We start from the raw sequence: 115,343 nt of genomic DNA on the forward strand, positions 1-115,343 counted from the left end.
ACAGGCCACAAAGCCAGTCATCATTAATAAGCCCGCAAGGATCAGTGTTTTGTTCTTCAATCGCTTCATCTCTTTCTGATTTTATACAATATACGCATTATCGAGTGCTATAGTTTAATCAGCAGGTAATCTTAATGTCATTCATGGAGCTTGTTTAGTTTTCTCGAAAGCATCATATTTCAGTTTTAGGGAGGCCCAAAAAGCTTTGTGTTGTGGGAATTTCAACAGCTGCGTCCTCATATTTTCAGCATTCATCTTGAAGGGGAAAATCTGTACTGGGATTTCTGCCTGGCCATGTTCCCGTGCTTCTACTGCCAATACATACAACTCCCTGATTTTATCATCTGTGATCGGAATGCAGCCTACTGTTACACAGTCACCGTGGATGTAGATCTCACTACCAGGTTTTTCCTTGCCACTACGGAGCAGGTCTTCCGCATTTGGGTAGTTGATCCCGAGTGAGAGCTGAAACTTGCTTTCCGGATTGAAAGCTACAATGTGATAAGTGCCTTCCGGTGTCTGCAAATCGCCTTCTTTAACTTTAGGTCCCAGTATCCCGGAATGCCGGCAAAAAGTGTATATCTTGAAAAGGTTGTAATTTTTTTGCTGCTGTCCTTTTGTCCATACTTCCAGCCTTCCTTCCTGTTTATAGGCTGCCAGATAGAGTTGGAAATCACTGCCTGTACCTTCGGTCTTCAACTCGTTCTTCAAGTCTGCCCACTTTTCTTTATAAGCTAGTTTTACACGCTCAAATGTAAGTTGCTTGGCTTTAAAGCCGATTTGCGCGCTACCAGGTAACGCTATTGAAAGTAATGCCATACCTAAAAATAAGCCCTTCATATCCGGCGTCAATTTGTTAAACAAACTTAAGGAAAATGCCTAGCAATTATTTTAAAATTTAGCATCTTTACCCAAATGCGTATGAGCGACTCCTTCAATTTGTTTACCCTGATTGTTTTACTTGGCTGCCTGCTTTTAGGAGTGGGCTTGGCTTGGTTGCTTTATCAAAGGGGGCAGCACCTCGAACCACGTCTCCGCTATGGTCTCGCCATCGTCAGGGCAACCGTGATCAGCCTCATGGCAATGTTGTTGTTCTTCCCCCTGGTTCGGAATGTCTCTTATAACCTGGAAAAGCCGATCATAGTCATTGGACAGGATAACTCTCTTTCTGTGGGCAACATCATGCCGGAAGGTTTCAATCCGAAGCAATATGAAAAAGACCTGAAGCAACTGGCTGAACGCCTGTCTGCTAAATATGAGGTGAAGACCTATCACTTCAGCGATAGCGTAGGAACAGGGTTCGATTTCAATAACCAGGGTAAGCTAAGTAATGGTGTCCGGTTCATCAATCAGCTCAATGATGAGATGCTCAACCGAAATGTAGGTGCCGTAATCTTGGCTTCTGATGGTATTTTCAACCGTGGAGGAAGTCCCGTTTACGAACTGAACAAGTTGAAAGCACCGGTTTATACCATTGCACTTGGCGATACACTGCCAAAGAAAGACCTCATGATTGCTAACATAAACCATAACAGCCTGGTTTATCTGGACAATGACTTTACCATCGAAGTACAGCTTCAGGCCTTTGAAGCAAAAGGGACTGAAAGTACCTTGTCGGTAATCCAGGATGGAAAAATCCTGCACTCAGAGAAGGTTAGCCTGGTTTCGGATGCCTTTGCAAAAAGTTTTCCTATAAAATTGAAAGCCAATAAATTGGGTTTGCAGAAATACACCGTGCAGTTGAGCACGATTCCCAATGAAATTTCAGAAAAGAATAACGTACAGCAGCTTTTTATTGATGTAATTGACGCGAGGCAGAAGGTATTGATTGCCGCTGCCGGACCACACCCCGATATTACCGCATTGAGGCAGGCACTGCAACTGAACCCCCACTATGATGCTAAAGTCCTTTTGGGAGATGAACTCAATGTTGTTAATCCCAATGACTATGGCCTCGTGGTCCTCTATCAATTGCCCGCGGCACAAAATGATGCCCAGGTCTTTTTGAATAAGCTCAAGCAGTCCATCGTACCCGTATGGTATATTCTCGGCGCGCAGAGCAGCCTAAGCAGCTTTAACCAACAACAGAATGAAGTAAACTATTCCGGTGGTAGTCAAACCTTGCAGGAGGCCTTCGCAGAGGTCGATCCCAACTTTACAGCTTTTCATCTGGATCCCGGTGCGGCAAACGTGATGAGTAGTTTCGATCCCTTGGAATCTCCTTTCGGACGCATCGAAGTACGAGCTGATGCCATGGTGGTGCTTCGCCAGCGCATTGGAAAGCTGAAGACCAATTCGCCCCAGCTATTTTTCCTGAATAGCAACGGAAGAAAGAGCGGCTACCTGATCGGAGAAGGGATATGGCGCTGGAAACTTTCGGAAGCCCAGTCTGAACAAAATACGGAGGTCTTCAATACACTGGTTACAAGTAGCGTGCAATACCTCTCAGTAAAGGACGATAAGCGCAAGTTTAAAGTGTATACTGCAAAGACCACTTTTGATGAAAATGAGAATGTAATGATCAATGCAATCCTGTATAATGATAGCTATGTTGCAGTCAATACTGCAGATGTGAGCCTGCAGATCAGGAATGCCGCAGGTAAAAGTTACAATTACCTATTTTCGAAAACAGATTCAGGTTATCAATTAGACGCCGGGGCTTTGCCTGCAGGGCAATACCGTTATATCGCCAACACAACATTGGGTAGTAAAAAATATACTGCCCAAGGTATATTTTATGTGAATGCACTCATTGCAGAGTACCAGCAGACCACTGCGAATCACCAGCTGCTTCATCAGCTTTCTGTCAGCACCAACGGAAAGTCCTATCTGCCCGCGTCACTATTGAAGATCGCTGCTGATATCGAAAATAGTGAGGAAATCAAAACCTTGAGTTATGAAGACCGTAAATATGAAGAGCTGATCAACTTCAAGTGGTTGTTTGCTTTGTTTATGGCTTTGCTGAGCGTAGAATGGTTTCTTAGAAAAAGAAACGGCGAAATCTAGGTACTATGCAGATCAGCACATTAGAAGCCATCGAGGTATTGGGAACCATCGCTTTTGCGATATCAGGTTCTTTTGCCGCTATGCAAAAGCGTCTGGATCCTTTCGGTGTGCTCATCATTGCATTTGTAACCTCCATCGGTGGAGGTACTGTGCGCGACCTTTTATTGGGGGATACACCCGTTTCCTGGATGCGAGATGTGAATTATTGCCTGCTGATCCTGCTCACTTCTGTTGCCACCATTTTTTTTAAGACCTATATCAAGAGGTTCAAGGTTACACTGTTCCTGTTTGACTCGCTCGGTCTGGGTTTATTTACCATGCTAGGTATTCAAAAAGGTATTCTTTTTGGTCTGAGTCCAGGTATCTGCGTAGCGCTGGGTACCATTACCGGCTGTTTTGGAGGCATAATCCGTGATACACTGCTCAATACCATTCCTCTGATCTTTAAAAGGGAGATCTACGCTACTGCCTGTATCATGGGTGGAATCCTGTATTATGCACTGTTGTTTTTCAACCTGAAAGATGATTTGGCACAGGTACTGGTGATGGCTTTTATCTTTGTGCTTAGGATTGTGGTAGTGAGGTATAAACTCACATTGCCCCGTTTTGGATTCTAATCCTTTGGTGTCTCTTCGATGATCACGAAAACATCTTCGTTATCTTTTTTCATGAAGTATTTTTCACGTGCAAATTTTTCTGCAGTGCGCAGATCGGTATTTAGCTCATTCAGATCTTTTTTTACATTGGCAATTTCCCGGGTGTAAAAGTCTTTCTCTTCCTGCAGTTTATTCACTTCTGAGCGATATTCGTATTGTGCGATCACGTCATTCTTATCAAAGAACAGCATCCATACCACAAAAGCGGCAACGCAGAGAAAGTATTTATTCCGGACAAGTTCTAGTAAACGGTTCATATCGTTATGATCTATCATTGAAGCAATCTTGAATCAGATTAATTTCAACGCTGGTAAATGTAAAAAAAACATCCGAAGATCTTAAATCTCCGGATGTTTTAAAAATAAGATTTTCAACTTATCAACATCCCGAACTTGCTTTACCGCATAGCTTTTCGCTACACTCCAGATCGGTGTTTAATAAGTATAAATTATTTTTTTATTGCGTATTTGAAATCTTTACCGATAAAGCGTGCGGCTTCACCTAACTCTTCCTCAATACGTAACAATTGGTTGTATTTTGCAATCCTGTCAGAACGTGAAGCAGAACCAGTCTTGATCTGTCCACAGTTCAGAGCTACAGCAAGATCAGCAATGGTTACATCTTCAGTTTCACCTGAGCGGTGAGACATCACTGATGTATATCCATTGGTTTGTGCCAGAGTAACCGCATTGATGGTTTCAGTTAATGAACCGATCTGGTTTACTTTTACCAGGATAGAGTTTGCAGTATTGGTATCGATACCAGTTTGAAGCCTTTTAACATTGGTAACGAACAAATCGTCACCTACCAACTGAACTTTATCACCTACACGGTCAGTTAGAATTTTCCAGCCTTCCCAGTCATCTTCACCCATACCATCCTCAATAGAAATAATCGGATATTTCTCAGTTAATGAAGCCAGGTATTCAGCTTGTTCCGCACTTGTACGAATCGCACCTTTTTCACCTTCAAATTTAGTATAGTCGTATTTTCCATCTTTATAGAACTCAGAAGCAGCACAATCGAAAGCCAGGCAGATTTGCTCTCCAGGAGTATAACCCGCTTTTTCGATTGCTTTCAGGATGGTTTCCACAGCATCTTCAGTGCCCTCAAAAGTCGGTGCAAAACCACCTTCATCTCCTACTGCAGTAGATAGACCCCTGTCGTGCAGGATCGCTTTCAGGTTGTGGAATACTTCAGTACCCCAGCGTAAAGCTTCGGAGAATGAAGATGCACCTACTGGCATGATCATGAATTCCTGGAATGCGATAGGAGCATCGGAGTGAGAACCACCGTTGACGATGTTCATCATTGGGATAGGCAAAGTGTTGGCATTCACACCACCGATATAGCGGTACAAAGGCTGACGGCTTTCCTGTGCAGCAGCTTTAGCCACGGCCAGGGAAACACCTAGGATCGCATTTGCGCCCAGTTTACCTTTATTTTCTGTTCCGTCCAATTTAATCATCAGGCTGTCGATTGCATTTTGTTCAAATACATCAATACCTTTTAATTCATCAGCGATTTTCTCATTTACATTGGCTACAGCTTTCAATACGCCTTTACCCAGGTAAACTTTTTTATCACCATCTCTTAACTCCACAGCCTCGTGCACACCAGTAGAAGCACCTGAAGGTACAGCAGCACGACCAAGAATTCCATTTTCTGTAATTACATCTACTTCGATAGTAGGGTTGCCGCGGGAGTCAAGGATCTGCCTTGCACGAACATCAATTATTAAACTCATTTTTGTTGGTTTTTATTAGTAAATCAGCCTTAGTGTATAAATTACAATTACTAAGGCAATATCCAAAGTTATAATAAATTTTAAACAACCAACTATTCCCATTTAAAAACTTTAACAGCAACAGCATAGACACCGATTCCCCAGATCACGATGATCAGGATTTGTTGTTTTACATCCCATAAACCTGCACCTTCAAAAGCCACTTTTCTCATGGCATCGTTCAGGTAGGTGAGTGGCAATGCGCGGCTGATTGGTTGCAACCATGTTGGGAAGGCATTGATGGAAAAGAAGGTACCCGAAAGCAAAAACTGTGGCAGGGTGATGATATTTGAAATAGGAGGTATAGTGCTTTCGCTTTTAGCTATCCCCGAAACAATGAAGCCAAAGCCCATGAAGACAATTAGGCCCAGAATTGACAGTAAAAGCATGTTCAGTACCGTAATTGCACCATGTATAAGTGTGAAATGAAAGAAAAAGTGACCTACAAGTATGATAAAGAGTGCACCTAGCAGGGCAAACCCTATCCGGGCAATGCCCTCTCCGAATACAATGCTCGAGCGACGCACGGGAGTAGCAAAAAAACGTTTGATCACCAGGTTCTGACGCAGGCTGAAAAATACAAAAGCTGTTCCAAATACCCCTGTACTCAGGAGTGAGAAGCCCAGCTGACCAGGCAGGATAAAATCAATAGTACGGTATTCTCTTCCTTTAATGGTGCTTTCCTGTAAACGGGCAATCGCGGGAGCAGCATCTGCGCTGTTCAATTGATAGAGCAGGTTGTTCAATACCGATTTGAAGATATTGCCTTTATCCATAGAAGCTGAAGTGTATTGCACATTGGCCAGATAAGCTGGCCTGCCGCTTTCGTTGCGCTGCACGTCGATCATTGCATCTATATTGCCCTTTTCCAATTCTTTTTTTAGTTCTTCTGCCTCTTTGTTCATCAATAAATGAACCACGGAATTTTTCTGAAGTGCCTGGATTATCGGGTTTTGCAGGTCAGATCCTGGAGATACTGCGACTTCCACTTTTACGCCCCCGCCGCCCAGAAAGCCAAAGACCAAAATAAATATCAGTGGAAAGGCCAGGGTAAAGACAACCGCTGAAGGGCTGCGCATGATAGACCGGAAGCTAGCTTTGGCCAGGGCCAGCGTTGCTTTGGTATGACTATATGATGTATTGTTCATGATCCTAATTTATTTATCCTTCACGCCATTCTTTGCCAGTCAGGTTGATGAAGACATCTTCCAGGTTAGCTTTCTTCACTTCTTTCTTCCTTTCAAACCCGCTGCTGACCAACTGATCGATCAGGTTGTCTGGGCTGTCGAGGGCAATGATCTGTCCACGTTCTACAAAAGCCACTCGGTCACAGAGCTGTTCCGCCTCGTCCATATAGTGCGTGGTGATGACTACTGTCGTCCCGTTGTTGCGGATATCGATGATCAGGTCCCAGAGGTTACGCCGGGCCTGGGGATCCAGGCCTGTGGTCGGTTCATCCAGAAAAATGATCTTTGGTGAATTGATGAGTGTCGTTGCAATGGAGAAACGCTGTTTTTGTCCACCGGAAAGTGCCTTATATTTCGCCTTTGCTTTGTCTTGAAGATTCACTTTTTCCAGCATCTCCATGGGCTTGATGTCTACACCATAAAGACCGGAGAACAGTTCCATAAGTTCTACTAGGTTAAGATTAGGATAGTAGCCCGCTGCCTGCAGCTGAACGCCGATGATCCTTTTGATCTTACTGGCTTCAGTATCCACAGAGAAGCCATCTACAAAAATATCACCGGAAGTCTTTTCCCGAAGCGTTTCAATGATTTCAAGTGTAGTGGTCTTTCCCGCCCCGTTGGGACCCAGTAAACCGAAGATTTCATTTTCATAAACTTCAAAACTGATGCCTTGAACGGCTTTAAAGTCTTCGTAATTTTTGACCAGATTTTTTACGCTGATGATAGCGTTAGTTTTATCCATACTGTAAATGTAAGAAGGTTTAGCCGAACAGAAAATGCTACAGGGCTAAACCTTCTAAAATGTCGGTAATATGATAGTAATGAGCTGTTAACCGGTTTACCAGGCTAGCTCGCCTTTGATCATGGTGATGAAATCATCAAACAGGTAACGTGAATCATGAGGACCAGGAGAAGATTCCGGGTGGTATTGTACCGAAAATGCCTTCTTGCCTTTCACACGGATACCCTCGATCGACTGGTCGTTCAGGTTGATGTGTGTGATTTCTACTTTATCAGAATTCCTAACTTCGTCAGGAATTACGCCAAAACCGTGGTTTTGAGATGTTACCTCACAGTGATTTTTGATGATGTTTTTTACCGGGTGATTCAAACCCCTGTGACCGTTGAACATCTTCATTGTGCCGATGCCATTGGCTTCAGCCAGCAATTGATGTCCCAAACAGATACCGAACAGTGGTTTATCAGCGGCCAATACCTCTTTAACTGTCTCGATGGCATAAGGCATAGCAGAAGGATCGCCAGGGCCGTTGGAGATGAAATATCCGTCAGCGCCCCATTTGTCCATTTCTTCGAAAGTAGTTTTGGCCGGAAACACCTGCACATAGATATCCCTGTCATCAAAGTTGCGCAGGATATTTTTCTTGATACCCAGATCAAGGGCAGCAATTTTATAAGTAGCATCCGGAGAGCCATAGAAATAAGGTTCTTTGGTAGATACCTGTGAAGAAAGTTCCAGTCCGTCCATAGAAGGAACTTCGGCCAGTTTCTTTTTTAGTTCTTCCAAGTCGGTGATTTCCGAAGAAATGATGGCATTCATTGCACCTTTATGCCTGATGTGACGTACCAGGGCACGGGTATCAATGTCCGAAATCCCTACAATATTTTCATTCTGGAAATAATCCTGAATAGATTCAGAAGCCTCTTTACGGCTAAAGCCAATGTTGTAGTTTTTACAAACCAGTCCAGCAATCTTAATGCTGCCCGATTCTATTTCTTCCTTGTGGATGCCATAATTTCCAATATGGGCATTGGTAGTTACCATGATCTGTCCGAAATAAGAAGGATCAGTAAAGATCTCCTGATAACCCGTCATACCTGTATTGAAGCAGATCTCTCCGGTTGTAGTACCTATTTTTCCGGCTGCTTTACCATAATATACGGTGCCATCAGCCAGTAACAAGATTGCAGGTAACTTGATGTAATTAGTCATGTAAGTGAATATGAGAAATTATTGTTGTGAAAAACGGAAAAAATGAGGCTTTAGATACAGCTGTGATGCTGTTTTCGCAATTAACAAATGTGCTGTTAAGTAACTCCTTCATTTCGGAGTACAAAGGTACGTCTTTGCAGCTTTGCTATCAAGAGATTTTTTGAAATAAGCTGTAATGTCACAAAAACAATTAAACTCGCTTTATTTCGATTGTAAAAACTAATTTTGCCTCAACAAAACGATAATAACCATGTCTGTAAATAAAGAAGTTAAACGCATCACTACACATATACTTCAGGAAATGAAGCACCGCGGGGAAAAGATCGCGATGCTTACTGCTTATGATTATTCCATGGCAACGATTCTTGATGATGCAGGTCTGGACGTTTTACTGGTGGGCGATTCGGCTTCTAATGTCATGGCCGGACACGAAACTACTTTACCAATTACACTGGACCAAATGATCTACCATGCGCAAAGTGTGGTTCGTGGTGCCAAGCGTGCTTTTGTGGTTGTCGACCTTCCTTTTGGCAGTTACCAGGGCAATTCTAAGGAAGCCCTCAACTCCGCCATTCGCATTATGAAAGAATCAGGAGCGCATGGGGTGAAACTGGAAGGAGGAACCGAGATTGCAGAATCGGTATCGCGTATCATTACTGCAGGGATTCCTGTGATGGGACATCTGGGACTTACCCCACAATCCATCTATAAGTTCGGGACTTATACAGTGAGGGCCAAAGATGAAGCGGAAGCTGATAAATTAAAAACTGATGCCCGGGCTTTACAGGAAGCCGGTTGCTTTGGTGTAGTACTGGAAAAAATCCCGGCAAAACTGGCAAAAGAAGTATCAGAGAGCCTGCACATCCCTACCATCGGTATCGGTGCTGGTCCAGACTGCGACGGACAGGTATTGGTTGTAAATGATATGATCGGACTGACCAAAGGTTTCAAACCGCGCTTCTTACGTCAGTACTTAGATTTATATGAAGGTATCCTGGGTGCTGCTCAGTCTTATATTAAAGACGTTAAATCAAAAGATTTCCCTAACGAAAAGGAGCAGTACTAAATGCCGGTAACAGATAAGGACATTCTCTATGAAGACAACCACCTGATCGCGGTGAAAAAACGCGCGGGTGATATCGTGCAGATCGATGAGACAGGAGATGAACCCCTGGACGAACAAGTCAAGAAGTACCTTGCAGCCAAATACAATAAACCGAACAGTGCCTTTCTAGGCGTGGTTCACCGGCTCGACAGGCCTGTCAGTGGCGTAATCCTCTTCGCTAAAACGAGTAAAGCCTTAGAAAGGATGAATGCCGTGTTCAAGAATCGGGAAGTTAAGAAAACATACTGGGCAGTTGTGCGCAAAAAGCCAGCTAAGGCAGCTGGAACACTCATCCACTGGCTCATCAAAAATCCCCAGAAAAATGTAGTGACACCGTACAATACGGAGGTTCCGGGCAGTCAGCGTTGTGAACTCAGCTACAGGCTGATCGGTGAGTTGAATGGCTATTATCTGATCGAGGTAGATCCCCTAACCGGGCGCTCCCACCAGATCAGGGTACAACTTTCTACTATGGGCTGTCCCATTGTGGGCGACAATAAATATGGTTATCCGCGGGGAAGCCGTAAGGGCAGCATTTGCCTACATGCCCGTCGTTTGCAATTTATTCATCCCGTAAAGAAAGAACCAGTGAATATCTTTGCCAAATTACCGGTAGACGGCTTTTGGGAGAACTTCGAAAACTTCTAGTTACAAGGCACTTTGGAAAGCACGATGGCATCGAACTTGAGTTTCGACCTGTCTTCGAAAGTCATTTTTCCACCTTTTTCTGTGGACTTACCATAGCCTTCATAAAGTTGACCGCCCTTTTTAAGAAATACCACATCTCTTACTGAACGTGTACCTTCCGAATCGAAAAGATATTCTGCAATCAATGTATCGCCCTTCATTTCACCCGCAAGTGTACCTTTATTTTTATCCTTTTCAAACCAGTTGTAATTCAGGTCGCCAGTCACCTCTTCTCCTGCGACTTTTAATTTTAAGACTACGCTGTCCTTGTTATTGACGTATTGATAACAGTCAGTGCTGTTTGCAGCAGGAGGGTTAGTCGCCGTAAATGTGGTGTCTTCTGCAATCAGTTCAGTACTGTCACCTTTGTTGCTATCGGTGTTTTCACTGCTGCAGGCAGTTAATCCAGCAGCCATGGCAAATAATAAAAAGACTCTTTTCATAATGTATTTATATTAGTTGATCATTGCTTCACTGCAATAGTCCTGCCAAATGCCAATAAGTTTTCATCCTGTTTTTTGGAATCTTCGATAATGGCATTACATTTGTACTGTAACAATTAAAATTACAGAATGAACAATTCCAGGTTTGCCATATCCTTACACATTCTTGTTTTGCTGGAAAAGGCAAATGAAGAGTTGATTTCCTCGGATTACCTGGCTGGAAGTATCAATATTAATCCAGTGTTAGTGAGAAAAGAGCTAATCAATTTGAGAAAACATGGCTTCGTAGGTACGAAAGAGGGCAAGAACGGAGGCAGTTACCTGGCAAAACCTGCGGACAGGATTAGCCTGGCTGATGTTTATCTCGCAGTTAGACAGGAGACGCTCCTTGGGATCGCAAAAAATACACCCAATCCAAATTGCCCGGTCGGTAGGGAGATCAACACCCATTTAAACGAACTGTATGAAAGTACAGAACAAGTACTGGTCAGGAGCCTATCGGGCAAGAGCCTGGCCACATTCAGCAGAGAATTCGACTGAATTTTTTTAAATTAAACTGTAACAAATTAAATTACAATATAAAAGTAAGAACATATGAAAACTACATTAATCGGAGCAAGCGGATTTGTAGGAACCGCTATTTTAAATGAATTACTGAGTCGGGGACATGAGGTGACTGCAATTGTGCGTGACGCCAGTAAAATCAGCGTAGAAAGTAAATTGTTAACTGTGAAAGCTGTTGATGTACTGAATACCGTAGCCCTGGCCTCGGCAATAAGTGGAACAGATGCAGTGATCAGCGCTTACAATGCCGGATGGACAAACCCAAATCTGTATGATGATTTTCTGGCAGGGTCGGAGGCAATTCAAAAAGCAGTAAAGGAATCTGGAGTTGCCCGGCTGATCGTGATCGGTGGTGCAGGAAGTTTATACATCAATGGTCAGCAATTGGTAGACGGACCTGAATTCCCTGCGGATTACAAGGCCGGCGCTACTGCAGCGAGAGATTATCTGAATCTTTTGAAAGAAGAGCAAGACCTCAACTGGACTTTCTTTAGTCCGGCGATCGAAATGCATCCCGGGATTACTGCCGGACGTACTGGTCAGTATCGCTTGGGTACGGAAAGCCCGGTATTTAATGAAGAGGGCAGGAGCATACTTTCTGTAGAAGATCTGGCAATGGTGATTGCTGATGAGGTGGAAAGCAATAAGCACCCTAAACAAAGATTCACTGCGGCCTACTAGTAGTTGATATATTTAATGCGAAAGCGGCCAGTTGATTAACCGGCCGCTCTGCATAGAAAAGAATAAAGAATAAAAGCTTACTTGAATCTGTAAGTCAGAGACAATCTAGCGTTTCTAGGCACTTCGTAGATGTATGTGTAGTAAGAAGTATTTGTGTCGGTAGCAGCCGCACCTAAATTAGTAAAGGACCCTTGAGTAAGTAATCTACGGTCAAGTAAGTTGTTTACAAGTAGGGATAGTGAGATTTTTCCTTTTTCATAAGACGCTCCTGCATCAAAGCGATAATAAGCTGGTAATTTCAAAGGTACAGCGATTGAACCTGAATTTCTGCCAATCTGAACCTGATATCCTCCGCTCAGACCAAAGCCGTTAAATATAGAGCCTGGTCTCTTATGGCGATAAGATAACCAGCCATTGGTGATGTGTTTAACAGAACCTGCAACGGATCTTCCAATTAATACTGGATTTGTATCCTCTGTTACTTTAGTGTCGGTAAATGCGTAGTTTAAATTGGCATTTAACCCACTTAAGATTTCTCCAGTAACATCTATTTCAACGCCTTGGAACTGTTGCTCACCTGTCTGAATACGAATATTCGCTGGGTAAAGGGTTCCCACTGGCTGGTCTGGAATCTGCGTACCTGCACGTGGATCTCCACTCAAAACATTGGTCTTAGTGATTTTGTAAACAGCTGCCGTTGTGTTCCATTTGCCATCAAACCATTCTTTCTTCAGACCTAGTTCGATGTTGTTTCCTCTTACAGGTTTGAAAGCGTTGCCTTCGTAATCCTGTCCGCTTTGAGGAAGAAAACTTTGATCATACAACGAGTAAGCCGAGAAGTTACTTGTAATGGAATAACTTAAACCTACCCTTGGACTTAAGGCATTATCAGATACCTGGAATGCTTTTGACCTACCTACTGTTACTGCGTGTGTGTAACGTCCAGCAAGTGTCAAACGTAGTTTTTCTTCCAGCATTCTGATCTCATCCTGAACATACACACCAGTGTAAGTAAGGTTTGTAAGGTATGTGATATTTGCAGGAATTGCTGACCGAATCTGGATGCTTTTAGAACGATCGAAAACAGGAATATTTGCTAAAGCACCGTATGTTGGGTTGTAAATGTTAAAAGCAGCGTTACCTATAAGTTGAAGATCGGGGACTTGCACACTCGCAAAATCACCCCATGTTTTTAGATTCCCAAAATCAATTCCTGTCATTAATCGGTGTGTCACAGCTCCCGTGTGTACATCACCCATAATGCTCAATTGGGCATTTTTATTAATTGCCAACTCTTCACTGATGTTCAGTGCACGTCTCATGTCGCCATTTTTCGCTATTTGAGAAGGCCAGGGTGTACCACCTTCCAAGCCGTATTTTACATAAGCAACCTGACCGTTAATTTTCCAGTTGTTATCCAATCTGTGGTTGAAATATAGGGTCGCGTTATGATCATACATTTTTGCGGGATCAAGGGTTGGATCACCTATAAACAAACTAGGATGAGTGTCCCCTAATCCTTTTGGAGAAAAACCATAGGTACCTAACGCCTGTGCTTCTACGTGCTGAGTAGTATATTCAGCAGTAATTAAGGTATTAGAATCAATTTGGTAGCTGATTACTGGTGCAACAATGTATTTGTCGGTATAATTGTATTTGTTGTAGCTTCCTTTGGTTTGGGCAGCTACATTCAAGCGGAACAACAAGCGTCCGTCCTGAGATAACTTGCCATCCAAATCAACAGCTGCCCGAGCTAGTCCAAAACCACCACCACTTAATGTAGCAGAGCTTTTATTTTCACCCGTAGGTTTTTTAGTCACGATGTTATAGATCCCACCTGGTTCACCGTTGGCCATCATAAAGCCAGAAGGGCCTTTGATAAATTCAACGCGGTCAATTGTCGCAGCATCTTCAGTAAGTGGTCCCCATGGCATTTTCATATTCATTCCATTACGAAACGCAGGAATTGTAGTTCCACGGGTAGAGATGTTCGCATATTGAGCATCCCAGTGACCTGTACGTGTAGTTCCTGATACGTTACGCGTTATACCGTCTACTATATCGAATACTTGTTGGTCTGCCATTAATGCACTACTTACCACACGGATATTCTGTGGGACTTCGATCAGTGGCGACTGCAGGCGTAGGGAAGGGGATACCTTATCTACTTTGTATTTTTTCTTGTTTGCAGAGATGAGTACGTTATCTAGCTGCGACAGATTCTCATTCAATGAGAAATCAGCAACCACAATACCTTTGCCATTAGTGGTGATTTGTTTTTCTTTTGGATAAAGTCCTACTGCCGATACTACGATAGTATAATTGCCGGCAGGAACTTTACGAATTTGGTACTCACCTTCTTCGTCAGATACTGCCTCTAAACTAGTGCCCTTCAACTGAACTGAGACGAAACTAGCTACGCTGCCATCAGAGGTTGTGATCCTACCTCTCACATTCCCAGTTTGTTGGGCATAGAGATTGGTGGTCAAGAAGAGCGCAAATAAAATGTAGAGTATTCGTTTTTGCATATGCTTATTAAGATTTGATTAAAATAACGGCGCAAAATAAAGGAATAACTCTCAATAATCCTAGGTTATTTATAATTGATTTAAATAAAATACAGTTTTTCGACTGAACAGGTGTTCGGCTGAATAAGGGCAAAAAAGGACCTGCGACGCATCTGCTTCGGGTTTTGGTACCTTTTACCCGAAGCAGACCCAGCGCATACCCGAAGCTGGCCCAAAGCTGTCCACTCTATCTTACCTCGCAAATTTTAAAATAGTATAAGAATATGCCGGGAATTCATAAACCGGATTTGTAACTGGTAAATGGATCGTCGTATTTTGTGTTTTGCATTTTTCGGGCTTGTCCGGGCTATTCCTATCATTCAGTTCTCCTGAAAGACTTGCAACTTCAACCAGATCTTTCCTATTTTCAAATTCCTCGAATTGCAGCTTCGTCGGATACGAAATACTAGCTGTATTCACGACATGTAAAATTAGTGTTTTCCCGTCTTCACTGCGACTGGCAGTCACATCCAATCCTCCTGTAATGCTGGTTTTTACCCGTAGAGGCTGGTGTTGTACAGCCTGCATTTGTTGTGCATAGAATGGAGGCATGCCCCAAACCTGATCAGGACTAAAAAAGATTTGGCCCTGGTCCCAATCATTGTCGTTCTGTAAATAAGGCTGTAGCGCATTAGCCGGACTAGAGGTCAGTACAGATTCGTTATGTCTCCTGATCGCATTGAGGTTTGTTGCATGCCCTAGGGCCCGCTGCATGCCATGCTTACTCCCGTTTTCTTCAAATACCGCGACTTTCATCGCACTGGCCGGATCCCATTGTTTAAACCTTTTGAGCATTCCCAGTAATTGTTTCTCTGTTTCTGTTCCCGCACTAGGATCATCTCCGCCAACATGGAGGTCCCAGTAATCGGCTTTTCCATTTAGTTCCCTGAATACGTATTCCATATTCGGCGACTCTGGTCGCCACCATGCAGCATGGATGAATTTAAGATTACTGTCTTTGGCTTTCATTGCCTGTTGAAGGAGTTTAAAGCGCGCTACATATTCTTCATATGCTTTTTTGCTGTCACCATTGAAAATCACTTCTTCATTGCCGATCTCGATATAGCGGACGCCATAAGGTTTAGGGTGACCATTGCTGGCCCGTTTGGCACCCCAAGTGGTATTTACATCGCCATTGAGGTACTCCACCATATCAGCCATATCTTCTGGCGTCTCGTAAATGTTCACTGCGAACGAAGGTGTGATGCCTGTTGCTTCACAGAATTGAAGAAACTCTTCAATGCCAAAACCGTTGGTGGTATAATGGTTCCAGTGGCCACGGTAAGGTGGTCGACGGTCCGGGTCGCCGATCATATTTTTGAATTTGTATTCGGGGGAATTGACCATGGTGCCCGCATAACGCAGAAAAGTGAGTCCTTGTGCTACTAGCATTTTTCCAATATCTGCGCGGATGGGCAGACCTTTAAATTGGTCATCACCACTGCCCATGAGCACCACCTGATCTACCCAAAGTTTGCCTTTTGAAGAGAGGTAAATCGCCAGCTTCGCGTTTTTGTCGGCCTGACTTGCTTTCAGGCTAAAAGGAAATTTTTTCCATGACATGCCGATACCTTTTATTTGTTGTACTGCATAAGTTTTGCTACCGTCTGCACTTTCCAGCGCAATGCTTACAGGACCGGAGAGCTGATGCCCTTTGAGATAAAACCTCCCTTGAAAAACTTGTCCTTTCCTTAGGGCAATGCCCCAACGGTTAAGCCCTCTGTTGGCAATCCCTACACGTCCATTACCACCCTTAAAGCAGATCAGTTGTGTGTTTTTGCCGTTGTAGGCATTTGCGCTATCCAAACGGAAGTCCGCTGTGGCTTTTGCTGAACGGATGATGTCCCAGTTGTAGCTGATTTCTTCTGTATCAGAATTGCTCAGCTTCAGGCTTTCTGTACCGCCATTTCGACTGATGCTCAACTTTCTGAATTCAAGGTCGGAACGCCAGGTTCGCAAGCCGATTTTTCCTTTGAGTAGTGGGTTGCGTTCATCCTTATAGGAAAGGATCGGTTTCCCATTTAGTGAAACCATGATTTCAGTTCCTTTTAGCTCAACTTTTAACCTGTTCCAGGATGTGGCATCTACATTTATCGCTGCTTCTTTGAGGAGTTCGAAATTTTGGAAGTGTTTCCCCATGATCAGCCGACGGCCATTACGGCTCAGGCCAACTTCGTAGGCGTCAAACACATCATTGCCTACACCGGCATTATCCACCCGGAGAAGGATAGCACCACTTTCCCCCTTGCCGGTAAAACGGATGTCGGCCTCTACAATCCCATCAGTAAGCTCTGTGCCTTCATAAATGAGCTTTGCACTTTGATCTGGCTCTACACCGATCTGGTGAATGCCGTTCATGCGTACGGCACTGTGGGTATTTCTGCCTGGAATGATAGAAACTACATCGTTATTGGCCGTCCAGTATCCTGAATATCTGCGCCATTGCTGGAAGTTTACACCAGTGGCGGGTTCTTCAAAGCTTTCTCCGAAGATGCGCTGGTCATAAAAACCGCCATATATCTCATGGTTTACGTCTTCAATATTGCTGCCGTAGAGCAGAGCGCTGAGCCGATTCTCGACCTGGCCTACATTTATGTTAATTACTGAAGGCTGTGCAACGTCTGTCCAGACCTGGTAGCCTTTTCCTTCTCTATTTCCTACGGCATAGTAAGGTATAGCAGTGAAAGACTTGCCACTGCCGGTTTTGCCCTGGATCACATTCACTCCGTTTAGCAGGTCAGGCCGGTAGCTCAACGTCATTGCAGCAGTGGTGTCGATATTCAGTTGAGCTACATTTCCATTGTCGGCGGCTTCAAGACTGTAAATAACAGGTCCGGAGGCAATGGCCACTTTTCCTTTTAAGTCCTTCACTTCTGCATTTGCACTGACGAAACGTGGTTGCATCGGCAATTGGAGCTCCACTTTGTCACCTTTGTTCCATTTCCTGCTGAGCATGGCATAGCCATTTCTCAAAACGAGTTTTTCCGGTTGTCCGTTTACGGTCAGGCTGATGGCCGGATTCAGGTTGGAACGGTAGAGTTCGTAGGGGTTTTCTTTCGCTAATGCCCAGCCCGGAATTCGCAAATTGAGTGTAAAGGCATTGCTGTTTTCCGGTTCCAGCTGCAGGGTCACCCTGCCTTCCCAGGGATAATTTGTTTCCTGTGAGATTCTCAGTTTTTGTTTTCCATTCAGCAGGATTTCTGCCTTGCTGCCAATGAATAAATTTAGGTATACCTGATCTTTCGCTGCTGCAAAAATATAATCGGGCATGGCAGAAACCATTTTCAGGAACATCGGGGGGCAGCAAGGGCAGGAATGCCATTCCCAGCGTGCATGGTCATGCGCGTTCAAGGGATTCTGATAGGTGTATTGCTTGCCGGATAGGGAAACACCAGTCAATATATTATTGTACAGTACCCGTTCAAATTCATCCATATACTTACCTTCGGCAGTCAGTTCATTCATCCGTTGACTGAAAAACCCTGCACCCACAGCGGCACAGGTTTCCAGATAAGCATCAGTAGGCAGGAAATAATCCGGGCCAAACTTTTCATCATTGTGGATGGCACCTACACCTCCCGTGACAAACATACGGCGTCCTGCCATGTTGTCCCAGAGCCGCGTAGCTGTTTGTATGTATTGAGGATCGTGGTTATCCAGTGCTACGGCCACCATACCCGTAGCCAGTAAGGTGGCTCTTACTGCGTGGCCTTCAATGGTCTTCTGCTGAAATACCGAAATGGAATCTTGTGCATAGTCGCCCCAGCTTGGCCGGATGTCAGGGCCATTTCCGCTTTCCCTGAATTTTTGTGCTTTGATCCACTTTTCCGATTTGTCATTGCCCCAGGTCTGCCAGAGCGGGAGGCCTGTATGCCTGCCTCGGTTTTCGATCCAGAATTTTGTCAGGGCGTAATAATCCTGTTCATGAACAGGTACAGCTATTTTCTTTTTCAAATCCGGTTGTTCTCTGTATAGCTGGTAGAGCTTCATCATGGCTTCCTCCGGGCCAGCATGTGCGGGTACGATATTGCGTTTGGGCGCGGGTCCCATTAGTTCCGACATATAATTGGCATACCGTGTCGCAACCTCCAGCAATTTCGTTTTAGCAGTGGCCCGGTAATAATGTACACCCGCTTCGATCAGCATTCCTGCGTTGTAAACGTCATGCTGATAGCGAAGGAAACCTCCATTATCTCCCCAGCGGTGTGCAGGTTCCACCAGGTAAGTATAGGTATTCAGGTAGCCGGAAGGATCTGCTGCCTGGGCTGCTGCAATGCGATCAATATAAGCATCTAAACGAGCCTGCAGGGCGGGATCCGGATATTGTCCGATCAAGTCACCTATGCCTCTGATGCTTTCATAAACCAGGCCGTCGAACCAGGGAAAGCCTGCGTGACGGCCTGTACCTTTTTGTCCAGACGCTACGTCATCAAAATTTGCAAAGGCATTGCTCTCCTCTCTTTCCTTGTCGGAAGCCAGGTGCTTTCCTTCAAACTTGTCCAGCACATCATTGGAAGTAGTCGTACGCCAAAGTTCAAATCTGGGGCTCCAGAATCTATCGCTGATCCTGGTATGTGCGATTGGAGCGAGTTGCCACTGCTCTTTGGTTTCGGTTTTTTTGACTGCGCAGGCCGCAAGAAGGGAAGTGAAGCCGAGTAGTAAGAAAAAATCAGAAGGTTTCATCATCATGTAGTTCATTGATTGTGCAGTCAAATATATAAAAATATCCAACTGGTACGAACTGGTACGATATTTTTATTTTCTAGTGCTAAAAGCGGAAAAAAATTACTTTTGTAACCATTGAAAGCGGTGAAAGAAAACAAATCCAAATATCAGTTAGTAGTGAACCATGTCGTCGACCGGATTCGTTCGGAGGAATACCGCAATGGCGACCGGATTCCGTCCATCAATGATTTCAGGCAACAATACCAGCTCTCGCGTGATACGGTATTTGCCGGTCTGCGTGAATTGATGTCGAAAGGCATCATCAGCGCCAGTCAGGGTGTAGGTTATTTTGTGAACAGCACCGAGATCGGCTCCCGGCGCCACATCTTTCTGCTTTTTAATGAACTGAATGAATTTAAGGAAGACCTATACAACTCCTTTATGGAAGCGGCGGGCAGTTCCGTGAGTGTAGAACTCTATTTTCATAACTACAACCGTAAAGTATTTGAAACCCTTGTCCGGGATGCCAACCATAAATATACCGATTATATCATCATGTCGGGAAAATTTGAAGGCGTTGGGCCTTTGCTGGGAAGTCTTTCCGGCAATGTATACCTGCTGGATCATTTTCATCCGGAACTGATCGGGAAATATTCTGGCGTGTTTCAGAATTTCGAGAAAGACACCTATGAGGCTTTGCGTTCCGGTTTGGAGTTGATCCGTAAGTACCAGCGTATTTTTATGGTACAACGAGAAGAAAAAGAACCTTTGGAACGTTACGATGGATTGCGGCGATTTTGTGAAGAAAATGGATTTTCCCACAACTACATTTCAGGGACCAAAGAACGGCCTATTGATCAGGGTGATGTTTACATAGTGGTGAAGGACCAGGATCTGGTAGCGCTTCTGAAGCAGGCTGCAGTACAGGAGCTGATACCCGGGCTGGACTTCGGGATCATTTCTTACAATGATACTCCTTTAAAAGAGCTGCTGTCAGGAGGGATTACCACCCTGTCTACTGATTTTAAGCTAATGGGAAGAACGATGGCTGGTTTTCTGAGTAGTAAGGAAATCCATACTGTAGAGAATCCCTGGATGCTGAACGTCAGAAAGTCGCTCTAACTTTAAATATTTTTACTATTTTAAAGCTGCAGACTGATTTTTTTTTAAATTTGTTGCAGAAAGAAGTGGTTTCAACATCTCTTTTGCCTGATCAGGCATTGGATTCCAGAAGAAGCCTGAGTTAATATGCTGTACAGTTTCTGCTGTGCTGCACTCAGGCAGCGGTTTCCATAAATCATTGTAAAGATTTAAAAAACAGTTATTTTAAATGAATTTTAGAAGGAGGGTCAGCTATGGCGACCTATAAAGATGGAATTAACGGCCCAATAAAAGGCAAAATAGGAAGCGTCATTGCTTCCTGCTGGAGAGGGATATATTACCTCAAAAGTGTCGCTGAGAAAAGTAGTAAACCCGCTTCTCCTGCGCAGTTGCGGCAACGCGAAGCATTCTCCATGGTGAGTACTTGGCTAAAGCCTTTAAAAACTTTGATTTGGACTGGATTTCAGGCCTTCAACGCAGGAAAAACACCTATGAATGAAGCGATATCATTTGTCATGAAAGCTGCAGTGAGTGTGGAAGCTGAAGAGGTTCGGATCAACTATTCGAGTGTTGTTTTTAGCAGGGGAAATTTATTGCCCTCTACGGTGCAAGAAATATTGGATTTGGGAAATGACGTACTTCGCATCAAATGGGATAACTTTCGGAATTCTACTTTTTGCAAGGCTGATGACAAGGCTACATTTGTGTTTTATAACCCCGCGAAGGGAGAGTTTGCTACTTTTGAACACATCGCTGACCGTGGCGACAAGATGGTTGATCTTCAATTTCCAGTAAATTACACCGGTGATGTGTTGCACGCGTATATGTATTTTGTGAATGCATCCGGAAATTTGGTAAGTACAACTGTCTATCTGGGAGAATATAAAATTAATTGCTAATAATTTTAGTTTTTTGTTTGGATGTGATCTGAAATTTAGCCAAATTTGTGAGCCAAAGAATTTTGGTTATTCAACAGGAGGATAGATTGTTATGATTGAACTTGTTTATTTTTCAGAAGAAAGCGAAGGAACACCAGCTTACCAGATCATCCAGTTCAACCCTGGTGAGCCCTGGAGTATTGTAGATGGCGATGAGCTGATCGGCTGCATGAAGAAATCTAAGGGCTTCTGGAACCTGTATGCAGTAGCTGCAGTACCGGATGGTCTGGCTACGGGGATCGCAAAGCTGATTGAAACCCAACACTGTTATCAACTTCCGGAAGAAATGAAGATGCGTTGGCCGGATCAGGTTCAGGAGGTGATTGTACAGTCTGATGATCGTTATCTGGTGGTTTGTAAGTCTGATGTCGATTTTAAAAGATTTGAAAAAGTATTCAGGAATTTTATCTGTGAACTGCTGAAGGATGAATGGCCGATCCGGTTCATGGTCTACAATGCTGATATGACCGCGGATTTTGAAGTTTTGCTTAATTGATTAACTTACCCGCATGAACATAAAATCAGGCCACAATCGCAGGCTTCCTGCACATGATGAAAAGCAGATAGAGGAGTTGCTCATTGGGGAGTATCGGGGAGCAAAGATCGAGGAAATGGAATACAGTTATCCAATCAATGATGCACAATTGATGATTGAGTATACGATCAGGCTTTTCGATCATGGCGATCAGACCCGTTTCTTCAGAAAGGTATTTAAGAAAGGCGGTAAGTGGGTTTTGAGTGCTGACTTCAGGACGATGAAGGCGGAGGGTAGCGCAGTTGCGGAGATTGAAGCGATGATAAAAAACTATATGGAGTCCTGAAATTCAAATTGCGCTCTGCTTTTAGACAGAGCGCAATTTGAATTATTTTAGTTTCTTCTCCATTTTCTTAACACCCATGGCATACTGAATGCCACCAAGAATGTGTTTCAGGAACAATGGATCGGTATAAGATTCTTCTACATGGCCCAATCCGGTATAAAATGACCGGCCCCCTTCAAAATCGCGGTACCAGGCTATAGGGTGAGTAGATCCATTAATACCTCCCTTATAACTTTTTTCGTCAAGGTTGATCAATACCCTGATCCCGTTCTGAATGTCTTTATAATTGTACCACTCATCTTTTCTTTTCCAAATTTCGGGCAAATGGGAGGTAGCAATTGTTCTGTTGTTGAGCACGCGGAGTTCCGCTACCTGCTGCGCAGGATGGCTTACGAAATAGGCGCCTGTAAGTTTGCCGTACCAGGGCCAGTCATACTCGGTATCACTTGCTGCATGGATACCGGCATAGCCTCCACCCGCATGAATGTAGTCTTCAAAAGCTTTTTGCTGAGCGTCGTTAAAGATATCTCCAGTGGTGTTCAGAAATACCACAGCTGCGTATTTTTTTAGGTTGGCAGGAGTGATGAGTTCTGAGTTCTTTGTGGTATCCACATCAAAATTGTTTTCCAGACCAAGTTTCTGGATGGCGGCAATGCCTTCATCAATAGATGAGTGGTGGAAGCCCGCTGTTTTGGAAAAAACCAGGATACGCTTCTTTTTTGCAGAAACTGAGCTGCTGAAGCTAAATACCAGCGCAAAGGCCAGGATAAATAGTTTAAAGGATTTAGACATTTTGTGTTATTTTATAGAGCAAGTTAGCAAAAAAAGCGGATTGCTTACAGCCTGATAATTTGTAATATTGTCGTATGAGTTTATCAGAAGAATTGATCATCAGGCAGGCGCGCCAGGATTCGAATACCTGTATTGCAAATCGTGATGTTGCAGGCGTGTCTAAATATTGGTTGCCGGATTTCATCCAGGTGGCTGGTGATGGGAGCCATACCGTAGGTAAGAAGCAGATTATTGCCGACTGGAAGTTTATGTTTTCTCAGAGCAGCCCGGCTTTTGAGCGTTTGCCAGATTTGATCAAGGTCAGTCAAAGTGGTGATTTGGCTTGGGAAACGGGAACCTGGAATTATAAGACGGCCCCTTTCTATGGTAACTATTCCGCCATGTGGCGCAAAGTGAAAGGAAGCTGGTTGACACAATGTGAACTGTATGTATCTCTAAATCCATAGCTCATGGAACAGAAGAAAAAAATAGTTACTTTTTCCAATTTGAGTACGTTGGTGCTGGTCTTGTTTACATTATCTGTGCTCTTTATACCAGAGGTAAAGGGTTGGATGATCGGTAGCCTGATGAAGATTGGATTATTTAAGGCAAATGTTCCGAATGCGGGCAAAGCTGAGGGGAAAGTGCTCAAAATATTGGCTCCTGCCCAGGAAGCGATTTTTGAAGATGGTGCCGGGAAGAGACTGAGTCTGTCGGGCCAGAGAGGCAAAGTGATATTTATCAATTTCTGGGCAACCTGGTGCCCGCCCTGTATTGCTGAGCTACCCTCTGTGGATGCGCTGCGGAAGAAATTGAAGGATAGCAATGTGGTGTTTTTGATGGTAGATGTGGACGGAAAATATGCGGAATCCAATGCTTTTATGAGCGGAAAAGGATTTGAGCTGCCGGTATATGTACCTGCTGGCAATATCCCCAGGGATTATTTTGGAGGTTCAATGCCAACTACTGTTATTCTCGACCGCTCGGGCAATATGGTGTTTCAGCATGTGGGTGCAGCGGATTATAATGATCCACAGGTACTTGAATTTATAAATAAATTGTAGCGGGCTGATTTAATATGGCTATCTTAGTGGCTTAGGACGAGGTATTTAATATTTAGGAATTAACGTAATGGTAAAAATTTTTGTGGGTGGCCTGCCTCCTGATGTATCGGAGATAGACGTCGTGATACAAGTGAGCATATACGGGCAGGTGATCACCATCAAAATTGTAAGGGATAAAGTTACCCGTAAATCTAAAGGTTATGCCTTTTTGGAGATGGCTAATCAGGATGGTGCAGAAAAAGCAGTGGAAGCACTCAACGGCACAAGGTTCAAAGGTAATGTGTTGACAGTAAGGATTGCCGACGAGGCGCCGGCCAAACCAAAGGTGTACCGCAAGGTAGGCCCCGGGACTGCAGTTCCACCCCGGAGGCCAAGAAAGTTTTAAAACTTCAACTCCAGCCCGGCGTAAAAGTTGCGGCTGGCGGCTGCATTGAAATACCTCCCGCCAAAGGCATTGAGGTCATTGCCAAGACTGTATTTTTCATTGAGCAGGTTGTCTGCACCGGCGAAAAAGCCAAGTGTGGCTTTGGTGAGTCTTAGCCCTTTGATACCGGCCTTTGCCTGTAATAGGTGGTAGTCGTTTGCATAGATGCTGTTTGCGTCGTTTAATGGAATACGGTCAGTATAGCTATGTTGTCCGAAAAGATAGAAGCCCTTGGGCAGGCGAAGTTCGGCATTGCTGACGATACCGTTTTCCGGCACTCCTGTGAGTGCATTTCCTGAAAAATCTCCCGCATCATTTACATAGTTCTCGAAACGGAACCGGCTTAGCGTATATGCGGCACTAAGTTGTAGGCCCCTGATTATTCCATTAGTCTTGGGTTTAAAGAGCCAGAAGGACGCGGAACTCTCCAGCCCCCACTGTCGCGTTCCACCGGCATTGATAAAATACTCTGTGTTATTTTCATTCAGACGGCGGACGATCGCACTTTTTAAATGGAAATAGAAGACTGTAAGGTCAATGGCCAATCTATTGTCCATGCCCTGATACCTGATGCCAGTTTCATAGTTCCATCCGTATTCAGGCTGCAGGTCAATATTGATCTGATTATCTGACGCCCTTACCTCGCTGGAGGTGGGGGGCGAATATCCTTTGCTGACAGAAGCCCTTAAGGAAAACTGCTTGCTGAACAGATAAGAAATTGCGGCACGCGGCAGGAATTGCAGGTCAAACCGGTTGGTTTTTTCTGGAATCCTGATGGGTTCGATGCTGCGGTAGCGGTACTGGTAACTGTTTGTGCTGGCAGAGAGTTCAATAAGCAGTTTCTCGAAGAAGTCTGCACTGAATTGCAAAAACGCAAAGTTGGAAATGGCTTTGAGGTCGTCTGATGCCTGCACTGCTGTATATCTACCTGCGTTGTTGTCATAGTTGTCGAAATTGGTGCCGGTCTGCATGCTTTCCATTCCCAGGTTGAACTTCCAGTTGAGATCTTGCTGCGCCTTGGCATATTCCAGATAGGTCCTGATACCCAAAGTAAATTCGTCGCGTTTTTCGTAATTGCTGATGAAAGGGTTTTTAAAATTAGTATAGCTGGTAAAAGCACTTAGGACATGCCTGAAGCCTTTACCAAAGTTCCAGTCATGGGAAAGCCCTGTATAGATGGTTTTACTATAGATACCAGCCTGTTGTTCAATGGCACTTTTTGAGGGGCCTGCGGCGGGTCTGGATGCTTTGGGATTGACCTCATATTGGGCGGCAGTAAGTCCTCCAGGGGTATTGTAATGCAAGTCTGAATAGAGAATGAGCGATTTTAAACTTGCATTTTGTGCATAGCTAAACTGTTGAAAAATTTGAAAGTACTTACGTTCCATGGCGCTGTGGTCGCGATAGCCGTCACTTTGCTGGTAGGCCTGGCTGATGTTAAGCCCATAATTGTCCGAATGATGTTGTAAATGTATGTCTTCACGGAAAGTGCCAAATGTGCCTGCCTGACTCTTTACACTTAGATGAGTACTGTCGTTCTGGAAGGACTGTGGTTGAATGAGAATCACTCCGCCTGAATTGGCACCGAAGATACTGCCCTGAGGACCTTTTAATACCTGGATTTGTGAAATGCCAGATACATCTAATGCATTAAGATAGGTATTTCCACCAGCGTCTGTTAAAGGGAAATCATCGAGATAGATTTTAACATTTCTGACACCAAAAGGTGAGCGGAGTAAACTGCCACGGATGGAGAGGCGGTAACTGCCCGGTGAACGTTCTTCCATGCGTATTCCGGGAATTACATTCATGCTGCCCAATAACGAGGTTGCTGGTTGTTTGTCGAGTTGTTCCTGATCGGCGAGCCCAACGGAGCCAGTGCTGCGCAGGAGCGGCTGACTGGAAAAATAGGGGCGGATGATGACTTCTTGTAATTTTCGGGTGCTGTCTGGCTTGATTTGAGACAAAGCCGAGAGCGCGGTAAACGATAGACAGATACTGAGGAATGTTTTCATTATCAGCAAATCTATCACTTACCGCGTAATATCAAAGTTATTTGGCTTTGTAAATGTTGATCTTATATTGGTAGGTGAGCAGAAAATACCTTTTCAGAATCTGGTCATCACTGGTGCTCACAGAGTTTTCCTGTGCATAGCGATATACCGATATGTTTTGATCAAGCAGGTCGTAGACGGAAATCTTCAACTGTCCACGGTCTTTCTTTAGCATCTGCAGTGTAAGGGCGAGGTTGACAATGTGTGAACTCCTGGGGAAACCTTGCGCAACCTGTGGATTGTAATTGAAGTTGTACTTTGCATCGAGGATTATTTTTTTTGGCCAACGCAAACTGAAATCTGTGCCCAGCGTATGGGTATAGGTACTTATTGCACGAAACTTTACTTTCTTATATTCTGTCAGGGAATTGCTAAAACGGTAGTTGGTATTGATGCTGAGGAGTTCGTTGTAATTGAAATTGATCGACTGACCTACTCCATAATTGTAATTGTACTGATCTCCGCCGTCGGCATTGAGGAAGAACTCACTCCTGCGGGCACTGACATTGAAACTGGTATTCAGTCCTACCTGCCAGTTTTGCGATTTTTTGAATTGTTTCCCTATGCTGCCACTCATGTAGCCGCGAAGCGCATTTTTACTGTTGATGTAGGTATTGGTAGAAGCGCCATTTCCCTCAATCAGGTTGCGCTGGATTACATTGTTCTCCGTTAGGTTGACTGAAGCGTAGGCATTCATGTTGAGCTGTTTGGTATGGATGTATTTATAAAGATTGCCTGAAAACTGATAGTCGCGGCCGGCTTTGAGGTTAGGATTTCCAACGGACTTATATAGCGGGCTATAAACCCTTTCTATCGGCTGCATCTGATAGATCTGCGGCTGTTCCAACCGCTCACTGAAGTTGATGCTGAAACCTGGACCACTAAACTGCAGGGCAGGAAAGAAATTGTAGTGCTGACGTCGGATATCTTTTACCGTACTGTTAAAATGATTGGTTACATCCTGAAACTCCATGCTAAGACCCATACGCACACTATATCGCTTGCCGATCTGATAATTTAGTTGTGGTTTGATGCTCTGGAACATGGTCCTTCTGTTCAGCGCACTACTCTGATCGGGCAGGAACAGGTCGTAGCTATTTGCAGGGATGTTTTTGTCGTAGGTTAGAAGGTCCTCCCTGCTGGTAGAATAGCGGGTGTCGGAACTGAGTTCAGCGCTTAGCTTTTTGCTGATCGGCTGGTTATAGTTTAGGGATATATTGCCTGAGTTGTTGATGGTCTGCTGATCTGCCAGCCGATCTTGTATCGTTGAGGGAAAGCTGCTGTCGTAGGAAGTGATGGCGTTGTAGGAGTAACCAGTTGTTTTGTTTTCATTGAGGTTTAGGGAGTGTTGGACGTTCAATGATTTACCTTTCTTATTCAAGCGGCGATAATAGCTCAAGTTGTGAGAAAAATTGGTGCCATTGGATTGATTCCGGTCGTCGCCGATATTGTCATTTAACCTTGGCACAAAATTGTTCCTGCTGTTGCTGTTGGAATTGCTACTGGAATTGTTGCGTTCAAAATTGATAGAAGGTTCGTAGCGGACCTTGTTGAGGCTATCCGGGTTCCATTCTATGAGTCCACCGATGGCATGTTTGTTTTCCCTGCTTTTCGAGTTGTAGCTTGAATTGGAGCTGAGGATGGTATCGCCCAGCGTTTGCTCATTGATCCCATTGCTGCTATTGATTCTTCCGGTATTGGTATAGAAATAAGTAAGGTTCATCTTCAGCTTGGTACCATAGTCATTATTTAGGTTGAAGCCCCCGGAGGTCACATTCTCCAGTCCGCCCCAACCGCGTCCGCCAAAGGTGCCATCCCATATTTGTGAACCTTCGGAGCGATTGAAGCCGCCCATGGAGTAGAGGTCATCCTGGGAAAAACCGGTTTTACTGAGGTTATTGGTGAGTCCGATCAAACTGATCTGAAGGGTATCTCTGAAACTGCTGAGGATACCTGCTGCTTCATACCGGTCGCGGCTTCCGCCTCCTGCATAGAATTTACCCAAAGTGCTTTTCTTGATTTTGCTTTTGAGTTTGAGGTTGATGATCTTTCCCACTTCGCTTTCCGTCAGTTTGTGGTCCGGATCGTTTTCACGGTCATCGTATACCTGAATTTTGTCGATCATATCGGCATCCAGGTTTCGGGTCGCTACTTTAGGATCTTTACCAAAGAACTGCTTTCCGTCGATGAGGAGCTTGTTGATGGATTTGCCGTTGACCAGGATAGACCCGTCATTATTCACCTGTACACCGGGCAATTTGCGGAGCAGTTCCTCGACAACAGCATTGGGTCTGGTTTTAAAAGCTTCAATGTTGAATTCAACAGTGTCTTTTTTAGTGACAATAGGTGAACGTTCCCCTTTGATGATAACCTCATGTAGGTTGTTGCCACTGAAAAACAATGTCCCCAGGTCTTTGGTTTCTCCTTTATTCAGTTCTAGAATTTTCCGGTAGGTCTGGTAGCCAATATAGGAGATGATCAATTTGGTGGTTCTGTCGGTAGGAATACCGGAAATGTGGAAGCCCCCGTTTTTGTCGCTGAGCGTGTAAGAAACAAGAGAGGTGTCTTTGGCATTAACTACCGCAATGGTGGCATGTTCCAATGGTGCTTTTGTTGCAGAATCTGCCAATAAACCTTTAATAGAAGCTTTGTTTTGTGCTATAGTGCCTGTAGCCAGAAATAGCAATAACAGAGAGGCGATAATTTTCATTTATGTGTGTTTGGTTTTAAATTTGGAAAGCACTGTGTTAAGGTGATTCGTTATTCAATATTAGGTGTTTTTCAGGTAGTTTATTGTTAAATAGTGTTAAACGTTTTGTTGGCTATTTGATGGGAATAGGAGGAGGATGTTACAAATAAACACTGCTAATTTCATCTGTTTATTATATCTTTAGACGATTTTAACTGAGAGGATGTTGATCATCAATATCTGCTTTTATTTCTCATTCATATAACCATATTTATAACAATATGTCACACACATCAAAAATTATCTATACCAAAACAGATGAAGCGCCAATGCTGGCAACTTATTCATTATTGCCAATTGTGCAGGCTTTTACAGCCTCAGCAGGCATTAATGTAGAGACGAGGGATATTTCTTTAGCGGGCAGGATCCTTGCTAATTTCCCGGAGTTTTTAAAAGAAGAGCAAAAGATTGGAGATGCGTTGACAGAATTGGGCCAACTGGCAACTACGCCAGAAGCCAACATTATTAAATTACCTAATATATCTGCATCTATTCCTCAATTGGTAGGTGCAATTACGGAATTACAGGCTCAGGGATATGCTTTGCCTAATTATCCGGATAATGCACAAACAGCTGAGGAAAAAGCCATCAAAGCAAAATATGCTAAAGTCCTCGGTTCAGCAGTGAACCCAGTACTGCGTGAAGGTAATTCTGACCGCAGGGCTCCTAAGGCAGTCAAGAACTACGCTAAAGCCAATCCACATTCGATGGGCAAATGGTCTGCTGATTCTAAAACGAGGGTAGCGAGCATGTCTGAAGGGGATTTCTACGGTTCAGAGAAATCTGTAACTGTCGATGAGGCTACCCAGTTTAAGATAGAGTTTGTAGCTAACGATGGAACTGTGACAGAACTGAAAGGTCTTGCCCCACTGAAAGCAGGTGAAGTAATCGACAGTTCTGCACTGAGTTTGTCAGCCCTGAAAGCTTTTGTTGCCAAAGAAGTTGAAGAGGCTAAAGCAGCTGGCGTATTATTGTCTGCTCATTTGAAAGCAACAATGATGAAAGTGTCTGATCCGATTATTTTCGGTGCAATTGTAGAAGTTTACTTTTCTGATGTATTCACCAAATATGCGGAGCTGTTCGCGTCTTTAAATGTCGATACGAGAAATGGTCTGGGGGATGTGTTTGCTAAAATAGCAGGAACAGCTCAACAGGCAGAAGTGGAAGCAGCTATCGCTGCGGCTATAGAAAATGGTCCGGCTTTGGCGATGGTAAATTCTGATAAAGGAATCACCAATTTGCATGTGCCTTCTGATGTAATCGTAGATGCTTCTATGCCGGCAATGATCCGTACTTCTGGTCAGATGTGGAATAAAGAAGGTAAATCTCAGGATACCATAGCGCTCATCCCAGATCGTTGCTATGCTGGAGTATATACTGCAACAATCGAAGATTGTAAGGAAAATGGAGCTTTCGACGTAACCACAATGGGTTCTGTGCCTAACGTAGGTCTGATGGCACAAAAGGCTGAAGAGTATGGTTCTCATGATAAAACATTCCAGGCCACTGCTAGCGGAACCATCCGCGTGACTGATGCTGAAGGAAAAGTATTTTTTGATCAAAAAGTGGAAACAGGTGATATTTTCCGCATGTGCCAGACTAAGGATGCTCCGATTCAGGACTGGGTGAAACTAGCTGTGAACAGGGCCCGTTTATCAGCTACTCCGGCAGTTTTTTGGCTGGATGAGCAACGTGCGCATGATAGAGAAATCATTGCTAAAGTGAATAAATACCTTGCTGATCATGATACTGCCGGTTTGGATATCCGTATCCTGGCACCAGTAGAAGCGACTAAATTTACCTTGGAAAGAATCCGTAAAGGGGAGGATACGATTTCTGTGACTGGCAACGTATTGCGTGACTACCTGACGGATTTGTTCCCGATTCTGGAATTAGGAACTTCTGCAAAGATGCTTTCTATAGTTCCCCTAATGAACGGTGGTGGTTTATTTGAAACCGGAGCTGGTGGATCAGCGCCTAAGCACATTGAGCAATTCATAGAAGAAGGTTACCTGCGTTGGGATTCACTGGGCGAATTTCTGGCCCTTGCTGTTTCCTTAGAGCATTTGGGACAAACTCAAGACAATGCGAAGGCATTGGTGCTTGCCGAAACTTTAGATGCTGCAACTGAGAAATTTTTGGCAAACGACAAGTCACCTGCACGTAAGGTTGGTCAAATAGACAATAGGGGCTCGCATTTTTATCTGGCACTATATTGGGCACAGAACCTGGCAGCTCAAACTAAGGATGCTGAATTGCAGTCGAGGTTTGCGCCTTTAGCTAAAGTGTTGACCGATAATGAAGAGAAAATCTCTGCTGAACTGATAGGTGCACAAGGCAAACCACAAAATATAGGTGGCTATTATCATCCTAATGATGACCTGGCATTTGCTGCCATGCGCCCAAGTGAGACATTGAATACTGCTTTGGCAGGACTATAAAAAGCCGGCCTTTGAATTTAGCCCATTTGCTAAGCAAATGGGCTTTTTTATTTTTTAAACTCAGGTATTGAATTCTTTGTCAAACAAAACAAATCGCCACTAAGCTAGGTTATACTCCTATAAATTTTACCATCATGACAGCAGACCAAAATCAAAACGGCGAAAAAAGAGCAAACGATAAATTACATCCTACGGATCTTGGGGAGACCAGGGACTTTGACAATTTATCTTATGATAAAGACAAAAATAGCTTCGAATTCGATGTAAAAGGAGAAGAAAAGGATTATGATCATCCGCTTCCATACGATACATCAGCGCCTAACGGAGAAGATAGTATTTCTACTTATGATGAAGCAAATCCCTATGTAGGATCAGAATATGATGATGAAGAACAAGTAGGTGAAAATATGGAAAGCGCAGCAATGCGTATTGAGGATGAGGAAAACCTGGAGCTTGATCCTGAAGATGAGTTGCTGGCCCGTACGCCTGAAGATGACAGGGACGACCTGGATGAAGAAGGCTATCCGCTGAATGACCGTCTGCCTAAATAACTAAGAGTTCACATCGAGGTTGAAGCGCCGGCGCATTTCTTCCAACTTAGGGTTTTTTTCTATCAGGTACTGATATTTCTCAGTATTGGTGTATAACCTGTTGACCACAGTTCGGGCCACCTGTTTTGATTTGATATTGAGTTGAAAGTTCTTCAATCGGGGACGCAGGAAGTTCAGGAAATCGATCAGTTCTTCTTGCAGCTGGATTTCCTGGATTTTATGTTCTACGTGAACGATTATCTCTTCCGGGCTTTCCATTACAGGGTCCGCTCCGGTCAGGAGTGTATATATATTGATTTTATTATCTTCTTTTGCTTTGTTGGCATACTGGTTCCAGTATAGCATCAGCTGCTCATAGGTAAACTGCTCTCTTCCATCGCCGGTAATGTATTTCGGTCCATCATTTTCTTCTTCTTCCTGTCGGCGTTCCAAATCCGTAAGGGAGGGGATTAGAGAAGCTACTTTTGTGGTGGTATTTCCTTTTAAAGCGATCTTACCTGTTGGGGGTGGTGTGGTTAAGGGAATAGGGGCAACAGGGGGAGCTTGTGTGGTAGTTGATTCTACTAATTTTGTTTCTGCTATTGCCGCCGGAATTCCTGAAGATGCAATGGCGGAGGGAGTCACTGGAGGTCCTGCTGAAGGCATAGCGATGCGCTCAACAGAAACGGGATTTGCTGCGGAAACAGAACTTACATTAGTTTTTTTTTTAATCTGATCTTCGTCAGTTACAGAATTTGGATTGGGCTGTGCGAGTTGCAGTACCGATGGGATGTGGCACATTTTGATCAGCGATAGTTCCACCTGAAGGCGTTGGTTTTTGCTGTTTTTATAATTCAGATCGCACTGATTGGCCAGGTTTAAGGCAGTTAAGATAAACGAAACGGGTGTTTGCTGACTCTGAGAAATGTATTTCTGTTTTATATTTTCACTGACTTCCAATAATTTGGTTGTCTGTGGATCCTTAGCTACCAATAGGTTTCTCAAATGGCCTGCTAAACCATTAATGAAGTTATTTCCATCAAATCCATTGTTTAGAATTTCATCAAACAAGATCAACGCATTGCTCACATCAGAGGAAGTGAGGTGCTGCGTAAGTTTGAAATAATAATCGTAGTCAAGGATATTGAGGTTGTCTATGACAGATTTGTAGGTCAGGTTCTTATTTGTGTAGCTAACGATCTGATCAAACATGGACAAGGCATCCCTTAATCCTCCATCGGCCTTTTGGGCGATGATATGAAGTCCATCAGCCTCAACACTAATGTTTTCACGTATTGCAATCTTATTGAGATGTCCGGATATGTCATCCACCTGAATTCTATTGAAATCAAAGATCTGACAGCGGGAAAGTATAGTCGGAAGGATTTTGTGCTTCTCTGTGGTCGCCAATATAAAAATAGCATAAGAAGGGGGCTCTTCCAGTGTTTTCAGAAATGCGTTAAAGGCATTTGCGGAAAGCATGTGCACCTCATCTATAATATAGATTTTATACTTGCCGGCCTGTGGCGGAATGCGTACCTGATCAATAAGACTGCGTATATCGTCAACAGAGTTATTGGAAGCTGCATCCAGTTCATGGAAATTAAACGAATGACCTGTCTGGAACGATATGCAGGACTCGCAGGTCCCGCAGGCTTCCTGTTCAGGCGTGAGGTTCGTACAGTTAATGGTTTTTGCGAGAATCCTTGCGCAAGTGGTTTTTCCTACGCCACGCGGTCCGCAGAAAAGGAAGGCCTGGGCCAGTTGGTTATTCTTGATGGCATTCTTTAGTGTGCCTGTAATGTGGTGCTGACCTACAACCGTTTCAAAGGTGGCAGGACGGTACTTACGGGCTGAAACTATAAAATTTTCCATTCGCCAACGAAAATAGGAATTTTTGTTGAGCTTGAAGTTCAGAACCTTGGAATGTTGAAAATTTAGCCTTAAAATTTGAAATGAATTGGATTTATTTAAAAACGGAGGTCAGTTCTTTTCTGTATTGCGAGGCATTTTTACCTGTGAATTCTTTGAACAATTTGTGGAAGTGACTGAAGTTGTTAAAGCCGCTTTCATAGCTGATGTTTGCAATGCTCGTTTGTTTTTCTGCCAGTAATTTTGATGCATGGACGATCCGGTATTCATTGACGAAGTGAGTAAATGTTTTCTTGGTGATTTTTTTAAAATACCGGCAAAAGGAGGGGGTCGTCATGTTCACCATATCAGCTATTGAGGATAAATTGATCTCTTCCTGGAAATGGTCTTTAACATAGTTGAAGACCATATTGATCCTATCATTGTCCTGAACCTGCATCTCCATAGAAAAGCCTGCTGCGTTCAATATCTTGTAGTCAGTAGCTTTTTCCAGTTCTTTGAGCACACTTAATAGGGTCAGCAGCCGATCAAATGGCAATTGTTCATCCATAAGTTCTATGCGATCCCCCACGGCTGAAATAGTATCCCTATCAAATGCAATTCCGCCCTTTGCCTTATTGAACAAAGAGGAAATAAACCGTGTCTCTTGCAGATCCAGGAATTCATTTCCGAGAAAATCAGGTTTCATTTGGATCACAGTTTCGTTTTTGTTTCCCGTATTGGTATCGGTAAACCCACAGTGTGGAAGGTTACTTCCAATGAGAATGAGGTCGCCATTCGTATAGTAGGATAAATGACTGCCGATCTGTCTTTTTCCCGAGCCACCATTTACAAAAACCATTTCTATTTCCGGATGATAATGCCATAGGTGAGCTTTATTGTTGAGGTTTTCCTGATACTTTGAGTAGTAAAATGAACTACCGAAAGAGGGTTCAATGACTTCAAAACTTGGCTTGGCGTGTTTCATCTTAACCTTAACTTAATTTGGTGAAAATCAATTCTAATATGCTGCATTTTATTGAAAATGACAACTTGAGGGTAATATAGCATATAAATCTGAAAACCGACTAGGAAATTCGCGATAGATCCTGCTGTATTTTTGCTATTGTTAATTAGTCACACACAAATTAAATAATTATAAGATGAAAAGAATATTAAAAATCAGCTTGATCGCAGCGGCGCTGTTCTTGAGTACTGGAGTATATGCAAATGATGGTGATTTTTCATTTACTGTAAAACCATTAACGGAAAAAAAGATTGCATTTTTTAGCGATAAAGCACAAGTGATGGAGCTTTCTATTTCTACAGCAGATCAGGAAGTTCTGTATCAGGAAGAAATCAAAACCAAAAGTGGTGCGACAACTGTATATGATCTGAGTTCACTTCTTGACGGAACTTATACTTTTAAGTTCCAGAGTTCATCTAAATCTATCGAATATCAGGTAGTAATCACCAAAGGTGAAACTGAAGTATCCAGTCCTAAGATTATTGAAAAGTTGCAGCCTGTTTTTACCCGTGATAATAAAATCATTACACTGAACCTCGACAACACACCTACAGGTCCTATCGAAGTGCAGGTATTGGATGAAGAAAATGAAGTGTTGTACACTTATTCTTTCGAAGGCGGAGCAAAATTTGTTAAGAAATTCAATATATCAGAGGTAGAGATTGATTCGCTTACTTTTGTGCTGAAAGCAAAAGATCAGGAATTGAAAGAAGTTGTGCAGGTCAACTAAGAAAATACAAACGTTTAAAAAAAAGACTGTCTAAATGGGCGGTCTTTTTTGTTTGGATGCATTTCCGGTATGGTCGGAATTATATTTTAGGTTGGTAAAATGAATAATCTAAGCATTATTAGTGATTATCTGTTTGATTAATAGAAATTTATTTCTATTTTTGCAACCCGCAATTGTAGCGGATTAATTATAAAATAAATAATAACAATGAATCAGTACGAAACTGTTATCGTTCTAACCCCGTTGTTATCAGAAGAGGTTGCTAAAGAAGCATTAGCTAAATTCAGCAAGATCATCACTGATAGCGGAGCCGAAATTGTTCAAGAGGACAATTGGGGTTTGAGAAAATTAGCGTATCCGATTGAGAAAAAAGCAAGCGGATTCTTTCACCTTACAGAGTACAAATCTTCAGGTGAATTGATTAGTAAATTAGAGTTGGAGCTTAAGCGTGATGAGCGCGTTCTGCGTTTCCTTACTGTAAGATTAGACCGTCACGCGGTTGCTTACAATGAGAAAAAACGTAGTGGTGCTTTCAACAAAAAACCAAAAACGGAGGTTGCAGGATAATGGCTAAAGATCAGATACAATATGTTACCGCTCCAAAAGTGGACGATAACAGAAAGAAATATTGCCGTTTCAAAAAGAACGGAATTAAATATATCGATTACAAAGACGCAAACTTCCTGTTGAAATTTATCAATGATCAAGGTAAATTATTACCTCGCCGTTTAACCGGTACTTCATTGAAATTCCAACGTAAAGTTGCTCAGGCGGTGAAACGTGCACGTCACATCGGTTTGTTACCTTTTGTTGCTGACCAATTAAAATAGGAGCTGAGAGATGGAAATTATTTTAAAACAAGATATCAAATCCCTAGGGGAAAAAGATGATATCGTTTCTGTAAAGCCTGGATACGGCCGTAACTACCTGATCCCACAAGGATTTGCTCAGTTGGCTACTCCTTCAGCTAAAAAAGTATTAGCAGAAAACTTAAAGCAAGCTGCTTTTAAACAAGATAAAATTAAGAAAGATGCTGAAGGTATTGCTGAGCGTTTAACTGAAGTTAAATTATCAATCGGTGCTAAAGCTGGTGAAACAGGTAAAATCTTTGGTGCAGTAAACACCATTATGATTGCTGATGCCTTGAAACAACAAGGTTTCGATGTTGACCGTCGCCGCATCACTTTCGAAACTGAACCTAAGTTTGTTGGCGAATATGTTGCCAACTTAAACTTGCACAAAGAAGTGAAAGTTAAAGTTTCTTTCGAAGTTGTAGCTGAATAAGCTCAATTAGATCATACAGGAAAGCGCCCCATTTGGGGCGCTTTTTTTATTTAAAATTATCCTGATAAGACTTACCTTTGGTCGATGGCAAGACAAAAGAAAACAATACGCTCCGGCTCAAGACCAACTTTGCTTAGAAGGTTAACAGAAATCGCAACAAAAATTTTTATTTGGTTTTTGTTGGTATCTGTTCTGTGGGTCTTGGTTTATCGTTTTGTCAATCCGCCTATTACCTTGCTAATGATCCAACGAAATATGGAGCGCAACTCAGAAGGTAAGAAATCAAGAATGGATAAGAAATGGGTAGATTTCGAGGATATCTCCGATAATATGAAAAGGGCAGCAGTTTCTGCTGAAGATCAATTGTTTTTGAAGCATCTTGGCTTCGATCTTAAAGCAATAGAAAAAGCTTTTGCTGAAAATAAGAATAGTAAAAAAGTAAAGGGCGGAAGTACGATATCTCAACAGACCGCAAAAAATGTATTTCTATGGCCCGGCCGTTCATGGCTGAGAAAAGGATTTGAGGCTTATTTTACGCTGTTGATAGAGTTGTTGTGGAGTAAAGAAAGAATTCTGGAAGTATACCTGAATGTAATTGAAATGGGTGATGGCATTTACGGGGCAGAAGCAGCGGCTCAAAGTTATTTTGGTAAATCCTGTACCAAACTTAGCCGTTCACAGGCAGCGCTCATTGCAGCTTGTTTCCCAAATCCAAGAAGGTGGACACCCAGGAGGCCAACACAGTATATCAAACATAGACAATACTTAATTATGCGAAATATGCGCAGGTTAGGACCGTTGGATTTTTAAAAAGAAGCGCTATAGCAGGTGTGCAAATACTTTTCCGTGCCAGCTATGTTCGAATGGAACTTCCCATTTATCCTCAAATTCTGCTAAAGTTTGCACCATATTATTGAAGACAATAGTTTGTGGGCCTACTGCTTTGATGTTAATGAGAGTTTCAAAATCTTCTTTATTGGTGACAACAATCTTGTCGTCTACTCTGTAAGCCATGTTGAACCTGTTAAAAAGATCAACACCATATTCTTGCTCAATTTCTTTAACGATACGTACAGATGCATCAATAGAACAGCCGGTTACACCCGCCGAAGCCTCATCAACAACAAAGATAATGAAATAGTTGTAGCGTACATCCGCCTTGGCATTCAACTGATGTCCATGGGCTTTCCACTGCAAGGCAAAGTCATTTAGCTTTTTTTGCAGGGACTGTACCTCTTCATTGGAGAAGGCCCGGTCACTTTGATAGACCCAAACTCTGGATTGTGGAGAAAAACTCATAATCAAAAATACAAAATTATTTAACTTAACATCGCTAATTAGTTAACGTGATGAAGAAGTTTACATTGTCCTTAATAATCTTCCTCTGCCTGCCTTTATACTTGTTTTTTACGGCATTCATCTATGTGAATTCTTTAGAAGAGGATGCAGCATATGTACATAAGTTGCTTAATGACCATTATGATGCTGAGCAGGGAGGGATAGCTGTAAAACGTTATGAACTGTCGATTAACAGCACTGGATTTTGCAGATACAAGCGTTATTTTACCAGCGGTAAAGTCGAATACTTTTCCTTTAACCTGCAGAAATTTAAAGATTTAGACTATTTAGGTAACAATAGGAGGGGACTGTTGTTGCTCAATACAAAAGGTGAGGATGTAATTGTGCAAACTTATAAGGATCGAAAAAACGGAGATGTTGATAGCATGTCGACTTTTTTAACTATCCCCCTTAAAGAAGTAGAGCCTGAGGATCTGATTGAGTTAATGAATCGACTGACTAGAATGAATGCGCTTTTATCGACTCAGAAATAGCGTATACGGGAGTCTCCTCGTATCTGGACGCGATGATGATCTCTACATCACCAGCATGTTGTTTAAAGAGGTTTTGGGCAAGCTCAGGGCAATTGTTGTCTTTAGATAGATGTGAAAGCAACAAATGTGTCATGAAAGCTGGTTTGTGCGTATTAAATAAATCCAGTGCCTGTTTGTTGGAGAGATGTCCTTTGCCACCACTGATCCTTCTCTTAAGGAAATATGGATAGGCGCTGCGGGCCAATAACTCATCATCATAATTGGCTTCCAGAAATGCCGCATGGCATTGTTTAAAGTGATGGATCAGTTGATCACATACTATTCCAATATCTGTAAACACACCTACCTGCGTCCCATTATAGCTAATCAAAAAACTATAAGGATCTGATGCATCATGATACTTGGAAAAAGCAGTGATGCTAAGGCTTCCAATTTGCATTGGGAAATCAGAGTTAAGGAACTTAACGAGATCTCTGCGGAGCAGAAAACGGCAGCCTGCTAGAGTTCCCTCCGATATGTAAACGGGTAAATTATATTTTGCGGCTAAATTACAGAGTCCCTTGATGTGATCTGTGTGTTCGTGAGAGATAAATATGGCCTTTACCTTTTGTATCGATAAGCCCAGTCGCAGCATTCTTTTTTCCGTTTCTTTGCATGAAATTCCTGCATCTACAAGTATAGCGTCAGTTTCATTACCTATGTAATAGCAATTTCCATTACTGCCGGAATTTAGAGATGCGATATGGAGCACATTACAAGCCATTCGCCCTTACTGTAATTTCAGCAATGTCTAAAACCTGGACGTTTTGGTCCTGATCTTTTAGTTTGACGCCATCACGCAACATCGTCATGCAAAAAGGACAACCTGCTGCGATAACATGCGGTTGGGTTTCCAATGCTTCCTCTATGCGTTCTATATTGATGTCTTTTAAGCCTTTCTCGGGCTCTTTAAACATCTGGGCTCCACCTGCGCCACAACATAGTCCGTTTGACTTGCATCGCTTCATTTCGACGAGCTGTGCGTCTAATATTTCGAGGGCTTTTCTTGGCGCTTCATATATGCCATTTCCTCGGCCAAGGTAGCAGGGGTCGTGATAGGTGATTTTTTTGCCTTTAAAACTTTCCCCTCCTTCAGCTTTTAATTTGCCGTCGTTGATAAGGCCCTGAATGAGTTGTGTGTGGTGTATTACTTCGTAAGTGCCCCCGAGTCCTGGATACTCATTTTTGATCGTGTTAAAGCAGTGTGGACAGCCTGTCACTATTTTTTTAACATTATAAGCATTCAGTACCTCAATATTGGTCATTGCCTGCATCTGGAAAAGGAATTCATTCCCAGCTCGTTTAGCGGGATCTCCGGTACAGCTCTCTTCTGTACCCAGAACGGCATATTTAATGCCAACATGATGGAGGATTTTGCAGATATCACGTGTAGTTTTTTGTGCCCTTTCATCATAACTTCCTGCACATCCTACCCAGAATAAAATTTCCGGTTCCTCGCCTTTAGCGATTAGCTCCGCCATGGTTGGCACTTCAAAATTCAATTGCTCGCTCATTTTCCGTGTTTCGTTAATTTTCTTTTGCCCAGTTTAAACGGTCGGCTGGTGAATACTTCCAGGGAGCTCCGTTGTTTTCAATATTGCCTAACATGGCACTAATACTGGATGGAGACTGGGATTCTTCCATTACGGCGTACCTTCTCAGTTCCGTAATGATGGCCAGCGGATCAATATTGATCGGGCAGGCTTGTGTACAAGCATTACAACTTGTACAAGCCCATATCTCTTCCCTGCTGATATAAGAGTCAATCAGGGATTTTCCATCGTCAAATCCTTGGCCGGTCTTGTCAATATTCTTTCCTACCTCTTCAAGTCGGTCCCTGGTATCCATCATGATCTTTCTGGGCGAAAGTAGTTTTCCTGTAATGTTTGCAGGACATACCGAGGTACATCTGCCGCATTCTGTGCAGGTATATGCATTCATGAGGTTCACCCAGCTCAAATCATTTACGTCCTTTGCTCCAAATCTTCCAGCCTCTGCTTCTTCAGGTGTAAACGAGGGATCCAACATTGCTTTAACCTCATTGGTTACACTTTTCATATTGCTGAATTCCCCCTTTGGTTCCAGATTGGAAAAATAAGTGTTCGGAAAGGCAAATAGGATGTGAAAGTGCTTTGAGTAAGGTAAATAATTTAGGAAAGCAAAGATACCGATGATGTGGAACCACCAACAGCCACGTTCTATAGCAATCAGACTATTTATATTATCTGGTAATAGATTTTGTAAATACTGGCTAACCGGAAATGCGCCTGCGTTTATGTAATGACCTGCTCCCAATAACTGCAATTTGGCATCTGCCGCATTCATAGTTAGGAATGCCGACATTAAAAGGATCTCGGTGATCAGGATGTAATTGGCATCAGACTTAGGCCATTTGGCCATCTCTACACCGCTAAATCTCTTTAATTTTAGCAGATTTCTTCTGATCAGGAAAATGGCGCAAGCCAACCAGACGCCTAAGGCAAGAAATTCAAAAGAGCCAATCAGGATATCATATAGTAGCCCTAGACCTCCAAATACGCGGTGTGTGCCAAATATTCCGTCGATCATAATCTCCAGGACTTCGAGATTAATGATGACAAAACCGGCATATACAACAAAATGCAGCGCTGCAGGTATTGGGCGGAAAAACATTTTGGTTTGCCCAAATGCTACTTTAAGCATGGTCATCCACCTTTTCCCCGGCTGATCGAACCGGTCAGCAGCTTTTCCCAATTTGATGTTGCGAATAACTTTCTTGAGGTTATAGCCAAACAAGGCGATTGCCGCCGCTGTAACTGCTATAAATAGAATTTGTGACACCATGTTTGAAAATATCGTTTAATCGTAACGCTAAGTTAAAATAAATACATAAAACAAATTACTATGCATGCATAAAAACGGAAAATTTAGATGCTTTTTAAATAAAAATGACTTATTTGAATTTTTTTTCAAAAAAGATTTTGTCTTTCAAAAAAAGAAACTACATTTGCACTCCCAACCGAGGGGAACATGATCAAAACATGTTAAATATAAGATGGTACGGTAGCTCAGTCGGTAGAGCAATGGACTGAAAATCCATGTGTCGCCGGTTCGATCCCGGCCCATACCACTGCAAAAAGCTCCAGATTTATCTGGAGCTTTTTTGTTATCACACCTCCCCAGCATTATCTGATCCCGCTCATTTTATTTAGTGACCTTAGTCACCTTTTGTTTTTCATCCAATTTCCATATTTGCTTGGCATAATCGTTTCATTTATTAGTAGATTGCCCATATGAAAACCATCCTCATTATCGAAGACAATGCTGATATCCGCGAAAGCACGGCGGAAATTCTTGAACTCGCAGGATATGATGTGCTGCAGGCCGATAACGGGAAAGCCGGAGTAGAATTCGCAGTTCGGCAAAAGGCTGACCTTATCTTATGTGACATTATGATGCCCGAACTCGACGGCTACGGTGTGTTGCACATGCTGAGCAAAAACGAAAAGACTGCAGACATTCCATTTATTTTCCTTACAGCTAAAGCCGAACGCATTGATTTTAGAAAAGGTATGGAAATGGGAGCGGACGATTATCTTACCAAACCATTCGATGATATAGAGTTGCTAGCCGCAATAGAAAGCCGACTAGCAAAAAAAGAAAGACTTGAGGCTTATTTTAGCAAAGCTTTAAATAATCTGGAGCATCTTGCTGCTACTGGCAATAATAATGGTGCTAATGAGCTAAAAACACTAATAGCGGCAAGAAAGATCCGGCACATCAAAAAGAAGCAAGTGCTCTATTACGATGGAGATGAACCGATGGGACTTTACTTATTGCTCAGTGGTACCGTAAAGACATTAAAACTAACAGAAGATGGAAGGCAGCTGATGACCGGACTTTATAAACCCGAAGATTATATTGGAATGAATGCAGTCTTATTGGAAGAACCTTTTGCGGAAACAGCAGAAGCTGTAGAAGATTCATCACTCTGTCTTTTACCAAAAGAAGCCATTCTGAGCCTAATCAATAAGTATCCGGAGATCAGTAGGGAATTTATCAGGATTCTTTCCAACGACGTGCGTGAAAAAGAAGAACAATTGATCGAGCTCGCTTATCATTCCGTTAGAAAAAGGCTGGCACAGGTGCTGTTACGCTTACAGCAAAAGGATACAACTGCCCCTCAGTTTAAAATTTCGAGAGACGAACTTGCTGCTATGGCAGGAATGGCAACTGAAACCGTAAGTCGCACGCTCAGTGATTTTAAAGAAGAAGGTCTCATCGAAAAGAAAGGTAGTTACATTGAAATTAAAGACACACACCGCCTTGCAAGAATGAAAAATTAACACTTCGCAAATAAAAATTAAAAAAATAGCCTCAGCGATTTGGAATAAATCTAAATAATCATAACCTTTGCTTTCGATAAGTTTAAAAGGCGACATGCAAACAACCGCGATACCTACAAGCATTCATTTCGAAGAAGTATTTAGCACCATCAACGGAGCCATTTATCAATCCGATAGTGAGAATTGCTGGTATGTAGATTTTGCAGGTAAACTCGCCCGTTTTGACTACCGCAATCTCCTTAAGCTCAAAAAAGCAGTTTATAAGATTGATATTGAGGTGTTGTTGCTGGACAGTACCAAGACGCCTGACCTCGAGATTTTGTTCATTTGTGCATGTGATCATTGCTACGTACTGTCTCTTATACAGATCATTGCATTGAAGGAATTATTGCAGGGAACATTCGTCATGCTGGAACTCAATCACATTATTTACGATAGGCTGAAACGTATAGTGGCCTGATTTGCTTAGAATTAGAATCTTTCCATATTGCTTTTAAATGAAGCAAATGATTTTTATTGCCCTATTTTTGTAAGAGCAAATAGGAATAAAATAATAAGACTATGAAAGATATCATGCGTGCTAAGTGTTTAATCTCATCGGAAATTGAGACACTTATCAATCAACAAATAAAAAAAGAAGCCCATTCATCAGCAATTTACCTGTCAATGGCCTCATGGTGCAACCAACATGGTTACGATTTTTCTTCTGATTATTTCTTTAAGCAGGCAGAAGAGGAGCGTGAACACCAACTGAAATTCTTTAAATATGTACTTGATATGGGTGGAAATGCCATCTCTCCTGAAATCAGTGACATTAAAGCAGAGTACAACTCTTTCCGCGAAGTGTTTGAAGAGGCCCTGGATCAGGAAATTGCTGTTACTCAGTCTATCAAGAACATCGCAGCAAGATGCCACAAAGAGCAAGATTATGTGACCCTTGAATTTTTAAACTGGTTCTTTAGAGAGCAAAGGGAAGAAGAATACAAAGCCCGTCGTGCCCTCGAATTGTTCGACGTGATTGGAGAAGAAGGAACTGGCAGATGGCAGATCGACAAACACGTTGGTGGAATCAGCTATACTGAAGGATAAAATCAAATTTAAGCTTGTCCTCTAAGGACAGGACATTTTTAAAGGTATATATTGCTGCAAATGCAGACCATATATACCTTTTTTCGTATATTGATGTACACGAAGGACATGTCAAAGAAGAAAGATAAGAAGCTCTCTAAGCAGGATAAAAAAGATAAGAAGAAAAAGGACTGTTGTGAGAAGTACCTTAGGGGGAAGCGATGTAAAAACTGTCCGTTGGGATAAGGAATTTAGCCCAGGTGGAAACAGCGTCGGCAACGGGGTTCGTAGCTGTCTTTTTCTCCCAATAACACCTTGGCTTCGCTTGCTGCGGTCCGAAAGGAATACATAGCGGGACTTCCACATCTTACGCAAACAGCATTCACCTTGGTCACGAGTTCAGCAATGGCCATTAAAGCGGGGATTGGGCCAAATGGCTTTCCCTGAAAATCCATATCCAGTCCCGCAACAATCACCCTAATTCCTTTTTCCGCCAGTTTGTTGCAAACTTCTGGAAGGCCGTCGTCAAAGAATTGAGCTTCGTCAATGCCTACAACCTGCGTATCCGCATTCAATAATAAAATTGCCGAAGAAGTTTCAACAGGTGTAGAATGTACCGAATTAAGGTCATGGGATACCACCGCATGTTCATCGTACCTGGTATCTGTCTTTGGTTTGAAGATTTCCACCTTCAGCTTGGCGATCTCAGCCCGTTTCAATCTCCGCAATAATTCCTCTGTTTTACCTGAAAACATTGAGCCGCAAATTACTTCTATGCTGCCGCAAAACTCTCCTCTTCTGTAATTTTGTTCGCTGAATAACATCTGTTCGGGGATACTTAGAGGCAGCTAATATCAGAATTTTGTAGTATTTTTGAATGTTAAGTTACCAACAAAAACTCAGTTTCCGCGTTATAGAACTATGATGAACCAAGAAGATATTTTTAAAAAGATAGGGCAGATTTTAAATGAACTGCAGGACCAGTACGATTTTCTAGCACAAAATCCTCAGCAATTGAATGAATTAGAGCTTGAACTATTCCTTGCAAATGCCAACTTCTTGTCTGACCACGTACAAATCGTCAGAAAAATAAATAGTGCCAGAGCAGTCAAAGAACTGTCCGACTCTACGCAAAGCTTACAGCCACAAGTTAACGCTCCGGTAGATATTGCTTTGCCGGAGGTAAGTAGCAGCACTGAACCTGTTATTCATATTGCTCCGGTTCCGGAACCTAAAGTTGAGGAAGTACAGATGGAACAAATCGAACTGGAAGAGCTGCAGCAGGAAGATGTGCTGGAACACGAACGGGCAAGTTTCGAGTTCATCCTGAAAGAAGAACCACTTTCAGATAGATTTGAATTTGAAGAAAAATCAGTAAATGAAATCTTCGACCGACCTTTGAGTGAAGAAGAACAACGAATTATCGCCGCCAAACAGAGACAGAATGAAGTTGTGCCAGAGCCACCTTCACCTGAGGTTGATCCTGTGTTGCCCATCCAGGCTGAAGCATCCTTCGTTGTAGACAAGCCGGAGGAAAAAGAAGTATCGCTTAAACCGACAGCGCAGCCGATACTGGATAATGTTGAACAGAAGATTGTTCAACCTCCTGTAGCTGCAAATGTAGCTAAACCTACACTAAATGATCTCCTGGCTGCCCGTAATAGTGGCCATGCTACCTTCAACGAAGGAAATAATAAACCTGCCATTACCGATCTTAAGGGAGGCATCAGCCTCAATGAAAAGCTGCTATATATTAAAGACCTTTTCAATGGTTATAACCTTGCCTATTCTGAAGCCATAGATCTGATCAACAAAATGCCTGATTTGAAGACTGCTGATGTGTTTCTGCAAAAGAACTATGCAGAAAAAAACAACTGGGCAACTAAACAACATACGGTAGATAAATTTTATGCTTTATTGGCTCAGCGCTTTCCCGAAGGTTAGATAAAGCCCATCCGGTTTGAATCCAGTTTCAAAAAGATGAATAACAGGATGGTGAAACTCCATAGTGAGGAACCTCCGTAACTAATGAACGGTAAGGGAATGCCAATCACCGGTACTATGCCGATCGCCATTCCGATATTAATGAATACGTGGAAAAACAAGATGCAAGCTACGCAATAGCCATACACCCTGGAGAAGGTTGAGCGTTGGCGTTCAGCAAGATTGATCAGTCGGAGTAATAAGAATACAAATAATCCGATGACTACGAAGGCCCCGGCAAATCCCCATTCTTCTCCTATAGTTGAAAAGATAAAATCTGTACTTTGCGCTGGTACATAACCATATTTGGTCTGAGTACCTTGTAAGAAGCCACGACCAGTCAACTGGCCTGAACCTATTGCAATTTTAGATTGAATCACATTGTAGCCCACTCCCTTTGGATCCATTTTCAATCCGAGGATCAGTTCAATACGGGTACGCTGATGCGGTTTTAAAACCTTCTCATACGCTAACTTCACTACAAATAAATAAGCTATGGCTACTACAGTAACTGCTATTGCCGAGAACATGATCTTTTGCTTACGTCTGTTCTGATAAATAAACATTCCGCCAATGGCAAGAATGACGGGAATCAGGATATACATGGGGACGAGAAAATCGGCAACAAACAATACGATCATGCCTAAAAAGATCAGGAGAAAATAGCCCGAAAGCCCTTCACGGTACATCGGGAACATAAAAGCCAAAAAGACCAATGCCGATCCAGTGTCTGGCTGCATCATGATTAAGAAAAGTGGAATCCCCACAATAAGTGCTGCAAAAGCAATCGAGCGGAAGTCCCGGAATTTCGGACTAAAGCTGCTGATGTAACGCGAAAGGAGTAAGGCAGTCCCAAACTTGGCAAATTCGGAGGGCTGCAATCTGAATCCTCCCGGTAAAGAGATCCAGGCCTGGTTTCCTCCTACATTTCTTCCTACCACTAGTACTGCCAATAGCAGGAATATGGTCACTCCGTATACGATAGGGGAAAATACACTGAAGAATTTGGCATCCAGTAACAGGATAGAAAAGCCCAGTACCATGCCTGCAATAATATATATCAGTTGTTTGCCATAGTTGCTTGCGAAGTTGAATGCAGAACTATCCGCAGAACTGGGTACTGAGGCATAGATGTTCACATAACCAATGGTACAAAGCGCCATGTAGATCAGGATAGTGATCCAGTCTACGTTGAAAAAGAACCTGTTGCTTTGCTGATTGTTCATTATTTCGTAGAAGTGGGCTGTTTATTTAAATTGATCGGTTTTAGGTCGGGATTGACCAAAGCTTCAGGCTTCAAATTGATCGTATCTGGTAATTTTACCGGTTTTGGCTTTGGCTTTCGTGGTTCAGGTAGGACGATTTGTTTCTTCATCCATTCCACTTCTGCCCTTCTACCTCCTGAAACACTATCTTTCAGGTATTTCTCGGTGATATAACTGGCTATAGGCGCTGCGTAAGCGCTACCAAAACCGGCGTTCTCTACGATTACCGCTATGGCAATCTTAGGATTCTCTCTTGGTGCAAAGCCGATGAAAACCGAATGGTTTTTTCCACGTGGGTTTTGTACTGTACCAGTCTTTCCACACATCACTACATCGCTGATTCTGGAAGCGATTGCCGTGCCCCATGGAGCATTTACAGCATCTTGCATTCCATCTATGACGGGTTCAAAATGTCTTGCATCAATGTCTACATAGTTCTTCTTCACATATTCCTTCTTGATGATGTGATTTTTTCCTATCGACTTAACCAGATGCGGTTTGATGTAATAGCCCCTGTTGGCAATTACGGCCATTATATTCGCCATCTGTAAAGGTGTCGCATCCATTTCTCCCTGCCCGATGGCTAGCGAAATGACGTTAGTAAAGCCCCAATATTTATTATGTTTTTCAGAATAATAAGCTGCATCATAAAAGTGTCCGGGCCGTTCAGAAGGCAAATCAATCCCCAATTTCTCTCCCAGTCCCCATTTTTTTACTTTATTGTACCAGTCCTCATACGCAAGCCGCTGATTTTTATATTTACGCTGTGTGATGAGCTTTTGAAAAACGTAACAGGCATAGGTATTGCAAGATCGGGCCAGACCTCGTCTCAGTGCAATGTTGAAATCCTGGTGTTCACACCTGATCTTCTGTCTTCCTGCCATAAAATATCCCGGACAGTAGAAGGTGGTATTCGGGTCGATGACCCCATCCTGAAGCCCAATAAGTGCATCCAAAGGTTTGAATGCGGAACCCGGCGAATAATAGCCCTGTATCGGACGAATGGTCATTGGCCGGTTTGGATTATCATTCAGGTTAATGAGCTTCATGTAGTTATTGCCTTGATTCCTGCCTACCATCAGGTTCGGATCATAGCCCGGACTGCTTACAAAAGCAAGTACTTCTCCTGTAGCAGGCTCTATGGCCACAATACTACCTACTTTGTTGCGCAGAAGTTCTTCACCCAGTTTTTGTAGCCTGGAGTCTAATGAAGAGATTAATTGCTCACCAGATACAGCCGGAGTATCAAATTTACCCTCACTATAACTGCCTTTCGGCACATTGTGTACGTCGTAGAGCATATTTACTACGCCTCGTTCACCCCTTAGGTTTTTCTCGTAAGATTTCTCTATTCCAGACTTTCCGATATAATCTCCTGAACGGTAATAGCCCTCTGACTGTTCAATTTCCTTAGGCGTCACCTCTTTGATATAGCCTACAAAATGACTTGCGATGCTATCTGGATATTGCCTGATGGTTCTGCTCTGCACAAAGAACCCCGGGAATCTGGATAACTGCTCAGATAAAGATTGATAGATTTCAACAGAAAGTTGTTTTTCGATGATGCTTGGCTGGAACCTGGACAAGCGACGTGCTTTTCTAAAGTTTTTATTGAATTTGACTGTATCCACACCAATGATTTTGCACAAAGAAACCGTATCAAATTCTTTTACATCATTTGGGATGGCCATAAGGTCATAAACAGGTTCATTCTGTACCAGGATTTTTTGATTTCTATCGAGAATTACCCCCCTCGCAGGGAAAGTATATATTTTTCGCAATACATTGCTTTCTGCAGAAAGAAAGTACTTATCGCTTGCTACCTGTATATAGAAGAGAGTCCCCAATAAGATTAGGGCCACCACGATGAATAAGCCTTGTATGATGTATTTTCGGTTAAACAGATTGTCCATTAGCGTGCCCTTCTGTTATAAAAGATAAACTCAATCAGCAGGATCACAAATAGCGTAAATACACTGCTTGCCAGGCAGCGCAGAAGGGTGTATACAAACTCCGTAAGCCGGAAAGTTTCCAAAAAAAAGAGTACAAGGTGGTGGGAGAACGTACAAAGTACAGCGTAAAAGAAGAACCATTTAAAGCCCATATTACCCAATGTAGGTTCTGGTTCATCAAAATTGTCCCTGCTCACCGTTACAGCAATAAATGAGATCCTGACGAAAGTCAGCATCACACAGGCGGCAGTATGTACACCCAATGTATCGTAAAATGCATCTAGTGTGAGTCCTGTGATGAAGGCAATCAGGTATAATAATAAATTTGGCGTACTGAAGGGGAGGAGCAACAGAAAGAGAATATATACAAATGGCGTAGCCATATTGTAAAAGCTCATGTTTCTCAGGATCAGGATCTGAAACAAAAGTAGTATAAACCACCGGATTATATTTACGACTACTAATCTACTGTTCATTCGGCAATTTAGCTTCTAATTCTTCTTGTTCCTTTGCAAATTTATTTTTGATCACATACACATATTGTAGTGAACTGAAGTCATTGAATAATTTGACTTCTATGGTTTTGAAATTTTCCCCTTTAGACATGCCCGTATTACTCACTGTACCTACCGGGGTAGCTGCAGGGAAGGTAGAGTAGATAGAAGTCACCACCGTATCGTTTAGGTTCAGTTTAAAATGATTGGGAATTTCCGTGATTTGGGCTATCCTGTAATCAGAATTGCCATCGCCCCATTCCAATGAGCCAATGGCATTGTTCTTTTTAACGCTGACGCTAATTTTTGTTTTCTTGTGTAGCAGCGACATGATGGTAGCCAGATGATCTGAAACATCATGGATATAACCAACCACTCCACGGTTGGGAGATATGACCGGCATACCAGCTTTTAAGCCGTCAAGGCTACCTTTATTGATGGTAATGAAATTATTCCGGTTGGTAATGGAGTTTTTGATCACCCTTGCTGGTAGGTAGGTGTACTGAGGCATACCTGCAGTATCTTTTACCAAGGTTTCTTTAGTTGTGTCTACCAGTTTTAAGTTAAGGATTTCTGTCTTCAATCTGGCGTTTTCTATGGCCAAACTGTCATTTACAGCCCCAAGGTTCATGTATTTCTTCAGTACATTCAGATTATTGTATACATCACCGACTACCTGATTCGTCGAATTGATGGTTACACTGCGCTGATAAGCATTGTTTTTAATGGTTAGGAAAATCCCTATAGAAAAGAAAATAATGAAAAAGAAGAATGCGTTATATCTGTTTATGAAGATCCAAAGGTTACGCATATCTGTTAGTCTTAAGTGGTCAGTTTTAAGTATTAAGTTTTCTAAGAGTCCTTAAAAAGCGGAGCCTTGTGAAAACTTAATACTTTAAAACATAAAACTCTTTTATTGCATTAAAAATTTAAAACCACCTATATTTTTCAGGGCGATACCAGTACCACGTACTACAGCACGGAGCGGATCTTCTGCAACATGGACCGGTAGTTTCGTTTTTGCAGCCACACGCTTATCGAGTCCGCGAAGCAAAGCCCCCCCGCCAGTTAAGTAAATACCAGTCTGGTAGATGTCTGCAGAAAGCTCAGGAGGAGTAATCTCCAAAGCCTTTAAGATCGCCTCTTCAATTTTAGAAATCGATTTATCCAGACAGTGCGCAATTTCAGTATAAGAAACTGTGATCTGTTTCGGTACCCCAGTCATCAAGTCCCTTCCCTGTACTGCAAAATCTGCAGGTGGGTCTGTCAGCTCGGGCAATGCCGCACCTACTTCTATTTTGATCTTCTCCGCAGTACGATCACCGATCATGATGTTGTGCTGGCGGCGGATATAATTTACAATATCAGAATCAAAGTTGTCGCCCGCAACACGGATACTTTGGTCGCATACGATACCGGAAAGGGCGATTACCGCAATTTCTGTAGTACCACCACCGATATCGATGATCATGTTACCCATTGGTTCTTCCACATCAATCCCGATACCCACAGCAGCAGCCATAGGCTCATGGATCAGATAAACTTCTTTTGCACCGGCAATTTCTGCAGAATCCCTCACTGCACGTTTTTCTACCTCAGTAATGCCGGAAGGGATACAGATGACCATCCTTAGTGAAGGGAACATCCAGCCCTTACCGCCGTTCAGCATGCGAATCATTCCTTTGATCATTGCTTCCGCCGCATTGAAGTCTGCAATTACCCCATCTTTCAAAGGACGTACTGTACGGATGTTATCGTGGGTTTTACCCTCCATCTGCATGGCTTGCCTGCCTATCGCTATAATTTTGTTTGTTTGTCTGTCAAAGGCAACAATCGATGGTTCATCAACTACTACTTTATCGTTATGTATGATCAAGGTGTTTGCTGTACCTAAGTCGATAGCAACCTCTTGTGTAAACCAATTAAATAAACCCATTTATAGGTGATAATTTATGATTAAAAATTCTATGTACTATACTAATGTAAAACTACATCTTTTTATTGTATTCAGTGACAAATAAATTAGTGTTTAAAATGTCTGACACCGGTAGTGACCATAGCAATTCCTTTTTCATTTGCCTTATTGATAGAATCTGCATCTTTTATAGATCCACCTGGCTGTAAAACGGCAGTAATTCCTGCTTCAGCAGCGATTTCTACGCAATCAGGGAAGGGGAAAAAGGCATCCGATGCCATTACAGAACCTTTCAGGTCGAAACCAAAAGCGTCCGCTTTCACAATAGCTTGTTTTAAAGCATCTACTCTTGACGTCTGGCCAACACCACTAGATAGTAACTGGTCATTTTTCACGAAAACAATGGTGTTCGACTTGGTGTGTTTTACAATTTTATTGGCAAAGAACAAGTCGTTCAATTCTTGCTCAGTAGGTGCTTTTTCAGTTACGGTGGTCATTTGTTCCGGACCTTCGATTACGAGGTCTTTATCTTGTTCGATCACCCCGTTCAATAAAGTCTTAAATTGCTTGCTGCTCAGCTCTACTTCGTTCCTTTGCAGTATAACGCGGTTCTTCTTAGCGCGGAACAGTTCTACCGCCTCTGGTTCATACGAAGGTGCAATCAAGACTTCAAAAAACAGTTTGTTGATCTCAGTAGCAGTAGCCAGGTCGATCTCGCGGTTTGCAATCAGTACACCGCCAAAAGCAGATACCGGATCACAGGCCAATGCGACATTCCATGCTTCCAGAATGGTCGGTTTGGAAGCCAGGCCACAGGCATTTGTATGTTTTAAAATAGCGAAAGTAGGTGCTTCAAACTCGTCTATCAGCGCTACTGCAGCATCTACATCTACGAGATTATTGTATGAAAGCTCCTTGCCGTTCAGTTTCGTGAACATGGCATCCAAATCACCATAAAACACGCCTTGCTGGTGAGGGTTTTCCCCATATCTCAAAGTTTGCGCTTGCGCAATGCTATGTTTAAATACAGTAAGCGGCTCTTCCGTGTTGAAATAATTGAAGATCGCTGTATCATAGTTTGATGATGTATGGAATGCTTTTTTGGCAAAAGCCTTACGTTGCGCTAAAGTTGTCTCGCCGTTTTGTGCCTCTAGTTGACCTTGTAGTACCGAATAATCATCTTTCGAAGCGAGGATCAACACGTCGTTGAAATTTTTAGCTGCAGCCCTGATCAGCGAAATACCGCCGATGTCAATTTTTTCAATGATTTCTTCTTCAGATCCACCTGCTTTAAGTGTTTCTTCAAACGGATATAAATCCACGATAACCAGATCTATTTCAGGTATCTCATATTGAGCAATCTGTTCCTGATCTGAACCGAGGTTCCTGCGGTTTAAGATACCTCCAAATACTTTAGGGTGTAAAGTCTTTACCCTGCCGCCCAGGATAGAAGGATAGCCGGTGAGGTCTTCCACTGCGGTAACAGGTAAGTTTAAGTCTTTAATGAACTGTTCTGTACCTCCGGTAGAAAACAATTGTACACCTTGCTTTGCAAGCAACTGCACCAATGGCGCTAAGCCATCTTTGTAATAAACTGAAATTAAAGCGTTTTTGATCTTTATAGATTGACTCATCAGAGAAAAATTTTGAGCCGCAAAATTAGGATTTTTTAACTGATAATAATAGTGTGTTTTTGCAAAATCTATTATTTTTTTATCTTTTTGATGATGGTGTCTATCACCCTTGGATAGTGCTGATGCTCAAGCTGCTGTCCCTTGAATTTGACCATTTCCAGATTGTCTTCCTTGTCAATGCGGTATTTGGCCTGATAGATATATTCCCCTTCATCATAGTTTTCATCTACATAATGTATGGTGATTCCACCTTCGGTCTCACCAGCGGCGAGCACTGCATTGTGTACATGGTCGCCATACATGCCCTTTCCTCCGTATTTAGGTAAAATGGCAGGATGGATGTTTACGATCCTGCCTGGGTATTCTGAGATGAGATTTTTTGGAATCAACCATAGGAAGCCAGCCAATACAATCAGATCAATATCGAGATTTTTTAGCATTTCTATGATACTGTCACTGTGGTAAAACTCCTTTCTGTCGAAAATATGAGAAGGAATCTCAAAGTTGTCGGCCCGCTGCAATACATAGGCGTCAGGATTGTTGGTCAATACCAAAGCGATTTCTACCTCTGGACTTCTTTTGTAAAGCTCCATGATTTTTTGAGCATTGGATCCTGATCCTGAGGCAAATATAGCAATACGTTTTTTCATAGCGGTAGACCTTTGTCCCCAAAAATAACATTTTACAGGCTTATTGAAAGTTTTATTAGCGAATTAGCTGCTATTTTTACCTTAACAGGGATTGGGCTGAATAAGGATTAAGAGCAGATTCGTAAGGGATTGCTTGGGTAAAAGGTACCTTTTGCCCAAGCAATCCCGACCAAAGCCCCTGCGAATCCCGAAGCTGGTGGTTTGGAGGCCCGCACTCAAGCTGCGGGATATCTTTAGGTAAGTCGAGAATACTGGCCTTGTTCTGATCTATTGTCTGATAGGGAATTAATTGAAAAATATTTTTCTTATCATTTTGTAATTTAAAAACATAAGTCATATATTTGCAGTCCGAAAAATAGAAAGAATAAGGGTCTTGGCTCTAAAATGAAAATATTAATAACAAAAAATGGCAAATCATAAATCTTCATTAAAAAGAATTAGAACAAACGCAACTAAACGTTTACGTAACAGGTACCAGGCAAAAACAACTCGTACGTTTATCAAAAGATTGCGTGCTGCAGAAGATAAAAAAACTGGCTTAGAATTGCTTCCTAAAGTAGTTTCTATGTTAGATCGTTTGGCTAAAAAGAATGTTATTCACAAAAATAAAGCTGCAAACAACAAATCTAAGTTGACTAAATTTGTTAATGGCTTAAAATAAGAATAGCTTTACAATATTAAAAAGGGATATGCATCGCATATCCCTTTTTTTATGTTTAAAAAATTATTCTTATGAAGTCATATTCGGTGAAACTGGGAATTAAGCTTTGGGCGGAGGCAGATCGGCCCCGTGAAAAGTTGATGCTCAATGGGCGTCGGCACCTTACGGATGCTGAACTCATTGCTATTCTGATCGGTTCTGGAAGCCGGGATGAAACCGCAGTGGAATTGAGCAGGCGGATCCTCGCCTCATGTGACAATGACCTTGATGCGCTAGGTCGGCTTTCTCTCAAGGAGCTCTGCAAATTTAAAGGTGTAGGGGAAGCTAAAGCGATTTCCATCGTCGCCGCGCTCGAACTTGGACGAAGAAGAAAAGATGCTAACACTAAAGAAATGCAGCAAATTTCCAGTTCAGCCGATGCTTTTCGTCTGCTATTGCCCATGTTCGCCGACCTGAACCACGAGGAGTTCTGGATACTCGCACTTAACCAGGCCAATTTTGTGATCGGTAAGTACCTGATCAGCAAGGGTGGACTCGCCGGTACGGTAGCAGATCCAAAGATCATCTTTAAGGTAGCACTGGAAAATAATGCGGCAAATATCATCCTTGCCCATAATCATCCTTCTGGCAACGTGAAGCCGAGTAGTCAGGATATTAATATCACTAAAAAATTAGTAGAAGCTGGCAAAATGTTAGACCTGTTTATATTGGACCACCTGATCATCACCAATAAAAAATATTATAGCTTTGGTGACGAAGGATTAATTTAAACCTATACCGATGCTTGTGAAATTCCCTGTGCAATTTGAATTATTTGGTCAACTATACCATTGGCATTACATTTTTGAATTGTTGGCGTTTTTTACTGGAGTACGACTGTATTACTATCTTAGAAAAGGGATTCATGATCCGATCTCAGATGAGAACCGTCTTTGGATTATGTTGGGAGCTATGTTTGGTGCGTTGATAGGTTCCAGGGTGGTAGCTATTCTGGAGGATCCGGAATCCCTGGCAAATCTGAGTTTCAGTCTGCTCTATCAAAGTAAGACAATCGTGGGCGGATTGCTGGGGGGCTTGTTTGGTGTAGAGCTGATCAAAAAATATATTGGGGTCAACACCGCTTCAGGAGATGTATATGTGATCCCCATCATCGTCGCATTGTTCATTGGACGAATCGGTTGTTTTTCCATGGGGATAGATGAACCGGTATATGGTTTGCCTACAACTTTCTTCCTGGGGATGGATTTAGGCGATGGCATTCGCAGGCATCCTCTGGCACTTTACGAAATGATGTACATGGTACTACTACTGATGATATTCAACGGAATAAGACATAGATCAATGCGGAATGGGGAGCGGTTTAAGCTCTTCATGGTCCTGTACTTTCTTTATCGGTTCTTGATAGAATTCCTCAAACCCTACCATCCTTTATTTCTAGCTTTGAGCAGTATTCATTGGTCTGCTCTGTTTATTTTTCTGTATTATTATAAATTCATCCGCCGAATGGTGCTTTAACGTTACTTATGAAAACCAGAGATTACATTTATTACGATTATACCAAAAGCTTATGTCCCGACTGCCTCCACCTTTGTGATGCGAAGATTGTATTTCAGGATGAAAAGGTCTTTATGCTGAAAAATTGCAGAACGCATGGTGATAGTAAGGTGATGATTGCCGATGACGTGGAATATTATAAGCAAATCAGAAATTTCAACAAGCAGTCTGAAATGCCCCTGAAATTTAATACCAAAGTTCATTATGGATGTCCCTACGACTGTGGACTGTGTACCGATCATGAACAGCACTCCTGTCTGACGGTTGTAGAGGTAACAGATCGCTGTAACCTGAGTTGTCCTACCTGTTATGCCATGTCGTCCCCACATTATGGTAGACATCGCACATTAGAGGAGATCGATAAAATGCTGGATGTGATTGTCGCAAATGAAGGAGAACCGGATGTTGTGCAGCTTTCAGGGGGGGAGCCGACAGTACACCCCGATTTTTTCAAGATATTGGATTTAGCCAAGACGAAACCTATCAAGCACCTGATGGTCAATACCAATGGTATCCGTATCGCCAAGGATAAGAGATTTGTAGAACAACTGGCAACTTATATGCCTGATTTTGAAATTTACCTGCAGTTCGATAGCTTTAGTCCTGCGGTTCTTACACAATTGAGAGGTGAAGATCTTACTGAGGTAAGGAAAAAAGCCATTGATCACCTGAATGAGTTTAATGTGAGCACCACCCTGGTAGTTACCCTGCAAAAAGGGCTCAACGACCATGAAATTGGCGATATCCTGGACTATGCTTTGAAGCAGCGCTGTGTGAGAGGAGTTACCTTTCAGCCAACTCAGGTGGCTGGAAGAAACGACAATTATAGCGATCAACAGGGGCGTATTACGCTTACAGAAGTAAGACGGAATATTTATGAGCAATATCCTTTATTTAAGCCAGAAGATCTGATTCCTGTACCTTGTAATCCAGATGCCTTGTGTATGGCCTATGCATTAAAGCTAGATAAAGAAGTAGTACCCATGACTCACCTCATCAATCCCGATGACCTCTTGAACAATTCTAAAAACACGATTGTATTTGAGCACGATGAAAAACTGAAGGAGCATATGCTCAACCTGTTCAGTACTGGTGTTTCTGTAGATTGTGCTGAAGATACTTTTGGAGAGCTCATGTGCTGTCTGCCCAGGGTGCAGTCTGATCATTTGAATTACAATAACTTATTTCGTATCATTATTATGAATTTCATGGATGCGCTGGATTTTGATGTAAGGGCGGTAAAGAAATCATGTGTACATATCGTGAGTGATAAAATGAAGATCATTCCTTTTGAGACCATGAACATTTTTTACAGGGACGGTAAAATTGATGCCATCAGAGAAAAGCTAAATTTCAATTGATATGGAAGGTATACTCGTACTCTCGTTACTGTATTGGATCGCGGTAGGCGCATTGTTTCTGGTGGGAATAGTCAAGCTTCTCGTAGCTATGGGCAATAATACACCGGCAAAACCGGGACTTCAACTGCTCATTATTTCTGTCGTCATGCTGGTGATTGGCTTTGGTGCCTGTGCAGCAATGATGAGTGGATTTAGTGTGAGATAATCGCTTTCGGCTTTCGCCATTAAATAATATCTTTGCATTTTATAAAAAACGAAAATGAAGATATCTTATAACTGGCTGAAACAATTCATACAAACTGACAAAACACCGCAGGAACTCTCATTGATATTGACCAATATCGGTCTGGAGGTGGAAAGCCTGGAGACGGTTCAGCCCGTTGCCGGCGGATTGGAAGGCTTGGTGATCGGCCATGTTCTGAGTTGCATACAGCATCCCAATGCCGACAGACTTAGGGTAACGACTGTAAACGTGGGAGGAGAGGCTACTTTGCAGATTGTTTGTGGCGCGCCAAATGTAGCTGAAGGACAGAAAGTTGTAGTAGCTACGGTAGGGACAACGGTATATCCGAATGAAGGCGAGCCTTTTAAAATCAATAAATCAAAAATCCGCGGTGAAGTTTCAGAGGGAATGATCTGTGCTGAAGATGAGATCGGTTTGGGTATATCCCATGATGGTATCCTGGTATTGCCGGAAGATACCTTGGTCGGGACTACAGCCAAAGATTATTTCAAACTGGAAGACGATTACCTGTTCGAGATTGGATTAACACCAAACCGTGCAGATGCAGCTTCGCATCTGGGCGTAGCCAGAGATTTGGCCGCCTACTTCCGTACAGGAATTACGATGCCAGACATTAGTGGTTTTGCGCCGGTCAATGAAAGCCTGAATATTGCGGTTAGCGTAGAAGATGCAGAAGCTTGTCCAAGGTACAGCAGTGTAAGCATTTCTGGCGTTACTGTAAAAGCTTCGCCAGATTGGTTGCAGGATAAATTGAAAGTGATCGGTATCAGGCCAATTAATAACATCGTTGACATTACCAATTATGTTTTGCACGATCTTGGTCAGCCATTGCATGCTTTTGATGCAGACCAGATTAAAGGTGGAAAAGTAATCGTGAAGAAATGTGCTGAGGGTACACCTTTTGTGACTTTAGACGGTGTGGAACGTAAACTGGCAGCCGAAGATCTGATGATCTGTAATGCTGAAGAGCCGATGTGCATCGCGGGCGTTTTTGGTGGTATTCAATCCGGAGTATCTGATGCAACCACCAATATATTTTTAGAAAGCGCTTATTTTAATTCCGTCTCTGTACGTAAAACTTCCAAGAAACACGGTTTGAAGACCGATGCTTCTTTCCGTTTCGAACGCGGTACAGATCCTGAGATGACAGTAGTGGCTTTGAAGAGAGCAGCGTTGCTGATCCAGGAATTAGCAGGCGGTACAATTTCTTCTGCTGTTTCAGATATTTATCCCACACCTGTACAAGCATTTGATGTAGCTGTGAGTTATAATAATATCAATAAACTGATCGGCGCTAATATTGCTGATAGCGAAATTAAAGCCATCATTGTGGCTTTAGGTATCGAGGTATTAAAAGAAACTGAGGACGGACTGAATTTGAAAGTACCTAGTTTCAAAGTAGACGTGACTCGTGAATGTGACGTTACTGAGGAAGTGTTGAGAATCTATGGATACAACAATATTGAAATCCCGAGTAAAGTAAATGCTTCTTTGTCTTACAGCAACAAGCCGGACCGTGAGCAAACGCAGCATGTAATTGCGGATATGCTGACTGCCAACGGCTTTCTGGAGATCTGGTGTAATTCTTTGACCAAAGGCGCTTATTCCAAAAATCCTGAGGAAGCTGTACAGATTTTGAATCCATTGAGTTCAGATCTGAACGTGATGCGTCAGGAATTGCTGATGCCGGCGTTAGAAAGTGTAGCGTATAACCAAAACCGTAAGAATCCGGACATTAAGTTTTATGAATTTGGTAAAACCTATCACCTGATTGGGGGGAAATATGTGGAGCGCCCACGTTTGTTGGTGTTGCTTTCCGGAGCGAACCAGTCGGAGCAGTGGAACCACAAGCAAAGCCCTGTGAGTTTTTATAATTTGAAAGCAGCAGTAGACGCTGTGATCGGCAGATTGGGTATCGCAAATTACCAATCGGAGGAGATCAACGACGAGCGCTTCGCTTTTGGTTTGAAATACTTCAGGGGCGATAAAGTAATTGTGAGCTTTGGTGCGGCCACTACAGTAGATAAGAAGAAAGCAGATGTGGATAAAGAGGTTTACTATGCAGATTTCGATTGGGCCTTGTTACTGGACATCGTAAGAAAGAACAAGATCATAAATAAGGACGTTCCTAAGTATCCATCAGTAAGGAGGGATCTGTCGATGTTGGTAGATACAGAAGTGACCTTTGAACAGTTGAAGTCGATCGCTTTCAAGACCGAAAAGAAACTGATCAAGAATGTGCAGGTATTTGATGTCTACGTGGGCGACAAATTGCCGGAAGGTAAAAAATCTTATGCTTTAAACTTCACACTTCAGGATGAGGAACAAACATTGACGGATAAACAAATTGATTCCGTTATGCAAAAGATTATATATAACTTAGCGCAGACAGCCAAGGCAGAGATCAGAAAATAGATCGATGTCCTGTCTTTTACAAATAAATAAGTACTTAATAAATATTTTTCAATGTCTTCTGTTGCCGATCAGTTAAACTCAGTATTGCAAAAAACAGCCCGCCTGATCGAGCTTTGCAATGCTTTACAGGAAGAAAATGATCTGCTAAAGCTTGAGAATCAATCTGTAAAAACGGCACTTGAAGGTTCGAAAAGTAAGAATGCAGATTTGGAAGAAAAGATGAGGGTGTTGAAGCTGGCGAAAAGTATTGAGGGTACAAGTGAAAAGACACTTGATATAAAGCAAAAAATTAACGATTTTGTGCGTGAAATAGATAAGTGTGTAGTACTGCTTAAGAAATAAGCAGTTTAGGACAGTGAAACAAAGCTAAGAAATGGGAGAAATCTCGATAAAAATAACTATTTCCGACCGCATCTATCCTCTGAAGGTAAATACGGAAGAGGAAGAAATTGTAAGGCGGGCGGCGAAGATCATCAATGAGCGTATAAAGGACTATCAGGAAAATTATGCGGTCAGAGATAAACAGGATTTGCTTTCTATGGCAGTGTTGCATTATGCAACGGCAGTGCTGAGGGTAGAAAACAAGGTTCAGGATCAGGATACCGCGGTGGCTGAGAAGGTGGAAGAGTTGGATAGTTTATTAAACGGGTTTTTCTCCAGATAGGAGCGTTCTTTATAATTAGTAAAAAAAATACAACAAAGATATAGCCGCAGCTAGATTTTTGAGTTTCACTATTTTTAAAACTTAACACTTCAATATTTATAGGATTGAGAGGGTGTATTTCATCTGCATTCGTTGCACCTGAAAATGACTTAAATCCTAATTATGCTAACGTTGAGGTTTTGAACATGAGGGGCTCAGAGATTTAGTTGCGGTTTTTTTATTACACAGATTTTAACAATGAAGCAGCATGCATGAGCTATTTCATTTTACCAAATAACAGAAGATTGGCTCATGCAAGCTTATATATAAAACAGAATGGAAATATTAGGATATGTACTCGCCGGTTTAGTAATCGGCGCAGTGATCGGTGTAGTGATCGGAAGGTACTTGCTCAGGAGCCTGTTTAAAACACAGGAGGTCGCTGTACAAAATAAAGTGAAAAAGATCCTTAAGGATGCAGAGACGAATGCTGAGATCATGAAAAAAGATCGGATGCTGGAAGCGAAAGAGAAATTCCTTCAGATGAAATCTGAGCATGAACAAGAGGTGAACTCTAAAAACAACCAGATCAACCAGCGTGAGAACTCTTTGAAACAAAAAGAACAGTCGCTGAACCAGAAATTGGAAAATGCTACACGTAAGGATCAGGAACTGGACAACCAGAAAAAGAACCTCGAGAAGCAGACTGAGATTGCTGTGAAAAAACAAGAAGAAGTAGAAGTGCTGAAGAATCAGCATGTGAAACAACTGGAGACCATTGCAGGGCTGAGTGCTGAAGAGGCGAAAAGTCAACTGGTAGAAAACATGAAGCAGGAAGCCCGTACGCAGGCAATGATACAAGTGAAGGATATCGTTGATGAGGCCAAACTGACCGCAACTAAAGAAGCTAAAAAAGTGGTTATTCAGACCATTCAACGTACTGCTGTAGAGGCTGCTATCGAGAATACAGTTTCCATCTTCCATATTGAAAGTGACGAGATCAAAGGTCGCGTTATCGGTAGGGAAGGACGTAACATTCGTGCATTAGAGGCTGCTACAGGCATCGAGATCATCGTAGATGATACTCCTGAGGCGATCATTCTCTCAGGTTTTGACCCGGTAAGGAGGGAGATAGCCCGTTTGGCACTGCATCGTTTGGTGACGGACGGACGTATCCACCCGGCGCGTATTGAAGAAGTGGTAGCTAAAACCAAGAAACAGATTGAAGATGAGATCGTAGAGATTGGCGAGCGTACAGTAATCGACTTGGGTATTCATGGTCTGCACCCTGAACTGATCAGGATGGTGGGACGTATGCGTTACCGTTCATCTTACGGACAGAACCTACTGCATCACTCCCGTGAGGTGGCCAATTTCTGTGCGACTATGGCGGCAGAGTTGGGCCTGAATGCTAAAATGGCGAAAAGAGCAGGTCTCCTGCACGATATAGGTAAGGTTCCAGATGACAATCCGGAATTGCCACACGCGATCCTTGGAATGCAATTGGCAGAAAAATATAAGGAGCATCCGGAAATTTGTAATGCGATTGGCGCCCACCACGATGAGATCGAGATGACTTCGATGATCTCTCCGATTGTTCAGGCCTGTGATGCCATTTCAGGCGCACGCCCAGGTGCAAGGCGTGAGGTAGTGGAAAGTTACATCAAGCGTTTGAAAGAACTTGAAGAGCTTGCTTTATCTTATCCTGGTGTAGAGAAAACCTTTGCGATCCAGGCAGGTAGGGAATTAAGGGTAGTGGTAGAGAGTGAAAGGGTAACTGATCAGCAGGCAGAATTGTTGGCTGCAGATATCTCTAACCGCATCCAGACTGAAATGACTTATCCAGGTCAGATCAAAGTAACGGTAATCAGGGAAACCAGATCGGTCGCATTTGCGAAATAAAGATGAGCTGCTTGCAGCACTCAAAGTATATCAGTGAAAGCGGTGGATTATTCCATCGCTTTTTTTATTTTTACGTGGTAAACCAATATGAAATGAAGCAACAGCAGAATAAAGGAGCGAAGGCAGCGCCGAAGAAAGAGGTGGATGTGCTTTTTGATAAGTACGCGGAAAGTCATCAAAACCCTTCTAATGAGCTGATCCATTGGGTCTGTGTGCCGTTGATTGTATTCAGTTTACTGGGACTGGTCTGGGCGATTCCTTTCCCGCGTTTTGCTTTTTTGGGAAAGTATGCCGATTACCTGAACTGGGCATCCTTCCTGATCGCTTTTGCAGTGTATTACTATTACCGTCTTTCGCCGGTGATGTCTTATATGATGCTGATCCTGATTTGTATCATGAGCTTTGGCATTGTATCAATAGAGCAATGGGCTAACAGTGGAGGACCGGCTATGTGGTTGGTCTTCACCCTGATATTTGTACTCGCCTGGATCGGTCAATTCATTGGTCATAAAATTGAAGGTAAAAAGCCTTCGTTTTTGGATGATGTTAAGTTCTTGTTAATCGGTCCAATCTGGTTATTGCATTTTATTTGCAAAAAAGCGGGCATAAGGTATTGATTAAAATGGCTATTAACATATTATTAACATTGACATAAGATAATGGTAATTCACATCTAACATATACCTAACATTGTGGTAATAGCTTTGCTGGAAATTAATATACAGCAAAATTGAAATCACAACTAAATCTCAAGAAGGCAATTTTTACATTCTTATTTGTAATTATTGGCGTAGCAGTATTTGCTCAGACGGGCAAAATTTCTGGTAAGGTATCAGATAAAAAAACAGGCGAGACACTGATCGGCGTAACTGTTAAGATCAAAAATACAACAAGAGGTATTGCAACAGACGTAAACGGGAAGTACTCTTTAGTCGGACTTGCCAACGGAAAGTATACATTGGTTTTCCAATACGTTGGTTACGAAGGTAAGGAAATCAGTGATGTAGAAGTAACGGGTGGTAAAAACACCATATTTGACATCGTGTTGGATGAAGCGGGAGGGCAGAAGCTGAACGAAGTTGTAATTAAAGGCTCTTTTAAAAAGGAGAGTGTGAATGCTTTATATGCAGCTCAAAAGAACAGTGCAGTGATCTCTGATGGTGTATCATCGGAAACGATCAAACGTTCGCCTGATAGAAATACCTCTGATGTATTGAAGCGTGTGAGTGGTGCTACTGTTCAGGATAATAAATTTGTAGTAATCCGTGGTTTAAGTGATCGTTACAATACTGCACTACTTGATGGAGCGGCGCTTCCAAGTACGGAGCCCAATAGGAAAGCTTTCTCATTTGATATTGTACCTTCAAATTTGGTGGATAACCTGGTAATCAGTAAAACCGCTACACCAGATTTGCCGGGAGATTTTACAGGAGGAGCGATTCAGATTGTTACCAAAGATATTCCTGACCATAACTTTATTTCAGTTGGAATCGGTGCTGGTTATAATACTGCATCTACATTTAAGGATTTTAAAAGCGGTGTAAGAAATGCAACAGATTATTTTGCATTTGATAATGGTGATAAGGGCTTGCCTACTAATTTTCCGTCAAGAAACAGAATTATTGGAGGGACAATGACCCCGGAACAGGGCATCTCTGCCATGAGAAAGCTGTCGTCAGATTGGAAAACCTATAATAATACAGCACTTCCTACTCAGAATTATCAGTTTACTTTAGGAAGGGTTAAAGATTTTAAAAACAATAATAAATTCGGAGCTTTATTTTCTCTCACCTACAGGAATGCCCAAACCATAGGTAGTGATGTGATCCGTGATTATGTGAACTTTGATTATCATGATGATATCTATAAGTTCTCCACCAATCTGGGCGCTCTTGCAAATTTTGCCTACACATACGGAAAAAGCAAAATTACTTTCAAGAATATTTATAATAGAACTTATGATGATCAATATTTAACCAGAAATGGATTCAATAGTGATCGAAACCGCGATATCAAATTTTATGCTTTCGATTTGATGCAAAAAGCGCTCTTTAAATCTACAATTGAGGGTACTCATGCTCTAGGAGAAAAGAATGCTAAGATAAACTGGTCATTAAGCTATGCGAACATTTTGAATGATCAGCCAGATCAAAAGAAGATCGGTTATCAGAGAGATCCGTCGAATATGGGTACGGAAAACTATTTGTACGTTGCCCAGACTGACGCAGTCAACAAAGAAAATTCGAGGTTGTTCTCCAAACTAAATGAAGATAATTTTAGTGGAGGATTGAACTATACATTGCCGGTAAAAATGTTTGGTCAGACATCTACATTTAAGACTGGTTTAAATTCAATATATCGTAAACGTAGTTTCGATGCGAGGTTTATAGGCTTCCAGGCCAATAATTCAGCGCCAGATGCAGATCAGATCAAAACAAGGCCTTTGAGCACATTGTACGGTAGGGACGCGATTAATAGTGGAGCCTACTTTTTGAATGACATTACTTTGGATGCTGATAGCTATGAAGCTACAGCGTTGACGAATGCGGGATATCTAATGTTAGATAACAAATTGGGAGAAAAGTCCAGATTGGTATGGGGTGTCAGGGTTGAGCAATTTAATGTAGTGTTGGATGCAAAAGTGGCAACTCCTCAGACATCAGTGGATGACAACTATGTTGATGTATTACCTTCAGTAAATTACACCTACAGCCTGACTCCAAAAATTAATTTGAGAGCTTCTTATTACCGCACTTTAGCAAGACCTGAATTCAGGGAATTGGCATCGGCTTCTATTTATGACTATGAACTATTGGCATTTCAACAAGGAAATCCTGAATTGAAAGAAGCCAAGATAGATAATGCAGATATTCGATTTGAATTTTATCCAGAAGCAGGACAAGTTATTTCAGTGTCAGGTTTTTATAAGAAATTCAATAATGCGATCGAGTCATTTAATAATGATGGGGGCTCTACGAGAACTATAACTTATGTAAATACCGACAAAGTCAATGTATATGGAATAGAGTTGGAGTTTCGTAAAAATTTAGGTTTCATTTCGCAAACTGATTTCTTAAAGAAAACTACATTTTATACCAATGTATCTGTTATAAAATCAAATGTAGAAACCAATAATACAGGACTCAACTTACTGGATACCAAAAGACCAATGGTTGGACAGGCTCCGTATATCATCAATGCTGGCTTGCAGCACAGTTTCTTAGGTGATAAGTTGAACTTTAATGCACTTTACAATAGGATAGGGAGAAAGCTAAATGTAGCTGGAGGCGTTCTGTTCCCTGCAATATGGGAGGCACCAAGAAATGTTGTCGATTTGCAATTGGCACTTAAGGTCATTAAAAATAAAGGTGAGTTGAAGTTCAATGCTGGAGATATTTTAAATAACCGCATTACTCAATATTACGACAGGGATCTTAATAAAAACTATGAAAGATCAAAAGATGAAACTATCAGCAGTTACAAGCCAGGAGGTAACTACTCGTTGTCATTCTCTTATAATTTTTAATGTTAACTAATCACACAAAATAATCTTAATTATTAACAACATCTTAATGGTTTGTTAATTGATGAGTTACATCAAGATCACACCTTTGAGGAAGTAAAACAAAAAACAAAATGAAAAAACAATTATTACTTTGCGCAATGAGCGTATTGGTTTTTTTAGCAAGTTGCTCGAAAAGTACTGATGACGAAGAGATTAATCCAACCTTACCTTCAAACACCGTAGAAGTATCTGGTGATGTGACTGCCAGCACAACATGGACTGCAGATAAGATCTATCTATTAAAAGGTAATGTTTTTGTAACAGGAAATGCTACATTAACTATCCAGCCAGGAACAATCATTAAAGGTGACAAAACAACCAAAGGAGCTTTGGTAATTACAAGAGGGGCTAAAATTATGGCCGTTGGTACTCCTGATAAGCCAATTGTGTTTACTTCAAGTATTGCTGCAGGTGCCCGTAAAGAAGGTGACTGGGGTGGTGTAATCTTGTTAGGTAAAGCTCAAAATAACATTGGTACATCAGTGTCAATTGAAGGTATTTCCGATGCAACTGATAAAGCTAAACATGGTGGTACAGATAATGCTGATAATTCTGGTAGCATGAAATATGTACGTATTGAGTATGCTGGTATTGCTTTAGGTCCAGATAACGAAATCAACGGCTTAACTTTTGGTTCAGTAGGTTCTGGTACTACAATTGACTATATCGAGGTTTATCGTTCAGGAGATGATGCTTTTGAATGGTTTGGTGGTTCTGTAAACTGCTCACATTTATTGGCAATCGATTCATGGGATGATGATTTTGATACGGACAATGGTTTCTCTGGCAAAATCCAATTTGGTTTAGCTCAGCGTTTGGCTGTAACTGCTGACGTTTCTGGATCTAACGGTTTCGAATCTGATAACGATGCTTCAGGTAGTAACAATACACCGCAAACATCTGCTGTATTCTCTAACATGACTATTTTGGGTCCAGTAGGTTCAGGTGGTAGCAGCGTTAATGCTAACTTCCAACACGGAGCACAAATTCGTCGTAATTCAGCAATCAGTATATTAAACTCTGTATTTATTGGTTATACTGAAGGTATTTTCTACGACGATGCATTACCTGCTTCTCCAGCTACTGCAAATTCTTCTGCTAATTTAGTTGCTGGAAGATCAGTTTTTGCAAACAACTTGATTTATAACAGTAATGGTAAATCAAATCAAATTAAAGCTACAGGTACTGCTTTAGCTACAGTTAGTCCATTGTTGATTGCACCTACTAACACGTTTGAACCTACACTGCTTTGGGGTGCTCTTTTAACAGATCCTTACAAATATTCAGCAGATTTAGTTGCTACTGCAAGAGTTGGTACACCTAACTTCACTGTAGTTGCAAATTCTGCAGCTGCTTCCGGCGCTTCATTTACAAACGCTAAATTGGCTTCAGGTTTCACATCAGTTGCTTACAAAGGTGCTTTCGGTTCTGAAAACTGGGCTGCTGGATGGGCTCACTTTGATCCTCAATCACTAGCTTACACTACTCCAGGTGCTGTAAAATAATTTTTGCAATAAATTTATAAAATGGCCATTGAGTATCGCTCAATGGCCATTTTTTTTGCGTGTTATTCTTAACATAAACTTAATGTGGGCGCTGTAGCGTAGCATAGCTTTCATTCGTATTAGTCAGTATACCATAAACTTGGAAAAATGAAAACAATTAAAGTTCCACTATTTTACTTATTTGTACTTTTAATGATTGGGGGCGTTTCCTGCAGGAAAGACCGACCAGTGCAAGAACAGCCAATTGATGAAAGCAATTTGACCGATTGTCCGGCAAATGCAACCTGTCAGTACCTCTTTACTGAAAATGTAGACTTGAATCCCAATTCTTTCAGCGCACCGCAGCAAGGTCGCTATCGATTGTTTTGGGCGGAAGCAAAACAGGCGGAATCTACCATGTCCGTTTATGTGAAGGCAGCTATGGAAGGCACTAAATTTGAACTGACGAAGGCTGATGTTTTGGCTGAGCGTGTATTGCTTTACAGATCATGCCCGACTTGTATGATGATCCCTTTTAAAGTTGTTGATGGATACGCTAAAGGAGTTAATATGACGCCAGAAAAGCCGGCTGATCAGACAAAATGGTTGTTGGAGATCAAGTTGGTGATTCGCTATGAGGGGACCTCAATGGCAGATGAAACTGTATTTATTAAACAGTACTTCCATCCTAATTTTGTTTATAATTAAATGGGAACTCAATGCGCAGGGTTATAGGCATACACCACTTTGTAAGGTATATTCTTTAAATTAGCGGAAAGCTGCCCTATTCCCAGGTTTTCTTTTTGAGGAGTAGGTTCGCAAACAGAATAGACCTTGCCATTGTACATAATCGGCGTGCCTACCGGTTTATCAAATTGAACTGCCATGGTAATATGTGTTGGATATAACAATGCGATCATGGGCAGGTTGTAAATTTCCTTCACAAGATAGAAAAACAGTGCTGCACGATCATCACAATCACTGTATTTGGAGAAAAGCGTCTCTTCTGGTGAGAGACGCTTTTCCTTTCCAAAATTATCCTCATCATTTTCATACAGAAATGCATACCTGGTAAAACGCATTAAATAATCTATCCCCCGCTTTTGATTCATCTTGCTCACATTTTTCTTTAGTAAGGGAATCAACGAACCATAGGTTTCTTTACTCAAAGGAATGTTGAAGTAGTAGGAAAAATCGACACCAGGATAGTTGGCGAATATGGCTTCCACTTCCGGATTAAGTTTGATATCGAAGTGATAGACTTTGTGCTTGTAACTGAATTCTATCTTTTTATCCGCATAACTTTCCGGCTTAAAATCAGGCATTCTTGTCACTTTGTAAGAAAAAGACCTGTTGGCTTCGGGAATATTTAACATATCGTAGGGTGGAACCGCGTTTAGATTTGCTTTCGCGTAGTCGTGGTAGTTGAGACACATGTATTTTTTGCCCTTGAACATGAGGAAGGGAATATCTGAGATGTCCTCGTCATTATATACGTAGAAGATGATTCTATTGTCAGCTATAGTCAGTCTTGCATCGTAGCCTGACTTACCGAGCAAGAACCATTTGTAAAAAGTGTAGCGCTCGTAGTTATCTTTCTTGGGGCTGATGGCCTGAGCCGTTTTACGAATGAGTTGGTAATACAACCAATCGTTTAGTTCATGACTTTTCTTATATGCCAGTAGACTATCTATGATACGTGCGTATTTGCCTGCATTTGCTTTTTTGTAGCTGGCCTTGATATAGTCTTCAGACAACATCTTCGGAAAGCCAACTATAATAGAAGAATCTACTTCAATGTTAAAGGTCTGATTGTAGAATTCAAAGCTGGTGTTAAAGCTCTCCTGACCTTTCAAAAGCGAAGGGGAAATCATGAGTAAAACCCATGTACCGTATATTTTTAGCAAACGGCCCATACTTGATTCGATTAATTAATGATTTGGTAATACTAAATATACGTAAAACTAACATTGGGGGTGTATTAAGTTTTTCGAGATTCCCGGGAAACTTAACATTAATTTAATCGGACTTCGATACCCTCTTGTTAACCGTACTACTGTGATATCCAATAACTACCAACTTCCTTCCAATCTCTTACCACAGGGACTGGTAGAGACTGGTAGCATACTAGTAGGATAGTGGTAGGAAACTAGTACAATTGATAAGCCATATACTGGCATGATAACTTATACTTAACTGGCATTTAATATGGCGCATTTACCTTTGTATTATAAATATTTGGTTAGTATTTATATACGTTTAGGTTTAGTTGATAACGAAAAGCCCCGATGGATGTCGGGGCTTTTCGCTTTTAAAAATTCTTACCAATCTTCTCCAGCATTTCAGCCGGGATGTTTTGGGTGTCTACCAGGAGGAATCCATCCAGGCAGTCAGAAAATTTGGGGTCTATATTGAAGCAAATGATCTTTGCATTCAGGTTCATGTACTGTCTTAATAAGACTGGAATTTTGATGTGTGAGTTTTCAATGTCTGAAATCAGACTGTCCAGGTCTTTTAAGGATTCACTGCTCTCGATCAGCAGGTCTTTATCAATCGCTGAAAGATCTGCTTTGAACTTGTTCTTCGGTTTTACATAAGCTGCGAGATCGTAATCAAAATGATTTTTAGTGATGTAATTGACGATCAGAGACTTTGAAAACTTAGAGAAATTGTTGCTAATGCTCACTGGACCAAACATATAACGGTATTGCGGATTGTCCAGCAAGTATTTGAGGATGCCCTTCCATAAAAGGAATAACGGTAATGGCTTTTGCTGATACTCCTTACGGATCCATGAACGTCCGAGTTCGATGCCTTTTCTGAGAATAGGATAGAAAGGTTCTTTAATCTTAAACAATTCGGAAATATAAAAACCCCTGCGCCCCATGGTGTTCAGAATCTCATCGCCTTTGCCAATCCGGTAAGCACCAACGATGTTTTGAAGTTCTTTGTCCCAAATGAACAGGTGATTATAGTAAATGTCGTAATTGTCCAGGTCGATCTTCTTATTTGTGCCCTCGCCAACTTCTCTGAAAGTGATTTCCCTTAAGCGACCGATTTCCCGTAGGATGTGAGGGATGGTAGAAGTAGGCGTAATGTATACTTCATAGTTTTTTTCCTGCCATACCCGGAAACTTTCCAATTGACTAACTTCCTCTACAATAAGATTGCGGTCTGTTTCCTCAATCACTGATTCTGGTTTTTTCTTAATCTTAAACAGATTAATAGGATTGAACAGTTTTTTTTCCTCTTCTAAGCCAGTACCAAGCGCATAGGTACGGGCCCTTAAAAAGTCAAGCAATTTGTTGGTATTATTGCGATAGGAAATATCTTCTATATGGATGGGTTTGCCTATCCGTACTTTTATTTTTAAACCTTGCTTGTTGAGGAATTCTGAAGGGAGCTTGGCCGTTCTGAGTGTAGGGTGGATGAAGCTCAGGATATTGAAGAGCACACCATTATTTCCGTGGAAATAAATAGGCACTACCGGAAGTTTGGCCCTGGCAATCAATTTACCTACTACGGGATGCCATAGCTTATCTGTGATCTCCTGTTTATCTAAACTGAAGGTAGATACCTCTCCTGCAGGAAAAATGCCAATGGGTACGCCGCTTTGTAACAAATCGAAGGTTGCTTTCAACCCGCTGATGCTGGAAGAATGCTGTATGTTTTCGAATGGGTTGACTGCAACGAAGAATTCGCTGAGGTTAGGTATTTTTTTGAGGATGAAATTCACCATCACTTTGGCTTCGGGTCTCACTGTGCAAAGTAGTTTTACCAATGCCAGACCTTCTACACCGCCGTAGGGATGATTTGCAATGGCGATGAAGCCACCGGTTTTGGGAATGTTTTTCAAATCATCTTCATCAAAATCAATGCTTACTCCAATGGTCTCCAATATTTTGTCGACAAACTCTAAGCCATTGAAATGCTGATTCTGAGAGAAAACTTTATTGATGTCATTGAGTTTCATCATCTCCATGAGTAAAGCTGCAAGGCCGGGGACACCCAGTTTATCGATTTTTGTAGCTTTTGCAAACTCTTGGGTAGTTATGATCTTCATTTAAATGCGTGGTTAGTAAATTAAAATCCAATCTCAAAAGTAAGGTTTATATTTTTCATACGTTTAAATTTGTTGTCATTTGTCCCAAAACTGACAGAACTACTGTTGTAAATTATGGTGAACGGATTATGGTGAACGGATTTCGTTTTTGATTATTGGAATTTGGTCATTGAGAAATAAGTAGGCTAGATTCGCTCTATGAAGAAATGGCTCATTCATCAATTTGCCTTGAGCAAAGGCGAATTTAACGGCTTACTTGTTTTGGTTCTGATCATTTTATTTTTGAAACTGTTGCCGAGGCTGCATGCTTTTTGGAATACTGAGGATACAGAAAACCACGCTAAGGAAAAGGCCTTATATACTTTGCATCTAAATGAAATGAAGCAGTCCGGATCTACTGCAACACGAGAATTTGTTGAATTGAAAAAGGAGACGAGAATAGCGACCAGGCGATTTTATTTTGACCCCAATACCCTCAGCCTTCAGGGCTGGCAGCAATTGGGACTTTCCCAGAGGCAGGCTTTGTCGCTGCTTAAATATATAGCTAAGGGCGGGCAATTTAGGAAGGCTCAGGATCTTCAAAAGATGTATACCATCAGTGATGAGCTGTATCAGCAGATTGCGCCTTATGTTAGGATAATGCCTATGGCAGAACAAAAAGGTCTTGAATTGGGAGCTTATAAACCGGGTAGGAAAATCAGTAGATCCGAGCTAAAATTGGTATCACTCAATACCGCGGATAGTGCTGCGTTGGTGGAGGTGTCGGGGATAGGTCCTGCCTTTGCACGTCGGATTCTAAAATACCGGGAGCGCCTCGGTGGTTTTTATAGAAAGGAACAATTACTGGAAGTTTATGGATTAGATTCTATTAAATATGAAGAGATCAGCTCACAATTGATAATAACGCCGGATCAGCTGAGAAAGATCAACATTAACACTGCCGCATTGGAAGATTTTAAAAATCATCCATACATCCGATATAAACAGATAAATGCGCTGATACAATATAGAAAACAACATGGAAATTATAGTAATATTGCAGACCTAAACAAAGTTGCCATTCTGGATGCAGAAACCATTGAACGACTGGCACCTTACCTTAATTTTGAGTGATGATAGCAACTAAAATAAAACAAAGTGTACGGGACGTACGAGATTTTCCGAAAGCAGGGATTATTTTCAAAGACATCACCCCTATATTGAAAGATCCATCGCTCTGCGATGAGATTGTCACGGAGCTGGCATTGCAACTCAAAGGACTGGATATTGATGTAATAGCTGGTATAGAAAGTCGCGGATTTTTATTTGGTCCAGCCCTTGCACGCTTGATGGGTTTACCCTTTGTGCCCATTCGCAAGGCAGGAAAATTACCTTATAAGACGGTAAGGGAGTCTTATGAGCTGGAATATGGGACTGCGACAATCGAATGCCATGAAGATGCGGTATTTCAGGGGCAACGGATACTCATTCATGACGACCTGCTGGCAACTGGCGGGACTGTAGTGGCTGCTTCTAAACTGGTGCGGCAGCTCGGTGCAGAGGTCGCAGGTTATTCTTTTATCATCTCTCTGGATTTTCTAAATGGAAAGAAACGCTTGATCCCCTTTTCAGATCGGGTTTTTGCACTTGCTGCTTATTAAATAAGCTGATTGAGACCGGCTAATTGATATATGCACAGTAGAAACAATATTATAGCAATGATTTTTAAAATAAGTACTGAAAAACGGATGGTCATGTTTACAAGGGTGACTAAATTATTTTAAATTTGTTGCAAATCTAGTGCTGTTTTCGAGTTTAGTCAACTGTGAAAACACGCAGTATTCAAAAGCGGAGAGAAAATGACAGCTAATAAGAACTTTGGGGAATATTCAAGGAATTTCATCACAGCTATTCCTGCGGATTTGGAGAGTGAGCAGGCTAAGTACTTTAGGCAGACGATACCCAGGTTTCCAGATGAGGCCATTTATATTTATTCTTTCAAAGAAAATCGCATGATCTTCGCTAATGGCTGGGAAGAAGTATTAGGTTATAAGGATGATGAAATCAATATGTTGGCCATCGTCAATATGTCGGCACCCGAATTTGCACCCTTTTCGCATGATCTGAACGACAAAGCTTTGAAATTTATTCATGGTAAATCTAAGAGTCTTGAGGAGTATAGCTTTACGATAGAGTTGAAAAAGATCCACAAGAACGGTGCACATGTACCCATGATTGTAAGGGTTGGAATATTTAGTTCAGAGAATGGCCGGATTGAGTCTATCATTGGCCGTTTTCAGATCAACAGGAATTTAATTTTCGGAAAGATCATGCGTTATGCTGCATATGGTCCGGAGAAGGAAAAATTTGAAGAAGAATTGAACAAAGTACTGTTCCATCACCTGGCGATCTCCAATAAAGAAAAAGAAGCACTCTCACTAGTTGCAAAGGGTTATTCCTTTAAGGAAATTGCCCATGAACTAAACGTTTCACATTCTGCAATCGAAAAAAGAATTATTCCTTTATATAAGCGTTTTGACGTCAAGAGCCTGACCCACCTGGTGAGTTTTGCGTACGACAATAATATCCTGCCTTAGTCTAGGTTAATGGTGGTGATGTGGGATTTAGGAATCCCAATCTGCTGCAATAGGCTTTCCCATTTTTCTTCCAGCAGGTTTGTGGGATCATCGCTTCCCATGACCCAAATGATGTTCTTTTCCCTTATATGTTTGATGTTGTCTGATCCGCAATCTACATTGTTCAGTAATTCATAGAAAAGAGCTGTAGTGATAATGTCTCCTTTTACCGGCCTGCCAGGGTTGATGTCGTCAATGACCAACAGGTTGCAGTTTCGCCACGACCAAAGTTGATTCAATTGGGACTGAGATGGATTGCGCTCAAAAAATAGGCTGAGTAATTTGACTGCGGTAATATAACTGCAACAATTGCTCTTGATAGATGCTTCTGTAGCGATACCAACAGAAAGGGAAGTTTTTCCACTGCCACGGGAGCCGAAAATGAGCATGTGTCTGCCCAGCTGGTTCGCATCCATGTCCAGGAAACGATGTACGGCCTCTTTATGTTCAGGTTTGATGTTTTGGTTCCACTGACTGAGGCGAAGCTGAAAAGGATATTCTGCATTTTGCAAGTACATTTTTGTCGTATACCAATAATATGCTGGGTAGCTTACGAGAATGAGCATTCCAATCAGTGTATAGAGCATTTCAGTATGGTAACCGCAGATCAGGCTCGCCGCGAGGGCACCCATGCCGAAATACATAAGGTCAGTAAGGGTATCGAAGGTGAGGTTTCTCCAGGAAGGGCTGAAAGTATATTCGCCTTTATTGAGTGCTTTTCGCTTTGTTGTAGTTTTAAGCAATAATGGTCCGAGAAAATTGTAAGCCTCGAACAATATCCAGGCAGACCATACACCTATAGAAGCCCAAAGTTCGGGGTAGGCAATATTCGGATTTGAGCGGATAAAATGATAGATGACAATGGTAGGGATGAAACCCAGGGAAAAATGCCCAAACTGGTTGGCAAGCCAGGAATAGGTGAGGGTTACTCCCCGGTAGGCATCTTTTCCAATCAGGTCGTTTTTTAACTGCGTGATGATCGCCTTCCTGTTGATATAAGTCATGAGTCTGCGTTGTTTAAGCTGAATTTGGGGACTAAGCTAAAAAAAAATAAAAAAACTTTTCAAGTGTATTTGACTGCCTAAAATGAGGGCACGGCATTAATGAACTGAATACCATTTCGTTCTATCAAATGAGGGGTTTTCTGAAGGTGATGGAGTGATTTTATTTCATTAACATTGTCCGCATTCAAACAATAAATCTATGTTAGAAACAATGGATAGTTCTGTAGGATACAGTTTTAGTACCTCAGAAAATCAAGAGATGATCAAAGCCATGGTGCGGGATTTTGCTGAAAAACACATCCGGCCGAATGTGATGGAATGGGACGAAGCCCAATATTTTCCATTGCCTGTCTTCAAAGCGCTGGGCGAATTGGGACTAATGGGGGTATTGGTGCCCGAGAATTATGGAGGATCAGGATTCGGATACCAGGAGTATGTGGATGTCATTGTTGAAGTGGCACGTGTATGTGGCTCTATCGGCTTGTCGGTCGCGGCACACAATTCGCTGTGTACGGGTCATATTCTTGCCTTTGCCAATGATGTGCAGAAGGAAAAATGGTTACCGAAACTCGCCAGTGCAGAATGGATCGGTGCCTGGGGACTCACAGAGGCGAATACTGGTTCGGATGCTTTGAGGATGATGACTACAGCGGTATTAGATGGAGATGAATATGTGATCAATGGTGCAAAAAACTGGATTACGCATGGTAAGACGGGTGATGTGGCTGTAGTGATGGTAAGGACGGGAGAAAAAGGTGATTCCAAAGGTATTTCTGCTATAGTTGTAGAAAGAGGTACAGCTGGCTTTTCGGCGGGAAAGAAAGAAAATAAGTTGGGGATGCGGGCTTCTGAAACTACAGAGATGATTTTCGACAATTGCAGGGTGCCTAAGGAGAATTTATTGGGTGAAGAAGGTGAAGGATTTAAACAGGCAATGAAGGTGCTGGACGGAGGGAGGATATCTATAGCAGCTTTGTCATTGGGTATAGCGAAGGGCGCTTATGAAGCAGCATTAGCTTATGCTAAAGAGCGGCATCAGTTTGGTCAGCCGATAGCTAGTTTTCAGGGCATCAGCTTCAAGCTTGCAGACATGGCAACAGAGATAGAAGCTGCTGAACTGTTGATCAGGCAAGCTGCGGATCTGAAGAACCGTGGATTGCCGATGACCAAAGAGTCTGCGATGGCGAAATACTTCGCATCGGAAGTGGCGGTCAGGGTCTCTACAGATGCAGTACAGATCTTTGGTGGGTATGGTTATACTAAGGATTTTCCGGTAGAAAAATTCTACCGCGACAGCAAATTATGTACAATCGGAGAAGGAACTTCAGAGATTCAGAAAATAGTTATTGCAAGAGAAGTTTTAAAAGATTAAATTAGTAGTGCAAAAAAATAAAAACATATTCTAACCAAATATATCAACTGTAAAATCCGGCATTCAAAAGGTGCCGGATTTTTATATTAACTGCTTTATTTTGATTAATTTAAAATATTGTTTTGATTGTCAAATCTAAGCCTTATCTTTGCAGTCCTAAAAACAACGAGAGGAGGTATTTTACGTTATGATCATTATCAATATTAAAGACGGCGAATCATTGGATAAAGCCCTTAAGCGTTTCAAGAAGAAATTCGAGAAAACAGGTGTGTTGAGAGAACTACGCAGTCGTCAAGCATACGAAAAGAAATCTGTTGCTCGTCGTACGCAAGTGAAACACGCAATTTACAAGCAAAATATGCAATTGGAAGGAACTATATAGTTCTGACAATCTACATTATAGATTTTGAAGCGTCATTGATCACCATCAATGGCGCTTTTTTATTATTAAAATAATAAGAAATTGTTAAATATTGTTTTGTATATTCACTTATCGAGCAATACAAATAGTTTCTATGGCTGTTGACCAATTTTTAACATATCTCCAACACGAGAAGCGTTATTCTCCGCACACCTTGCAGTCTTACAGAGCCGATCTGATTCAGTTTAAGGATTTCATGATTGTCAACTACGAGCTTTCTTTAGAAGAGTTGAAGCCTGTACACGTAAGGGATTTTATGGTTTGGCTGATGGAAAGCGGGGCTTCAGAAAGTTCGGTTGGGAGAAAATTATCGACGCTCCGTAGTTTTTATAAATATTTGTTGAAAGAAGGCCGGGTAACACAGAATCCCATTTCGACCATCAAAGCACCCAAGATTCCTAAAGCATTACCAGTTTTTATAGAGGATCAGAAACTTGACCTGTTGCTGGATTCGCCGGAGATCTTTGACGATAGTTTCGCTTCTGTGAGAGATAAGCTGATCATTGAGGTCTTATTTGGCACGGGGATGAGGTTAGCAGAGCTTTTATCATTGAAAGCGACAGATGTCGATTTTTATGCCAACAGCGTAAAGGTAGTGGGGAAACGGAGCAAAGAAAGGATTATTCCGATAACTGAATCGCTTACTGGAGAGCTGAAGAAATACATTGAATTGAAATCATTGCAGAATTTTAATAACAAAAGCGGGGTTTTGTTCGTTACAGATAAAGGAGCAGATGCTTATGCGAAGCAAATTTACCGCACAGTCGGTCGTTATTTGACGTACATTTCAACACAAGAAAAGAAAAGTCCACATGTGCTCCGCCATTCCTATGCAACGAGTTTATTGAATAGGGGGGCAGATTTAAATGCGATTAAAGAATTATTGGGGCATGCCAGTCTCGCCGCGACCCAGGTTTATACCCACAATTCAGTAGAAAGACTAAAAACTATATATAAACAAGCCCATCCAAAGGCATAAAAAAGAGGAGGAAAATATGAAAATTACAGTTCAATCGATCCATTTCAATGCAGACCAAAAGTTATTAGACTTCATTCAGAAGAAAGTAGATAAGTTAGATCAGTTTTTTGACCAGATTATTAGTGGGGAGGTCTATTTAAAATTGGAAAATGTAGACGATGAGGCGAACAAAATCAGTGAGATTAAGCTGATCGTTCCTGGGGGGACCATGTTTGCAAAAGAGCAATGTAAATCCTTTGAAGAGGCTACGGATTTGGCTATCGAATCCTTAAGGAAACAAATAACTAAACATAAAGACAAAACTCGTGTAAAATTAAGCGAACACAAAGCGCTTTTGAATGCTAATGAAGTGTCTGATTACTAGGAGAGTACTTTTTCTGGTTTTTAATATTGAAATTGGCGGGACTAAATCCCGTCAATTTTTTTTTAAAATAATTTTGGATCGTATTTAAATTCGTGTACATTTGCATTCCGTTTCAGAGAGGGCGTTAGTCCAACACTAAAAACGGAAAGTTCTATGAAAGATTAATATTATAAAAATTCGTTGCCTTTTTTCGGTGATGAACGATATAAGCCTCCTTAGCTCAGCTGGTAGAGCAACTGACTTGTAATCAGTAGGTCATTGGTTCGATTCCGATAGGAGGCTCTTTTTGGGGAGATACCAGAGTGGCCAAATGGGACAGACTGTAACTCTGTTGTCGCGAGACTTCGAAGGTTCGAATCCTTCTCTCCCCACAAAAAAGAAGCGGAAGTAGCTCAGTTGGTAGAGCGATAGCCTTCCAAGCTATAGGTCGCGAGTTCGAACCTCGTCTTCCGCTCAAAAATGGAAAAAGGTGGGCAATCGGCACTTTAAAAAGATTTCAGCTTAGGTTGAATGTGATTGCAGGCTGAGATTAAAAGCCGAAGTAGCTCAGCGGTAGAGCACTTCCTTGGTAAGGAAGAGGTCGTGGGTTCAAGTCCCATCTTTGGCTCAAAAAAAATAAAGAAGAAGCTTTGTTGAACCTGATTAAGCTCAGTTGGACAAGGTTTTTTGTATTGAATTGTATCAAAACAATAAATAAATAAAAAGTTAACCTACTAATAAGTATAAAAACATGGCAAAAGAAAAGTTTGACCGCAGCAAGCCGCACTTAAACATCGGCACAATCGGTCACGTTGACCACGGTAAAACAACCTTAACAGCAGCTATCACTAAAGTGTTATCTGATGCTGGTTTATCTGAGGCGCGTTCATTTGATTCAATTGACTCTGCTCCAGAGGAAAAAGAAAGAGGTATCACTATTAACACAGCACACGTTGAGTATTCAACAGCTAACCGTCACTATGCACACGTTGACTGTCCAGGTCACGCGGATTACGTGAAAAACATGGTTACTGGTGCTGCGCAAATGGATGGAGCTATCATCGTTGTAGCTGCTACAGATGGTCCGATGCCACAAACTCGCGAGCACATTCTATTGGCTCGTCAGGTAGGTGTTCCTTCATTGGTTGTATTCATGAATAAAGTGGATATGGTTGATGATCCTGAATTGTTAGAATTAGTAGAAATGGAAGTTCGTGAATTGTTATCATTCTATGAATTCCCTGGTGATGATATCCCTGTTATTCAAGGTTCAGCTCTTGGTGGCTTGAACGGTGATGCTAAATGGGTTGCTAAAATCATGGAATTGATGGATGCTGTTGATAGCTACATTCCAATTCCTCCACGTTTGACTGACCTTCCATTCTTGATGCCTGTTGAGGACGTATTCTCGATCACTGGTCGTGGTACTGTTGCAACTGGTCGTATCGAGCGTGGTGTGATCAACTCTGGTGATCCAGTTGAGATCTTGGGTATGGGTGCAGAAAATCTTAAATCAACTGTAACAGGTGTTGAGATGTTCCGTAAAATCCTTGATTATGGTGAAGCAGGTGATAACGTAGGTTTATTGTTGCGTGGTATTGAGAAAACTGATATCCGTCGTGGTATGGTTATCTGTAAACCAGCTTCTGTAACTCCTCACACTGATTTCAAAGCTGAGATCTATGTATTATCAAAAGCAGAAGGTGGACGTCACACTCCATTCTTTAACAAATACCGTCCACAATTCTATTTCCGTACCACAGACGTAACTGGTGAGATCTCACTGGCTGAAGGAACTGAAATGGTAATGCCTGGTGATAACGTTACGATCACTGTTAAATTGATCAACGCTATTGCAATGGAAAAAGGTCTACGTTTCGCTATCCGTGAAGGTGGTAGAACAGTAGGTGCTGGTCAGGTAACTGAAATTTTAAAATAGTTCTTCGATTCTCGAAAGAGATATCAGACAGTTTGAAATAATGAAGCAAAGTACTCAGGCTTCAATTGCTTGAGTACTTTGTTATCTAAACCTGATTGTAGTCTTTTAAAGACATTATCAAAATACACGGGAATAGTTCAATGGTAGAATAGAGGTCTCCAAAACCTTTGATCAGGGTTCGAATCCTTGTTCCCGTGCAAAAAAATAATTATGGCTAAAGTAGTTCAATTTGTTAAAGAATCGTATGAAGAAATGACCCAGAAGGTTACCTGGCCTACATGGGGAGAATTGCAAAATTCTGCTATATTGGTTTTGGTAGCTTCACTTATTATTGCATTAGTTGTTTTTGCAATGGATAAGGGATCTACTTTTGTATTGGATACTTTTTATAAATCACTTTCTAATTAATAGAGCTAAATGAACGATCAGTTGAAATGGTATGTGGTTAGAGCTGTTAGCGGTAAAGAAAAAAAGGTAAAACAGTACATCGATTCTGAAATTAGCCGTTTAGGATTTTCACATTTGGTGCCACAGGTATTGATCCCAATGGAGAAATATTACCAGATGAAGGATGGAAAAAAGATTGCTAAGGAGCGCAACTTTTATCCAGGATATGTTTTGATTGAAGCTACCCTGGATGGAGAATTGGAACACATTATTAAGAACATTAATAGTGTGATTGGCTTTTTAGGGGACAAGGGAGGAAACCCGGTTCCTATGCGTCAGGCAGAAGTTAACCGCATTTTAGGTAAAGTCGATGAGATGAGCCAGCAAAGTGAAACGATGAACGTGGCTTACTATGTAGGCGAAAACGTGAAGGTCATGGACGGTCCGTTCAATGGATTCACCGGCGTGATTGAAGAGGTTAACGAAGAGAAAAAGAAATTGAAGGTTATGGTTAAGATTTTCGGAAGAAAAACTCCTTTGGAGCTTAACTATATGCAAGTAGAAAAAGAGTAGATAAAGACCTTAAATGTTACATGCTTCCACATTTTAACATTGAGTATTACAAATTAACAAAAACAGAAAATGGCAAAAGAAGTCAGTGCACTTGTTAAATTACAGATCAAGGGTGGAGCTGCAAATCCATCGCCACCAGTAGGACCTGCATTGGGTGCTAAGGGGGTGAACATTATGGAGTTTTGCAAGCAATTCAATGCTCGTACCCAAGATAAGCCCGGTAAAGTTTTACCAGTTGTAATTACTGTTTATGCTGACAAGTCTTTCGAATTTATCATCAAAACCCCTCCGGTTGCTATCCAGTTAAAGGATGCTACTAAATTAACGAGTGGTTCTGCTGAGCCCAACCGTAAGAAAGTTGGTTCGGTGACTTGGGATCAGGTTAAGTCAATTGCTGAAGATAAAATGACGGATCTAAATGCTTTCACTATCGAATCGGCAATGAGTATGGTTGCCGGTACAGCACGCAGTATGGGAATCACCGTTAGCGGTGATGCACCTTGGACAAATTAATTAACAAAAAACAGTTTACAACAGTGGCTAAATTAACAAAAAATCAAAAAAAGGCACATGCTAAACTAGAATCTGGTAAAACGTATTCTTTAAAGGATGCGGCTGCTTTGGTTAAAGAAATCACTACAACTAAATTTGATGCATCGGTTGATATCGATGTAGCGTTAGGTGTAGATCCGCGTAAAGCGAACCAAATGGTTCGTGGTATCGCTACTTTACCACACGGTACAGGTAAGACTGTACGTGTTTTAGTTCTTTGTACTCCTGACAAGGAAGAAGAGGCTAAAGCTGCAGGGGCAGATTTCGTAGGTTTAGACGAATATGTAGCCAAGATTGAAGGTGGATGGACTGATGTTGACATTATTATCACTACTCCTGCTTGTATGGCAAAAGTAGGTAAACTGGGCCGCGTTTTAGGTCCACGTAACCTTATGCCAAACCCGAAATCAGGTACTGTAACTAACGAAGTTGGTAAAGCAGTAACTGACGTAAAAGGCGGTAAAATTGATTTTAAAGTTGACAAAACAGGTATTATCCATGCTTCAGTAGGAAAAGTATCATTCCCGGCAGAGAAAATATATGAAAATGCATTAGAAGTACTTCAAGTAATTTCTAAGCTAAAACCATCTGCTGCAAAAGGAACTTATTTCAAGAGCATTCATGTTTCTTCTACAATGAGTCCTGGAATTGCAATCGAAACTAAATCAGTAGCGGGGATCTAATTATGAACAGAGAAGAAAAACACGAAGTAGTTTCCGCTCTTCAAGAGAAGATGCAGGAATTCGGTAATTTTTATATTGCCGACACATCAAGCTTATCTGTTGAGAAAATAAACAGTATCCGTCGTAAATGTTTTGAAAGCGGGATTGAGATGCAGGTAGCTAAAAACACTTTGATTAGAAAAGCGATTGAAGGTTTAGAAGGCGACGCATCGGAGATCTTTGTAGCGCTTAAAGGTCAGTCAGCATTGTTATTCTCAACAGTAGGTAATGGTCCAGCTAAGCTGATCAAAGCCCTGAGAAAAGGATCTGATAAACCAGTGCTTAAAGCTGCTTATATCGATTCAACGGTATTTATTGGCGATAACCAATTAGATACTTTAGTAAGCTTGAAATCAAGAGAAGAGCTTATCGGAGATATCGTTGGATTGTTACAATCACCTGCTAAAAACGTGATTTCTGCATTGAAATCAGGTGGTAGCACGATTGCAGGATTAGTTAAAACTCTTCAAGAGAGAGAAGGTTAAGGAACACCTTATAAGTTCATATTAATAAATTATTTTACGTAAATTTTTAAAAATCTATAAAAATGGCAGATTTAAAAGCGTTTGCTGAGCAATTGGTAAACTTGACAGTTAAAGAAGTTAACGAATTAGCTCAAATCTTAAAAGACGAGTATGGTATTGAACCAGCTGCTGCTGCAGTTGCTGTTGCAGGTCCTGCTGGTGATGCTGCTCCTGCAGCTGAAGAGAAATCAACTTTTGATGTAATCTTGAAAGAAGCTGGTGGTCAGAAATTAGCAGTTGTTAAATTGGTAAAAGACTTAACTGGTTTAGGTTTGAAAGAAGCTAAAGATTTAGTTGACGGTGCACCAAAAGAATTGAAAGCTGGTGTTGCTAAAGACGAAGCTGAAGCTCTGAAAAAACAATTAGAAGAAGCTGGAGCTGTAGTTGAAATTAAGTAATCGCTTAATTTTAATATAACTTTAATCGTAGACTCCGACTGCATAGTCGGAGTCTATACCTGTTTATAAACATTTCATCTTGTTTGGTTGGTGAGATTGTTTAACGGCTAACCAAACAAATAGTTTATTCTTAAAGTAAATTAACTTTAGTCCATTGGCAAATAAAGTCGACCAAAGAGTAAATTTTGCACGTAGTAAGCATATCATAGATTATCCAGATTTTCTAGATGTGCAGTTGCAATCATTCAGAGAATTCTTTCAGATTGAGACCACTTCGGATAACCGTCATACAGAAGGTTTGTTTAAAGTGTTCGCTGAGAACTTTCCAATCACTGATTCCAGGAACATTTTTGTTCTGGAGTTCCTTGATTATTTTATTGACCCACCACGTTATGATATACCAGAGTGTATCGACCGCGGGTTAACTTACAGTGTTCCGTTAAAAGCTAAGTTAAAGCTTTCTTGTAACGATGCTGAACACGAAGATTTTGAAACCATCATTCAAGATGTATACCTGGGTACTATACCTTATATGACTCCAAAGGGTACATTTGTGATTAACGGTGCAGAGCGTGTAATTGTTTCTCAACTACACAGGTCTCCAGGTGTGTTCTTCGGTCAAAGCCGTCACACGAATGGTACCAAGCTATATTCTGCCCGTGTCATTCCTTTCAAAGGATCTTGGATTGAGTTTGCCACTGACGTAAACAACGTCATGTACGCTTACATCGATCGTAAGAAAAAATTCCCGGTTACCACTTTGTTGCGTGCCATCGGTTATGATTCTGATAAAGACATCCTGGAATTATTTGACCTTGCTGATGAGGTGAAGGTGAGTAAATCCGGCTTGAAAAAATATATCGGTCGTAAGCTTGCTGCAAGGGTTCTGAGAAAATGGGTTGAAGATTTTGTAGATGAAGATACCGGTGAGGTAGTTTCTATTGATCGTAACGAAGTGATCTTAGACAGGGATACTGTTTTAGAAGACGACCATATTGATATGATCATTGATGCTGGCGTAAAAACGATCATCTTGTCTAAAGATGACGGAGCAAGTCAGGCTGATTATACCATTATCTATAATACATTACAGAAAGATACTTCAAACTCTGAAAAAGAGGCTGTGGAAAACATCTATCGTGCACTGCGTAACGCAGAACCACCAGATGAGGAAACTGCAAGAGGTATCATTGAGCGCTTGTTCTTTTCGGATAAACGTTATGATTTAGGTGATGTTGGTAGATACCGCATCAACCGTAAATTGAAAATGGACACCCCAGATCACGTTAAGGTATTGACAAAAGCAGATATTATTGCGATCGTTAAATACCTGATCAAGTTGATCAACTCTAAAGAAGAGGTGGATGATATCGATCACTTGTCGAACCGTCGTGTTCGTACAGTAGGTGAGCAATTGTACGCACAATTCGGAGTAGGTTTGGCTCGTATGGCCCGCACAATTCGTGAGCGTATGAATATCCGTGACAATGAGGTTTTCACGCCAACAGATTTGATCAATGCCCGGACGTTGTCCTCGGTTATTAATTCATTCTTTGGTACCAACCAGTTGTCTCAGTTTATGGATCAGACCAATCCTTTGGCGGAGATTACGCACAAGCGTCGTTTATCAGCTTTAGGCCCAGGCGGTCTTTCACGTGAGCGAGCAGGTTTTGAGGTACGTGACGTTCACTATACTCACTATGGTCGTCTGTGTACTATCGAAACTCCAGAGGGACCAAACATCGGTTTGATCTCCTCTCTTTGCGTTCATGCTAAGATCAATAACCTAGGTTTCATTGAGACGCCATATAAGAAAGTAGACAACGGTATCGTTTCAGTTGACGAGCCAGTGATCTATTTGTCTGCTGAGGATGAGGATGGGAAAACGATTGCACAGGCAAATGCCGAGTATGATGATAAAGGTAACTTTACTACCCCACGTGTAAAAGCACGTTATGAGGGTGACTTCCCGATTATTGAGCCTGAGAAATTGGACTTAATGGACGTGGCACCTAATCAGATTACTTCAATTGCCGCTTCATTGATTCCTTTCCTGGAACATGATGATGCGAACAGGGCTTTGATGGGATCGAACATGCAACGTCAGGCTGTACCATTGTTACGTCCTGAAGCACCTATTGTTGGTACAGGTTTGGAAGGTCGCGTTGCACGTGATTCAAGAACACTGATCAATGCTGAAGGTGACGGCGTGGTAGAATATGTAGATGCTAATGAAATCACCATTAAATATGTAAGAAATGACGGTGATCGTCTTGTTTCTTTTGAAGGTGACAGCAAAACCTACAAACTGATCAAGTTCAAAAAAACCAATCAGAATACTTGTATCAACTTGAAGCCAATCGTTAAGAAAGGTCAGAAAGTAGTAAAAGGACAAGTGCTTTGTGAGGGATATGCTACAGAAAATGGCGAGTTGGCACTGGGAAGGAACTTGAAAGTTGCTTTCATGCCTTGGCAAGGATATAACTTTGAGGATGCGATCGTGATCAACGAACGTATTGTCCGTGAGGATATCTTTACCTCTTTGCACATTGAAGAGTTTGAATTGGAAGTGCGTGATACAAAACGTGGGGAAGAAGAACTGACACCAGATATTCCTAACGTTTCTGAAGAAGCTACTAAAGATCTTGACGAGAATGGTATCATCCGTATTGGTGCTGAAGTTAAAGAAGGTGATATCCTGATAGGTAAGATCACTCCTAAGGGAGAATCTGATCCTTCACCAGAAGAGAAGTTATTACGTGCGATTTTTGGAGATAAAGCAGGTGATGTGAAAGATGCATCATTGAAGACTCCTCCTTCAATCAAAGGTGTGGTAATTGATACCAAATTGTTCTCAAGAGCTAAAAAAACAACTAAAGCTGAAGAAAAATCGGCGATAGAGAAATTAGATAAGAAGTACGATCTTGCTACTACAAATCTTAAAAACGAACTGGTAGATAAATTATTCCAAATCGTGAACGGTAAAACATCACAAGGTGTTTATAACGTTTACAAAGAATTGCTGTTCCCTAAAGGAGCTAAATTTACACAGAAAAGTTTGTCTGATCTGGAATATGCACACATCAATCCATACAAATGGACTACTGATGATGATAAAAATGATCAGATCAAGTTGTTGATCCACAACTATGGTATTCGTGTGAACGAAGAACTGGGTGCGTATAAACGTGATAAATTTGCCATCAGCGTAGGTGATGAACTCCCATCTGGGATCGTACAAATGGCTAAGGTTTATGTAGCTAAGAAACGTAAGTTAAAAGTAGGTGATAAGATGGCTGGTCGTCACGGTAATAAGGGTATTGTTGCTCGTATCGTTCGGGATGAAGATATGCCATTCTTAGAAGACGGAACTCCTGTTGATATTGTGTTGAATCCACTGGGTGTACCTTCACGTATGAACTTGGGTCAGATCTATGAGACTGTATTGGCGTGGGCTGGTAAAGAACTGGGTGTGAAATTCGCTACTCCGATCTTTGACGGTGCAAAACATTATGAAGTTGAGGATTGGATTGCTAAAGCTGGTTTACCTGCTTCAGGCCGTACTTACCTGAATAACGGATTAACGGGTGAGAAATTTGATCAACCGACAACAGTAGGTATTATTTATATGCTGAAATTGGGTCACATGGTTGATGATAAGATGCACGCACGTTCAATCGGGCCATATTCATTGATCACACAACAACCTTTGGGTGGTAAAGCCCAGTTTGGTGGTCAGCGTTTCGGTGAGATGGAGGTTTGGGCATTGGAAGCATTCGGTGCGGCCAATATTCTGCAAGAGATCTTAACTGTGAAATCAGATGATGTGATCGGCAGGGCCAAAACTTACGAAGCAATTGTAAAAGGCGAGAATCTTCCTACACCTGGTGTACCAGAGTCATTCAATGTATTGGTACATGAGTTACGCGGATTAGGTTTAGATATTACGTTAGACTAATGTTGAAAGTTATTTTGTTGGGGTGTGCAGGCATCCCAACTTTTTAAATTTTTCAACTTTCAAACAAAAGAGCTATGTCTTACAAAAAGGATAATAAATTAAAAAGCAATTTCACCTCGATCACCATTAGTTTGGCATCGCCAGAAGCTATTTTAGAGCGTTCGAGCGGTGAGGTGTTGAAACCTGAGACTATCAATTACCGTACTTACAAACCTGAACGTGATGGTTTGTTCTGTGAGCGTATTTTTGGTCCGGTTAAAGATTACGAATGCCACTGTGGTAAATACAAGCGTATCCGTTATAAAGGTATTGTTTGTGACCGCTGTGGTGTTGAGGTGACAGAGAAAAAAGTACGTAGAGAGCGTATGGGACATATCAATTTGGTGGTCCCTGTTGCGCACATCTGGTATTTCCGTTCTTTGCCTAATAAAATCGGATACTTGCTGGGCTTACCTACCAAGCGTCTGGATTTGATTATTTACTACGAGCGTTACGTAGTTATCCAACCAGGTCTGATGTCTGAAGAAGGGATCCAATACATGGATTTCCTGACTGAGGAAGAATACCTGGATATTCTGGATAAATTACCGAAAGAAAACCAATACCTTGACGATAAGGATCCTAATAAGTTTGTGGCCAAAATGGGTGCAGAAGCATTAGAGGATTTGTTAAAACGTATTGATTTAGATACTTTATCTTATAACCTGCGTCACCAGGCTGCAAACGAAACTTCTCAGCAACGTAAAAACGAAGCTTTGAAGCGTCTGCAAGTAGTTGAAGCATTCCGTGGTTCAAGGACACGTATCGAGAATAATCCTGAGTGGATGATCATCAAGATCGTTCCGGTTATTCCGCCAGAATTGCGTCCTTTGGTTCCATTAGAAGGTGGTCGTTTTGCGACTTCTGACTTAAATGATTTATACCGTCGTGTAATTATCCGTAACAACCGTTTGAAGCGTTTGATCGAGATCAAAGCTCCAGAGGTGATTTTGCGTAACGAAAAACGTATGTTGCAGGAAGCTGTGGATTCGTTATTCGATAACTCACGTAAGGTTAATGCAGTAAAAACTGAGGGTAACCGTGCTTTGAAATCTCTTTCAGATATCCTGAAAGGTAAACAAGGTCGTTTCCGTCAAAACTTATTAGGTAAACGTGTGGATTATTCTGCTCGTTCGGTAATTGTCGTAGGTCCTAACCTGAAGTTACACGAATGCGGTTTGCCTAAGGATATGGCTGCAGAGCTATTCAAACCGTTTATCATTCGTAAGATGATCGAACGTGGAATTGTTAAGACTGTAAAATCTGCCAAGAAAATTGTAGACAGAAAAGATCCGTTGGTTTGGGATATTCTGGAGAACGTTTTGAAAGGACACCCTGTATTGCTTAACCGTGCGCCTACGTTGCACAGGTTGGGTATTCAGTCCTTCCAGCCAAAATTAGTAGAGGGTAAGGCGATTCAGTTACATCCATTGGTGTGTACAGCCTTCAACGCGGATTTTGACGGTGACCAGATGGCGGTGCATTTACCTTTAGGTCATGCTGCTATTTTGGAAGCCCAGGTATTGATGCTTGCTGCTCACAACATCCTGAACCCTGCTAACGGTACACCGATCACGGTTCCGTCTCAGGATATGGTTTTGGGTCTTTATTATATCACTAAAGGCCGTAGAACTGATGAGGGACGTGTTGTAAAAGGACAGGATTCTATTTTCTACTCACCGGAAGAAGTTATCATTGCTTATAATGAAAAGCGTATAGATCTTCATGCATTTATTAAAGTTAAGGTAAATGTAAAAGATGAAAATGGTAACATCGTAAACAGGTTAACAGAGACTACTGTTGGACGCGTATTGTTCAATCAGATGGTTCCTGAAGAAGTTGGTTATATCAATGAACTGTTGACCAAAAAATCTTTAAGAGATATCATTGGTGAGGTAGTTAAGATTACTGGTATGGCACGCGCTTCTAAGTTCCTTGATGATATTAAGGAATTAGGATTCCAGATGGCATTTAGAGGAGGTCTGTCGTTTAACTTACAAGATGTAAATATTCCGGTTGAGAAACATACGTTGTTGGAACAAGCTTCTGCAGAAGTAGAAGAGGTAAGAAACAACTATAACATGGGTTTCATTACGAACAACGAGCGTTACAATCAGATCATCGATATTTGGACTCGTATCAACAACAGACTGACATCATTCGTGATGAACCAGTTGTCGAGCGACAACCAAGGTTTCAACTCAGTTTACATGATGTTGGATTCAGGAGCCCGTGGTTCTAAAGAGCAGATTCGTCAGCTTTGCGGAATGAGGGGTCTGATGGCTAAGCCTCAGAAATCTGGTTCAGGTGGTGAGATCATTGAAAACCCGATCTTGTCGAACTTTAAAGAAGGATTGTCGGTATTGGAGTACTTTATTTCTACCCACGGTGCACGTAAAGGTTTGGCGGATACGGCGTTGAAAACGGCCGATGCAGGATACTTGACTCGTCGTTTACATGACGTTGCCCAAGATATGATTGTTAATGCAGAAGATTGTGGTACTTTAAGAGGTATGTACACTACTGCACTGAAGGATAATGAGGATATCGTAGAGCCATTATATGACAGAATTTTAGGACGTATATCCCTGCATGATGTATTCAATCCTTTGGATGGAGAATTATTGGTAGGAGCCGGACAAGATATTACTGAAGAAATTGCTAAGGCAATTGAAGAGTCACCTGTTGAAGGTGTGGAAATTCGTTCAGTATTAACGTGCGAGAACCAAAGAGGAGTTTGTGCATTGTGTTACGGTCGTAACCTTGCAACAGGTAAACGTGTTCAAAAAGGAGAGGCTGTCGGTGTAATTGCAGCACAGTCTATTGGTGAGCCGGGTACACAGTTGACACTTCGTACTTTCCACGTGGGTGGTACCGCTTCAAACATCGCAGCAGAATCACAGATCACAGCTAAATTTGATGGTATCATTGAATTTGAAAACGTTCGTACTGTTGCTACTAAAACAGAAGATGGCGATACTCAAATCGTTTTAGGACGTTCAGGTGAGTTCAAGATTGTCGAGCCAGGTACTGGTAAAGTAATCATGACTAATAATATTCCTTACGGTTCATTCTTATTTGTAGGGGATGGTGCTAAAATCACTAAAGGAGATAAGATTTGTTCATGGGATCCATATAACGCAGTTATTATCTCGGAATTCGCTGGTAAGATTGAATTCGACGCAATTGTTGAAGGTGTAACCTTCCGCGAGGAGTCGGATGAGCAAACTGGTCACCGTGAAAAAGTTATTATTGACACACGTGATAAAACTAAAAACCCTTCTGTGCGAGTTGTAGATAAGAAAGGTGAATTGATCCGCGGATATAACATTCCTGTAGGTGCTCACATTGCTATCGACGAAGGGGATATGGTTCAAACTGGTCAGATCCTCGTTAAGATTCCTCGTGCAACAGGAAAAACAAGGGATATCACGGGTGGTTTGCCAAGGGTAACAGAGTTATTTGAGGCACGTAATCCATCCAATCCTGCTGTAGTAACTGAGATCGACGGAGTTGTAGCTTTAGGTGGTGTGAAACGTGGTAACCGCGAAATTACTATCGAGTCTAAGGACGGCGAAGTGAAAAAATACCTCGTTCCATTATCTAAACACATCCTGGTACAGGATAATGACTTTGTGAAAGCTGGTATGCCGTTATCTGACGGTTCTATTTCACCTGCTGATATTTTGGCTATTAAAGGCCCTGCAGCGGTGCAAGAATACTTAGTAAACGGTATCCAAGAGGTTTACCGTTTGCAGGGTGTAAAGATCAATGATAAACACTTCGAGGTAATTGTACACCAGATGATGCAGAAAGTTCATATTGAAGATCCGGGAGATACTAGTTTCTTAGAAAATAACTCTGTAGATCGTTGGGATTTCATGGTAGAGAATGACGAGATCTATGACAAAAAAGTCGTAGTAGACGCTGGTGATTCAAATACGGTAAAACCTGGTCAGATTCTATCATTGCGTAAATTAAGAGATGAGAATTCTCAATTGAAACGTAGGGATTTGAAGCAAATTGAAGTTCGCGATGCAAGACCTGCAACTGCGAGTTCAATCCTGCAAGGTATTACACGTGCTTCATTGGGTACAAAATCATTTATTTCGGCAGCATCCTTCCAGGAAACTACTAAAGTCTTGAACGAAGCGGCAATTGCGGGTAAACGTGATAGCATGCTTGGATTGAAAGAAAACGTAATCGTTGGGCACTTAATCCCTTCTGGTACAGGTGTGCGTGGATATGAACGTATCATTGTAGGTTCTCAAGAAGAATACGATAAATTATTAGCTTCAAAACAAGAAGAAGTAGAAGCCTAATATTAATTAATTTTTTTTTAGTCCCCCGGCATCAACGTCGGGGGACTTTTTTATGCATTGAACTTTGATATTTCCTCTAGCTATAGGTCAATTGGCTACAATTTTTTTAAGTTTGTTTTATGGAAGAACAAAATCAAGACAATCAATTAAACATTGAACTTTCTGAGGAAGTAGCAGAAGGGATATTTTCAAATCTGGCGATCATCACTCATTCCAATACTGAATTTGTATTGGATTTTATCCGCGTGATGCCTGGCGTTCCGAAAGCTAGGGTGAAGTCACGCATTATATTGACACCCGAGCACGCTAAGCGCCTATTGGGAGCTATGCAGGACAATATAGAGAAATACGAAGCGATCAACGGGAGGATCAAAACCCAGGAAGAGAACCCAGGATTCCCGATGAATTTCGGTGGCCCCACGGCACAGGCCTAATTAATTTTAGTTTCCAGAAAAGAGATGATGGTATCGGTTTGACCAGGTTCAAACCAATATATGCTATCATCTCTTCTGAACCACGTAAGTTGGCGTTTGGCAAACCTTCGTGTGTTTTGTTTGATCTTATCTATCGCTTCTTTAAGGTTGCATTTTCCTTCCAGATGATCAAATAGTTCTGAATAGCCCACTGTGTTAAGGGCATTCTGACCTCTGAATTCCGACAATCCTTTAACTTCTTCGAGTAAGCCCTGTTCCATCATCTGATCTACCCTTAGATTAATGCGCTCATAAAGTTGTGAACGATCTGTATTTAAACCTATCTTGATGATATTAAATGGGCGTTTTTTTATTGTGTTGGTTTGGAATGAAGAAAGTTTTTGTCCTGTGGAAAGGAAGAATTCCAATCCCCTGATCATCCGTTGTGGATTGAATTGATCAACTTTCTCATAATATTCAGGGTCGCATTGGCTCAATCTCAGCTTTATTGATTCAATACCTTCATCAGCTAGTTGTAGATTTAATTGCTCCCTAATTTTTATTTCTGTTTGCGGGAGGACATCAAGTCCCTTACAAATGGCGTCTATATATAGGCCGGAACCTCCAACCATAATAACCACCTTATGCTTTGTAAATAACTGTCTAATTAGTTCCAGCGCTTCGGACTCGAAGTCACCTGTACTGAATAGGTTCTGTATGCTATGTGAATCAATAAAATGGTGAGGTGCAGCAGCTAATTCATCAGATGAAGGTTTCGCGGTACCAATAGCCATTTCCCGGAAGAACTGTCTGGAGTCTGCAGAAATAATTTCTGTGGAAAAAGCTTTAGCCAGTTGGATGGCTAAAGCTGTTTTGCCGATAGCTGTAGGACCTACTACAACAATTAAGGTATGATCAGATGCCATTGCAGGCATTAATAGTCTTCTTCTTTGTATTCTTCGTCTTCGTAGTTATCGTTGTCAGAAAATTCATCTTCCTCTTCTGATTCTTCGTCACTATCATCACTCTTCTCTTCTGTGTTAATGCCCCTTCCGCCCATAGCTTCGAGTTCTTCAGTATCTTCTGGAACGAAGTCCATTTCGTTAAGGAAATCAAATTCGGAAGATACTGGATTGGATGATACGGCCACGGCACCTAAATTGTTCTTATCAATGATTTTGGGCGCTTCTCCAAGACTTTTTACGAGGTAAGGATATTCTATGTTCGGATCTGTTTCCAAAATGATTTTGATGAGTTCCACATGGAAATCAAACGGCCTGTCGAAGTTGTAGATATAGTAGAACTTCTGATGTGGATCTTCGATGAAACTGCTTAGTTTTGCATTTTCCATTAGAGCTACACCTCTATCTATTTTGCGTTGATTAGGTAAATAAGCAATTTCATCACCTTTGATCCACCCATCTGTACTCACATAAAACGAAGAAGATTTATCTACAGAATATCCTGTAGAACGGTGTATTGCTTTATGCAAATCTTCAAATGTCTGCGTGGATTTGATATCGATTTCCCTAACTACCTCATCGAAATCTTCGAAACTTACTCTAAATCTATAAATTGCCATTTGCGCTTATTTTCTAGGTATAAAATTAAAAAATAAAATATACTTTCTATAATTTGTGTTCATCGTTGCGGTGAATGTCAGCTCATTCTACCGGTTTTAGTCCAAGATCTTTTGCTTTGAGAAGCATGAACTTCAAAGCTTCTTCATAGGAATTATTGATTTCTCCCTCCAGGATTGCTTCTCGTATGGCATTCTTAATGATTCCCACCTCTCTGCCTGCACCTAATCCAAAAATATTCATAATGTCGTTACCCGTGATCGGTGGCTGCCAGTTTCGGATCTTATCTCTTTCCTCAACATCCTTTAATTTCTGTTTGACCAGCTCAAAGTTATTTCGGTACTTTTTGACTTTATATTCGTTCTTGGTTGTAACATCAGCATTGCAAAGTTGCATTAGACTTTCAATGTCTTCCCCGGCATCAAAGAGCAGCCTTCGTACGGCAGAATCCGTAACTACTTCTTGTGCCAGTACAATTGGTCGGAGATGAAGTTGCACTAATTTCTGTACGTATTTCATTTTTTCATTCAACGGAAGTTTTAGTTGGGCGAAAATCTGAGGCACCATGCGAGCGCCTTTGTCTTCATGACCATGAAAAGTCCAACCATGACCGTCTTCAAATCTTTTAGTCGCGGGCTTGGCGATATCATGCAAGATTGCTGCCCAACGTAGCCAAAGATCATCCGTGGTGCTGCATATATTGTCTAATACCTGCAGGGTATGATAAAAATTATCCTTATGACCTTTTCCATTTATAATCTCTACCCCATATAGATTTGCCATTTGTGGGAAGATCAGTTGCAGTAGTCCAGTGTCAAACAAATATTTGAAGCCGATAGATGGTTGCGGGGCAAGTATGATTTTATTCAGTTCGTCTGTAATTCTTTCTTTAGAAACAATATTGATTCTTTCTTTCTGCCGGCTGATGGCTGCTAATGCCGATGTGTCGATGGAAAAATTGAGTTGTGTCGCAAATCTGATGGCACGCATCATCCGCAAAGGATCATCGGAAAAAGTGATTTCCGGGTCAAGTGGTGTACGGATCAATTTATTTTCCAAGTCAAGTTGACCCTCAAAAGGATCTACCAAAGCTGCGTAATTAGCCTTATTTAAGGAAATTGCCAGAGCATTGATCGTAAAGTCTCTTCTCAACTGATCGTCTTTGATTGTTCCGTTCTCTACAATGGGTTTTCTGGAGTCGGCGCGGTAAGATTCTTTTCTAGCACCTACAAACTCGATTTCCAAATCCTGATATTTGAGCATTGCGGTACCAAAGTTTTTGAATACAGCGACCTTGGTCTTCAGTTGATTTCCCACCAATTCGGCAAAATCGATACCATTCCCAAGTACAACTACATCGATGTCCTTGGAGGGGCGCTGTAAAAAAATATCCCTTACGTAGCCACCTACTACATATGCTTCGATATTGTGTTTAGCTGCAATATTGGCAAGAACCTTGAATATGTGGTGTTGTAGATGTTTCTCCATTGCTGAACTGCAAAAGTAACAAAACTTACCTTCTAATAAAGGAAAATTGCCCGCCCGTTGCTAATTTCATAATGGTTGAAGGTCTTTTTCGTTCTCTGATTTCCTGTTCCCAGTCGACCACATAGTCTACAGCCTCCAGAATTTCAGGATTAATTTCGTCGAAAATAGCAGGTGCAGGTTGACCTGAAATATTAGCTGATGTAGAGGTGATGGGTTTTCTGAACCGTTGAATCAATTGCGTGCAAAAGTCGTGGTTGACGATCCGTATGCCCACACTTCCATCGGAGTTGATTACATTTCTCGCCAGATTTTTTGCATTAGAAAAAATAATGGTCAGAGGACTTTCTGCATATTCAATTAAGTCGTAAGCGACTTCCGGGACTTCATTTACATAACTCTGAAGTTTGTTGTCATTATCCAGCAGTATGATAAAACTCTTGTCTTCCGCTCTTCCCTTGATCTGGTTGATTTTCGAAACGGCCTCCTCATTAGTCGCGTCGCAACCCAGCCCCCAGACCGTATCTGTAGGATATAAGATCACTCCTCCATTTTTGAGTACGGTTAGTGCTTTTTCTATTTCTTGTTTTAGCATAGTTCTTTGGTTTTAGCTGGTAGTATGCTTTTATAAACATCGATCATATCTACGGCGATGATTTCGGTATTAAATTTTTTCACATAATCTGATCCCTCTGTTTTCATTTTACCTGCTATGTCCGGATGGTGCAGAATCTGGTTAATTCCCGAAGCGAGAGCCTTGTGATCTAAAGGAGAAACATATAAACTGGAAGGGCCTCCTGCTTCTTCCAGGCAGGACCCTGTAGCTGCAATCACAGGTACACCACAATAAAGGGCTTCTATAATCGGAATGCCAAAGCCTTCATAAATTGAAGGATAAGCAAATACTGATGCCATCTGATATATTGCAGGCAGTTCAGAAAAGGGAACATCCTGAAGGAAGATCACTCTGTCGGATAGATTCAGACTTTCAATTTCTTTTGATACAAGGTCTTTATAAGCAGTTTGACGTCCTACTACCACCAGTTTACTGTCTGCATCTACCAGTTTCATCGCCCTTACAAGGCTGAGCAGGTTTTTGCGTGGCTCAATGGTGCCTACATTGAGCACGTACTTTGGAGGCAGTTTGAATTTTTCTCTTACACTTTCATTAAAAACAGGGTCGGGAGCAGTCTTGAAGCTATCGTCGCAACTTTGGTAAACCACCCTTATTTTATCTGGCTCTATATTGAAAAAACTAATGATATCGCGTTTAGTACATTCGCTGATCGCTACAATTCTATCCGCATGTTTACAGGCATATTGAGATTTTATCTTATAGATCATACGATCTATGAATCTGAAGTATTTTGGAAACTTCAGGAAAATAAGATCGTGAATGGTTACGACGCTGGAAATGCCCGTCTTCTGTATTCCTAAAGGTATTTCATGGCTCAAACCATGAAATAGGTCGACTTGGTTGCGCTGGAGCTGGTTTTTTATACCTGAACTTCGCCAAAACCATCCTGGCCGGTCGGGAAGCCTCACCTCCACATTTTTGTTTTTAAAGAGCTGCTCGACCTGTGGGTGGTTTTTTATTTTTTGTGTGTAAATAAGATATTGGTTTTGAGGGTAAAACAACGCAAGTTGCGCGATCAATGAGCGACTGTAGTTGCCCAGACCAGTTAAGTTATTTGCAGCTCTTTTTCCGTCAAAACCAATTCTCATTATCTTATACTGCTACATTGTTTTCTCTCAATGCATCATTCAAAGAAGTCTTTTTATCTGTAGATTCTTTACGTTTGCCAATGATCAGCGCACATGGAACGTGGTATTCTCCGGCAGGGAATTGTTTCGCATAACTTCCGGGTATTACAACAGAACGTGCAGGAACAATGCCTTTATACTCTACAGGAGTGGGGCCGGTGACGTCGATAATCTTCGTAGATGCCGTAAGTACCACGTTCGCACCTAACACTGCTTCTTTCTCAACGCGTACACCCTCTACAACGATCGCCCTCGAACCTAAAAAGCAGTTATCTTCGATGATCACAGGGGCAGCTTGAATAGGCTCCAGAACACCGCCGATACCCACACCACCACTTAGGTGAACGTGTTTACCAATTTGAGCACAGGATCCCACAGTAGCCCAGGTGTCTACCATAGTACCCTCGTCCACATAGGCACCGATATTTACATAAGATGGCATCATGATTACACCTTTGGACAGATATGCACCATAACGCGCACTTGCGCCTGGAACAACTCTGACACCCAGTTCTTTATAATTGGTTTTTAGTTTCATTTTATCATGAAACACGAAAGGTCCAACTTCAGTAACCTTCATTTCTCTGATAGGGAAATAAAGAATTACAGCTTTTTTAATCCATTCATTTATTCCCCATGAATTTAGCACTGGTTCTGCCACTCGCAGTTCGCCCTTGTCTAACTGCATTACTACAGTTTCAATTGCCTCGCAATACTGGCTGTATTCTAATAAAGTTCTGTCTTCCCAAGCGGCCTCTACCAACTTTTTTAATTCTGCTATCATGTTCTGTTTTTAATTTTTGACAAAATAAATGAATTTTATCATAATCCTTCAATATTATCTATTTTTGGAAGCTATGACGGAACAGGAAAAACTACGGATTGATAAATACTTGTGGGCGATACGCTTGTTTAAAACCAGAAGTTTGGCAACTGAGGCTTGTAAAGCTGGCCGTGTGAAATTCAAGGGGCAAAACCTGAAACCTTCAGCAATTGTGAAGCCCGGAGATGTGTATCAGGTATCTAAGGGTATAGAAAAAAAAGTAATTGAAGTCGTTGACTTATTATACAATAGGGTAGAAGCTAAGATTGCAGTGACGAAATATAGAGACCTTACCCCTGTAGAGGAAACTCATGCCTTCAAATCTATATTTCATGCACCTACTTTGAAAAGAGACAGGGGTACAGGCCGGCCTACCAAAAAAGACAGGAGAGAGACTGATGACCTTATCGAAGGTCTTTTTGAGGAGGAATAGTTACATAGTTTTCAATAGCCTCATCCGGTACGCCATCATGGCTGTCTTTCCAAGTTTTTTGATGAGTTGATAATTGGCTACGGCCCCTACAGCAGCACCCACGACCGGAAGCAACTGGGCCAGTTTGGCAATGTCAATGTAATCTCTGTATTCTTGTTGAAACGTTTGCCAGTCGAAATTATCAGAATTGTCGGGGAGGATGTGTAGCTTATCTTCCCAATCATCGATGTGCAGGAATACCTTGGTCGCTCCTTGCTGACTAGAGAATGCGAGTTGGAAAATGTAGAGGATGTAAAGGCGTTCGCGGAAGTCTTTTACATCGAATCCATACAGCGGAGCGATTTCAAATAGTAACTTCATTTTAATCCCAATCAGCAAGGGGAAATCTGCCATACTCATTAGAAATCCACCAGCGCCTGTGATGCCACCTTCCGCGGCTCCGGTTTTGCCATACGTTTCAATTTTTTCTTTGATCAGTGCTTCTCTGTGGATAAGGCTCATTTCTTTCGGAGGCAGGGGAGAGGCGGTATATTCGGAACCCAGTAATACCGTTCTGACCATCACTTTGATGGCAGCAGTGATGGCTTGATGGATTTTTTCCGGAATATAACTGTTGATCTTCTTCTGGAACTTGTTTGTCATTGTGTTCAACAGTGAAGGTCGCTTTAACTGTTCTCTTTTCCAGAATTCCAGTTCAATCCGAATATGTTCCTGATAGTTTGGCATGAATTGTTCAAATTGCGCTGATCAGCACTCAAAGTACAAAAAAAGCCCCGATTTTGGTCGGGGCTTTTTAATTCTTGGGTCGTTATTTCTTTTCAGGTTTGTAGCTGTCATTCAAACCGACAATCACCTCACTGGTTACGTCCAGACTTTCATCTGCAAATAATATCGTAGGGTTTGATTTAGAAAAGGTCAACACCATTTTGTAGCCTTTTTTCTTGGCATAGCCTTTCAGGTAGTCAGCAACTGTGTCGTATAGTTTCTCTTGCTCAATAGCTTGTTCATTTTGCAACGCCGCTCCAGCATTTTGTTGATAAGCTTGTAATTCTTGTTGTTTGCGGCCCAAACGTTCTTCTGTAGCAGCTCTTTCGTTGGCCGGCATAGAGTTGGCTTGTTGTTGGTACTGTGCAGCCTCACGTTGGAAAGCCTGACCTTTAGCCGCCATGTCTTTTTGAGCAGCGCTGGCTTTAGTATCCATTTTAACTTTTAAGTCTTTGAAGTATTGGTATTTACTGAGTAATGAGTCAGAGTTTACATATACTATTTTTTCATTTGCATCTACAGTTACATCTGTTTTTTTTGTTGTTGCAGGAGCAGTTTCTTTATTTTGGCATGCAGCCATAACTGATACTATAGCTACTGCAGAAGCAATTCCTGTAAATTTGGTTGTCAATTTCATTCGTATTTAATTTTAATATTTATTGTCTGTATTCAAGAAGGGTTAAGTTTAGCAAACTTAGATAAAAAATGTAATTTATCAAGTCTAATAGTTATCCACATTTGCGGTTAATTGGCCGTAAATGGTTAAATTTGAATCTAAATGTTTTATTTAAAAATATGAGCGAAGAAAAAGATCCAAAGTCAAATTATTCGGCAGATAATATACAGGTTTTAGAAGGTTTAGAAGCGGTGCGTAAGCGCCCTTCGATGTATATAGGCGATACCGGAATTAAAGGTTTGCACCATTTGGTATACGAGGTTGTAGATAATTCAATTGATGAAGCGTTGGCTGGACATGCCGACACGATTTATGTAAATATACTGAAAGACAACTCTATAAGGGTTGAAGATAATGGTCGTGGTATTCCAACCGGGATCAATACAAAAGAACAAAAGTCTGCACTGGAAATTGTAATGACTGTATTGCACGCAGGTGGTAAATTTGATAAGGATACTTATAAAGTTTCCGGAGGTTTACACGGTGTGGGTGTGAGTTGTGTGAATGCTTTATCTACCCACCTTAAAGCCGAAGTACATCGTGAGGGAAAGATTTGGGTGCAGGAATACAATATTGGTAAGCCATTGTATGATGTGAAGTCGGTTGGTGAGACTGATAAACGTGGTACGATCGTAACTTTTTCTCCAGACCCTACAATCTTTACTCAAACTACAGAATACCGCTATGATACGCTTGCTTCCAGGCTTAGAGAGCTTGCCTTCCTGAATAAGGGTATTAAGCTGACACTTACGGACGAACGTGAAGAGTTGGAAGATGGTTCATTCCTATCAGAATTGTTTCATTCAGAAGGTGGATTGAAAGAGTTTGTCCAGTTTTTGGATGGAGGAAGGCCTTCACTGATCGCTGAGCCGATTTATGTTGAAGGTATTAAGAATGGAATTCCAGTAGAATTGGCTATGCAGTACAACGATAGTTATGCAGAAAATGTCCATTCTTATGTAAACAATATCAATACTCACGAAGGTGGTACACACATTGCTGGCTTCAGAAGAGGGTTGACCAGAACCCTTAAGGCATATGCTGATAAATCGGGCTTACTAAAGAACGTAAAGTTTGAAATTACAGGTGATGACTTTAGGGAAGGACTAACTGCTGTGGTTTCAGTGAAGGTTCAGGAGCCACAGTTTGAGGGGCAGACTAAGACGAAACTGGGCAACTCAGAGGTAATGGGCGCCGTGGATATTGCCGTAGGGGAGGCACTAGGGAATTACCTGGAAGAGTATCCAAAAGAAGCAAGACAGATTGTTAATAAAGTTATTTTGGCTGCTACAGCACGGGCCGCTGCACGTAAAGCACGCGAAATGGTGCAGCGTAAAAGCGTCATGGGTGGTTCCGGTTTGCCTGGCAAGCTTGCAGATTGTTCCGATAATGACCCGATGAAATGCGAGTTATATCTGGTCGAGGGAGATTCTGCTGGTGGTACGGCGAAACAAGGCCGTGACCGTAATTTTCAAGCCATTCTTCCCTTGAAAGGTAAGATATTGAACGTGGAAAAAGCGATGGAGCATAAGATCTATGAGAATGATGAGATCAAGAATATGTTTACTGCATTGGGTGTCAGTATTGGTACTCCGGAGGATGATAAAGCACTCAATTTGGCTAAGTTACGTTACCATAAAATTGTCATCATGACGGATGCGGACATCGATGGTTCACACATTACAACGCTGATCCTTACCTTCTTCTTCCGGTATATGAAGGCATTGATCGAAGCAGGTTATGTCTACATAGCCGCTCCGCCATTGTATCAGGTGAAGAAAGGAAAAGAGTTTGAGTATTGCTGGAATGATGTGCAACGTGATGCTGCTGTACAGCGGTTAAAAGGCGCAGGTAAAGAAGAGAGTGTACATATTCAACGTTACAAAGGTCTTGGAGAGATGAACGCTGAACAGCTTTGGGATACTACCCTGAATCCAGCTACACGTACTTTGATGCAGGCAACCATCGAAAATGCAGCGGAATGTGACCATACTTTCTCTATGTTAATGGGAGATGAGGTTGGTCCGCGAAGGGACTTCATCGAAAGAAATGCAAAATATGCTAAGATCGATGCATAACAGCTATTAGTCTACAAAAAATATAAGCCTTCAGTGTTTGACTCACTGAAGGCTTTTTAATGGCCTTATTTTTTAAGGGTTCCCATATTATCGTCTATATAATCGATTCTTTGGCAGTCAAGGGAATGAGAGGTATTTATAGTGTGGGAGATTGGCTACTCATAGGAAGTGTGAACCAAAAGGTACTGCCTTTTCCCAGTTCACTGTCAACCCCAATTTGTCCCTTATGCCTGTGAATAATTTCAGCACAGATATATAGTCCCAGGCCTAAGCCAGATACCTGCATCCCGGAAGAATCAGCACGATAATAGCGGTCAAACAGAAGCGCTTGTTTTTCATCAGGAATTCCTGAGCCGAAATCTCTTACGGCAATCCATGCCATGTCTCCCCTTCTTTCAGCTATTAAGTCTATTTTTGATGATTCAGGAGCATATTTTGTTGCGTTATTCACAAAATTAACGATTACCTGATCAATTCGATGTTCGTCAGCAAATACTTCAAGTGTCTGATCACCTTTAAATATCAATTCATGAATACCGGACACCCTCACATGATGGCAGCAGTCATTTAGCATCCGATAAACACTAAATGTGGTTTTATTGAGCCTGATCTCGCCTTCGCTCATTCTACTCACATTGAGTAGGTCCTCTACGAGGGTGTTGTTGGCCGGGCGCTATCCATATGCAATAATAATCAATTAAGCAAAAAATTAAAACTCTACAAAAGGGTTCTTTTTGATTGAAAAAATGAATACACTGCCATAACCTGGCTCAGATTCGACCCGGATATTACCTCCGAGTTTTTCTACCAGTTCTTTTACGGTAGCAAGACCAAGACCGGTACCTTTATTGTTGAAACGATCTATGATATTCAATGTGGTATTTTTATCAAAAATGCAGTCTATTTGGCTATGATGAATGCCGATGCCATTGTCTTTTACTGTTAATAGATAATGGCTAACTGTTTCTTTCAATCCTATACTAATGTTACATTTTTCTTTGTCTGAATACCGGATAGCGTTAGTTAGGAGGTTCAGTAATATCTGCTCTAATGCGATTTTGGAAGTTAAGATATAGAATTTACTGTCAGTAAATTCTATACTCACATTTTCAGGAACGAGGATAAGTTCCTTCAGTTTACTCAGCATTTCATTTAGACTGATGGATTCTATATTGGGTAGCAAGCTCGCCGGATCCTTGGAATATTCCAGCATCTCATCTATAATTTTCAGGAGATGATCTGCCGAAGAAAGGCCGACCTGTGCCAATTTGATTCATTTTTCATCACTTTTTTTTTTAAGTGAATTTCCAGCATTTGTGAAGAGAGGCGGATGTTGTTTGCCATTTCCAGATCAGCGATGGCCATCTGTAGTATTCAAAGATATACCCGCATAAAAGACCACATTGGGCGCTCCTGTCACTAGTGGATTGCCAACAAAACGTTCATCCTTTCTTAAGTCATTTACGATCATTAATTTGCCTGGAGCTGCGATGGTGTGTGCACAGAAAGCGATTTCCCTTGACGTTTCCTTGACTTCCGTTCCTACAGCGCTTTTAAACCATTGCCGCTTTTCATCGAGTAGCGTGATCAGTGCAACAGGCGTCTCACAGATTTGGGAAGCGAGACGGGTCAGCTCTTCAAATTCTACCTCAGTGGCTGTGTCTGGTATGTTATAGGATTTTAAAGCAGAAAGTCGTTGATGTTCTGTAGGAAGAATAGGGTATGTAGACATGTCAGGAAGTTATGGATGACTACTCAAATAGAGCTTCATTCTTTTATAATTGATTACACCGTGATATTTTAAAAGAAGATCACTGCCAATAATTCCAATAACAGGAGCTAGACCAAGATCCTGATAAGCTTGATTCACTGCCTCTAGATTCAGTGCTATGGCATTATAATCGGTAAGCAGCAACCTACCCAACCTAATCTCTGGGATGAGCACCTGAAATGTACTGGCCGTAGAGAACAAGGTAGTAGCCTGGGTCTCTATCGTACAATCCAATTCATCGATATGTTTTTTGATGAAAGACTCATCAAATACTGATCTGGAAGCACCTGTATCTAAAACCGCAAGTAGTTTTTCTCCAAAAACAACAATTTCCACCAATAGGTGGAAACCGTCATCTTGTAAATTAACAAGAATGATAGGGACAGTGACAGATCTCATTTAAAGGAGTTTCATGTCGGCTAGCACGTTGTTCATACTCCTTACTGCATCTGCACTTTTGCTGAATGCTGCTTGTTCTTCGTCAGTCAACTTAAAGTCAAGTATTTTTTCTGCACCATTTTTGCCTAGAATTACCGGGACCACGAGAGAAATGTCTTTCTGGTCATATTCCCCATCCAGATATACTCCCGATGAGATTAGTTTTTTTTCATCACGTACAATACTCTCTACCATAGCGGCTGTTCCGGCACCAGGTGCGTACCATGCCGAAGTTCCGATTAATCCGGTCAGTGTAGCACCACCTACCATAGTTGCAGCCACTACTTTATCCTGTTGTGCTTTGCTGAGCAATTCTGTAACCGGAATACTGTTCCAAGTGGCATGTCTGATTAACGGGATCATAGTCGTGTCGCCATGTCCCCCGATAACCACGGCATTCAGGTCTGAAGGTGAACAACCCAGTTCCAGACTCAGGTAGTACTTAAACCTTGAAGAATCCAGAGCACCGCCCATTCCCAGAATTCTATTTTTATCGAGTCCTGACGTTTTGAAGGTCAGATAGTTCATGGTATCCATGGGATTTGAAACTACGATGATGATCGTATCTGGAGAATGATGAAGGATATTTTCGGTAACTTCTTTTACGATCCCCGCATTGATGCCAATGAGTTCTTCCCTTGTCATACCTGGTTTTCGGGGCAGACCTGATGTAATTACTACTACTTCTGAACCAGCAGTCTGGCTGTAATCGTTGGTTACGCCTTTGATTTTGGTATCGAAGCCCAGGAGGGCAGCGGTCTGCATCATGTCGATCGCCTTACCTTCAGCAAAGCCCTCTTTGATGTCGAGAAGAATTAGTTCTTCAGCCAATTCTTTTCTTGCAATATTATCCGCACAAGTAGCGCCAACCGCTCCCGCACCTACAACCGTAATCTTCATAGTATTAGTTTTAATAAATGAATCTGTTCATGCCGAAGTTAGAAAATTAGCTTAGTTAATAAAATGCTTTTGAAAACTTTATTCTATGTTGCTGGTTTTATGAGAAAGAATTTACATTTGCTGAATTGCAAAAAAACAGGGGGTAACATGGATAATGAACCGGTACGAAAATTAGATATTATGGCCTATGCTGGCAAGTGGTTTTCGCTCTACAGTACCCCCGTTTTTCTGACTGAAAACTGGAGACAACGAATGGATACCTATGTCATTCATCCAGATGGTTATTATGCTGTTTTTACGACGTATAAACTGAAGGGGGAAGAGCAGCAAAAATACAACCGTTCGAAGCTTTTTGTGGTGAGGGGCTCTGGCAATGCCAGGTTGAAACACCAAGAGCTTTGGCCCTTTAAATCGGATTATTGGGTGATTGAACTGGCAGATGATTATGCTTATGCCGTTGTAGGACATCCAAAATACAAACATTTGACCATTCTTGCGCGTAAACCTGATATCTCACAGGAAATTTTATCGGGAATTATAGACCGTTGTCACGAAAGGGGATATGATACTACCAAGCTCATTTCTCAGGAACATAAAAATGCTCCTGATCTGGAAATCGTACCAGCATAGCTCAAAAATTCTTATTTTTGTGGATGTACTTAATCTTCGATACTGAAACAACGGGTTTACCGCGTAATTGGAACGCTCCGATCACCGATACGGACAATTGGCCGAGATGTATACAGATCGCCTGGCAACTTCACGATGAATTAGGAAACCTGGTTGAGAATCAGGATTATCTGGTGAAGCCAGAAGGATTCAATATTCCCTACGATGCAGAACGGATTCATGGAATATCTACGGAACTTGCAATGGAACAGGGTGTTCCACTGATGGAAGCTGTAGAGAAATTCAATACTGCACTTTCGAAAGCTAAGTTTATAGTTGGCCAGAATATCGGCTTTGATGTAAATATCATGGGCTGTGAATTTCATAGACTGGGGGTAGAAAGTCCTATGGGTACCATGCCTGTGCTGGATACTTGTACTGAGGTTACCGCCGACCTCCTCAAACTTCCTGGAGGAAGGGGCGGCAGATTTAAATTGCCCAACCTGACTGAACTTCATGAATATTTGTTTGGAGAGCCGTTTGCTGAAGCACACAATGCTACCGCCGACGTGGAGGCCACGACCAGATGCTTCCTGCAATTGCTCAGGATGGAAGTCTTCAAACAAGACCAGTTGCAGTGTGCATCAGATTACTTTGGGCGTTTCAAACAGCACAACCCAATTTCGATTCCAAAAATTGGGCTTACACACATTAATTTAAAAGCTGCTTCTGACGACATCAGAAAACGCTTGAAAAAAACGGATGGCCCATCTAAACAAACCATCCAACTCAATAAAGAAGAACTTAAGCAAGCCGCATTCGCTCACCTGCATAACCATACTCAATTTTCTGTATTACAGTCTACGATTAATATCCCTGACCTGATCAAGGCTACAGCAGCCAATAAAATGCCGGCAGTAGCCATGACGGATCATGCCAACATGATGGGCGCCTTTCATTTTGTTAATCAGATACTCAATCATAACAAAGGTGCTGAAGCAAAAAATGCGGCAGCGCTTGAAAAAGGGGAAATTCCTGCCGAAACCATCATAAAGCCGATAGTAGGTTGTGAGTTCTTTGTTTGTGACAATCATGAAGATAAAAAACGCAAGGACAATGGCTATCAGATTGTCCTACTGGCAAAAAATAAAAATGGATATCACAATCTTGCTAAATTATCCTCTATAGCTTATACAAAGGGATTTTACTATGTTCCAAGGATCGACAGGACGGTTATTGAACAATATAAAGAAGACCTTATTGTCTTATCGGGTAACCTCTATGGTGAGATTGCCAGCAAGCTGCTCAATATTGGAGAACGTCAGGCAGAAGAGGCACTGATCTGGTGGAAGGAAAAGTTTGGTGGGGATTTCTATGTTGAAGTTATGCGCCACAACCAGGACGACGAAAACATTGTCAATGCTTCGTTGATCTCACTCGCGCACAAGCATGAAGTAAAACTGATCGCGACCAACAATACTTATTACATCAATAAAAAAGATGCCAATGCCCATGACATTCTTCTTTGTGTAAAAGACGGAGAGAAGCAGGCAACGCAAATTGGCAGCGGACGTGGTTATCGTTATGGCCTTCCCAATCAGGAATACTATTTCAAATCTTCGGATGAAATGAAAGCTTTGTTCGCCGATTTGCCCGAAGCCATTCTGAACATACAGGAGGTGGTAGATAAGATCGAAATATTTAAACTGGCACGTGAGGTACTTCTTCCAAAGTTTGATATTCCGCAAGAATTCCTGGTTGCTGAAGATGATGAGGACGGTGGAAAACGTGGGGAAAATAAATTCCTTCGACATTTGACTTATGAGGGGGCCAAAAAGCGCTATGGTGAATTGACACCGGATATTATAGAAAGGCTTGATTTTGAATTACAGACGATCGAGAAGACAGGGTATCCCGGGTACTTTCTTATTGTTCAGGATTTCATAAGGGAAGCGCGGAATCTGGATGTATCTGTTGGGCCGGGCCGGGGTTCGGCTGCGGGATCGGTGGTCGCTTATTGCTTATGGATTACAAATATTGATCCGATCAAGTATGATCTCCTTTTTGAGCGTTTCCTGAATCCGGATAGGGTATCCATGCCCGATATTGACATCGACTTTGACGATGAGGGGCGTGGACGTGTTATGGATTACGTAATCCGTAAATATGGATCCAATCAGGTAGCCCAGATCATTACTTACGGTACAATGGCAGCCAAGTCTTCTATCAGGGACACTGCACGCGTGCTTGACCTGCCGCTCTTTGAGGCAGACAAGATCGCAAAGTTGATCCCAAATATGAAACTGGCTAAAATCTTCAATCTGGAAGAAAAGGTACTGAAGGAAAATCTGCGTGCCGATGAGTATGAGAAAGTGCTGGAATTGAAAGCCATGACCAGCATCAAGAATCTTAGTGCAGAGACCATTTTGCAAGCACAGATACTGGAGGGTTCACTAAGAAATACAGGTATCCATGCCTGCGGGGTTATCATCACACCCGATGATATTACCAATTTTGTCCCTGTAGCTACGGCTAAAGATTCAGACCTTTACGTGACGCAGTTTGATAACTCGGTGGTGGAGAGTGCAGGTCTTTTGAAAATGGACTTTCTGGGGTTGAAAACCCTGACCTTGATCAAAGACACGGTGAAACTCGTCAAGATTGGTCATGGTATCGAGTTGGATCCGGATAATTTTCCTATAGATGATGAACGGACTTACGAGTTGTTTCAGAGAGGCGAAACTATCGGGATCTTCCAGTACGAGAGTAATGGAATGCAAAAATACATGAAGGAACTAAAACCTACGGTATTTGGTGACTTGATTGCGATGAATGCACTGTATCGCCCCGGACCTCTGGAGTATATTCCTAGCTTTGTACGCCGGAAAAATGGTGAAGAAGAAATCAAATATGATCTCGACGCCTGCGAAGAATACCTTAAAGAAACCTACGGGATTACTGTTTATCAGGAACAGGTCATGCTCTTGTCGCAGAAACTGGCGGGCTTTACCAAAGGTGAAGCCGACGTACTCCGTAAGGCGATGGGTAAGAAGCAGAAGGATGTACTTGATAAAATGAAACCTAAATTTGTTTCCCAGGCGGCAGCTAAAGGTCATGACGCTGCTACACTCGAAAAAATCTGGAAAGATTGGGAAGCCTTTGCTTCTTATGCCTTCAATAAGTCCCACTCTACCTGCTACGCCTGGATCGCTTACCAGACAGCCTATTTAAAAGCGCATTATCCTGCAGAATACATGGCTGCGGTACTCTCCAACAACATGAGTGATATCAAACAGGTTGCTTTCTTTATGGAGGAATGCAAGCAAATGGGAGTGCAGGTTCTAGGTCCGGATTTGAATGAATCCGACATTAAATTTTCTGTAAATAATCAGGGTGCTGTACGTTTTGGACTTTCAGGGATCAAAGGTGTAGGTGATAAAGCGGTAGAAAGTATCATCGAGGAAAGGAAAAATGGTCTTTACAAAGATGTGTATGACTTCGCCCGTCGTTCCAATACACGTACGGTGAACAAAAAAGCATATGAAAGTTTTGTGTATAGCGGAGCCTTTGATGATTTTGGTGCGCACCGTGCCCAGTACTTCTTTGTGGGCATGAACGACAAGATGAATGGTATTGAGAAGCTGATCAAATATGCGAACGATTTTCAGAACAACGAATCTTCTTCTCAATCCTCGCTATTTGGAGGCTCCGTCGCTGATATGATTTCGGAACCTTCCTTGCCAATAGCCCCGGAATGGGGTCTGATCGACCGTTTGAAATATGAAAAGGACGCAATAGGTATTTTTCTGAGTGGGCATCCACTTGACAATTACCGGCTCGAACTGGATCGTTTTTGTCAGCATAGCGTGAGCCATTTATCGGTAATCAATAAAATTCGGACCGGTGATACGAACGAAGAAATACTGGCTGAATTTGAAGGACTGAAGAATAGGGAGCTGGTCATAGGCGGATTGGTCGTCATGGCTGCACAACGCATGACAAAGACAGGAAAGCCCTTTGGTACCATGATGTTTGAGGATTACGACGATAGTTGTGAACTGGCTCTTTTTGGCGATGATTTTATTAAGTTCAAGCAATTCCTGACAGAAGGATATTTTTTGCAGATCAGAGGACGGGTAGGCGAGCGGTTCAGGAAAGAAGGTGACTGGGAATTTAAGATCACATCGATTAATCTCTTGTCGGAACTGCGTGATAAACTGGCTAAAAGTGTTACTATACAGGTGCCACTTGAGCGGATCAATGATGATTTTATGGCACAGATTCATGCCATTTTGGAAGATAATAAAGCTAACACTGATATGCAAAACTGCCAGTTGCTTTTCGAAATCTATGACCGTGAACAAAACGTAAACATTAAAATGCCTTCTAAATCAGTTAAGGTCAATCCAAGTAATCATTTACTCCTGCAGCTGGAAACACTGGATGTAAATCCTAAGTTGAACTAATGTCATTTTGGCATTACAAAGTTGGTGGCATTACAATTGATTATATATTTGCAAATAAAAAATAGAAATTATGGCTTTGGAAATTACAGATGCAAACTTCGAGGAAGTTGTATTAAAATCAGATAAACCCGTTTTAGTTGATTTTTGGGCAGAATGGTGTGGTCCATGTCGTATGGTGGGACCAGTAGTAGATGAGATCTCAAAAGAATACGAAGGAAAAGCACTTGTTGGTAAAGTAAACGTTGACAACAACCCACAGATATCTACACAATTCGGAATCCGCAATATTCCTGCTTTATTATACTTCAAGAATGGTGAAGTTGTAGATAAGCAAGTAGGTGCAGTTCCAAAGTCTGTCCTTGCACAGAAATTAGACAAACAGTTATAGTCTATAACTAATCATAATTGAAGAGCGTCCATTATTTTATGGACGCTTTTTTTATATATTTACATGATGCAGGTCCCTTTAGATGAACAAGCCTTAACGAATAGCAGTAACCTGGAGTTACTTGCCAGGCAGGTCGTTGAAGGCTTTATCACCGGGCTGCATAAGAGTCCTTTTCATGGCTTTTCGGTAGAATTTGCGGAACACCGCCTATATAATCCTGGTGATAGCGTCAAGAATATAGATTGGAAACTGTTTGCCAAAACGGATAAACTGTTTAGTAAAAGATACGAAGAAGAAACCAACTTGCGCTGCCAGTTTATCATTGACGTATCATCTTCCATGTATTTTCCAATGGGCGAATACAATAAGCTGAACTTCGCTATACAAGCTGTCGCTGCCCTGATCTACTTACTTAAACGGCAACGTGATGCTTTCGGGTTGAGCCTTTTTACCGACCACCTGATTCTGAATACGGCAGCAAAATCGACGACTACCCATCAAAAATATTTATATACCCATTTGGAAGAGGTGCTAAAACTCCAGAAGATGGATTTAAAGACCAACGTTGAGCAATCACTGCATCAGATCGCGGAGTTGATCCATAAGCGCTCACTGGTGGTGATATTCAGTGATATGTTGAGCACCGGTCAGGATGAGCAAAGTACAGAGGCTCTTTTCTCTGCTCTGCAGCATCTTAAATTCAATAAGCATGAGGTAGTGATTTTTAACGTGACCGATAAATCGAAGGAAGTAGACTTCAATTTTGAAAATCGTCCTTATGAATTTGTAGATATGGAAACCGGAGCTACTTTAAAGGCACATGCTTCAAAAGTAAAAGAAGCCTACCTTAACAAAATAGCTCAACATCGCCAGGCGATTCAGATGAAATGTGCACAATATAAAATCGATATGATAGACGCGGATATCGCCGAAGGTTTTTTTCCTATCCTTCAGGCATATTTAATCAAACGTCAGAAAATGAGTTAAGCCAAGGCTTCTATATTCTTCAAAATCACTTTGCAAGCCCATTCAATGTCTTCTTTGCTGATGATCAATGGAGGTGCTATCCGCATCGAATTGCTGCAATGCAGGAACCAGTCGCTGATCAGGCCGTCAGCAATGCAGGCATCAATGATTTTTTTATTAAGCTCAAAACTCTCAAACTCAATGGCCATCATGAGGCCTATGCCACGTACTTCTTTAATTGCCGGGTGTTTCAGCAATTGTTTGAATAATTCACCTTTTTGCGTTACACCGCTTACCAGATCCTCAGAAAGAATGGTTGCCAATGTCGCAAGGCCGGCAGCGCAGCTGACGGGATGCCCTCCGAAGGTAGTAATGTGACCAAGGATTGGATTTGTGGTCAGGGACAACATGATTTCCCGGGAACTCACAAAAGCGCCAATTGGCATTCCTCCGCCAATACCTTTGGCCAGCAGCAGTATATCGGGAACGATGTCAAAATGTTCAAAACCAAAAAGCTTTCCTGTACGCCCAAATCCGCATTGAATCTCATCAAGTACGAGTAGCGTACCTGTTGCAGTACATCGCTCTCTCAGTGCTTTAAAATACGCCTCATCGGCAACCCTAATGCCGGCTTCTCCCTGTATGGTTTCTATGAATACCGCAGCTGTTTCTTGGGTGATCAGCTCCAGGTCGGCCAGGACGTTGTACCGGATAAATTTCACTTGTGGCAACAAGGGTCGGTATGCTTGTTTAAATTCCTCATTCCCCATCAAACTCAATGCACCCTGTGTGCTGCCATGGTAGGAGTGATGGCAGGCAACGATCTCTGCCCTATCTGTATAGCGTTTAGCGAGCTTCATAGCACCCTCTACCGCTTCGGCTCCGGAGTTGACGAAATAAGTGCAGTTGAGTTGTTCTGGCAGTACGTCTGCAAGGGCTTTCGCAAAATTTACCTGAGGGCTTTGGACAAATTCACCGTATACCATAATGTGCATATAGCTTTCTGCCTGTTCTTTTACAGCGGCTACTACAGAAGGATGGCAATGTCCTACATTACTCACACCGATACCGGCGATCAAATCCATGTGTTTTTTGCCAGCCGTATCGTAAAGATACATGCCCCTTGCTTTGGTGAATTCCAGAAGAAGAGGCTCTAAAGTGGTTTGTGCGTTGTGCTGAAGGAATAACTGGCGTTGTGTAAGCATAGCGCAAAAATACGAAATAATTCTTTCTGCTATTGCCTTCCGCCTCGGTACTTGTTCAATAATTCCCTTTTAAAAGCTTCTTGAGCACGATAAAACTTACCTACGATTTTGATAGGGAGACTACTTTTAAGTCTGTAATAGTATTTCTTTTCCAGATTGAGTTCTCGTTGCTTAAAGCTGAAATCATTCACTATAAGGGTTTGTATTTCGGTATCAGACATCTCCTCAATTTCATTGATCTTTTTGAAACTGATCATCTGCATTCTTTCCTTGCGGAGTTCTCCCTGTTCATTTTGCCAGGCATTATATATTGGCCAGAATATTTTGGCTTCCTCTGGGGAAAGATCGAGCTTTTGGGTAAGAAAACCTACTTTATAGGCCTCGATCTCGCTGCCTCTATCGCCGGTCCGTTGTTGGGCTGTCGCAAAGAAGGAAATGGAAAAAAGTAGAGATATAATAACTAGATGTTTCATTATTTTATGATTATAAGTCAGCAACAAGCTCATTCTGTGAATAATTATTCAGAATATAATTTTCCATAGCGATCTCTGAGGCAGAGGCCTTAGGCAGTTGGTTCGAATTCGCTTCTATATGTTCAATGATCACTTCTTCATCAATGTCGTACAACATCTGTTCTGTAGCCATTTCTTCTGTCATTGCAACAGAGGTATGCTCTGTTTGCTGGTTATAATACAAAGTACCGATACCGGCAACAATCACAAAACACGCAGCAGAAGCATATTTTAACAATTTAGAGTGCCACAGCTTGATAAGTTTCGGTTCAGGTCTGAATTGTACTATATCTGTCGTCTTCGCCAAGATGCCGGATTGTAGTTGTTCAAAGTAACATGTAGGTACAGTAAAGCCATCTTCATGCACAGATACCTTTAGTCTTTCCATTGAAAGCTTGGCCTGGATACTTTGGTTCAAACCCTCAAAATAATTGGAAGGAGTTGTAAATCCAGTGTCCTTCATCTCCTTCATCCAATCGCTATGTTCTAAATTTTCTTCCATTATGTATCTATTGATGTATTATTTAGCAAAAGGTTTAAAAGGTGATGTCCTCATTTAGCATAAAAGTTTCAATTTTTTTTACTGCGATATGAAAAGAGGCCTTCAACGCACCTACGCTTGTACCGGTAATTTCTGATATTTCCTCATATTTCAACTCATCAAAATATTTCATGTTGAAGATCAGGCGTTGCTTTTCGGGAAGTGTGAGTAAGGCCTTCTGGAGTTTCAATTGCACCTTATCACCATTAAAGTAAGAAGAAGCGACAAGGTTGTCAGCAAGTTCTGCCGACACTTCATCCAAAGGCGTATTATTTTGTTGCTTCTGTTTATTGAGAAAAGTGATGGATTCGTTGGTCGCGATGCGATAGATCCAGGTATAGAGTTGGGAATCACTGCGGAATTTTTCCAGGTTCTTCCAGACTTTAATGAAAACGTCCTGTACCAGGTCGTCGGTGTCATCATGGTTGAGTACCAGCCGTCTGATATGCCAGTAGATCTTCTGTTGGTATTTATTCAGAAGCAGGTTGAAGGCTTCGTTACGGGTTTTCTCCTGAGAGAATTTCTCTAGTATTTCTGAATCTTCAACCTGCTTCATGTAGCTTTATGGATATGCTCTTGTATTACTTGCCAGCTCTTTTCAATACTTTTTGGGCTGCCTCAATAATATTGACGCTATCCAGACCGTATTTAGTCATCAGCTGATCAGGTGTTCCGCTTTCGCCGAAGCTGTCATTTACAGCAACAAACTCCTGTGGGCTAGGTAACTCAGTTGACAATAATCTTGCCACGCTTTCGCCCAATCCTCCGTATTTGTTATGCTCTTCGCAAGTCACCACGCAACCTGTTTTCTTCACAGATTTTAAAATGGCTTCCTCATCCAAAGGTTTTATCGTATGGATGTTGATGATTTCTGCATCAATACCCAGTTCGGCTAGTTTCTCACCTGCTTCAATGGCTTTCCATACCATATGCCCTGTTGCGATGATGGTTACATCAGTGCCTTCATTAACCATCCATGCTTTTCCGATCTCGAATTTCTGGTCAGGATCTGTAAACACAGGAATTACCGGGCGACCAAAACGCAGGTATACGGGACCATGATGTTCAGCGATGGCAATGGTTGCAGCTTTAGTTTGGTTGTAGTCGCAGGTGTTGATTACAGTCATGCCAGGGAGCATTTTCATCAGACCAATGTCCTCTAAAATCTGGTGTGTAGCACCGTCTTCACCCAGTGTAAGTCCCGCATGTGAGGCACAGATTTTTACGTTTTTGTCTGAATAAGCTACCGA

General features: G+C 41.8%; 109 protein-coding genes and 6 tRNA genes (2 of these 115 running past the window's edge). 67 read left to right on the forward strand and 48 right to left on the reverse strand.

Features of this window, described 5'->3' with window-relative positions; translation table 11 throughout:
• Together WAE59_RS16655 and WAE59_RS16660 are read right to left on the reverse strand one after the other, a co-directional pair.
• Positions 1–69: the 5' portion of a methionine-R-sulfoxide reductase gene (locus tag WAE59_RS16655; protein ID WP_337857102.1), read on the reverse strand. The gene continues 417 nt to the left of window position 1, outside the view; the window shows 69 of its 486 coding nt (coding positions 1–69); it begins with the start codon at positions 67–69; its stop codon lies off the left edge, out of view.
• Between the two features lie 72 nt (positions 70–141).
• On the reverse strand, positions 142–840 hold the full coding sequence (locus tag WAE59_RS16660) for a L,D-transpeptidase family protein (protein WP_337857103.1): 699 nt from the start codon (positions 838–840) through the stop codon (positions 142–144).
• Positions 841–921: 81 nt separating this feature from the next.
• On the opposite strand from WAE59_RS16660, the gene WAE59_RS16665 reads away from it, so the two are divergent.
• Together WAE59_RS16665 and WAE59_RS16670 are read left to right on the forward strand one after the other, a co-directional pair.
• Positions 922–3,006 carry a hypothetical protein gene (locus WAE59_RS16665; RefSeq protein ID WP_337857104.1) on the forward strand — a complete coding sequence of 695 codons (2,085 nt, stop codon included), beginning with the start codon at positions 922–924 and terminating at the stop codon, positions 3,004–3,006.
• A gap of 5 nt (positions 3,007–3,011) precedes the next feature.
• On the forward strand, positions 3,012–3,623 hold the full coding sequence (locus WAE59_RS16670) for a trimeric intracellular cation channel family protein (protein ID WP_337857105.1): 612 nt from the start codon (positions 3,012–3,014) through the stop codon (positions 3,621–3,623).
• On the opposite strand, the gene WAE59_RS16675 is transcribed toward WAE59_RS16670, so the two are convergent.
• From WAE59_RS16675 to carA, 5 genes are all read right to left on the reverse strand, one after another.
• Positions 3,620–3,919 carry an FtsB family cell division protein gene (locus WAE59_RS16675; protein ID WP_337857106.1) on the reverse strand — a complete coding sequence of 100 codons (300 nt, stop codon included), beginning with the start codon at positions 3,917–3,919 and terminating at the stop codon, positions 3,620–3,622. The genes WAE59_RS16670 and WAE59_RS16675 overlap by 4 nt on opposite strands.
• Positions 3,920–4,110: 191 nt before the next feature.
• Positions 4,111–5,409: a phosphopyruvate hydratase gene (eno, locus tag WAE59_RS16680; protein WP_337857107.1), complete on the reverse strand. Its 1,299-nt coding sequence runs from the start codon at positions 5,407–5,409 to the stop codon at positions 4,111–4,113.
• Between the two features lie 92 nt (positions 5,410–5,501).
• Positions 5,502–6,596, reverse strand: coding sequence for an ABC transporter permease (locus tag WAE59_RS16685; RefSeq protein ID WP_337857108.1), 1,095 nt, complete (start codon positions 6,594–6,596; stop codon positions 5,502–5,504).
• A 13-nt stretch (positions 6,597–6,609) separates the two neighbouring features.
• The gene (locus WAE59_RS16690) at positions 6,610–7,377 is read right to left on the reverse strand and encodes an ABC transporter ATP-binding protein (RefSeq protein ID WP_337857109.1); all 768 of its coding nucleotides are present in this window, start codon (positions 7,375–7,377) and stop codon (positions 6,610–6,612) included.
• A 96-nt stretch (positions 7,378–7,473) separates the two neighbouring features.
• Positions 7,474–8,586 carry a glutamine-hydrolyzing carbamoyl-phosphate synthase small subunit gene (gene carA, locus WAE59_RS16695; protein WP_337857110.1) on the reverse strand — a complete coding sequence of 371 codons (1,113 nt, stop codon included), beginning with the start codon at positions 8,584–8,586 and terminating at the stop codon, positions 7,474–7,476.
• 250 nt (positions 8,587–8,836) lie between these two features.
• Here carA and panB point away from each other — a divergent pair, with 250 nt between their 5' ends.
• Positions 8,837–9,652, forward strand: coding sequence for a 3-methyl-2-oxobutanoate hydroxymethyltransferase (gene panB, locus WAE59_RS16700; protein WP_337857111.1), 816 nt, complete (start codon positions 8,837–8,839; stop codon positions 9,650–9,652).
• Positions 9,653–10,339 carry an RluA family pseudouridine synthase gene (locus WAE59_RS16705; protein WP_337857112.1) on the forward strand — a complete coding sequence of 229 codons (687 nt, stop codon included), beginning with the start codon at positions 9,653–9,655 and terminating at the stop codon, positions 10,337–10,339.
• Here the strand turns inward: WAE59_RS16705 and WAE59_RS16710 are convergent.
• The gene (locus WAE59_RS16710; protein WP_337857113.1) at positions 10,336–10,821 is read right to left on the reverse strand and encodes a hypothetical protein; all 486 of its coding nucleotides are present in this window, start codon (positions 10,819–10,821) and stop codon (positions 10,336–10,338) included. The two genes, WAE59_RS16705 and WAE59_RS16710, sit on opposite strands and share 4 nt — an antisense overlap.
• A gap of 129 nt (positions 10,822–10,950) precedes the next feature.
• Between WAE59_RS16710 and WAE59_RS16715 the strand changes: the two genes are divergently transcribed.
• Positions 10,951–11,361, forward strand: a complete 411-nt coding sequence (locus tag WAE59_RS16715; RefSeq protein WP_337857114.1) for an Rrf2 family transcriptional regulator — start codon at positions 10,951–10,953, stop codon at positions 11,359–11,361.
• Between the two features lie 54 nt (positions 11,362–11,415).
• The gene (locus WAE59_RS16720) at positions 11,416–12,066 is read left to right on the forward strand and encodes an NAD(P)-dependent oxidoreductase (protein WP_337857115.1); all 651 of its coding nucleotides are present in this window, start codon (positions 11,416–11,418) and stop codon (positions 12,064–12,066) included.
• Positions 12,067–12,143: 77 nt separating this feature from the next.
• Here the strand turns inward: WAE59_RS16720 and WAE59_RS16725 are convergent, their stop codons facing one another.
• Together WAE59_RS16725 and WAE59_RS16730 are read right to left on the reverse strand one after the other, a co-directional pair.
• A complete protein-coding gene (locus tag WAE59_RS16725; protein ID WP_337857116.1) occupies positions 12,144–14,594 on the reverse strand; it encodes a TonB-dependent receptor in 2,451 nt (816 codons plus the stop codon).
• A 231-nt stretch (positions 14,595–14,825) separates the two neighbouring features.
• Positions 14,826–19,331, reverse strand: a complete 4,506-nt coding sequence (locus WAE59_RS16730; protein ID WP_337857117.1) for a beta-L-arabinofuranosidase domain-containing protein — start codon at positions 19,329–19,331, stop codon at positions 14,826–14,828.
• A gap of 111 nt (positions 19,332–19,442) precedes the next feature.
• On the opposite strand from WAE59_RS16730, the gene WAE59_RS16735 reads away from it, so the two are divergent.
• From WAE59_RS16735 to WAE59_RS16750, 4 genes are all read left to right on the forward strand, one after another.
• Positions 19,443–20,420: a GntR family transcriptional regulator gene (locus WAE59_RS16735; RefSeq protein WP_337857118.1), complete on the forward strand. Its 978-nt coding sequence runs from the start codon at positions 19,443–19,445 to the stop codon at positions 20,418–20,420.
• 233 nt (positions 20,421–20,653) lie between these two features.
• Positions 20,654–21,298, forward strand: coding sequence for a DUF6266 family protein (locus WAE59_RS16740; protein ID WP_337857119.1), 645 nt, complete (start codon positions 20,654–20,656; stop codon positions 21,296–21,298).
• A 91-nt stretch (positions 21,299–21,389) separates the two neighbouring features.
• Positions 21,390–21,833, forward strand: a complete 444-nt coding sequence (locus WAE59_RS16745) for a hypothetical protein (protein WP_337857120.1) — start codon at positions 21,390–21,392, stop codon at positions 21,831–21,833.
• A 13-nt stretch (positions 21,834–21,846) separates the two neighbouring features.
• A complete protein-coding gene (locus WAE59_RS16750) occupies positions 21,847–22,158 on the forward strand; it encodes a hypothetical protein (RefSeq protein WP_337857121.1) in 312 nt (103 codons plus the stop codon).
• A 42-nt stretch (positions 22,159–22,200) separates the two neighbouring features.
• Here the strand turns inward: WAE59_RS16750 and WAE59_RS16755 are convergent, their stop codons facing one another.
• Positions 22,201–22,950, reverse strand: coding sequence for a ThuA domain-containing protein (locus tag WAE59_RS16755; RefSeq protein ID WP_337857122.1), 750 nt, complete (start codon positions 22,948–22,950; stop codon positions 22,201–22,203).
• 74 nt (positions 22,951–23,024) lie between these two features.
• On the opposite strand from WAE59_RS16755, the gene WAE59_RS16760 reads away from it, so the two are divergent.
• The 3 genes from WAE59_RS16760 to WAE59_RS16770 all read left to right on the forward strand — a co-directional run bounded on the left by WAE59_RS16760 (position 23,025) and on the right by WAE59_RS16770 (position 24,378).
• Positions 23,025–23,396: a YybH family protein gene (locus tag WAE59_RS16760; protein WP_337857123.1), complete on the forward strand. Its 372-nt coding sequence runs from the start codon at positions 23,025–23,027 to the stop codon at positions 23,394–23,396.
• Between the two features lie 3 nt (positions 23,397–23,399).
• On the forward strand, positions 23,400–23,993 hold the full coding sequence (locus WAE59_RS16765; protein ID WP_337857124.1) for a TlpA family protein disulfide reductase: 594 nt from the start codon (positions 23,400–23,402) through the stop codon (positions 23,991–23,993).
• A 67-nt stretch (positions 23,994–24,060) separates the two neighbouring features.
• Positions 24,061–24,378 carry an RNA recognition motif domain-containing protein gene (locus tag WAE59_RS16770; protein ID WP_337857125.1) on the forward strand — a complete coding sequence of 106 codons (318 nt, stop codon included), beginning with the start codon at positions 24,061–24,063 and terminating at the stop codon, positions 24,376–24,378.
• Here the strand turns inward: WAE59_RS16770 and WAE59_RS16775 are convergent.
• A complete protein-coding gene (locus WAE59_RS16775) occupies positions 24,375–26,432 on the reverse strand; it encodes a TonB-dependent receptor (RefSeq protein ID WP_337857126.1) in 2,058 nt (685 codons plus the stop codon). The genes WAE59_RS16770 and WAE59_RS16775 overlap by 4 nt on opposite strands.
• Before the next feature lie 37 nt (positions 26,433–26,469).
• Positions 26,470–29,181: a TonB-dependent receptor gene (locus WAE59_RS16780; protein ID WP_337857127.1), complete on the reverse strand. Its 2,712-nt coding sequence runs from the start codon at positions 29,179–29,181 to the stop codon at positions 26,470–26,472.
• A gap of 260 nt (positions 29,182–29,441) precedes the next feature.
• Between WAE59_RS16780 and WAE59_RS16785 the strand changes: the two genes are divergently transcribed.
• Positions 29,442–31,661: an NADP-dependent isocitrate dehydrogenase gene (locus WAE59_RS16785; RefSeq protein ID WP_337857128.1), complete on the forward strand. Its 2,220-nt coding sequence runs from the start codon at positions 29,442–29,444 to the stop codon at positions 31,659–31,661.
• Between the two features lie 134 nt (positions 31,662–31,795).
• Positions 31,796–32,212 (forward strand): hypothetical protein, encoded by a 417-nt coding sequence (locus tag WAE59_RS16790; RefSeq protein WP_337857129.1) that lies wholly within the window; start codon positions 31,796–31,798, stop codon positions 32,210–32,212.
• Here WAE59_RS16790 and WAE59_RS16795 read toward each other — a convergent pair whose 3' ends face one another.
• Both WAE59_RS16795 and WAE59_RS16800 read right to left on the reverse strand, forming a co-directional pair.
• The gene (locus WAE59_RS16795) at positions 32,213–34,066 is read right to left on the reverse strand and encodes a DNA polymerase III subunit gamma/tau (protein ID WP_337857130.1); all 1,854 of its coding nucleotides are present in this window, start codon (positions 34,064–34,066) and stop codon (positions 32,213–32,215) included. It lies immediately after the preceding gene.
• 91 nt (positions 34,067–34,157) lie between these two features.
• Positions 34,158–35,030 carry an AraC family transcriptional regulator gene (locus tag WAE59_RS16800; protein ID WP_337857131.1) on the reverse strand — a complete coding sequence of 291 codons (873 nt, stop codon included), beginning with the start codon at positions 35,028–35,030 and terminating at the stop codon, positions 34,158–34,160.
• A gap of 175 nt (positions 35,031–35,205) precedes the next feature.
• On the opposite strand from WAE59_RS16800, the gene WAE59_RS16805 reads away from it, so the two are divergent.
• The 5 genes from WAE59_RS16805 (at position 35,206) to mtgA (ending at position 37,893) form a co-directional block, all read left to right on the forward strand.
• Positions 35,206–35,799 (forward strand): hypothetical protein, encoded by a 594-nt coding sequence (locus WAE59_RS16805; protein WP_337857132.1) that lies wholly within the window; start codon positions 35,206–35,208, stop codon positions 35,797–35,799.
• 207 nt (positions 35,800–36,006) lie between these two features.
• Positions 36,007–36,366 carry a 30S ribosomal protein S6 gene (rpsF, locus tag WAE59_RS16810; protein ID WP_337857133.1) on the forward strand — a complete coding sequence of 120 codons (360 nt, stop codon included), beginning with the start codon at positions 36,007–36,009 and terminating at the stop codon, positions 36,364–36,366.
• Positions 36,366–36,629: a 30S ribosomal protein S18 gene (gene rpsR / locus WAE59_RS16815; RefSeq protein WP_131594648.1), complete on the forward strand. Its 264-nt coding sequence runs from the start codon at positions 36,366–36,368 to the stop codon at positions 36,627–36,629. Before rpsF ends, rpsR begins: the two co-directional genes overlap by 1 nt.
• 10 nt (positions 36,630–36,639) lie before the next feature.
• Complete coding sequence (rplI, locus tag WAE59_RS16820) at positions 36,640–37,083, forward strand: 50S ribosomal protein L9 (protein ID WP_337857134.1); 444 nt, start codon at positions 36,640–36,642, stop codon at positions 37,081–37,083.
• An 84-nt stretch (positions 37,084–37,167) separates the two neighbouring features.
• Positions 37,168–37,893: a monofunctional biosynthetic peptidoglycan transglycosylase gene (mtgA, locus tag WAE59_RS16825; RefSeq protein WP_337857135.1), complete on the forward strand. Its 726-nt coding sequence runs from the start codon at positions 37,168–37,170 to the stop codon at positions 37,891–37,893.
• A 9-nt stretch (positions 37,894–37,902) separates the two neighbouring features.
• On the opposite strand, the gene WAE59_RS16830 is transcribed toward mtgA, so the two are convergent.
• A complete protein-coding gene (locus WAE59_RS16830; RefSeq protein ID WP_337857136.1) occupies positions 37,903–38,382 on the reverse strand; it encodes an ABC transporter ATPase in 480 nt (159 codons plus the stop codon).
• 50 nt (positions 38,383–38,432) lie between these two features.
• On the opposite strand from WAE59_RS16830, the gene WAE59_RS16835 reads away from it, so the two are divergent.
• Positions 38,433–38,915 (forward strand): hypothetical protein, encoded by a 483-nt coding sequence (locus WAE59_RS16835; RefSeq protein ID WP_337857137.1) that lies wholly within the window; start codon positions 38,433–38,435, stop codon positions 38,913–38,915.
• Here WAE59_RS16835 and WAE59_RS16840 read toward each other — a convergent pair.
• From WAE59_RS16840 to WAE59_RS16850, 3 genes are read right to left on the reverse strand one after another with little or no spacing between them, the layout of a single operon-like run.
• Positions 38,881–39,678, reverse strand: a complete 798-nt coding sequence (locus WAE59_RS16840; RefSeq protein ID WP_337857138.1) for an MBL fold metallo-hydrolase — start codon at positions 39,676–39,678, stop codon at positions 38,881–38,883. The genes WAE59_RS16835 and WAE59_RS16840 overlap by 35 nt on opposite strands.
• Positions 39,668–40,468 (reverse strand): (Fe-S)-binding protein, encoded by an 801-nt coding sequence (locus tag WAE59_RS16845; protein WP_337857139.1) that lies wholly within the window; start codon positions 40,466–40,468, stop codon positions 39,668–39,670. The genes WAE59_RS16840 and WAE59_RS16845 overlap by 11 nt, the downstream gene beginning before the upstream one ends.
• A gap of 13 nt (positions 40,469–40,481) precedes the next feature.
• A complete protein-coding gene (locus WAE59_RS16850; RefSeq protein ID WP_337857140.1) occupies positions 40,482–41,777 on the reverse strand; it encodes a 4Fe-4S dicluster domain-containing protein in 1,296 nt (431 codons plus the stop codon).
• A gap of 213 nt (positions 41,778–41,990) precedes the next feature.
• Here WAE59_RS16850 and WAE59_RS16855 point away from each other — a divergent pair.
• From WAE59_RS16855 to WAE59_RS16870, 4 genes are all read left to right on the forward strand, one after another.
• A tRNA-Phe gene (locus WAE59_RS16855) sits at positions 41,991–42,063 on the forward strand.
• A 163-nt stretch (positions 42,064–42,226) separates the two neighbouring features.
• Positions 42,227–43,279 carry a response regulator gene (locus WAE59_RS16860; protein WP_337857141.1) on the forward strand — a complete coding sequence of 351 codons (1,053 nt, stop codon included), beginning with the start codon at positions 42,227–42,229 and terminating at the stop codon, positions 43,277–43,279.
• A gap of 94 nt (positions 43,280–43,373) precedes the next feature.
• The gene (locus tag WAE59_RS16865; RefSeq protein WP_337857142.1) at positions 43,374–43,739 is read left to right on the forward strand and encodes a hypothetical protein; all 366 of its coding nucleotides are present in this window, start codon (positions 43,374–43,376) and stop codon (positions 43,737–43,739) included.
• A 101-nt stretch (positions 43,740–43,840) separates the two neighbouring features.
• Positions 43,841–44,368 carry a ferritin gene (locus tag WAE59_RS16870; RefSeq protein ID WP_337857143.1) on the forward strand — a complete coding sequence of 176 codons (528 nt, stop codon included), beginning with the start codon at positions 43,841–43,843 and terminating at the stop codon, positions 44,366–44,368.
• Between the two features lie 230 nt (positions 44,369–44,598).
• On the opposite strand, the gene WAE59_RS16875 is transcribed toward WAE59_RS16870, so the two are convergent.
• Positions 44,599–45,171, reverse strand: a complete 573-nt coding sequence (locus tag WAE59_RS16875; protein WP_337857144.1) for a thymidine kinase — start codon at positions 45,169–45,171, stop codon at positions 44,599–44,601.
• Between the two features lie 97 nt (positions 45,172–45,268).
• On the opposite strand from WAE59_RS16875, the gene WAE59_RS16880 reads away from it, so the two are divergent.
• On the forward strand, positions 45,269–46,291 hold the full coding sequence (locus tag WAE59_RS16880; RefSeq protein ID WP_337857145.1) for a hypothetical protein: 1,023 nt from the start codon (positions 45,269–45,271) through the stop codon (positions 46,289–46,291).
• Here the strand turns inward: WAE59_RS16880 and rodA are convergent.
• The 7 genes from rodA to purN form a co-directional block, all read right to left on the reverse strand.
• Entirely contained in the window at positions 46,288–47,556 is a 1,269-nt protein-coding gene (gene rodA / locus WAE59_RS16885) for a rod shape-determining protein RodA (protein ID WP_337857146.1), read from the reverse strand. The genes WAE59_RS16880 and rodA overlap by 4 nt on opposite strands.
• Positions 47,556–49,508: a penicillin-binding protein 2 gene (mrdA, locus tag WAE59_RS16890; protein ID WP_337857147.1), complete on the reverse strand. Its 1,953-nt coding sequence runs from the start codon at positions 49,506–49,508 to the stop codon at positions 47,556–47,558. The genes rodA and mrdA overlap by 1 nt, the downstream gene beginning before the upstream one ends.
• Positions 49,508–50,023: a rod shape-determining protein MreD gene (gene mreD, locus WAE59_RS16895; protein ID WP_337857148.1), complete on the reverse strand. Its 516-nt coding sequence runs from the start codon at positions 50,021–50,023 to the stop codon at positions 49,508–49,510. The genes mrdA and mreD overlap by 1 nt, the downstream gene beginning before the upstream one ends.
• Positions 50,013–50,852 (reverse strand): rod shape-determining protein MreC, encoded by an 840-nt coding sequence (gene mreC, locus WAE59_RS16900; protein ID WP_337857149.1) that lies wholly within the window; start codon positions 50,850–50,852, stop codon positions 50,013–50,015. The genes mreD and mreC overlap by 11 nt, the downstream gene beginning before the upstream one ends.
• A gap of 102 nt (positions 50,853–50,954) precedes the next feature.
• Positions 50,955–51,977: a rod shape-determining protein gene (locus WAE59_RS16905; RefSeq protein ID WP_265830026.1), complete on the reverse strand. Its 1,023-nt coding sequence runs from the start codon at positions 51,975–51,977 to the stop codon at positions 50,955–50,957.
• A gap of 86 nt (positions 51,978–52,063) precedes the next feature.
• On the reverse strand, positions 52,064–53,590 hold the full coding sequence (purH, locus tag WAE59_RS16910; RefSeq protein ID WP_337857150.1) for a bifunctional phosphoribosylaminoimidazolecarboxamide formyltransferase/IMP cyclohydrolase: 1,527 nt from the start codon (positions 53,588–53,590) through the stop codon (positions 52,064–52,066).
• A gap of 71 nt (positions 53,591–53,661) precedes the next feature.
• Positions 53,662–54,240 carry a phosphoribosylglycinamide formyltransferase gene (gene purN, locus WAE59_RS16915; RefSeq protein WP_337857151.1) on the reverse strand — a complete coding sequence of 193 codons (579 nt, stop codon included), beginning with the start codon at positions 54,238–54,240 and terminating at the stop codon, positions 53,662–53,664.
• 406 nt (positions 54,241–54,646) lie between these two features.
• On the opposite strand from purN, the gene rpsT reads away from it, so the two are divergent.
• From rpsT to WAE59_RS16980, 13 genes are all read left to right on the forward strand, one after another.
• Complete coding sequence (gene rpsT / locus WAE59_RS16920; protein ID WP_337857152.1) at positions 54,647–54,901, forward strand: 30S ribosomal protein S20; 255 nt, start codon at positions 54,647–54,649, stop codon at positions 54,899–54,901.
• A 71-nt stretch (positions 54,902–54,972) separates the two neighbouring features.
• Positions 54,973–55,671 carry a RadC family protein gene (gene radC / locus WAE59_RS16925; protein WP_337857153.1) on the forward strand — a complete coding sequence of 233 codons (699 nt, stop codon included), beginning with the start codon at positions 54,973–54,975 and terminating at the stop codon, positions 55,669–55,671.
• A 10-nt stretch (positions 55,672–55,681) separates the two neighbouring features.
• Positions 55,682–56,416, forward strand: coding sequence for a prolipoprotein diacylglyceryl transferase (locus WAE59_RS16930; RefSeq protein ID WP_337857154.1), 735 nt, complete (start codon positions 55,682–55,684; stop codon positions 56,414–56,416).
• 8 nt (positions 56,417–56,424) lie between these two features.
• A complete protein-coding gene (locus WAE59_RS16935) occupies positions 56,425–57,816 on the forward strand; it encodes a radical SAM protein (RefSeq protein WP_337857155.1) in 1,392 nt (463 codons plus the stop codon).
• A 1-nt stretch (position 57,817) separates the two neighbouring features.
• Complete coding sequence (locus WAE59_RS16940) at positions 57,818–58,021, forward strand: hypothetical protein (RefSeq protein WP_337857156.1); 204 nt, start codon at positions 57,818–57,820, stop codon at positions 58,019–58,021.
• 54 nt (positions 58,022–58,075) lie between these two features.
• Positions 58,076–60,475, forward strand: a complete 2,400-nt coding sequence (gene pheT / locus WAE59_RS16945) for a phenylalanine--tRNA ligase subunit beta (protein WP_337857157.1) — start codon at positions 58,076–58,078, stop codon at positions 60,473–60,475.
• Between the two features lie 51 nt (positions 60,476–60,526).
• Entirely contained in the window at positions 60,527–60,817 is a 291-nt protein-coding gene (locus tag WAE59_RS16950; RefSeq protein WP_337857158.1) for a hypothetical protein, read from the forward strand.
• A gap of 31 nt (positions 60,818–60,848) precedes the next feature.
• Complete coding sequence (locus WAE59_RS16955) at positions 60,849–61,139, forward strand: cell division protein ZapA (protein ID WP_337857159.1); 291 nt, start codon at positions 60,849–60,851, stop codon at positions 61,137–61,139.
• A 315-nt stretch (positions 61,140–61,454) separates the two neighbouring features.
• Positions 61,455–63,020: a ribonuclease Y gene (gene rny / locus WAE59_RS16960; RefSeq protein WP_337857160.1), complete on the forward strand. Its 1,566-nt coding sequence runs from the start codon at positions 61,455–61,457 to the stop codon at positions 63,018–63,020.
• A gap of 92 nt (positions 63,021–63,112) precedes the next feature.
• Positions 63,113–63,637 carry an Mpo1 family 2-hydroxy fatty acid dioxygenase gene (locus tag WAE59_RS16965; RefSeq protein WP_337857161.1) on the forward strand — a complete coding sequence of 175 codons (525 nt, stop codon included), beginning with the start codon at positions 63,113–63,115 and terminating at the stop codon, positions 63,635–63,637.
• Between the two features lie 113 nt (positions 63,638–63,750).
• Positions 63,751–66,546 carry a TonB-dependent receptor gene (locus WAE59_RS16970; protein ID WP_337857162.1) on the forward strand — a complete coding sequence of 932 codons (2,796 nt, stop codon included), beginning with the start codon at positions 63,751–63,753 and terminating at the stop codon, positions 66,544–66,546.
• Positions 66,547–66,656: 110 nt separating this feature from the next.
• Positions 66,657–68,090 carry a hypothetical protein gene (locus WAE59_RS16975; protein ID WP_337857163.1) on the forward strand — a complete coding sequence of 478 codons (1,434 nt, stop codon included), beginning with the start codon at positions 66,657–66,659 and terminating at the stop codon, positions 68,088–68,090.
• Positions 68,091–68,237: 147 nt separating this feature from the next.
• Positions 68,238–68,777, forward strand: a complete 540-nt coding sequence (locus WAE59_RS16980) for a hypothetical protein (protein WP_337857164.1) — start codon at positions 68,238–68,240, stop codon at positions 68,775–68,777.
• A gap of 8 nt (positions 68,778–68,785) precedes the next feature.
• Here the strand turns inward: WAE59_RS16980 and WAE59_RS16985 are convergent, their stop codons facing one another.
• Both WAE59_RS16985 and WAE59_RS16990 read right to left on the reverse strand, forming a co-directional pair.
• Entirely contained in the window at positions 68,786–69,985 is a 1,200-nt protein-coding gene (locus WAE59_RS16985; protein ID WP_337857165.1) for a hypothetical protein, read from the reverse strand.
• A gap of 395 nt (positions 69,986–70,380) precedes the next feature.
• The gene (locus WAE59_RS16990) at positions 70,381–72,132 is read right to left on the reverse strand and encodes a lysophospholipid acyltransferase family protein (RefSeq protein WP_337857166.1); all 1,752 of its coding nucleotides are present in this window, start codon (positions 72,130–72,132) and stop codon (positions 70,381–70,383) included.
• 198 nt (positions 72,133–72,330) lie between these two features.
• Here WAE59_RS16990 and WAE59_RS16995 point away from each other — a divergent pair, with 198 nt between their 5' ends.
• The 3 genes from WAE59_RS16995 to WAE59_RS17005 all read left to right on the forward strand — a co-directional run bounded on the left by WAE59_RS16995 (position 72,331) and on the right by WAE59_RS17005 (position 74,708).
• Positions 72,331–73,245 (forward strand): helix-hairpin-helix domain-containing protein, encoded by a 915-nt coding sequence (locus tag WAE59_RS16995; RefSeq protein ID WP_337857167.1) that lies wholly within the window; start codon positions 72,331–72,333, stop codon positions 73,243–73,245.
• A complete protein-coding gene (locus WAE59_RS17000) occupies positions 73,245–73,772 on the forward strand; it encodes an adenine phosphoribosyltransferase (protein ID WP_337857168.1) in 528 nt (175 codons plus the stop codon). The genes WAE59_RS16995 and WAE59_RS17000 overlap by 1 nt, the downstream gene beginning before the upstream one ends.
• 198 nt (positions 73,773–73,970) lie before the next feature.
• Positions 73,971–74,708 (forward strand): LuxR C-terminal-related transcriptional regulator, encoded by a 738-nt coding sequence (locus tag WAE59_RS17005; RefSeq protein ID WP_337857169.1) that lies wholly within the window; start codon positions 73,971–73,973, stop codon positions 74,706–74,708.
• Here WAE59_RS17005 and WAE59_RS17010 read toward each other — a convergent pair.
• Positions 74,705–75,751, reverse strand: a complete 1,047-nt coding sequence (locus WAE59_RS17010) for a hypothetical protein (RefSeq protein WP_337857170.1) — start codon at positions 75,749–75,751, stop codon at positions 74,705–74,707. The two genes, WAE59_RS17005 and WAE59_RS17010, sit on opposite strands and share 4 nt — an antisense overlap.
• Before the next feature lie 199 nt (positions 75,752–75,950).
• Here WAE59_RS17010 and WAE59_RS17015 point away from each other — a divergent pair, with 199 nt between their 5' ends.
• From WAE59_RS17015 to WAE59_RS17105, 19 genes are all read left to right on the forward strand, one after another.
• Positions 75,951–77,123 carry an acyl-CoA dehydrogenase family protein gene (locus WAE59_RS17015; RefSeq protein ID WP_337857171.1) on the forward strand — a complete coding sequence of 391 codons (1,173 nt, stop codon included), beginning with the start codon at positions 75,951–75,953 and terminating at the stop codon, positions 77,121–77,123.
• 187 nt (positions 77,124–77,310) lie between these two features.
• Positions 77,311–77,505, forward strand: a complete 195-nt coding sequence (gene rpsU, locus WAE59_RS17020; RefSeq protein WP_012781007.1) for a 30S ribosomal protein S21 — start codon at positions 77,311–77,313, stop codon at positions 77,503–77,505.
• A 193-nt stretch (positions 77,506–77,698) separates the two neighbouring features.
• The gene (locus tag WAE59_RS17025; protein ID WP_443147264.1) at positions 77,699–78,523 is read left to right on the forward strand and encodes a tyrosine-type recombinase/integrase; all 825 of its coding nucleotides are present in this window, start codon (positions 77,699–77,701) and stop codon (positions 78,521–78,523) included.
• A gap of 16 nt (positions 78,524–78,539) precedes the next feature.
• On the forward strand, positions 78,540–78,887 hold the full coding sequence (gene hpf, locus WAE59_RS17030; protein ID WP_337857173.1) for a ribosome hibernation-promoting factor, HPF/YfiA family: 348 nt from the start codon (positions 78,540–78,542) through the stop codon (positions 78,885–78,887).
• A 209-nt stretch (positions 78,888–79,096) separates the two neighbouring features.
• Positions 79,097–79,169, forward strand: a tRNA-Thr gene (locus tag WAE59_RS17035).
• A gap of 6 nt (positions 79,170–79,175) precedes the next feature.
• Positions 79,176–79,258, forward strand: a tRNA-Tyr gene (locus tag WAE59_RS17040).
• Positions 79,259–79,268: 10 nt separating this feature from the next.
• Positions 79,269–79,341: transfer RNA gene (locus tag WAE59_RS17045), tRNA-Gly, on the forward strand.
• An 81-nt stretch (positions 79,342–79,422) separates the two neighbouring features.
• Positions 79,423–79,494 (forward strand) — tRNA-Thr (locus WAE59_RS17050).
• A gap of 123 nt (positions 79,495–79,617) precedes the next feature.
• Positions 79,618–80,805, forward strand: a complete 1,188-nt coding sequence (gene tuf / locus WAE59_RS17055) for an elongation factor Tu (RefSeq protein ID WP_337857174.1) — start codon at positions 79,618–79,620, stop codon at positions 80,803–80,805.
• Between the two features lie 126 nt (positions 80,806–80,931).
• Positions 80,932–81,002, forward strand: a tRNA-Trp gene (locus WAE59_RS17060).
• 13 nt (positions 81,003–81,015) lie between these two features.
• The gene (gene secE / locus WAE59_RS17065; protein ID WP_337857175.1) at positions 81,016–81,213 is read left to right on the forward strand and encodes a preprotein translocase subunit SecE; all 198 of its coding nucleotides are present in this window, start codon (positions 81,016–81,018) and stop codon (positions 81,211–81,213) included.
• Positions 81,214–81,222: 9 nt separating this feature from the next.
• The gene (nusG, locus tag WAE59_RS17070; RefSeq protein WP_337857176.1) at positions 81,223–81,765 is read left to right on the forward strand and encodes a transcription termination/antitermination protein NusG; all 543 of its coding nucleotides are present in this window, start codon (positions 81,223–81,225) and stop codon (positions 81,763–81,765) included.
• Between the two features lie 69 nt (positions 81,766–81,834).
• A complete protein-coding gene (gene rplK, locus WAE59_RS17075; RefSeq protein WP_073232496.1) occupies positions 81,835–82,278 on the forward strand; it encodes a 50S ribosomal protein L11 in 444 nt (147 codons plus the stop codon).
• A gap of 23 nt (positions 82,279–82,301) precedes the next feature.
• Positions 82,302–83,000 (forward strand): 50S ribosomal protein L1, encoded by a 699-nt coding sequence (gene rplA / locus WAE59_RS17080; RefSeq protein ID WP_136836028.1) that lies wholly within the window; start codon positions 82,302–82,304, stop codon positions 82,998–83,000.
• A gap of 2 nt (positions 83,001–83,002) precedes the next feature.
• Positions 83,003–83,524, forward strand: coding sequence for a 50S ribosomal protein L10 (rplJ, locus tag WAE59_RS17085; RefSeq protein WP_337857177.1), 522 nt, complete (start codon positions 83,003–83,005; stop codon positions 83,522–83,524).
• Positions 83,525–83,586: 62 nt separating this feature from the next.
• Positions 83,587–83,961, forward strand: a complete 375-nt coding sequence (rplL, locus tag WAE59_RS17090) for a 50S ribosomal protein L7/L12 (RefSeq protein ID WP_008243131.1) — start codon at positions 83,587–83,589, stop codon at positions 83,959–83,961.
• A 154-nt stretch (positions 83,962–84,115) separates the two neighbouring features.
• Positions 84,116–87,919: a DNA-directed RNA polymerase subunit beta gene (gene rpoB, locus WAE59_RS17095; protein WP_337857178.1), complete on the forward strand. Its 3,804-nt coding sequence runs from the start codon at positions 84,116–84,118 to the stop codon at positions 87,917–87,919.
• A gap of 74 nt (positions 87,920–87,993) precedes the next feature.
• Positions 87,994–92,280, forward strand: coding sequence for a DNA-directed RNA polymerase subunit beta' (rpoC, locus tag WAE59_RS17100; protein ID WP_337857179.1), 4,287 nt, complete (start codon positions 87,994–87,996; stop codon positions 92,278–92,280).
• 119 nt (positions 92,281–92,399) lie between these two features.
• Positions 92,400–92,714, forward strand: a complete 315-nt coding sequence (locus WAE59_RS17105; RefSeq protein ID WP_337857180.1) for a DUF3467 domain-containing protein — start codon at positions 92,400–92,402, stop codon at positions 92,712–92,714.
• Here the strand turns inward: WAE59_RS17105 and miaA are convergent.
• The 6 genes from miaA to WAE59_RS17135 all read right to left on the reverse strand — a co-directional run bounded on the left by miaA (position 92,711) and on the right by WAE59_RS17135 (position 98,306).
• Positions 92,711–93,619 (reverse strand): tRNA (adenosine(37)-N6)-dimethylallyltransferase MiaA, encoded by a 909-nt coding sequence (miaA, locus tag WAE59_RS17110; protein ID WP_337857181.1) that lies wholly within the window; start codon positions 93,617–93,619, stop codon positions 92,711–92,713. The genes WAE59_RS17105 and miaA overlap by 4 nt on opposite strands.
• An 8-nt stretch (positions 93,620–93,627) precedes the next feature.
• A complete protein-coding gene (locus WAE59_RS17115; RefSeq protein ID WP_337857182.1) occupies positions 93,628–94,275 on the reverse strand; it encodes an IS1096 element passenger TnpR family protein in 648 nt (215 codons plus the stop codon).
• An 82-nt stretch (positions 94,276–94,357) separates the two neighbouring features.
• Entirely contained in the window at positions 94,358–95,761 is a 1,404-nt protein-coding gene (locus tag WAE59_RS17120; protein WP_337857183.1) for a CCA tRNA nucleotidyltransferase, read from the reverse strand.
• A 25-nt stretch (positions 95,762–95,786) separates the two neighbouring features.
• A complete protein-coding gene (locus WAE59_RS17125) occupies positions 95,787–96,353 on the reverse strand; it encodes an L-threonylcarbamoyladenylate synthase (protein WP_337857184.1) in 567 nt (188 codons plus the stop codon).
• Positions 96,347–97,483: a glycosyltransferase family 4 protein gene (locus tag WAE59_RS17130; protein WP_337857185.1), complete on the reverse strand. Its 1,137-nt coding sequence runs from the start codon at positions 97,481–97,483 to the stop codon at positions 96,347–96,349. The genes WAE59_RS17125 and WAE59_RS17130 overlap by 7 nt, the downstream gene beginning before the upstream one ends.
• A 4-nt stretch (positions 97,484–97,487) precedes the next feature.
• Positions 97,488–98,306 (reverse strand): 2,3,4,5-tetrahydropyridine-2,6-dicarboxylate N-succinyltransferase, encoded by an 819-nt coding sequence (locus WAE59_RS17135; RefSeq protein WP_337857186.1) that lies wholly within the window; start codon positions 98,304–98,306, stop codon positions 97,488–97,490.
• 73 nt (positions 98,307–98,379) lie between these two features.
• Between WAE59_RS17135 and WAE59_RS17140 the strand changes: the two genes are divergently transcribed.
• Positions 98,380–98,778 carry an RNA-binding S4 domain-containing protein gene (locus WAE59_RS17140; RefSeq protein WP_337857427.1) on the forward strand — a complete coding sequence of 133 codons (399 nt, stop codon included), beginning with the start codon at positions 98,380–98,382 and terminating at the stop codon, positions 98,776–98,778.
• Here WAE59_RS17140 and WAE59_RS17145 read toward each other — a convergent pair whose 3' ends face one another.
• Positions 98,779–99,504 (reverse strand): EcsC family protein, encoded by a 726-nt coding sequence (locus tag WAE59_RS17145; protein ID WP_337857187.1) that lies wholly within the window; start codon positions 99,502–99,504, stop codon positions 98,779–98,781. It lies immediately after the preceding gene.
• Positions 99,505–99,586: 82 nt separating this feature from the next.
• Positions 99,587–100,180, reverse strand: a complete 594-nt coding sequence (locus tag WAE59_RS17150; protein ID WP_337857188.1) for an OmpH family outer membrane protein — start codon at positions 100,178–100,180, stop codon at positions 99,587–99,589.
• 158 nt (positions 100,181–100,338) lie between these two features.
• Here WAE59_RS17150 and gyrB point away from each other — a divergent pair, with 158 nt between their 5' ends.
• Positions 100,339–102,297 carry a DNA topoisomerase (ATP-hydrolyzing) subunit B gene (gene gyrB, locus WAE59_RS17155; RefSeq protein ID WP_337857189.1) on the forward strand — a complete coding sequence of 653 codons (1,959 nt, stop codon included), beginning with the start codon at positions 100,339–100,341 and terminating at the stop codon, positions 102,295–102,297.
• 136 nt (positions 102,298–102,433) lie between these two features.
• Here gyrB and WAE59_RS17160 read toward each other — a convergent pair whose 3' ends face one another.
• The 5 genes from WAE59_RS17160 to WAE59_RS17180 form a co-directional block, all read right to left on the reverse strand.
• Positions 102,434–102,922, reverse strand: coding sequence for a sensor histidine kinase (locus WAE59_RS17160; RefSeq protein ID WP_337857190.1), 489 nt, complete (start codon positions 102,920–102,922; stop codon positions 102,434–102,436).
• A gap of 84 nt (positions 102,923–103,006) precedes the next feature.
• On the reverse strand, positions 103,007–103,564 hold the full coding sequence (locus WAE59_RS17165; protein ID WP_337857191.1) for a sensor histidine kinase: 558 nt from the start codon (positions 103,562–103,564) through the stop codon (positions 103,007–103,009).
• A gap of 84 nt (positions 103,565–103,648) precedes the next feature.
• Positions 103,649–104,029, reverse strand: a complete 381-nt coding sequence (locus WAE59_RS17170; RefSeq protein WP_337857192.1) for a GAF domain-containing protein — start codon at positions 104,027–104,029, stop codon at positions 103,649–103,651.
• Positions 104,030–104,038: 9 nt separating this feature from the next.
• Entirely contained in the window at positions 104,039–104,467 is a 429-nt protein-coding gene (locus WAE59_RS17175) for a retropepsin-like aspartic protease (protein WP_337857193.1), read from the reverse strand.
• Positions 104,468–105,406, reverse strand: coding sequence for a malate dehydrogenase (locus WAE59_RS17180; RefSeq protein ID WP_337857194.1), 939 nt, complete (start codon positions 105,404–105,406; stop codon positions 104,468–104,470).
• 147 nt (positions 105,407–105,553) lie between these two features.
• Here WAE59_RS17180 and WAE59_RS17185 point away from each other — a divergent pair, with 147 nt between their 5' ends.
• The 4 genes from WAE59_RS17185 to WAE59_RS17200 all read left to right on the forward strand — a co-directional run bounded on the left by WAE59_RS17185 (position 105,554) and on the right by WAE59_RS17200 (position 111,856).
• On the forward strand, positions 105,554–106,036 hold the full coding sequence (locus tag WAE59_RS17185; protein WP_337857195.1) for a lipocalin family protein: 483 nt from the start codon (positions 105,554–105,556) through the stop codon (positions 106,034–106,036).
• Positions 106,037–106,059: 23 nt separating this feature from the next.
• Complete coding sequence (gene dnaE / locus WAE59_RS17190) at positions 106,060–110,481, forward strand: DNA polymerase III subunit alpha (RefSeq protein WP_337857196.1); 4,422 nt, start codon at positions 106,060–106,062, stop codon at positions 110,479–110,481.
• Positions 110,482–110,551: 70 nt separating this feature from the next.
• Positions 110,552–110,869, forward strand: a complete 318-nt coding sequence (gene trxA / locus WAE59_RS17195; RefSeq protein ID WP_012781033.1) for a thioredoxin — start codon at positions 110,552–110,554, stop codon at positions 110,867–110,869.
• 63 nt (positions 110,870–110,932) lie between these two features.
• Positions 110,933–111,856: a DUF58 domain-containing protein gene (locus WAE59_RS17200; protein WP_337857197.1), complete on the forward strand. Its 924-nt coding sequence runs from the start codon at positions 110,933–110,935 to the stop codon at positions 111,854–111,856.
• On the opposite strand, the gene WAE59_RS17205 is transcribed toward WAE59_RS17200, so the two are convergent.
• The 5 genes in view from WAE59_RS17205 to WAE59_RS17225 are tightly spaced (at most 34 nt apart) and all read right to left on the reverse strand, a layout consistent with a single transcriptional unit that may run on beyond the window.
• Positions 111,853–113,040, reverse strand: coding sequence for an aspartate aminotransferase family protein (locus WAE59_RS17205; protein ID WP_337857198.1), 1,188 nt, complete (start codon positions 113,038–113,040; stop codon positions 111,853–111,855). The two genes, WAE59_RS17200 and WAE59_RS17205, sit on opposite strands and share 4 nt — an antisense overlap.
• Positions 113,041–113,069: 29 nt before the next feature.
• Positions 113,070–113,513 carry a hypothetical protein gene (locus WAE59_RS17210; RefSeq protein ID WP_337857199.1) on the reverse strand — a complete coding sequence of 148 codons (444 nt, stop codon included), beginning with the start codon at positions 113,511–113,513 and terminating at the stop codon, positions 113,070–113,072.
• Positions 113,514–113,523: 10 nt separating this feature from the next.
• Positions 113,524–114,054, reverse strand: a complete 531-nt coding sequence (locus WAE59_RS17215) for a hypothetical protein (protein ID WP_337857200.1) — start codon at positions 114,052–114,054, stop codon at positions 113,524–113,526.
• Positions 114,055–114,088: 34 nt separating this feature from the next.
• Positions 114,089–114,649 (reverse strand): RNA polymerase sigma factor, encoded by a 561-nt coding sequence (locus WAE59_RS17220; RefSeq protein ID WP_337857201.1) that lies wholly within the window; start codon positions 114,647–114,649, stop codon positions 114,089–114,091.
• A 25-nt stretch (positions 114,650–114,674) separates the two neighbouring features.
• Positions 114,675–115,343 carry the 3' portion of a transketolase family protein gene (locus WAE59_RS17225; protein ID WP_337857202.1) on the reverse strand. Its footprint extends 291 nt past the window's final position, so the window shows 669 of its 960 coding nt (coding positions 292–960); the start codon falls outside the window, past its right edge; its stop codon occupies positions 114,675–114,677.

This window comes from Pedobacter sp. GR22-6 (genome assembly GCF_037402555.1).
Taxonomy (GTDB): Bacteria; Bacteroidota; Bacteroidia; order Sphingobacteriales; family Sphingobacteriaceae; genus Pedobacter.

Excerpts from the sequence above, each read along its gene's own strand:
- WAE59_RS16660 (WP_337857103.1), bottom strand. The coding sequence starts at position 840 with ATGAAGGGCTTATTTTTAGGTATGGCATTACTTTCAATAGCGTTACCT.
- WAE59_RS16665 (WP_337857104.1), top strand. The coding sequence starts at position 922 with ATGAGCGACTCCTTCAATTTGTTTACCCTGATTGTTTTACTTGGCTGC.
- WAE59_RS16670 (WP_337857105.1), top strand. The coding sequence starts at position 3,012 with ATGCAGATCAGCACATTAGAAGCCATCGAGGTATTGGGAACCATCGCT.
- WAE59_RS16675 (WP_337857106.1), bottom strand. The coding sequence starts at position 3,919 with ATGAACCGTTTACTAGAACTTGTCCGGAATAAATACTTTCTCTGCGTT.
- eno (WP_337857107.1), bottom strand. The coding sequence starts at position 5,409 with ATGAGTTTAATAATTGATGTTCGTGCAAGGCAGATCCTTGACTCCCGC.
- WAE59_RS16685 (WP_337857108.1), bottom strand. The coding sequence starts at position 6,596 with ATGAACAATACATCATATAGTCATACCAAAGCAACGCTGGCCCTGGCC.
- WAE59_RS16690 (WP_337857109.1), bottom strand. The coding sequence starts at position 7,377 with ATGGATAAAACTAACGCTATCATCAGCGTAAAAAATCTGGTCAAAAAT.
- carA (WP_337857110.1), bottom strand. The coding sequence starts at position 8,586 with ATGACTAATTACATCAAGTTACCTGCAATCTTGTTACTGGCTGATGGC.
- panB (WP_337857111.1), top strand. The coding sequence starts at position 8,837 with ATGTCTGTAAATAAAGAAGTTAAACGCATCACTACACATATACTTCAG.
- WAE59_RS16705 (WP_337857112.1), top strand. The coding sequence starts at position 9,653 with ATGCCGGTAACAGATAAGGACATTCTCTATGAAGACAACCACCTGATC.
- WAE59_RS16710 (WP_337857113.1), bottom strand. The coding sequence starts at position 10,821 with ATGAAAAGAGTCTTTTTATTATTTGCCATGGCTGCTGGATTAACTGCC.
- WAE59_RS16715 (WP_337857114.1), top strand. The coding sequence starts at position 10,951 with ATGAACAATTCCAGGTTTGCCATATCCTTACACATTCTTGTTTTGCTG.
- WAE59_RS16720 (WP_337857115.1), top strand. The coding sequence starts at position 11,416 with ATGAAAACTACATTAATCGGAGCAAGCGGATTTGTAGGAACCGCTATT.
- WAE59_RS16725 (WP_337857116.1), bottom strand. The coding sequence starts at position 14,594 with ATGCAAAAACGAATACTCTACATTTTATTTGCGCTCTTCTTGACCACC.
- WAE59_RS16730 (WP_337857117.1), bottom strand. The coding sequence starts at position 19,331 with ATGAACTACATGATGATGAAACCTTCTGATTTTTTCTTACTACTCGGC.
- WAE59_RS16740 (WP_337857119.1), top strand. The coding sequence starts at position 20,654 with ATGGCGACCTATAAAGATGGAATTAACGGCCCAATAAAAGGCAAAATA.
- WAE59_RS16745 (WP_337857120.1), top strand. The coding sequence starts at position 21,390 with ATGATTGAACTTGTTTATTTTTCAGAAGAAAGCGAAGGAACACCAGCT.
- WAE59_RS16750 (WP_337857121.1), top strand. The coding sequence starts at position 21,847 with ATGAACATAAAATCAGGCCACAATCGCAGGCTTCCTGCACATGATGAA.
- WAE59_RS16755 (WP_337857122.1), bottom strand. The coding sequence starts at position 22,950 with ATGTCTAAATCCTTTAAACTATTTATCCTGGCCTTTGCGCTGGTATTT.
- WAE59_RS16760 (WP_337857123.1), top strand. The coding sequence starts at position 23,025 with ATGAGTTTATCAGAAGAATTGATCATCAGGCAGGCGCGCCAGGATTCG.
- WAE59_RS16765 (WP_337857124.1), top strand. The coding sequence starts at position 23,400 with ATGGAACAGAAGAAAAAAATAGTTACTTTTTCCAATTTGAGTACGTTG.
- WAE59_RS16770 (WP_337857125.1), top strand. The coding sequence starts at position 24,061 with ATGGTAAAAATTTTTGTGGGTGGCCTGCCTCCTGATGTATCGGAGATA.
- WAE59_RS16775 (WP_337857126.1), bottom strand. The coding sequence starts at position 26,432 with ATGAAAACATTCCTCAGTATCTGTCTATCGTTTACCGCGCTCTCGGCT.
- WAE59_RS16780 (WP_337857127.1), bottom strand. The coding sequence starts at position 29,181 with ATGAAAATTATCGCCTCTCTGTTATTGCTATTTCTGGCTACAGGCACT.
- WAE59_RS16785 (WP_337857128.1), top strand. The coding sequence starts at position 29,442 with ATGTCACACACATCAAAAATTATCTATACCAAAACAGATGAAGCGCCA.
- WAE59_RS16790 (WP_337857129.1), top strand. The coding sequence starts at position 31,796 with ATGACAGCAGACCAAAATCAAAACGGCGAAAAAAGAGCAAACGATAAA.
- WAE59_RS16795 (WP_337857130.1), bottom strand. The coding sequence starts at position 34,066 with ATGGAAAATTTTATAGTTTCAGCCCGTAAGTACCGTCCTGCCACCTTT.
- WAE59_RS16800 (WP_337857131.1), bottom strand. The coding sequence starts at position 35,030 with ATGAAACACGCCAAGCCAAGTTTTGAAGTCATTGAACCCTCTTTCGGT.
- WAE59_RS16805 (WP_337857132.1), top strand. The coding sequence starts at position 35,206 with ATGAAAAGAATATTAAAAATCAGCTTGATCGCAGCGGCGCTGTTCTTG.
- rpsF (WP_337857133.1), top strand. The coding sequence starts at position 36,007 with ATGAATCAGTACGAAACTGTTATCGTTCTAACCCCGTTGTTATCAGAA.
- rpsR (WP_131594648.1), top strand. The coding sequence starts at position 36,366 with ATGGCTAAAGATCAGATACAATATGTTACCGCTCCAAAAGTGGACGAT.
- rplI (WP_337857134.1), top strand. The coding sequence starts at position 36,640 with ATGGAAATTATTTTAAAACAAGATATCAAATCCCTAGGGGAAAAAGAT.
- mtgA (WP_337857135.1), top strand. The coding sequence starts at position 37,168 with ATGGCAAGACAAAAGAAAACAATACGCTCCGGCTCAAGACCAACTTTG.
- WAE59_RS16830 (WP_337857136.1), bottom strand. The coding sequence starts at position 38,382 with ATGAGTTTTTCTCCACAATCCAGAGTTTGGGTCTATCAAAGTGACCGG.
- WAE59_RS16835 (WP_337857137.1), top strand. The coding sequence starts at position 38,433 with ATGAAGAAGTTTACATTGTCCTTAATAATCTTCCTCTGCCTGCCTTTA.
- WAE59_RS16840 (WP_337857138.1), bottom strand. The coding sequence starts at position 39,678 with ATGGCTTGTAATGTGCTCCATATCGCATCTCTAAATTCCGGCAGTAAT.
- WAE59_RS16845 (WP_337857139.1), bottom strand. The coding sequence starts at position 40,468 with ATGAGCGAGCAATTGAATTTTGAAGTGCCAACCATGGCGGAGCTAATC.
- WAE59_RS16850 (WP_337857140.1), bottom strand. The coding sequence starts at position 41,777 with ATGGTGTCACAAATTCTATTTATAGCAGTTACAGCGGCGGCAATCGCC.
- WAE59_RS16860 (WP_337857141.1), top strand. The coding sequence starts at position 42,227 with ATGAAAACCATCCTCATTATCGAAGACAATGCTGATATCCGCGAAAGC.
- WAE59_RS16865 (WP_337857142.1), top strand. The coding sequence starts at position 43,374 with ATGCAAACAACCGCGATACCTACAAGCATTCATTTCGAAGAAGTATTT.
- WAE59_RS16870 (WP_337857143.1), top strand. The coding sequence starts at position 43,841 with ATGAAAGATATCATGCGTGCTAAGTGTTTAATCTCATCGGAAATTGAG.
- WAE59_RS16875 (WP_337857144.1), bottom strand. The coding sequence starts at position 45,171 with ATGTTATTCAGCGAACAAAATTACAGAAGAGGAGAGTTTTGCGGCAGC.
- WAE59_RS16880 (WP_337857145.1), top strand. The coding sequence starts at position 45,269 with ATGATGAACCAAGAAGATATTTTTAAAAAGATAGGGCAGATTTTAAAT.
- rodA (WP_337857146.1), bottom strand. The coding sequence starts at position 47,556 with ATGAACAATCAGCAAAGCAACAGGTTCTTTTTCAACGTAGACTGGATC.
- mrdA (WP_337857147.1), bottom strand. The coding sequence starts at position 49,508 with ATGGACAATCTGTTTAACCGAAAATACATCATACAAGGCTTATTCATC.
- mreD (WP_337857148.1), bottom strand. The coding sequence starts at position 50,023 with ATGAACAGTAGATTAGTAGTCGTAAATATAATCCGGTGGTTTATACTA.
- mreC (WP_337857149.1), bottom strand. The coding sequence starts at position 50,852 with ATGCGTAACCTTTGGATCTTCATAAACAGATATAACGCATTCTTCTTT.
- WAE59_RS16905 (WP_265830026.1), bottom strand. The coding sequence starts at position 51,977 with ATGGGTTTATTTAATTGGTTTACACAAGAGGTTGCTATCGACTTAGGT.
- purH (WP_337857150.1), bottom strand. The coding sequence starts at position 53,590 with ATGAGTCAATCTATAAAGATCAAAAACGCTTTAATTTCAGTTTATTAC.
- purN (WP_337857151.1), bottom strand. The coding sequence starts at position 54,240 with ATGAAAAAACGTATTGCTATATTTGCCTCAGGATCAGGATCCAATGCT.
- rpsT (WP_337857152.1), top strand. The coding sequence starts at position 54,647 with ATGGCAAATCATAAATCTTCATTAAAAAGAATTAGAACAAACGCAACT.
- radC (WP_337857153.1), top strand. The coding sequence starts at position 54,973 with ATGAAGTCATATTCGGTGAAACTGGGAATTAAGCTTTGGGCGGAGGCA.
- WAE59_RS16930 (WP_337857154.1), top strand. The coding sequence starts at position 55,682 with ATGCTTGTGAAATTCCCTGTGCAATTTGAATTATTTGGTCAACTATAC.
- WAE59_RS16935 (WP_337857155.1), top strand. The coding sequence starts at position 56,425 with ATGAAAACCAGAGATTACATTTATTACGATTATACCAAAAGCTTATGT.
- WAE59_RS16940 (WP_337857156.1), top strand. The coding sequence starts at position 57,818 with ATGGAAGGTATACTCGTACTCTCGTTACTGTATTGGATCGCGGTAGGC.
- pheT (WP_337857157.1), top strand. The coding sequence starts at position 58,076 with ATGAAGATATCTTATAACTGGCTGAAACAATTCATACAAACTGACAAA.
- WAE59_RS16950 (WP_337857158.1), top strand. The coding sequence starts at position 60,527 with ATGTCTTCTGTTGCCGATCAGTTAAACTCAGTATTGCAAAAAACAGCC.
- WAE59_RS16955 (WP_337857159.1), top strand. The coding sequence starts at position 60,849 with ATGGGAGAAATCTCGATAAAAATAACTATTTCCGACCGCATCTATCCT.
- rny (WP_337857160.1), top strand. The coding sequence starts at position 61,455 with ATGGAAATATTAGGATATGTACTCGCCGGTTTAGTAATCGGCGCAGTG.
- WAE59_RS16965 (WP_337857161.1), top strand. The coding sequence starts at position 63,113 with ATGAAGCAACAGCAGAATAAAGGAGCGAAGGCAGCGCCGAAGAAAGAG.
- WAE59_RS16975 (WP_337857163.1), top strand. The coding sequence starts at position 66,657 with ATGAAAAAACAATTATTACTTTGCGCAATGAGCGTATTGGTTTTTTTA.
- WAE59_RS16980 (WP_337857164.1), top strand. The coding sequence starts at position 68,238 with ATGAAAACAATTAAAGTTCCACTATTTTACTTATTTGTACTTTTAATG.
- WAE59_RS16985 (WP_337857165.1), bottom strand. The coding sequence starts at position 69,985 with ATGGGCCGTTTGCTAAAAATATACGGTACATGGGTTTTACTCATGATT.
- WAE59_RS16990 (WP_337857166.1), bottom strand. The coding sequence starts at position 72,132 with ATGAAGATCATAACTACCCAAGAGTTTGCAAAAGCTACAAAAATCGAT.
- WAE59_RS16995 (WP_337857167.1), top strand. The coding sequence starts at position 72,331 with ATGAAGAAATGGCTCATTCATCAATTTGCCTTGAGCAAAGGCGAATTT.
- WAE59_RS17000 (WP_337857168.1), top strand. The coding sequence starts at position 73,245 with ATGATAGCAACTAAAATAAAACAAAGTGTACGGGACGTACGAGATTTT.
- WAE59_RS17005 (WP_337857169.1), top strand. The coding sequence starts at position 73,971 with ATGACAGCTAATAAGAACTTTGGGGAATATTCAAGGAATTTCATCACA.
- WAE59_RS17010 (WP_337857170.1), bottom strand. The coding sequence starts at position 75,751 with ATGACTTATATCAACAGGAAGGCGATCATCACGCAGTTAAAAAACGAC.
- WAE59_RS17015 (WP_337857171.1), top strand. The coding sequence starts at position 75,951 with ATGTTAGAAACAATGGATAGTTCTGTAGGATACAGTTTTAGTACCTCA.
- rpsU (WP_012781007.1), top strand. The coding sequence starts at position 77,311 with ATGATCATTATCAATATTAAAGACGGCGAATCATTGGATAAAGCCCTT.
- hpf (WP_337857173.1), top strand. The coding sequence starts at position 78,540 with ATGAAAATTACAGTTCAATCGATCCATTTCAATGCAGACCAAAAGTTA.
- tuf (WP_337857174.1), top strand. The coding sequence starts at position 79,618 with ATGGCAAAAGAAAAGTTTGACCGCAGCAAGCCGCACTTAAACATCGGC.
- secE (WP_337857175.1), top strand. The coding sequence starts at position 81,016 with ATGGCTAAAGTAGTTCAATTTGTTAAAGAATCGTATGAAGAAATGACC.
- nusG (WP_337857176.1), top strand. The coding sequence starts at position 81,223 with ATGAACGATCAGTTGAAATGGTATGTGGTTAGAGCTGTTAGCGGTAAA.
- rplK (WP_073232496.1), top strand. The coding sequence starts at position 81,835 with ATGGCAAAAGAAGTCAGTGCACTTGTTAAATTACAGATCAAGGGTGGA.
- rplJ (WP_337857177.1), top strand. The coding sequence starts at position 83,003 with ATGAACAGAGAAGAAAAACACGAAGTAGTTTCCGCTCTTCAAGAGAAG.
- rplL (WP_008243131.1), top strand. The coding sequence starts at position 83,587 with ATGGCAGATTTAAAAGCGTTTGCTGAGCAATTGGTAAACTTGACAGTT.
- rpoC (WP_337857179.1), top strand. The coding sequence starts at position 87,994 with ATGTCTTACAAAAAGGATAATAAATTAAAAAGCAATTTCACCTCGATC.
- WAE59_RS17105 (WP_337857180.1), top strand. The coding sequence starts at position 92,400 with ATGGAAGAACAAAATCAAGACAATCAATTAAACATTGAACTTTCTGAG.
- miaA (WP_337857181.1), bottom strand. The coding sequence starts at position 93,619 with ATGGCATCTGATCATACCTTAATTGTTGTAGTAGGTCCTACAGCTATC.
- WAE59_RS17115 (WP_337857182.1), bottom strand. The coding sequence starts at position 94,275 with ATGGCAATTTATAGATTTAGAGTAAGTTTCGAAGATTTCGATGAGGTA.
- WAE59_RS17120 (WP_337857183.1), bottom strand. The coding sequence starts at position 95,761 with ATGGAGAAACATCTACAACACCACATATTCAAGGTTCTTGCCAATATT.
- WAE59_RS17125 (WP_337857184.1), bottom strand. The coding sequence starts at position 96,353 with ATGCTAAAACAAGAAATAGAAAAAGCACTAACCGTACTCAAAAATGGA.
- WAE59_RS17130 (WP_337857185.1), bottom strand. The coding sequence starts at position 97,483 with ATGAGAATTGGTTTTGACGGAAAAAGAGCTGCAAATAACTTAACTGGT.
- WAE59_RS17135 (WP_337857186.1), bottom strand. The coding sequence starts at position 98,306 with ATGATAGCAGAATTAAAAAAGTTGGTAGAGGCCGCTTGGGAAGACAGA.
- WAE59_RS17140 (WP_337857427.1), top strand. The coding sequence starts at position 98,380 with ATGACGGAACAGGAAAAACTACGGATTGATAAATACTTGTGGGCGATA.
- WAE59_RS17145 (WP_337857187.1), bottom strand. The coding sequence starts at position 99,504 with ATGCCAAACTATCAGGAACATATTCGGATTGAACTGGAATTCTGGAAA.
- WAE59_RS17150 (WP_337857188.1), bottom strand. The coding sequence starts at position 100,180 with ATGAAATTGACAACCAAATTTACAGGAATTGCTTCTGCAGTAGCTATA.
- gyrB (WP_337857189.1), top strand. The coding sequence starts at position 100,339 with ATGAGCGAAGAAAAAGATCCAAAGTCAAATTATTCGGCAGATAATATA.
- WAE59_RS17160 (WP_337857190.1), bottom strand. The coding sequence starts at position 102,922 with ATGAGCGAAGGCGAGATCAGGCTCAATAAAACCACATTTAGTGTTTAT.
- WAE59_RS17170 (WP_337857192.1), bottom strand. The coding sequence starts at position 104,029 with ATGTCTACATACCCTATTCTTCCTACAGAACATCAACGACTTTCTGCT.
- WAE59_RS17175 (WP_337857193.1), bottom strand. The coding sequence starts at position 104,467 with ATGAGATCTGTCACTGTCCCTATCATTCTTGTTAATTTACAAGATGAC.
- WAE59_RS17180 (WP_337857194.1), bottom strand. The coding sequence starts at position 105,406 with ATGAAGATTACGGTTGTAGGTGCGGGAGCGGTTGGCGCTACTTGTGCG.
- WAE59_RS17185 (WP_337857195.1), top strand. The coding sequence starts at position 105,554 with ATGGATAATGAACCGGTACGAAAATTAGATATTATGGCCTATGCTGGC.
- dnaE (WP_337857196.1), top strand. The coding sequence starts at position 106,060 with ATGTACTTAATCTTCGATACTGAAACAACGGGTTTACCGCGTAATTGG.
- trxA (WP_012781033.1), top strand. The coding sequence starts at position 110,552 with ATGGCTTTGGAAATTACAGATGCAAACTTCGAGGAAGTTGTATTAAAA.
- WAE59_RS17200 (WP_337857197.1), top strand. The coding sequence starts at position 110,933 with ATGATGCAGGTCCCTTTAGATGAACAAGCCTTAACGAATAGCAGTAAC.
- WAE59_RS17205 (WP_337857198.1), bottom strand. The coding sequence starts at position 113,040 with ATGCTTACACAACGCCAGTTATTCCTTCAGCACAACGCACAAACCACT.
- WAE59_RS17210 (WP_337857199.1), bottom strand. The coding sequence starts at position 113,513 with ATGAAACATCTAGTTATTATATCTCTACTTTTTTCCATTTCCTTCTTT.
- WAE59_RS17215 (WP_337857200.1), bottom strand. The coding sequence starts at position 114,054 with ATGGAAGAAAATTTAGAACATAGCGATTGGATGAAGGAGATGAAGGAC.
- WAE59_RS17220 (WP_337857201.1), bottom strand. The coding sequence starts at position 114,649 with ATGAAGCAGGTTGAAGATTCAGAAATACTAGAGAAATTCTCTCAGGAG.